We start from the raw sequence: 115,343 nt of genomic DNA on the forward strand, positions 1-115,343 counted from the left end.
ACGTCGAGGTCTCCGAGGCGATCATCGCTGCGGGCAAGCACGTCTGGACAGAGAAGCCGATCGGCGTCAGCCGCGAGGAGTCGCGTCGGCTGCTGGAGACGGCGGATGCTGCCGGCCTCCGCGTCGGCGTGGCCCCGGATACCGTGCTCGGGCCGGGCGTGCAGACCGCCAAGCGGGCGATCGCGCGCGGCGACATCGGGCGCCCGCTGTTCGGTCAGACCACCTTCCAGTGGCAGGGTCCGGAGATCTTCCACCCGAACCCTGCGTTCCTCTACGCCAAGGGCGCGGGGCCGCTGCTCGACATGGGCCCGTACTACGTGTCGACCCTCGTGCACGTGTTCGGACCGGTCGCCGCGGTCGCCGCCCTCGGGCTGCAGGGGTCGCCGACGCGCCGTGTGCAGGTCGGCGAGCTGGCGGGCCAGGAGTTCCCGGTCGAGATCCCGTCCACGCTCAGCGTGCTGATGGACTTCGAGGAGGGCGGCCAGGCGCAGAGCCTGTACAGCACCGACTCACCGCTGCTGCGGCAAGGGATCGTCGAGATCACCGGCACCGAGGGCACGATCGTGATCCCCGACCCGAACACCTTCGGCGGTCCGATCACCATCACGCGTCCGCTCACACGTCAGTTCGTTCCGCCGGAGCCGATGACGCAGGAGATCGTCGACATCGCGCAGGAGGGTGTGCTCTCCGGTCGTGGTGTCGGGCTGCTCGACATGGCCCGCTCGATCGCGGCCGGCCGGCCGCACGTCGCCACGGGGGAGTTCGGCTACCACGTGCTCGACACGCTCCTGTCGATCGAGGAGGCGGCCGAATCGCGGAGCTTCGTCCCGGTCGAGAGCACGCTGGATCAGGTGGGCGCGATCGCCGCGGACTTCGATCCGTTCGAGGCCACGCTCTGACGGTCGCCGCTCGGGGCGGCGGGGTGCGGATCAGCGCGCCTTCGCCGCCACGTAGCGGTCGACGCTCGCAGGGGAGAGCACCTCGCGCGCGACCATGATCGCGGCCCCCAGCACGGCCGCGCGGTCGCCCGCCTGGGACTGCACGATCGCCAGATGCTGCGTCGCGAGCGGGATCGAGCGGCGGTAAACGACCTCGCGCACACCCGCGAGCAGGTGCTCACCGGCGCGGGCGATGCTGCCGCCCAGCACGATGATCGACGGGTTCAGGAGATTGACGACGGTCGCGAGGACCTCGCCGACATCACGCCCCGCCTGACGGGTGGCCTCGATCGCGGCGGCGTTTCCGGCGCGGACCAGGTCGACCACGTCCGAGGGGCCGTGCACGTCGAGCCCTTCCTCGCGGAGCGCGATCGCGAGGGCGGAACCGCTGGCGAGGGCCTCGAGGTCGCGCTCATCGCCCGGCTCGCGGGTCGACCCCGCGCCCGCGGGCACCTGCACGTGGCCCATGTCTCCCGCGGATCCCTGCGCGCCGCGCTGCAGCTGGCCGCCCGCGATGATGCCGGCGCCGATGCCGGTCGACACCTTGACGAAGACGAGGTCTTCGACCTGTGGCCAGCTCATCGCCTGCTCGCCGAGGGCGAGGATGTTGACGTCGTTGTCGACGAGAACGGGCACGTCGAAGGTCTTCTGCACGTAGGCGGGCACGTCGAACCGGTCCCAGCCCGGCATGATCGGCGGATTGGTGGGTCGGCCGGTGGAGTGCTCGACGGGGCCGGGGACGCCGATGCCGACGCCGACGAGCGGGAGGCCGCCGGCGGTTGAGTCGAGCAGGGCGGCGGCATCCGCGAGGATCGTGTCGAGCAGGCTCTCCGGTCCGTCGCCGATGTCGATCGTGCGCGTGCGGGCATCGAGGATGACGGCGGCCAGGTCGGCGACCGCGACCGTCGCGTGCGTGGCGCCGAGGTCGACCGCCAGCACGAGCCCGGCGCGCGGGTTGAAGGCCACGCGTGCGGGCGGTCGGCCGCCCGTGGAGACGGCTTCTCCGGCGGGGCGGACGAGGTCGGCGGCGAGGAGCGCGTCGACCCGCAGGGCGACCGTCGACCGGGCGAGGCCGGTGAGGACGGCGAGTTCCGCCTTCGTCCTGGCGTGGCCGTCGCGGAGGATCTGGAAGATCTCTCCGATCCCCGATGCGATCGCCGGAGCGGGCCTGAGAACGTCAACCATTGCGTCAGTAAACCACAGCACTTCGGCGTCTCGCCGATCGACTTCCGATTTCCGTCAGATAACTTTTGACGAAGGTCTAGCAAAAGTCTGTAGGTCTGTGTCAGAATCGCCGCATGACAACGGATGTCACTGACACCGGTCTCGGAACGATCCGAGCCGGCATCCTCGGCGGAGGATTCATGGCCCGCGTGCATCGCACTGCGGCCCGCGACGCCGGCGGCGAACTGCGCGCCGTCGCCACCCGGTCTCGCGAAGGAAGCCGCGATGCCGCACTGGCGCTCGGCGCCGGTCGAGCCGAGAGCAATGCGGCCGGTCTGCTGGAAGCGGGCGACATCGACGTCGTGCACATCTGCACGCCCAACGCCACGCACGCCGAACTGGCGCTCCAGGCTCTGAACGCCGGCAAGCACGTCGTGTGCGAGAAGCCGCTCGCGACGACGGCCCCGGACGCGAGGGTTCTCGCCGAGACGGCCGAGGCCCGCGGGCTGGTGGCGGCCGTGCCGTTCATCTACCGCTACCACCCGATGGTGCGCGAGGCCAGAGCACGGATCGCCCGCGGCGAGGCCGGCGACCTGCTCACCCTCGACTGCTCCTATCTGCAGGACTGGATGCTGCTGTCGAGCGACGACGACTGGCGGGTGCGCTCCGAGTCCGGCGGCGCATCCCGCGCCTTCGCCGACATCGGCTCCCACCTGTGCGACCTGATCGAGTTCGTGATCGGCGAGCGTATCCACGCGCTGAGCGCCCGCACCCGTCGGGTCTTCTCGGAGCGCTCGGGGCAGTCGGTCGACACGGAGGACATCGTCGCGGTGCTCGTCGAGACCGAGTCGGGCGGCCTCGGCACGCTGCTCATCTCGCAGATGGCCGCCGGCCGCAAGAACGCCCTCACCCTCGAGTTGCACGGCTCGCGGCAGAGCCTGCGCTTCGAGCAGGAGCGCCCCGAGGAGCTGTGGATCGGCATGCGCGAGGAATCCCGGCTGCTGCTGCGCGACCCCGCCACCGCCGACCCGGATTCCGCGCGGCTGCAGCGGGTTCCGGCAGGACACCCGATGGGGTACCAGGATGCCTTCAACAGCTTCATCGCCGACGTCTATGCGGCGATCGCCGGTGCGGAACCCGATGGGCTCCCGACTTTCGCCGACGGATACCGCTCGGCCGTGCTCACGGAGGCCGTGCTCGCCTCGGCGGCCGATGGCGGACGATGGGTGGAGGTGACGGCATGATCACGACCACGACCGAGCCCGTGCTGCAGGTGGCCGGCATCCGCAAGTCGTTCTTCGGCGTCGAGGTTCTGGGCGGCATCGACTTCGACGTGCGACCCGGCGAGGTGCACGGTCTCGTCGGCGAGAACGGCGCGGGCAAGTCCACGCTGATGAAGATCATCGCCGGCGTGCAGCCGGCCGATGAGGGCACGATCTCGTATCGCGGCGAAGAGGTGCATCACGCGCACCCGCGCCAGGCGATGGATGCCGGCATCGTCACGGTCTTCCAGGAGTTCACCCTGCTGCCGGAGCGCACGGTGGCGCAGAACGTCTACCTCGGACGCGAGCCGCGTCGGCGGGGATTCGTCGACCAGCGCGCCATGAACTCGCGGACCGCCGACCTACTGACCGACCTCGGGGTCTCCTTCATGGAGCCGACCGCGCGCGTCGGTTCGCTCACGGTCGCCGAGCAGCAGATCGTCGAGATCGTCAAGGCGCTCTCCTTCGATGCTCGGGTCATCTCGATGGACGAGCCGACCGCCGCCCTCAGCGACCGCGAGGTCGAGCTGCTCTACGCGATCATCCGCCGGCTCACCTCCCGCGGCGTCGCCGTGATCTACGTCTCGCACCGGTTGAAGGAGATCTTCGACCTGTGCGATCGCATCACGATCCTCAAGGACGGCGCGCTCGTCTCGACCGACGAGACCGCGGCACTGACCACGGATGAGCTCGTGCGGCGCATGGTCGGCCGCTCCATCCAGTCGTACTTCCCGGATGCGGTCGAGGGCACGACGGTCGGGAAGGCGCGGCTCGAACTCGACGGCTGCGGCAACGCCTACGTCGACGGGGTCTCCCTCGCACTCCGCGCCGGGGAGATCGTCGGCATCGCCGGTCTGCAGGGTTCCGGACGCACCGAGTTGGTGGAAGGGGTGTTCGGCATCCAGGCCTTCACCCGCGGATCGATGCGCATCGACGGGGCGCCCGTGCGGATCGGCACCGCCCGCGCCGCCGTCCGTGCCGGCCTCGCCCTCGTCTCGGAGGACCGCAAGGCGCAGGGCCTCGCCCTCGGGCAGTCCGTCCTCGACAACGCGCTCCTGGTCGTCCGCAGCGTCTTCGCCGGGCGGACCACCGCATCCCGTCGCGAGGTGCCCGGCATCCTGAGCTCGCTCGAGGTCAGCTCGCGGGGCCTGGATCAGGAGGTGCGCTTCCTCTCCGGCGGCAACCAGCAGAAGGTGGTGCTGGCCAAGTGGCTGCTCACCCAGCCGCAGATCGTGCTCTTCGACGAGCCCACCCGCGGCATCGACGTCGGTGCGAAGTACGCCGTCTACCAGCTGATGCGCGAGCTCGCAGCGCAAGGGAAGGCCGTGCTGATGGTGTCGAGCGAACTGCCGGAGGTGATCGGCATGAGCGACCGGATCCTGGTCATGCACGACGGCGAACTCGTCGCCGAACTGCCGGCGGGCTCCGCCGAGCACGAGATCCTCGGGGCCGCGACCGGCGCCGCCCATCCCGGCACCCTCGATCCCGGCACCGCGACGGACGGAGGTGCGCGATGAAGCGTCTGAAGATCGATTCCACGGTCATCGTGCTCGGCATCCTGCTCCTGGTGCTCGTCATCGGCGCGATCCTGGTCGGCACCGTGGGGCGCAACTTCCTCAGTGCCGGCAACATCCGCGACATCCTGACCGGCATGAGCGTGCTCGGCCTCGTCGCGATCGGGCAGACGCTCGTGGTGCTCGGCGCCTCTCTCGACCTCTCTGTCACCTACGTGATCAGCCTGTCGAGTCTGCTGGCGGCCACGATGATGAACGACAACGCGGCGAACATCCCGGTGGCCGTGATCGTCACGCTGCTCGTGTGCGCCGGCGTGGGTCTCGTGAACGGGCTCATCGTCACGGTGCTCAAGGTCAACGGCTTCATCGCCACACTCGGCGTCGGACTCATCCTGCAGGGCATCCTCAACACGAACTTCGAGGGATCCGCGGGGAAGGTGCCCTGGGCGTTCCAGCTCATCGGCGCCACCGGCGTCGGCCCCATCCCGGTCTCCACGCTCATCATGATCGTGCTGGCCGTCGTGATCTGGGTGCTCCTCAACCGCACCCGCACCGGCGCCCACCTCTACGCCGTCGGCGGCGATCCCGAGATCGCCCGGCTCTCCGGCGTGCGCACCCGGATGCCGCTCATCTGGGCGCACGTGCTCTGTTCGGTGTTCGCGGGTCTCGCGGGTCTGCTGCTCGCCAGCCGCCTCGGCGTCGGCAGCCCGACAGTCGGGCAGCAGGGCGGCTACGCGCTGCTCTCGATCGCGGCGGTCGTGCTCGGCGGAACGCTGCTGCTCGGTGGACGCGGCTCCGTCTGGGGCACGATCGGCGGCGTGGCGATCCTCGCGGTCGTCGACAACGTCATGAGCGTCATGCAGGTCAACCCGTTCCTCAAGGACGTCGTCCGCGGCGTCGTCATCGTCGCCGCAGTGGCCGTCTACAGCCGCCGCTCGATCATCCGCCGCCGTCCGCGCTTCGGCGCCGGAGGCACCCGCACCGGTGGGGACGATGCCGCGAAGGCGGCGGCGCCCGAGATGGCCGCCGCCGCGTCGCAGCTCGCCGACGTCACCACTGTCACCGCATCCGATATCGGCACCGCCACGGAAGGAGGACGCTCATGAACGCGCTGCGCACTCTCGTGAGCCCCCGTGGGGCCGTGTTCCTGCTGCTCGTGCTGCTGTTGGTGGCCGTCACGATCCTCAACCCGAGCTTCGCCGAGCCCGGTCAGTTCATGCGCTTCATCCAGCGGGTGGCGCCCATCGCGATCGTCGCGATCGGGCAGTACTTCGTGATCATCGCGGGGGAGTTCGACCTCTCGCAGGGCTCGCTCATCACGGCGCAGGTGATCATCGCCGGCAACCTGGTCGGTCAGGACGACGCACGCACGGTGCCGGTCCTGCTGCTCATGATCGTCTTCGCTGTGGCCGTCGGGCTCGTGAACGGGGTGATCACGACACTGTTGAAGGTGCCGTCGTTCATCGTCACGCTCGGCATGATGCTCGCCCTCCTGGGTGGAGTGATGTGGTGGACCGGGGGAGCGGCCACCGGGAACCCGGCCGACAGCTTCCGCGAGATCGGCCGCGGCGGCATCCGCGACGTGCCGTTCCTCGAGTTCATCCCCTGGGCGGTGCTGCTGCTGATCGTGTGGCTGGGACTCGGCATCTGGATCACCAAGCGCCCGCTGGGCAAGACGCTGATCGCGGTCGGCGACAACGCCGGTGCGGTCGACTACGCCGGGGCCCGCCGCGCCTGGGTGACGACGCGCGCGTTCGTCATCTCGTCGCTCTCCGCGTCCCTGTCGGCCGTGCTCCTCGTCGGATACGCCGGCGTGCATCCCTCGGTCGGCCGCGGATACGAGTTCACGGCGATCACCGCCGTGGTGCTCGGAGGCGTGGTGCTGGGCGGTGGTCGCGGCTGGATCGTCGGCGCGGTCGCCGGTGCCTTCGCCCTCGAGGCCCTGTTCATGCTGCTCAACATCGCCGGGATCCCCTCGACGCTGCGCGATGCCGTGCAGGGCGTGATCATCATCGCCGCGGTCGCCTACTCCGCCGTCGCCTTCCGGGCGCGGCGCAAGCGCGGGCCGCTGCCCTCGGACATCCCTCCCGAAGACCCCAGAATCCCTGAAGCAACCAGAATCCCTGAAACCACCAGTTCCACCAGCACCATCAACACAGAAACCAGAGGAGATTAGCAATGCGACGATCGATGAAGATCGCCACCGCAGGGGTGGCTCTCTTCGGCCTCATCGCGCTCGCCGGGTGTACGACCGACCCGTCCGTGGCGCCGGCGGAGTCGGAGAACCCCAAGGAGACGGCAGAGACGACAGAGTGGTTCGACCAGGAGCTCTTCGACAAGCAGGACGAGGAGCGCGGCGTCACCCCTCAGGGGCCGGAAGACGAGCCCTACCTGCAGCACATCAACGCCGAGATGGTCGACACGGCGGAGTTCGCGAGCGAAGGGGCCAAGAAGGCCTGCTTCGCCAACGCGTCGATCTCCAACCCGTGGCGCCAGACCGGCTGGATCACGATGAACGAGCAGCTGAAGTCGCTGCAGGACGCGGGCGCTATCAGCGAGATGGAGACCCGCGACGCGCAGGACTCCGATGACACGCAGATCGCGGACATCGACTACTTCATCGCCGAGGGCGAATGCGACGTCTTCCTCATCTCGCCGAACAGCACGGCGGCCATGACCCCGGCCGTCGAGCGGGCCTGCGAGACGGGCAAGCCGGTCGTCGTGTTCGACCGCGGTGTGAACACCGACTGCCCGGTCACGTTCATCCACCCGATCGGCGGCTTCGCCTGGGGCATCGACACCGCCGAGTTCCTCATCGACAACCTCGAAGAGGGCGACAAGGTCGTGGCGCTGCGCATCCTCCCGGGTGTCGACGTGCTCGAGCACCGCTGGGCCGCCGCCGAGAAGCTCTTCGACGAGGCCGGCATCGAGGCCGTGGATCACTTCACGGGTGCCGACCCCGCCGAGATCAAGAGCATCATCAGCGACGAGCTCGCCAAGGGCGACGTGCACGGCATCTGGATGGACGCCGGTGACGGCGCCGTCGCGGCCATCGAGGCGTTCGAGGACGCCGGAGCGGACTACCCGGTCATGACCGGTGAGGACGAGATGAGCTTCCTGCGCAAGTGGAAGGACACGGGGCTCACGGGCCTCGCGCCGGTGTACTCCAACTTCCAGTGGCGCACTCCGCTGCTCGCGGCGCAGATGATCTTCGCCGGAGAAGAGGTCCCGAAGGAATGGGTCCTCCCGCAGAAGCCGATCACGGAGCCCGAGCTCGACGACTACCTGAAGGCCAATGAGGGCATGCCCGACGGCCACTACGCCAAGTTCGGCGGGGAGAACCTCCCCGGCTACCCGACGGTGTGGCAGCAGCGTCAGATCCCGTAACCGAAATCCGCTCCCGCCCTTCCGCTCCGCACCCGCGGGGTGGGAGGGTGGGAGCGCTTCACGATCACAAGGACAACGATGCCCCGCACGATCGCCGTCAACACCTGGGTGTGGACGTCTCCGCTGACCGACGCGTCGCTCGAGCCGCTCGCCCGCAAGGCCAAGGACCTCGGGTACGACGCCCTGGAGCTGCCGCTCGAGAGCGTTGGCGACTGGGACCCTGTGCGCACCCGCGACCTGCTCGACGCGCTCGGGCTCGACGCGATCGTTGTCGGAGCAATGGGGCCCGGACGCTCGCTGGTCGCCCGTGCCGGCGACGTCGTCTCGACGCAGACCTACCTGCGCGCCTGCATCGCGGCGGCGCAGACGCTCGGGGCCGAGGTCGTGGCCGGCCCCTTCTACGCGCCGACCGGCGTGACCTGGCGGATGGATGCCGACGAGCGGGCGGCGGTCGTGGGGGAGCTGAGGGAGAACCTCGCGCCCCTCGTGGCCGAGGCCGCCGAGGCGGGGATCACGCTGGCGATCGAGCCGCTGAACCGCTACGAGACGAGCCTGCTCAACACGGTCGAGCAGAGCCTCGATGCGCTCGGCCCGCTGCTCGGCGCCGGTCTCGGGCTCGCGCTCGACACGTATCACCTCAACATCGAAGAGAAGAAGCCCGACGAGGCGATCCGGGCCGCCGGTGCTGCGATCGCCCACGTGCAGGTGTGCGGGAGTGACCGAGGGGCCGTCGGCGACGATCACACCGACTGGCCCGGGATCCTCGCGGCCCTCGACGATGCCGGCTATCGCGGCCCGCTGGGGTTGGAGAGCTTCACGGGGGAGAACGCCACCATCGCGGTCGCGGCCTCGGTGTGGCGGCCGCTCGCCCCGAGTCAGGACGAACTCGCCGCACGCAGCATCGCTGCCCTCCGAGCATTGGAGCATCCATGAGCACGCATCCGGTCACCCTCTTCACCGGGCAATGGGCGGACCTCCCGTTCGAGGAAGTCGCCCGACTTGCAGCCGAGTGGGGGTACGACGGGCTCGAGGTCGCCGCGTCCGGGGATCACCTCGACCTGCGGCGTGCCGACGAAGACGACGCCTACGTGGCGTCGCGCCGGGAGATCCTCGACCGGCACGGGCTGAAGATCTTCGCGATCTCGAACCATCTCGCCGGTCAAGCCGTGTGCGATGCGCCGATCGACTTCCGACACCAGGCGATCCTGCGCGAGTACGTGTGGGGTGACGGTGAGGCGGAGGGCGTGCGGCAGCGGGCGGCCGAAGACATGAAGCGGGCGGCCCGCGTCGCGCGCAAGCTCGACATCGACACAGTCGTCGGGTTCACCGGCTCGTCGATCTGGCCGTATCTGGCGATGTTCCCGCCGGTGCCGGCATCCGTCATCGAGGGTGGGTTCGAGGACTTCGCGGCCCGATGGAACCCGATCCTCGACGTGTTCGATGCGGAGGGCGTGCGGTTCGCGCACGAGGTGCATCCGGGGGAGATCGCGTACGACTACTGGTCGTCGGTGCGCGCGCTGGAGGCGATCGATCACCGGGAGGCGTTCGGGTTCAACTGGGACCCGTCGCACATGATGTGGCAGAACATCGATCCGGTCGGGTTCATCGTGGACTTCGCGGACCGGATCTACCATGTGGACTGCAAGGACACCCGGATGCGTCCGCACAACGGCCGGGCCGGCGTGCTCGGCTCGCACCTGCCGTGGGGCGACCCTCGGCGCGGCTGGGACTTCGTCTCGACGGGGCACGGGGATGTGCCGTGGGAGGACTCGTTCCGCGCGCTGGATGCGATCGGCTACTCCGGCCCCATTTCGATCGAGTGGGAGGATGCCGGGATGGACCGCCTGCATGGCGCCCCCGAGGCGCTGGCGTACGTGCGCTCGCTGCTGTGGCCGAAGCCCGAAGCCTCGTTCGACGCCGCGTTCAGCAACCAGTGACCACCCCGACAGGAGCCCCATGCCGATCCAGCACACCGTCGTCTTCCGCCTGATCCATCCGGCCGGTTCCGTGGAGGAGCGGGAGTTCCTGGCGACCGGCCACGCCGTGCTCACGTCGATCCCCGGCGTCGAGGACTTCACGATCCGTCGCCAGGTCAGCGCGAAGAGCGATCTCACGCATCAGTTCTCGATGGTGTTCGCCGATCAGAGCGTCTACGACACCTATGACGTCCATCCCGCGCACCGGGCGTTCGTCGCGGAGCGGTGGGTGCCCGAGGTCGCCGAGTTCCAGGAGTACGACTTCGTGGAGTGAGGGCTTCGATCAGCCCGTCAGCTCGCGCAGGCGCACGAGGCGCTCGTGCCCGGTCTCTTCGAGTTCCGCGATGTCGTCGCGTGACTTGAGGAAGTCGGAGAACGAGCGGTAGCCGAGGGCTTTCTCGCTGAACGAGGGGTCCATGCGGCGCATGTGCGTCTTCACGGCGGAGCTGTGCAGCCACTCGTCGGCATCGGCCTTGTCGTGGCCGAGACGCAGGGCGCGCTCGAGCAACTGTGTCGCTTCGCCCTGCTCGTCGAGCTTGGGCTCCTCGACCTTGGGCGCGGCTGCCTTCGACCTCGCGCGGCGCGGGGCCTTGGCCTTCGGCGCATCCGCCGCGTCGGCCGCGTCGGGAACCGTCTCCGGCGCGGGCTCCGCGACGGCCTCGCCCTTCGCGGCCGCGACGGCGGGAGCCGCCTTCACCGGACGCACGACACCGGGCAGCGAGTCGTACGACTCGAACTCGTCGCAGGCAGCGGCGAGCGACTTGGCCGTCGAGCCGGAGACACCCACGCCGATCACGTAGCGTCCGAGTCGCTTGCAGCGCTGCGCGAGCGGCACGTAGTCGCTGTCGCCGGCCACGATCACGACGTGCGTGAGGTCGGGTAGGCGGAACATGTCTTCGACCGCGTCGACGGCGAGCCGGATGTCGGCGCCGTTCTTGGCGTACGCGGCGGCCGGGAAGAGCTGCACGAGGTCGACGGCGCGGGCCACGAGCTGCGAGCGGTACACGGCGTTCACGGGGGAGGACCAGTCGGCGTATGCGCGCGTCAGCACCAGGGTGCCGAAGGACGCGGCGTAGTCGATGATGGCGCCGACCTCGATCATGGCCCGGCTGAGGCGCTCGACGACGTCGGGGTCGTTCGGGTTCTCGGTGATCCGCTGCCGGTCCTTGCCGTAGGCGTTGCGCCCGTGCACCCGGTCGTACCAGGAGATGACGATGTTGTCGAAGTCGAGGTAGACGGCGACGCGGGCATCGGTGGTCTCGGCCATGATCAGGCCTCCTCACGGGGGTAGCGGACGCCGATCTGCGCCCTGATCTCATCGAGAGTGCCCATGATGGCGACGCTCTCGGCGATCGGAAGGATGTCGCCCTCGAGGATGCCGTCGCGCACCAGGCGCTCGGCGGCGAGGGCCTGGAACTGCATGCCGCGGCCGTCGACCTCGGAGACGTACTCCTCCTGCACGGTGCCGTCCGGGAGGGTGACGCGGAACGTGGTGGGGGTGTACCAGACCCGGTCGATGTCGATCCGCGCCTTGGTGCCGATGATGCTGGCCGCGTTCGGCCCGGATGCCCGCGAGGAGGACAGCGTGGTCGAGATCGCACCGCCCTCGTGCGTCATGACCGTGGCGACCTCGGAGTCGGCGCCGGTCTCGATCAGGCGGCCCACGGCACGGATGTCGGTCGGAGCGCCCAGCATGTCCCAGACGAAGGAGATCGGGTAGATGCCGAGGTCGAGCAGTGCGCCGCCGCCGAGCTCCAGGGCGTTGAGCCGGTGGGTGGGGTCGGTGGGCAGCAGTTGCGTGTGATCGGCGCTGACCGCACGGATCTCGCCGAGCGTGCCATCGGCGATGAGCTCGCGGATGCGGATCATGTGCGGCAGATACCGCGTCCACATCGCCTCCATCACGAGGAGCCCCTTCTCGGCGGCGAGCGCCTGCAGGTCTTCGGCCTCGGCGCGGTTCAGCGTGAACGCCTTCTCGGCGAGCACGTGCTTGCCGTGCTCGAGCGCGAGCCGGGCGTTCTCGTGATGCATCGGATGCGGCGTGGAGACGTAGATGATGTCGACGTCGGGGTCGGACACCAGCGCCTCGTACGAGGGGTGCGCGTGCGCGATGTCGAAGCGGGCGGCGAACGCGTCGGCCGACTCCTGGGAACGTGAACCCACCGCCACGAGGTCGAGCCCCGCCGTGCGCAGATCGGATGCGAACGCGCCGGCGATACCGCCGGTAGCGAGGATTCCCCAACGAAGACCAGTCATGGTCTCAGCGTACGGGGTGGGGTGCACATGTCGGACTGTTACACCCCGAGACGTCCGGCGACGGCCGCCTGGTCGCGGGTGCGCGCCCGCTCCTACCGTGACGAGCATGACCGAACCCCTCATCATCGGCGCCATGGTGCGCACCCTGGGGGCCTACCCCTCGGGTTGGCGGCAGCCCGGCGCGCACCGCGATCCGGCCGCGGACGCCGCCATCCTCCGGCACATCGCACGCGAGGGGGAGGAGGCCGGCCTCGACTACCTCTTCTTCGGCGACTGGCTCGCGACGGGCCCCGACCTGGAGTTCCGCGACCCGTATCTGCTGGCGCGCATCGACCCGGTGAGCGCGGTGCTGTTCCTCGCCGGGGTCACCTCGCGCATCGGCCTGATCGCCACGGTCAACACCACCTACGCCGATCCGTACACGACGGCGCGCTCGCTGGCCTCACTCGACGTGCTCACCGGCGGACGTGCGGGCGTGAACCTCGTCACGGGCGCCGAGCCGCGCGCCGCGGGCAACCACGGCCGCGACGCGCACGCCGACAACGAGACGCGCTACGACCGCGCCGAGGAGTTCGTCGAGGCGCTCCGACGCCTGTGGGGCTCGTGGGACGAGGATGCCTGGATCGCGGATGCCGCGCGCGGCGTGCTCATCGACCCCGAGGGGCTCCGCGCCGCCGACCTCCAGGGCTCGCAGGTGCGGGTCACCGGTCCGCTCAACGTCGCCCGCCCGCCGCAGGGGCAGATCCCGATCGTGCACGCCGGCACGTCGCCGCGGTCGCGTGCGCTCGCCGCGACCGAGGCCGACCTCGCGCTGACCGCCGCGCCGACGCTCGCCGACGCGATCGCCACGCGCCGCCTGCTGCGCGACATCGCGGCCGAAGCCGGACGGTCTCCGGATGCGGTGAAGGTGATCGCCCCGGTGCTGCCGGTCGTCGCCGACACGGATGGCGACGCCCGCCGCATCGTCGAGCGCCTGCTCGCGCTGGTGCCGCTCGCCGAGGGACATCAGGCCGGACGCACCGCGTTCCCGCCGAACCGCACGGTGGCCGCGCTCGCCGATGCGTTCGACATCGCCGCTGACGATCCGCTGCGCGTGGCGGAGTTCGACCGCCCGGTCACGGCTGCTGAGGCGCAGCGGTTGGGGGAGCGCGGCTCCGCACTCATCGAGCGCCTCGCCGGCATCGCCGGACTGCGCGTCTCGGGAGCCGGGGTGACGACCGGAGATCCGCTGACCTGGCGGCACCTCGTGGCCGCCAACGCGGTGCCGGCGGCCTTCGTGGTCGGCGACGCCCGGACGATCGCTGACCACTTCGAGACCTGGCGCGACGAGGGGGCGGCCGACGGTTTCAACGTGCTGTCGGCCTTCCAGCCCGCCCAATTCGAGGCGTTCACGCGGCAGGCCGCCCCCGAGCTGCGCCGCCGCGGGCTGCTGCGAGACGCGGCGGAGAGCGAGGGCGCGACCCTCCGCGACCGTCTGCGCATTTCCTCGTATGTCGACGCGTGACCACTCGTGTCGTCGCGCGACACCCGGTGTCCGTCGCCTCGCGGCACGGCCACTCCGATTCCTACCGTGAACACATCCCGACACCCGAAGCCCAGGAGACCCTCCGCATGAACCGCCGTCTCATCCGTGCCGCCGCCATCGCGGTCCCGCTCGTCCTCGCGGGCAGCCTCGCCGCCTGCGCCTCCTCGCCTGCTCCTGCCAACGCCCCCGCCGAGGGCGGCGACCCCGTCACCGGCGGCACGCTCACCTACCTCGAGCACCAGGCGTACACGAACCTGTACCCGCCGCAGGCCGGCTTCTACCCGAACGGCGGCATCGTCAACAACATCGCCGCTCGCCTGACCTGGCAGAACCCGGAGACGCTCGAGATCGAGCCGTGGATCGCCTCGGACTGGACCGTGAACGCGGATGCCACCGAGTACACGTTCGACCTGAACCCCGACGTCACGTTCTCGGACGGCACCGTGCTCGATGCCGCGGCCGTCGCGAAGAACTTCGACACGTACGGGCTGGGCGATGCGGACCGCGGCCTCACGGTCTCGGAGGCGATCAACAACTACGCCAGCAGCGAGGTCGTCGACGAGGACACCGTGACGTTCCGCTTCAGTGCGCCGTCGCCCGGGTTCCTGCAGGCCACCTCGACCATCAACTCGGGCCTGCTGTCGCCTGCGACGCTCGACGGCACGATCGAGGACTTCGGCGCGGGCAACGCGGCCGAGATCATCGGGTCGGGCCCCTTCACCGTCACCGACGAGAAGCTGGGCACCGAATACACGCTCACCGCCCGTGACGACTACGAGTGGGGCCCCGACAGCGTCGACAACGCCGGCCGCCCCTACCTCGACGCCGTCCACGTGCTGATCACCCCCGAGGACTCGGTGCGCATCGGCTCGCTGCTCGCGGGTCAGGCAGACTACGTCCGCTACGTGCAGGCGTTCGACGAGGACCGCGTCGAAGGCGCCGGCTTCACGCTCTACGCCCCGCAGACCCGCGGCGTGAACAACTCGATCGCTCTGCGCCCCGAGAACCCGCTGCTGGGCGACATCCGCGTGCGCCAGGCACTCGTCGCCGCCGTGGACGCGAAGGAGGTCGTCGACACGCTCTTCACCGAGAACTACCCGGTGGCGACGTCGGTGCTCTCCTCGCAGGCCGTCGGCTACAAGGACGAGTCCGCGCACTACGCCTACGACCCCGACAAGGCCGAGGAGCTGCTCGACGAGGCGGGCTGGGAGCCCGGCTCCGACGGCATCCGCGAGAAGGACGGCGAGCGCCTGTCGATCACCGTCTACGAGGCCAAGCCGCAGCCGCTGTCGAAGCAGACCCTCGAACTCGTCGCGCAGCAGCTGGCCAAGGTGGGCGTGGAGCTCTCTGTCAAGCCCGGCGACGCCGGCAGCGCGGCCGAAGACACCCGCGATCCGCTGAAGACCGGCTTCTACCACTCGATGGTCGGACGGGCGGACCTCGACGTCATCAAGAGCCAGTACTTCACGAAGAACCGCGACGTGCTGATCTCGAAGGACGCGAAGCTCGACGAGCTCCTGCTCGCCGTGGCCTCCGAGCCCGACGCCGACAAGCGCATCGCCGCCTCGCAGGCCGTGCAGGACTACATCGCCGAGCAGGCCTATGTCATCCCGCTGTTCGAGGAGCCGCAGGTGTACGGCACCGCCACCTACGTGCAGGGCGTCGCCTTCGAGTCGGTGGGGCGTCCGACGTTCTCCGGCGTCTGGCTCGCCGAGCACTGAGAGCGCCGGTGACACGATGAGCTTCGTCCTCCGACGAGCCGGGCAGGCCGCGATCGTTCTGATCGCGGCCTTCACGGCCACCTTCTTCCTGCTGCAGCTGCTGCCGGGCGACGCGATCCTGATCAAGTTCTCCGACCCCAGCCTCGGGCTGTCGCCGGACCAGCTCGACAGCATCCGCGCCACCTACGGCGCAGACCTGCCGTGGTGGGAGCAGTACGTGCACGCGGGTCTCGGCTTCCTCGCCGGGGACTTCGGGTTCTCGACCCAGTTCGGCACCCCGGTGCTGACGATGCTGGGCGAGGCCCTGCCCGCGACGCTGCTGCTCGCGTCGCTCGGACTCGTCGTGGCGCTGATCCTCGCCATCCTCATCGCCGGGCTCTCCTCCCTCGCACCGTTCGCCTGGCTGCGTGACGGCCTGCGTCAGGTGCCCGGGCTGTTCGTGGCGGTGCCGGTCTTCTGGCTGGGCATCCTGCTCATCCAGGTGTTCTCGTTCGGGCTCGGATGGGTGCCGATCGTCGGCGCCGACCCGGTGGCCGGACTCGTCCTGCCGGTGCTCACCCTCGCCGTGCCGATCTCGGCCCCGCTGGCCCAGGTACTGGTGCGCGCGATCGACCAGGTGCAGGCGCAGCCGTTCGTCACGGTGGTGCGGGCGAAGGGCGCTCCGCCGCTGTGGGTGCTCACCCGTTCGGTGGCCCGGAACGCCGCCGTGCCGACCCTGACGATCGCCGGCGTCCTGTTCGGCGAGCTCGTCGGCGGAGCTGTGGTGACCGAGACCGTGTTCGGACGCACGGGCATCGGCCGGCTCACCGAGCAGGCCGTCGCGAACCAGGACATCCCGGTGCTGCAGGGCGTCGTGCTGCTGTCGGCCCTCGGCTTCGTGATCATCAGCTTCGCGGTCGACCTCGTGACTCCGCTCATCGACCCCCGCCAACGCACCGTCGCCCGCGCCTCGGCGCCCCGCGCACTCCAGGAGGCGACCGCATGACCGCTCCCGTGATCATCGATCCCGTGGTCGGGCCCGACCCGGCCGCGCCGGCACATCCGGCCGCGACCGAGACCGAGAAGGCCCCTCGCCGCCGATTGCGCGGCCGCGCCTGGGGTCTGTACCTGGCCTACGCGGTCGTCGCTCTCGCCGTGCTGTGGGCCGTCATCCCCGGGGTTTTCGCCCCCGGCGACCCGCTCACGGGCGTCCCGGCCGACAAGCTGCTCGCGCCGAGTGCCGCGCACTGGTTCGGCACCGACACCCTCGGCCGCGATCTGTTCGGCCGGGTCGTGCACGGTGCGGTGCACTCGCTCTCGGGAGCGCTCATCGCCGTCACGGTCGGCCTCGCCCTCGGCACGCTGATCGGGGCGATCGCCGGTGCCGTCGGGGGTGTGGTCGACGACGTACTGATGCGTGTGGTCGATGTGCTGCTCGCGATCCCGGGACTGCTCCTCGCCCTCACCGTCATCATCCTGCTCGGCTTCGGCACGGTGAACGCCGCGATCGCGGTCGGTCTCGGCAGCGTCGCGGCCTTCGCCCGGCTCATGCGCGCCGAGGTCGCCCGCGTGCGCCGCACCGAGTACGTCGAAGCGGCCTTCGGCAGCGGCGGCACGTTCTTCACCGTCCTGCGCCGGCACGTGCTGCCCAACTCGCTGACGCCGATCGTCGCGCTCGCCGCACTGCAGTTCGGCACGGCGATCCTCGCGATCTCGACACTCGGGTTCCTCGGCTACGGTGCGCCGCCGCCCACGCCGGAGTGGGGCCTGCTGATCGCCGACGGCCGCAACTACGTGGGCACCGCCTGGTGGCTCACCGCCCTGCCCGGTCTCGTCGTGGTCGTCGTCGTCCTCAGCGCCAACCGGATCAGCCACCGCATCGGAAGGAGCGCGAAGTGAGCGCCGTCATCTCCGCCACCGATCTGCGGATCTCCTACGGCGACAAGGACCGGCGCCGCGAGGTCGTGCACGGCGTCTCGTTCGAGATCGCCGAGGGCGAGACCCTGGCGCTCGTGGGGGAGTCGGGTTCGGGCAAGTCCACCACCGCGCACGCCCTGCTCGGGCTGCTGCCGGAGGGCGGCCGCGTCGACGGCGGGCGGGTGCTGCTCGGCGACCTCGACATCTCGGGGTGGTCCGACCGTGCGCTGCGCGGCATCCGCGGTCCCGAGATCGGTCTCGTGCCGCAGGACCCGACCACCTCGCTCGACCCCGTGCGCACGATCGGCGCGCAGGTCGAGGAGATCCTCCGTCTGCACGGGCACCGGGACCGCCGGTCGCGGCGGGCGCGGGCCATCGAGCTGCTCGACCGGGTCGGCATCGACGACCCCGACCTGCGGGCGCGCCAGTATCCGCACGAGCTCTCGGGCGGCATGCGCCAGCGCGTGCTCATCGCCACCGCGATCGCCCTGCGGCCGCGGCTGCTGATCGCCGACGAGCCCACCAGCGCCCTCGACGCCACGGTGCAGCGCAAGGTGCTCGACCTGCTCGACGAGCTGCAGCGCGAGGAAGGCACCAGCATCCTGCTCGTGACCCACGACCTCGGTGTCGCGGCCGACCGGGCCGAGCGGCTCGTCGTGCTCAAAGACGGTCGCATCGTCGAGCAGGGCTCCAGCGAGGCGGTGCTCGCCGCACCGGCCGACCCGTACACGAAGCAGCTGCTCGCCGACGCTCCGGCGTTCGCGACAGGTTTCCGTCGGCCGGATGCCCCGCCGTTCCTGCGTGATGCCGCGGCGGTCGCCGCCGAGAACCCCTGGGCGATCGTGGCCGACGGGCTCGTGAAGGAGTTCCGCGTCGCGGGGCGCGAGCGCTTCCGGGCCGTCGACGACGTGTCGTTCCGGGTGCGCAAGGGCACCACACATGCGCTTGTGGGGGAGTCGGGCTCCGGCAAGACCACGACGGCGCGACTCGTCACCCGCTTCCATCAGCCGGATGCCGGGACGATCGAGGTCGACGGCGACGACGTGACCCACGCGAAGCGCGAGCAACTGCGGGTGCTCCGCCGACGCATCCAGCTCGTCTACCAGAACCCGTTCGCCTCGCTCGACCCGCGCCAGCAGATCGCGGAGATCGTCGCCGAGCCGCTGGTGAACTTCGGCGTCGGCAGTCGCACCGAGCGCCGCGAGCGCGCTCTCGCCCTCCTCGACCGGGTGTCACTCCCCGCCGAGGCGGCACGGCGCACCCCGCGTGAGCTGTCGGGCGGACAGCGGCAGCGCGTCGCGATCGCCCGCGCGCTGGCGATCGACCCCGACATCGTGGTGCTCGACGAGGCGGTGTCGGCGCTGGATGTCACGGTGCAGGCCCGCATCCTCGAGCTGCTCACCTCGCTGCAGGCCGAGCTCGGGCTCACCTACCTGTTCATCTCGCACGACCTCGCGGTGGTGCGGCGGATCAGCCACACGGTCTCGGTGATGCGCCGCGGCCGGATCGTCGAGGAGGGGCAGACGGAAGACCTCTTCCGCGACCCGCAGCACGACTACACCCGGGAGCTGCTGGCCGCAGTACCGGGACGAACGGAGACCGTCGTATGACCACCCCCACCGTCGCCTTCTTCACCCGACTGCTCGACGACGCCGCCCCCGCCGAGCGGTATGCGTTCGCGACCGCGCAGATCCAACAGGCCGAGCGGCACGGCATCGGTCGGGCCTGGGTCGCGCAGCACCACTTCCATGCGGCCGAGGGCGGGCTGCCGTCGCCCCTGGTGTTCCTCGCGAACGTCGCCGCCGTGACTTCCACCATCCGTCTCGGTACCGGCGTGATCACGCTGCCGCTCGAGGACCCGGTGCGGGTGGCGGAGGATGCCGTGGTCGCCGATCTGCTCTCCGGGGGGCGCGTGGATCTGGGACTCGGCAGCGGCGGCACGCCCTCGTCGTTCGCGCCGTTCGGCGAGGACGTGCGCGACAAGGGGCCGACCTACGACCGGAAGCTGCGGACACTGCTCGACGGTCTCTCCGGCCGCGATGTCGGTGCCGGCAACACCCTCTATCCGGATGCCGGCGCCCTCGCCGACCGCGTCTGGCAGGCCACCTTCTCGGTGCCGGGCGGGCATCGGGCCGGCATCCACGGGCACGGGCTGCTGCTGTCTCGCACGCAACCGCGCAGTGCCGATCGGCTGCACGCGCCGCTGTCTGCCCTGCAGGATCCGATCATCGACGCGTACCTCGAAGCGCTGCCGGAGGGGGTGGCGCCGCGGATCACCGCCTCGCGCACCGTGTTCGTCGCCGACGACCGCGCCGAGGCGCTGCGCTTCGCCGAGGTCGGGCTGCGCCGGGCGGCTGAGGGCTTCCGCCGTCAGGGCCAGACGATCCCCGGAGACAGCATCGACGAGCTGATCGCCGCGCTCGACACACACCTGGGTACGCCGGAGCAGGTGGCGGAATCGCTCGCCGCCGACACCACCCTCGCCCGCGCGACCGAGGTGGCGTTCCAGGTGCACTCGGTCGACGCCCCGCACGAGCACGTGCTGCGCTCGATCGCGCTCTTCGCCGACGAGGTCGCCCCGGCCCTCGGCTACGCCCTCACCCCGACACCGCACGGAACCACTACCGAACAGAACCTCACCCTCAAGGAGAATGCATGACCGACGACATCGTGGACCGGATCGCGGAGGTGACGCCGGAGCTGGATGCGCTGCGCCGTCGCCGTCCGGTGACCAGGGAGCAGCTGCAGGCGAGCTTCGACGCCCTCTTCCAGCCGGTGAGCACGGAGCACGTCTCGCAGGCCGAACGCGAACTCGTGGCCGCCTTCGCCACCGGTCTCGCCGGGGCCGAAGACCCGACCGCGGTGTTCTATGCCGGTCGTGCGCAGGAGGCCGACGCCCAGCGGGCCGCCGTCGTGCTCGCGGAGGCCGCCCGGGCGGCGACCACCGGACCCTTCGGCGCCTACACCGAGCTCGGCTTGCAGGCCGAGAACACCGACGGGGCGCGCTATGTCCCGTCCGAGACCGTCATCGCCGCGGTGGATGAGCGCCTCGCCGCCGCCCTCGCGCACACGCACCTGCTGGTGTTCCGCCCCCGCGAGGCTTCGGGCGCCGACCTCGGTCGCCTGCTCGACGCGGGCTGGTCGGCGGACGGCATCGTGACGCTGTCGCAGCTGGTGTCGTTCCTCGCCTTCCAGCAGCGCGTCGTCACCGGGCTCCGTGTGCTCGCCGCTGCGGGCTTGACCGCCGAAAACTCCGAGGAGGAGGCCGCATGACCGCCGAACAGAGCGTGCTCCGGCACGACGACGCCCCGCACCCGCACGCGTTCACCCGCGGCGAGGTCGGGTGGGTCCCGCACCTCGAGCCCCTCGCCGAGGACGAGCTGACCGAGCGTCACTACGACGGCCTCGTCGACGCGGCTCGGGCGAAGAACGACTACTTCCGCCTGCTGGCCCGCGACCCCGAGGTGCTGAAGGCCCGCACCCTGGTCGACAAGGACATCTTCTACAACGCCGCGGAGGGTCTGCCGCGAGCCGACCGAGAGCTCGCCGCGACCGCGGCCTCCCGCCGCAACGGCTGCGTGTTCTGCGCCTCGGTGCACTCGCGCTTCGCCGCGCACCACAGCAAGCGCACGGACGACGTCGACCTGCTGCTCGATGAGGGCGTGGATGCGGACCTCGGCGAGCGCTGGAACGCCGTCGTCGCGGCATCCGTCGCCCTCACCGACACCCCGAACGCGTTCGGCGCGGACGAGATCGTGCGGCTGCGTGCCGCCGGGCTCGACGACCTGGAGATCTCGGACCTCATCCACGGCGCCGCGTTCTTCAACTGGGCGAACCGGCTGATGCTGTCGATCGGACGGCCGGTCGCTCCGGCCTGATCGCTCTGACGGCCCCTCGCCGTCAGGGCACCAGGATGATCTTGCCCGAGGCGGCACCGGATTCCATGAGCTCATGGGCCTGTGCCGCCTCGGCCAGCGGCAGCTGGGGGCCGAGCTCGATCACGAAGTCGCCCGCGTCGAGGAGGGCGATCGTCTCGGCGAGCGCCTCGGCGCGCCAGGCGAGCTCCTCCGCGGTCAGGGGTACGGGGGAGCCGCCGGAGAAGGCGCGGATGCCGAAGGACGCGGCATCCGGTCCGCGCACGATCGTCGCGATCCGGTCGCGGTCGGCGACCAGCGCGAGGGAGGTCTCGATCGCCTCGTCGGTGCCGGCGCAGTCCAGCGCCACGGTGACGGCTGAGGGGGCGGCGTCGCGCACGCGGTCGAGCAGGCCCTCGCCGTACGCCACGGGGATCGCGCCGAGTTCGCGCAGCTGGTCGTGGCGGGCGGGGCTCGCCGTCGCGATCACGGTCGCGCCCCAGGCCATCGCGAACTGCACGGCGGCCTGTCCGACCGAGCCGGAGCCGCCGTGCACGAGCAGCACGTCGCCCTCGGTGACCCCGAGCGAACGCAGCGACTGGTACGCGGTGCCCGCGGGGATCCCGATCGCCGCCCCTTCGGCGGTCGTGACGGAGTCGGGGAGCTTCGCGAGCTTCTCGGTGGAGATCGCGATCGCCGAGGCGTAGGTGCCGTGCGCGTCACGGATCGCCACCCGGTCGCCGACCGCGAAGTCGTCGACACCCTCGCCCAGCAGCTCGACCACGCCCGCCCCGTCGAACCCGACCGGGCGCGGTTCGGTGATCGGGGGAGACGGCCGCTTGGCGCTCCGCAGCTTGGCATCGATGGGATTCGCCCCCGCCGCCTCGATGCGCACCACGACCTCGCCGCGAGCCGCGACAGGATCGGGGATCTCCATCAGGTGCAGGACATCGGGGGAGCCGAACTCGGTGTAGACGATCGCGCGTGCCATGGATTCAGGCTACCCGCGCCACACGCCCGTCGTCGCGGATCAGCGCCCGGACAGCGCCTTCATGATGCGCTGCGGCGACACCGGCTGCGCGGTGCCGAGGCGCTGCGCGAACACGCTGACGCGGTACTCCTCGAGCAGCCAGCGCACCTCGACGAGCGCGGGGGGAGCGTCGGACGGAAGCGGGATGGTGCCTCCGGCATCCTCGAACGCCTTCGCCATCCGCTCGTACTCGGTCATGCGCGCACGATCCTTGCCCGGTTCGCTGCCGAGCGTCTTCAGTCGGTCGAGCATGCCTTCGAGGTAGCGCGGGAAGTGTGCGAGACGGTCGACTCCGGCCGCGGAGACGAAGCCCGGATGCAGCAGGCCGCTCAGCTGTGTGCGGATGTCGTTCAGCGGGCCGAGCAGGGCGAGCGAGTTCTGCGACTTGATGCCGCGTTCGACATCGCGGGACTTCGTCAGGATGCGGGCCACCAGTGAGACGCACGCGAAGAGCTGATCGACCAGCACGCCCGAGACGGCGTCGCGCACCCGGACGAAGTCGGCTTCGCTGCGCACGATACCGCCCGGTGCCGTCTGCTCGATGACCTGCCGGGCCACGGCCGCGCGGCAGTCCTCGATGAGGGCGGCGGCGGACTGGTACGGCGAGGCGGCGAGGGCGAGCTTCTCCTGGCTCGTCAGGTGCTCCTGCACGTACGACGAGGGGGAGGGGACGCCCAGCAGCACCAGCCGCAGCACGCCGTCGCGGGTGGCGGCGGCCGCGGCATCCGGGGTCGATTCGACGCGCACCGACACGGTCTTGCCCTGGTCGACGATCGCCGGGTAGCCGCGCACGACGCCGCCGGCGACACGGGTGTCGAGCACCTCGGGCAGGTCGCCGAAGGTCCACGCCGTGAGACCGGTCTGTTCGATCGGTGCGGCAGCGACGCGCTCGGCACCACCGCGCTCAGCGCCGTTGCGGGCACCCTTGGCGCCGGACTTCGGCGGCGCAGCGATCGATCGCGCCACGCTGCTGCGCGCCCGGTCGGAGAGTTGCGCCTGCAGCGCCCGCAGATCACGTCCGGAGCCGACGAGCCGGCCGCGCTCGTCGACCGCACGGAAGTTCATGCGCAGGTGTGGCGGCACGCGCTCGTCGTCGAAGTCGGCGGCGGACACGAGCTGGTTGGCGAGCGGCTGGATGAGCCGGGCCAGTGCCTCCTTGAGCGTGCGCGGCGGCAGGCCGCCGTGCGACTCCGGCCCCTGCTCGGCCAGCTCGGCGCCGAACTTCTCGGCCCAGTCGGCGGCGGGCACGACATGACGGCGGATGGCCTTGGGCAGCGCGCGCAGCAGCCCGGTGACGAGCTCGGCACGCAGGCCCGGAACCTGCCAGTCGAAGCCGCGGTCCTCGAGCTGCGCGAGCAGCGGCAGCGGCACGACCACGCTCACACCGTCGTCGTCGGCACCCGGCTCGAACCGGTACGCGAGGCCCAGCACCTGGTCGCCCTGCGTCCAGCGCGTCGGGAACTCGCGCTGGTCGGCACGCTCCTCGTCGTCGATCAGGTCGCTCTCGCGCATCACGAGCAGCTTCGGCGTCGTGGCCATCGCCTCGCGCCACCAGCTCTCGAAGGAGCGCACGTCGAAAACGTCGGTGGGGATGCGCTCGTCGTAGAACCGGAACACGGCCTCGTCGCCGGCGAGGATGTCGCGGCGGCGCTCGCGCTCCTCCAGCTTCTCGAGGCGCTTGCGCAGCTCGGCGTTGCTGCGCCAGAACGCGCTCACCCGTTTGTCGATCCGTGTCGGGTCCCACTCGCCCTCGACGAGTGCATGGCGCACGAAGAGCTCGCGCGAGGCGGCCCGGTCGATGCGGGCGAACTGCACCCGGCGACGCGGGATGATCTCGAGGCCGAACAGCGTGACCTTCTCGAACGCGACGGCGGCGCCGGCATCCTTCGACCAGTGCGGCTCGGTCACCTGGCGCTTGGCGAGGTCTCCGGCGAGCGGTTCGGCCCACGCGGGGTCGATCGCGGCGACCGTGCGGGCGAACGTGCGGGAGGTCTCCACGATCTCGGCCGCGATCACCGCGCGCGGACTCTTCTTACGCAGTCCCGAGCCGGGGAAGATCGAGAAGCGGATGCCGCGGGCTCCCCGGTACTCCGCGATGCGACGGCCCTTCGGCTCCTTCGCGGGGGAGTGCGCCTTGCCCGCCGGGGCCGTGCGCTCGTCGAGGAGGCCGATCTGCGACAGGAGTCCCGACAGCAGGGCGCGGTGGATGGCGTCCGGGTCGCTCGTGCCGGTGTCGTCGCCGGTGCGGTCGGGCGTCTTCACGAGCGTGCGCAGCTGGCGGTGCACGTCGAACCACTCCCGCACTCGCACGTAGTTGAGGTGCTCCGAGCGGCACAGGCGACGGAACGCACTCGAGCCGAGTTCGCGCTGCTGCTCGCGCAGGTGGTTCCAGAGGTTCAGCAGGGTCAGGAAATCGCTGGTCGGGTCGACGAAGCGGGCGTGCAGGCGGTCGGCCTCCTCGCGGCGCTCCTCCGGGCGCTCGCGCACGTCCTGGATCGTCATGCCCGACACGATCGCGAGCACGTCACGGGTCACGGTGCCGACCGAGCCCCCGCGCCCCGCCTCGATCAGCATCCGCGCGAACCGCGGGTCGATCGGCATCCGCGAGATGTCGCGTCCGATGCGGGTGAGGTGCGGGGCGCCGTCGCGACGGGACGGTTCGACCGCGCCGAGCTCGGTGAGCAGGTCGAACGCGGCCTTCACGCCCCGCGAGTCGGGCGGAGTGAGGAAGGGGAATGCGGTGATGTCGCCGAACCCGAGCGACAGCATCTGCAGGATCACGGAGGCGAGCGAGGTGCGCAGGATCTCGGGCTCGGTGTACTCCGGGCGCCGGTCGTAGTCCTCTTCCGAGTAGAGGCGGATCGCGATGCCGTCGCTGGTGCGGCCCGCGCGGCCGGATCGCTGGTTCGCCGAGGCCTGCGAGACGGCCTCGATCGGCAGCCGCTGCACCTTGGACCGGTTGCTGTAGCGCGAGATGCGCGCGGTGCCGGTGTCGATGACGTACTTGATGCCGGGCACCGTGAGGCTCGTCTCGGCGACGTTGGTGGCGAGGATGACGCGGCGGCGGACGCCTGCCACCCTGCTGCGCTCGAACACGCGGTGCTGGTCGGCGGCGGACAGTCGGCCGAACAAGGGGAGCACCTCGGTGGGGGCGCGGTCGTTCGCGTAGGCGCCGCGCACGGCGTCGGCCGCATCCCGGATCTCGGCCTCGCCGGGGAGGAACACGAGCACATCGCCCGGCGCCTCGCGGTCGAGCTCGCGCAGGGCGGCGACGATGGCCGAGACCTCGTCCTCCGGCTCGGCCGGTGCGTCCTCGTCGTCCCCGTCTTCGACCTGCCCGCGGTAGCGGATCTCGACCGGATACGTGCGGCCCGAGACCTCGATGATCGGCGCCGGTGTGCCATCCGCCGCGGCGAAGTGCTTCGCGAAGCTCTCCGGGTCGATCGTCGCCGAGGTGATGATCACCTTGAGGTCGGGGCGCTCCGGGAGGATGCGGGCCAGGTAGCCGAGCAGGAAGTCGACGTTGAGGGAGCGTTCGTGCGCCTCATCGATGATGATCGTGTCGTAGCGGGTGAGCAGTCGATCGCGATGGATCTCGTTGAGCAGGATGCCGTCGGTCATCAGCGCGATGCGCGTGGCGTCCGACACCTTGTCGGTGAAGCGCACCTTGTAGCCGACGAGCGTGCCGAGCTCGACCTGGAGCTCTTCCGCGACCCGTTCCGCGATCGTCCGCGCGGCGAGCCGACGCGGCTGGGTGTGTGCGATGCGCTCCCGTCCGAGCTCGAGCGCGATCTTCGGCAGCTGGGTGGTCTTGCCCGACCCGGTGGCGCCCGCGACGATCACGACCTGGTGGTCGCGGATGGCGTCGCCGATCTCGCCTCGGGCAGCGCTGACGGGCAGCTCCGGAGGGTAGGAGATCACGGGGGAGGACATAGCCCTCCATCGTATGACGGGATTCGCCCCCTACGATCATCTGGTGATCACCGCTGCCGCCCCCGCCCGCTGGTTCCGCGAGTTCGGGCGCCCGCCGCGCATCCTCGGACTGGATGTCGCTCGCGGGCTGGCGATCCTCGGCATGGCGGGCGCGCACATCGGCGAGACCGAGGCGTTCGAGTGGATGGACCCGGCGACGTGGACCGACCTCGTGCACGGGCGCTCGTCGATCCTGTTCGCGCTCCTCGCCGGAGTGTCCATCGCGCTGATGACCGGACGCAGCGTGCTGCCGGAACGCGAGCGCCTGCCGAGCATCCGCCTGAACCTCGTCGGGCGCGGGGCCGTGATCTTCCTGATCGGACTGGCGCTGGAGATGCTGAACACTCCGATCGCCGTGATCCTCACGCTCTACGGCATTCTCTATGTCGCGGTGATCCCGTTCCTCCGGTGGCGGCCGTGGCAGCTGCTGCTCGCCGCCGCCGCGCTCGCCCTGCTCGGCCCGGCCCTGCTGGCGTTCCTCGGCGCCGTGATGCTGCATCCCTTCGGCACCGGGATCGGCTTCGTGCTCTACGGCACCTACCCGATCACGGTGTGGCTGGCTCTCGTGCTCGGCGGCATGGCGCTGGGGCGGATGCACGTCGAGCGAGTCCGCACCGCCGTGATCGCGCTCGCGGTCGGCATCGTGCTCGCGGTGGTCGGCTACGGCCTCGGCGGCATCGGTCAGGCTGCGGGCCTCAGCACACCGGCGGAATACAGCAGCTCCTCGTTCGTCGACGGCTCCTCGTTCAGCGAGAGCTCCTTCGACGTCTCGATGCCGAGCGGGTGGGAGGGGTATCCGCAGGCGCTGGAATCGTCCGATCCGCTGGGCTCCGTACTCGCGGCGGTGTTCGCCGTCGAGCCGCACAGCGGCGGTACGGCCGAGGTGCTCGGCTCCGGCGGCTTCGCGCTGACCGTCATCGCGCTGTGTCTGCTGCTCAGCCGACCGCTGCGCTGGGCGCTGTTGCCGCTGGGCGCGCTGGGCTCCATGCCGCTGACGGCATACAGTGCGCACGTGCTGTCGATCTTCCTGTTCGGTGGGCCCGGCGGATTCTTCTCCAGCAACGAGTTCTGGGCCGCGACCGCCATCGGGCTGCTGGTGGTGACGACGCTCTGGTCGATGTTCTTCGGTCGAGGACCGCTGGAACGACTCGTCGGCCGTGGGGCGGCCGCGATGGCACTTGTTTCCCCATCCACGGCCTCGACGTCGGATGCCGGTCATAGGCTGGAGGGATGAGCATTCCTGTACTCGAACTGAACGACGGCAACTCCATCCCGCAGCTCGGCTACGGCGTCTTCAAGGTGCCGCCGGCAGAGACCGAGCGCGCGGTGAGCGAGGCGCTCGAGATCGGCTACCGCCACATCGACACCGCCGCCATCTACGGCAACGAAGAGGGCGTCGGCGCCGCGATCGCCGCGTCCGGCATCGCCCGCGACGAGCTGTTCATCACGACCAAGCTCTGGAACGACCGTCACCACGGCGACGAGCCGCGTGCGGCCATCGGCGAGAGCCTCGACAAGCTCGGCCTCGAGAAGGTCGACCTGTACCTGGTGCACTGGCCGGCCCCCGCGATCGGCGACTACCTGCACGCGTTCACCAAGCTCATCGAGCTGCGCGAGGCCGGACTCACCCGCAGCATCGGCGTCTCGAACTTCCTGGTGCCGCACCTCGAGCGCGTGGTGAAAGAGACCGGCGTGGTGCCGGCGGTGAACCAGATCGAACTGCACCCGGCCTACCAGCAGCGCGACGTGGTCGCCTGGGCCGGCGAGCACGGCATCAAGATCGAGGCCTGGGGTCCGCTCGGGCAGGGCAAGTACGACCTGTTCGGCACCCCGGCGGTGGCGGATGCCGCGGCCGCGCACGGGGTCACCCCCGCGCAGGCCGTGCTGCGCTGGCACCTGCAGAAGGGGATCATCGTGTTCCCGAAGTCGGTGCGCGCCGAGCGCCTGCGCGAGAACCTCGACGTCTTCGGCTTCGAGCTGACGGATGCCGAGATCGCGGCGATCGACGCCCTCGACCCGCTCGACGGCTCGGGCCGCGTCGGCTCGCACCCGGACGAGGTCAACTGACCCCGGTCATCGGATCGGGCCCCCGGGCCTACATGACGCCCCGTGTCGCTCCGCGCGACACGGGGCGTCGTCGTGAGTAACTTCGAGGCATGACAGCTCCGTTCCGCGTCGTGGCCGTGTCGGGATCCCTGCACGAGCCGAGCAAGACGACCGCCCTCGTCCGCGCGATCACGGCCGCCGTCGCCGAGCGTGCCGAGGTCGAGTCGCAGCTCATCGAGCTCACGCAGATCGGCCCGGGCCTCGCGGGCGCGCTCCAGCGCGACCAGCTGCCGCCGGAGGTCGAGGCGCAGCTGCAGGCCATCGAGTCGGCCGACCTGCTGATCGTGGGCAGCCCCGTCTACCGTGCCTCGTTCACCGGTCTCTTCAAGCACCTCTTCGACTTCGTCGGCCAGTACGACCTGGTGGGAAAGCCCGTGCTGCTCGCGGCGACCGGCGGCGGCGAGAAGCACGCGCTGATCATCGAGCACCAGCTGCGGCCGCTGTTCGCGTTCTTCCAGGCGCTCACCCTCCCGGTCGGCGTCTACGCGAGCAACACCGACTTCGACGGCTACGAGATCGCCTCGGATGTGCTGCAGGCGCGCATCTCTCTCGCCGCCGAGCGTGCCCTGCCGCTCGTGGGTTACGCGGCCTCGCGTCCCGTCGAGCTTCTCGTCGGCTGACCGACGGCGCTCTGCGCGGCGTAGCGTGAGGGTATGACGAACCGGCTCGCCGACACGCTCAGCCCGTATCTCCGTCAGCATCAGGACAACCCCGTCGACTGGTACCCGTGGGGCGAAGAGGCGTTCGCGGAGGCCGAGCGCCGCGACGTGCCGCTGCTGATCTCGATCGGCTACTCGACCTGCCACTGGTGCCACGTGATGGCGCGGGAGTCGTTCGCCGATCCGGATACCGCCGCCCTCATCAACGACGGCTTCGTCGCGGTGAAGGTCGATCGCGAGGAGCATCCGCAGGTCGACGGAGCCTATATGGCCGCAGCCTCTGCCTTCACGCAGAACCTCGGCTGGCCGCTCACGGTCTTCACCACGCCCCGGGGGCGCACGTTCTACGCCGGCACCTACTGGCCGCCGGAAGCCCGTGGCCAGATGCCCGGCTTCCGCGACGTGCTCGCCGCGGTGCGCGAGGCATGGACCGTGCGGCGCGAGCAGGCCGAGGAGTCGGCGGATGCCGTGACCGACGCCCTCGCCCGCGCGGCGGAGTCCACCCCCTCGGACCTGCCCGACGTGGTGGCGATCGCGACGGCGGCGGAGACGATCGCGCAACGGGAGGACCGCGTGTACGGAGGTTTCGGCGGGGCCCCGAAGTTCCCCGTCGCCACGACGCTGCGGTTCCTGCAGCATCCGCTGGTGCGGGAGGGCGCTCCGCAGGCCGCGGCGTCGGCGGCACGGGCGCTCGCCGCGATGGCCGGGTCCGACCTCCGCGACGCCGACGGCGGCTTCTTCCGATACGCCACCCAGCGCGACTGGACGGTGCCGCACTACGAGCGGATGCTCACCGACAACGCGCAGCTGCTCGACATCGCGCTCGACGCGGGGGACGAGTCGACGGTGCGCGGAATCGCCGCCTTCCTGATCGACGTGCTCCGTCGCGACGGCGGAGGATTCGGTGCCGCGCAGGATTCCGAGTCGACGATCGACGGCACCCGCAGCGAGGGCGGCTATTACCTTCGCCCGATCGCCGACCGCGCGGACCTGGAGCCACCGGCCGTCGACGGCAAGGTGATCACCGGGTGGAACGGCCTGGCGATCGGCGCGCTGTCCCGGGCGGGTGCGGCATTCGGCGAGCGGACCTGGATCGATGCGGCCGCTGCCGCCGCCGACCACGTGCTGCGGGTCAACCGGAACGCCGCCGGCCCGCTCGTCCGCACATCGCTCGACGGCCGCGCATCCGCCGCAGTGGCGACCCCCGCCGATCTCGGACTCCTCGCCGACGGCCTGTTCGCCCTCGCCCTCGCGACGGGGGAGGCGGAGTGGGCTGTCACGGCACGCGGCGTCCTCGACGACACTCTCGCCGGCACCGGCGGCGACGATCCGCTGCTCTCGGCGCAGGGCATCGCGACCTCGCCCGACCAGACCGATGGCGACCTGCCCTCGGATGCCGCCGCGGTCGCGGGAGCCGCGCTCACCGCCTGGTGGCTCGGAGCGGGGGACCGGTACCGCGAGGCCGCCGCCGCGACCGTGAGCGCCCTCGCGTCGCGTTCGCTGGAGCAGCCGTTCGCCCACGGCACCCTGCTGCGGGTGGCCGCGGGCCTCGCCCTCCCGCCCCGCCAGCTGGTGGTGCTCACCGCCGACCGCGACGGTGCGCTCGCGGCAGCCGCCCGGGGTGCGGACGCCGAGGTCATCGCCGTCGTCAGCCCCGCGCAGTCGCAGGCGTTCACCCATGCGGGGTTCGAGCTGTTCGAGGGCAAGGACGCCGCCGCAGAACGCGCCTACGACTGCCGCGCGTTCGTGTGCCGCCTGCCCGTGAGCGACCCGGCCGAGGTCTCGATCTCCCGCTGAGGTCAGCCATGGTTGCGGGTGCACAATCTGCACAGCAATCCGCGCGCAGGCACCGTCCGGTTGCGCGGGTTGCGCAGCATCCGGTGCACCGTTTGCCCAGTGCCCGGCATCCGTTCTACTGTTGCGCGACCCCACCCGCGATCACAGCAAGGATGCTCTGACGATGCCTCTCCCCACCCGCGCCGGACTCGACGCCGTTCCCGCGTACCGTCAGGGGCGCTCCGCCCCGGCCGGTGCGTCGAAGCTCTCCTCGAACGAGTCGCCGCATCCGCCGCTTCCTTCGGTCGCCCAGGCCGTGCGCGATCGGGTCGACGGCATCAATCGCTATCCCGACATGAGCGCGGCCGCTCTCCGCGAGCGCCTCGCCGCCCGCTACGACGTCGACCCCGCCGAGGTCACCGTCGGTGCGGGTTCGGTCGAGATCGCCTCCCAGCTCATCCACGCGGTGGCCGGCGACGGGGATGAGGTGATCTTCGCCTGGCGGTCGTTCGAGGCGTATCCCTCGCTGGTCCGCATCGCCGGGGCCACACCGGTGGCCGTGCCCCTCGATGCCGAGCACGCGCACGACCTCGACGCGATGCTCGCGGCGATCACCCCGCACACCCGCCTGATCTTCGTGTGCAACCCGAACAACCCGACCGGGACCGTGGTCGGCGCCGACGAGCTGGAGCGCTTCGTCGCCGCCGTGCCGCACGATGTGCTCGTGGTGATCGACGAGGCGTACGTGCACTTCGACACGACCGAGAGCCGCGGTGCCGGCATCGAGCTGTTCCGCCGGCATCCGCACGTGGCCGTCCTGCACACGTTCTCCAAGGCCTACGGGCTCGCCGGGCTGCGCATCGGCTACGCGATCGCCCCCGTCGCCGTCGCCGAGAACCAGCGCAAGGTCGCCGTGCCGTTCGGGGTCACCGACCTCGCCCAGACGGCGGCCCTCGCCTCGCTGGATGCCGAAGACGAGCTCGCGGTACGCATCGGTGAGGTGATCGAGCAACGCGACCGCCTGCACGACGTGCTCAGCGCAGCAGGCTGGCCCGCCGTGCCATCGCAGGCGAACTTCGTCTGGGTGCCGTCGGGTGACCGCACGGCGGAGCTCGAGGACCTGCTGCAGGCCGGCGGCGTGGTCGCCCGGGCCTTCGCCGGCGAGGGGATCCGCATCTCTTCCGGCTCCGCGACCGATATCGATCGCGTCGAGCAGGCGCTCACCGCCGCGCGTGTGGAGGTCGGCGCATGACCGGCGACCGCGCGACACAACTTCCCCCCACCACGACGACCACCAAGGGTCTGCATCCGGGGTTGACCCGCCGCCAGATCTCGATGATGGGGCTCGGCGGTGCGATCGGCGCCGGCCTGTTCGTCGGTTCGGGCCAGGCGATCAGCATCGCCGGTCCCGCCGTCCTGGTCTCGTACCTCGTCGCGGGCGGCATCGTCGTGCTCGTGATGGCGATGCTGGCCGAGATGGTGGCGGCGCGACCGAGCTCCGGCGCTTTCAGCTCGTACGCGCAGAAGGCGATGGGCCGCAGCGCCGGCAGCGCGGTCGGATGGCTCTACTGGATCCAGCTGGTCGTCGTGATTGCGGCCGAGGCGACCGGTGCCGGTGCGATCGTGGCGAACTGGACCCCGGGCATCCCCGCCTGGGTGTGGGTGCTGATCTTCGTCGTGGCGCTCACCGCCGTGAACCTGTTCGGGGTGCGGAACTACGGCCGCTTCGAGTTCTGGTTCGCGGCGATCAAGGTCGCGGCGATCATCGCCTTCCTGATCGTGGGCGTGTGCGCGATCATCGGGCTCATCCCCGGCGTGCCGGCGACCGGGATCGCGAACCTCGTCGACAACGGCGGCTTCGCCCCGAACGGCATCGCCGGCATCGCGGGTGCCCTGCTCATCGTGGTGTTCGCGTTCGGAGGCACCGAGGTCGTCGCGATCGCCGCCGCCGAGTCGAACGACCCCGCCCACAACATCCGCCGCATCGTGCGCGAGGTGCTCGTGCGCATCCTCGTCTTCTACGTCGGATCGATCTTCGTGATCGTCGCGGTGCTGCCGTGGAACGATCCCGCGGTCAAGGACGGCCCGTTCTCTGCGGTGCTCGAGACCCTGAACGTGCCCGGCGTCGGTCTCGTGATGGACCTGATCGTGATCATCGCGCTGCTGTCGGCCATGAACGCCAACATCTACGGTGCCTCCCGCATGGCGTACTCGCTGGGGGAGCGCGGACTCGCCCCGCTGGCAGCGACCCGCACCAGCCTCAAGGGCGTGCCGTTCGTCGCCGTGCTGGCCTCGGTCGCCTTCGGCTTCGTGACGGTCGGGCTCAACTGGGCGTTCCCCGATGTGGTCCTGCCCGCGCTCCTGAACGTGGTCGGCTCGACGCTGCTCGTGATCTGGACGGCCACGGCGGTCGCGCAGATCATCCTCCGCACCCGCGCGGATCGCACGGGCGAGGAGATGCCGATGCGGATGTGGGGCTTCCCGTGGCTGTCGTGGCTGTGCCTGGTGCTACTCGCCGCGGTGATCGCGCTCGCGATGGTCGATGAGGCAGCGCGCATCCAGCTCCTGTTGACCCTCGCCCTCACCGGTGTGCTCCTCCTCGTCGCCCGCGCGACCAGGGGATACGCGCGGGCCGGCGTGCCGCGGGAGTAGCCGATGCGCATCGATCGCCTCGACGCCCAGCTCATCCGGCTGCTCACCGAGTCCCCGCAGCTGCCGATCCTGGAGGTCGCGCGGCGGCTCGGGATCGCCCGCGGCACTGCGACGAGCCGTCTCGCGCGCCTGCACGAGGGCGGGGTGATCGAGGCGATCGTGCCGCGCGTCGACCCGGCCGGCTTCGGCTACGGCGTGGTCGCCTTCTGCCTGGTCGAGATCGATCAGAAGGTCGGGCACGACGAGGTGGCGACGGCCCTGGCGGACGCGGTGCCCGAGATCGTCGACATGCACACCGTCACGGGCGCCAGCGACATGCAGCTGCGGCTGGTGGCGCGGGATGCCACGCGGCTGCAGGAGGTGCTCGACCGGGTCGCGCTGGTGCCCGGCGTCGCCCGCACGGCCTCCTCGATCGCGATGCGCACCCACCTCTCGGGGCGGGTGCTCCCGCTGGTGGACCACGTCGCGACGGACGATCCCGCCTAGTGCCTCACACCCTCACACCCAGCCGGGCAGCCAGTTGTGCAACAACCAGAACTCGTACGGCACGCTCATCCCGGTCCACAGCGGCAGGAAGAACGCCGAGACCAGCACCACGAACGTCAGGAAGATGATCACCGTGCGCTCGCCGGACTGCCGCCGGTACAGCGGATCCTCCCGCTGTCCGGCGATGATCCGCAGCGTCATCGCCAGGGCGAGCACGAGGAACGGCATCATCACGACCGTGTAGAACTGGAAGATCGTGCGCTCGGGGAACATCAGCCACGGCAGGTAGGTGACCGCGAGGCCGACGAGCGGAACGGTCAGCTCCGGACCGACCGGCTGCCGGGTGATCCAGCTCCGCACGAGTCGATAGATCAGGTAGACGGCGGCCGCGCCCCCGCCGTACCAGATGAGCGGATTGGGGACGGCGGAGATCACGCCGATGCAGTGATCCGTGCCGCAACCCGAGGGGGAGGGGTCGACCCAGACCGCGGTCGGACGCAGCAGCAGCGGCCACTCCCACGCGGGGCTCGCATAGGGGTGCCCGCGGCTCAGGCCCACGTGGAATCCGAGCATGGACTCGTGGTACTTCCACAGTGCGAGCAGGGGGTTGGTGTCGCTCTTGCGGTCATAGCCGCCGGCGGTCACGAGCCAGCCGGTCCAGCTGATGAGGTACACCGCGAGGGCGGGGAAGACGAGCAGTACGAATGAGACGGGCCCCTGGCGGAATGCGGCGGCGGTCGGCCACAGCACCACGCCGGCGCGGCGCCGGGCCAGCGCATCGGTGATCACGACGTACAGCCCGAAGCCGGCGAGGACATAGAGTCCCGACCACTTCACGGCGCACGCCGCGCCCAGGGCGAGCCCCGCGGCGACCAGCCACGGACGGCGCCACAGCACGGGCCCCCAGAACGGATCCGGCGCGTCGGGGTCGCGCCTCTCGAGCACGGGGATCGTCCCCTGCCGGTCGATCAGCACGAACAGCACGCCCAGCAGGATGAAGAACGTCAGGATGCCGTCGAGCAGGGCGATCCGGCTCATCACGATGCTGAGCCCGTCGATCGCGAGCAGGGTTCCGGCCACGGTCGCGACGACCACCGAGCCGCTGAGGCGCCGGGCGATCAGGTACACCAGCAAGACGGACGCCGTGCCGAAGAGCGCGGTGGCCAGCCGCCAGCCGCCGCTGTTCTCCGGGCCGCCGATCGCCATGCCCAGCGCGATCAGCCACTTGCCCAGCGGCGGATGCACGATGAACGCGCCCTGGTCGGAGAGTGGAAGATCCTCGCCGGTCGGGAACGCCTGGTTCGCGCCGTCGCCCCAGGTGCCTTCGTAGCCCAGGGTCCACAGCGACCAGGCGTCCTTGACGTAGTAGGTCTCGTCGAATGCCAGCTCGTGCGGATGGGCGACGCCGATCAGCCGGAGGACCGCGGCCAGCGCGGTGATGACCAGTGGGGCGAGCCACCGGATGGCGCGGCCCCAGTCGGGATCGAGGAGCACGCGGTCGCGAAGTCGCCCGTATCGCGTCAGCCGTGCCTCGGGGGCAGGGAGCAGGGGCACGGGCGCGGTCACCGGTCCAGCCTAGACAACCCGCCTAAGCTGGGCGGGTGATCATCCTCGCCGCCACTCCGATCGGAAATCTCGGCGACGCGTCCCGCCGCCTGGTGGAGGTGCTGGAGAACGCCGAGGTCGTCGTCGCGGAAGACACCCGCACCACCGTGCGACTCCTGAAGGCGCTGCAGATCGACAACCGTCCGCGCCTGATCGCGCTGCACGACCACAACGAGAAGCAGAAGGCGGCGGAGCTCGCCGCCCTCGCCGCGGAGACCGACATCGTCGTGATGAGCGACGCCGGGATGCCGACCGTCAGCGATCCCGGTTACGGGCTGGTCGCCGAGGCCGTGGCCCAGGGTGTGACGGTGACCGCGATCCCCGGTCCGAGTGCGGTGCTGATGGCGCTCGCGATCTCGGGCCTCCCCACCGACCGCTTCACGTTCGAGGGCTTCCTGCCGCGCAAGCCGGGGGAGCGCCGCTCGACTCTTCGCGCGCTCGCCTCGGAACCCCGCACCATGGTGTTCTTCGAGTCCCCGGCCCGCCTCGCGAGTGCGCTCGCCGACATGGGGGCCGCGTTCGGCGACGAGCGGCGGATCGCGGTGTGCCGCGAGCTCACGAAGCTGTACGAGGAGGTGCGCCGCGGCACGGCATCCGAGCTGGTCGCCTGGGCCGAGGACGGCGTCAAGGGCGAGATCGTCGTCGTCGTCGAGGGGGCTTCCCGCCGCGACGCCTCCCCGGAGGACGCGCTCGCCCAGGTGCAGAAGCTCGTCGCCGACGGCATCCGCCTGAAGGATGCTGCGTCCGAGGTGGCGGCGCTCACCGGCCTCTCCTCCCGCGACCTCTACCAGGCCGCGCTGGCCGCCCGCTCCGGAGGGGCATGACCGTGAGCAAGGCGGCGACCGTGTACGACGTGGCCGATCGGGCGGGGGTGTCGATCGCCACCGTGTCGCGCGTGCTGCGCTCGCCGGATGCGGTGCGTCCGGTTACGCGGGAGCGCGTGCTCGATGCCGTGTCGGCGCTGGGGTATGTGCCCAGCGGCAGTGCCCGGGGTCTCGCGGAGCGCCGTACCGGGGTGCTCGGGCTGTACTTTCCGGGGTTCGACGCCGCGGAAGACGCCCCGGCGCTGGACGTGCTCTCCGCCGCCGATGCGCCGCCGTTCGCGATCGTCCGCGACGATGCGGAAGCCGATGACGGCCACACCTCGATGCTCTTCCTCGACGAGGTGCTCCGCGGGGCGGAGCTCGAGGCCTGGAAGCAGGGCTTCGTGCTCATGGTCGGCGTCGGGCGCGACGACCCCGATCGTTCGACCGTGCGCGACATGGCCGGCCGCGTCGACGGCCTCATGGTGCTCGCGAGCAGTGTGCCCGACGACGTGCTGGCGCGACTCGGCCGCCGGATCCCGGTGGTGGTCCTCTCCGGGCCGCCGCGCGGCGATCACTACGACCACGTCACCGTGAGCAACGCCGAGGCGATGGCCGAGTTGACCCGCCACGTCCTGGCCCAGGTGGGGGACGGGCCGCTCGCGTTCCTCGCCGGTCCCCAGGACTCGCCGGACGGCGTGCAGAGGTGGGAGGGGTTCGCGGCGGCGGTGACGGCTGCGGGCCGGTCGGTCCACGACGTGACCGTCGTCCGCGGTGACTTCACCCGCGGCTCAGGCCGTCGTGCCGCCGAAGAGCTGGTCGCATCCGGCGCACCGGCCGCGCTGGTCTCTGCGAACGATCAGATGGCGCTCGGTGCGCTCGACGTGTTCCGCGGTGCCGGCATCCGCGTGCCCGAAGACCTCCTCGTGACCGGGTTCGACGGCATCGAGGCGGCCGCGCTGTCGCGCCCTCCGCTCACCACGATCCGCCAGCCGATGATCGACCTGGGGCGCGCAGCCGTCCAGGTGCTCGCGCGGCGACTGGAGAGCATCGATGCCGAGCCGGTGCTGGCTCGCCTGCCGCTGCAGATCCTTCTGCGCGAGAGCTCGCAGCGCCCCTCCTGACGCCCCGCGACACGGCGCCACGCCGGTGTCAAGGGGTTGCTTTCGAAAAATGTATGCGCTTACAATTGCCGAGGCGGCGCGGGCCGTCGGTCATGACAGAGACGACATGAGGTGGCAGATGTCCGGTGGCAGAACACCGAGAGCGCGGATGATGGGACGCTGGCGCAGAGCCGCGATCGTCGGCCTGGCAGCAGCCGCGGTCGCACTGAGCGGCTGCAGCATCCAGATCACATCCCAACCCGATCCCTCGATCGGCGACGACACGATGCTGATCAACGCCGACAAGGGCAACCCGTTCTTCACGAGGAACTTCAACCCGTATCTCACCAACACGCGCACGGCGTCGCGGTGGATCTACGAGCCGCTGATCCTGGTCAACCCGCTCGACGGCACGCAGAACCCCTGGCTGGCGACCGAGTGGTCCCAGCCCGACGCCCGCACCATCGTCATGACGATCCGCGACGACGTCGAGTGGAGCGACGGCGAAGACCTGACGCCGGACGATGTGGCCTTCACGTTCCAGTTGCTCAAGGACAACCCCGCGCTCGACATCAAGGGTGCCTGGCAGCATCTGGAGAGCGTCGAGACCGAGGGCGACGACGTGATCATGCACCTCCAGACCGAGGATGCTCCGTCGCTGCCGATCCTCGGCCAGACCATGATCGTGCCGGAGCACCTCTGGGCCGACGTGAAGGACCCCGCCACGTACCGCAACGAGACACCGGTCGGGACCGGGCCGTTCGTGCTCGGTAACTACAACGACCAGCAGTACTCGATGGACCGCAACCCCGACTACTGGCAGGCCGACAAGATCGAGATCGAGCACATCATCCTGCCCTCGACCAACTCGCAGCTCGACACCGTGAGCCGCGGGTACGACTGGGCGTACTCGTTCATCTCCGACGTGGAGGGCACCTGGGGTGCGGCGAGTCCGGACAACAAGTGGTGGTTCCCGCCGGGCGGCGTGATCGCCCTGATGCCGAACCTCGAGGTCGCCCCCTTCGACGACGTGAACGTCCGCCGAGGCATCGCGCTCTCCCTCGATCGCGAGGAGATCGCCGAGACCGCTTCCGAGGGGTACATGGAGCCCGCCGGCCAGACCGGACTGATCCTCCCGAACCAGGAGGAGTATCTCGACCCGAGCATCCCCGACGAGGGCATGATCACGCAGGACACGGACGCTGCGCTCGAAGCCTTCGAGAAGGCGGGCTACACCCTCGACGGCGACCGGCTCGTGGACGCCGACGGTGAGCAGCTCGAGTTCGCGCTCACCACGGCCAACGGCTTCACCGACTGGACCAGGGCGGCGCAGACCGTGCGCAGTCAGCTCGCCGAGGTCGGCGTGAAGGTCACGCTCAAGCTCCCGCAGCCCGCGGGATACCAGAGCGCGATCAGCAACGGCGACTTCGAGATGGCGATCGGCGGCATGGGCAACGGCGACGTCTACCAGGCCTACAACAACCTGCTCTCCAGCGAGTTCTACGTGCCATCGGGTGAGACGACCGCCAACAACTTCGAGCGCTACCGCTCGGACGAGGCCGACGCGCTGCTGGCCGAGTACCGCGAGACCGTCGACACCGATCGCCAGGCCGAGATCGTGAAGGAGCTGCAGGGCATCGTCTACGACGAGATGCCCGTGATCGGCCTCTACTACGGCGGCATCTGGGGTCTGTTCAACGACGCCAAGTTCACCGGCTGGCCGAGTGAGGAAGACCCGTACATGATCCCGCAGAACTACGATTCCGCGCCGCTGGGCATCTTCACGCGGCTCGAGCGAGTCAAGGAGGACGACAAGTGAAGTACGTGCTCCAGAAGTTCGGCCTGTTCGTGCTCACCCTGTGGGCCGCGGTCACCCTGAACTTCTTCCTCCCGCGCATGATGCCGGGTTCCCCGGCGGATGCCGCCATCGCCAAGCTGTCCCAGAACGGGCCGGTGTCCGACGCCACGCGCGCCGCCATCGAAGCCCAGCTGGGCGTGCCGACCGGGTCGCTGTGGGATCAGTACATCGCCTACCTCGGCCAGGTCGTGCGGCTCGACTTCGGCGTCTCGTACACGTTCTATCCCCAGTCGGTGGCGAGCATGGTGTCGACGGCATTGCCGTACACGATCGCCCTCGTCGGCATCGTCACGATCCTCGCGTTCGTGATCGGCACCCTCATCGGCGTCGCGGCCGCCTGGCGTCGAGGTACCTGGCTCGACACGCTGCCGACGCTGACGGGCTCCTTCCTCAGCACGTTCCCCTACTTCTGGACCGCGCTGCTGCTGCTGTTCTTCTTCGGCTACGTGCTGCACTGGTTCCCGACGACCGGCGCCTACTCCGCCACGACGACCCCCGGGTTCACCTGGGAGTTCATCGGAGACCTGCTCAGCCACGCGTTCCTGCCGGCCCTGACGATCCTGCTCACCTCACTCGGCGGCTGGATCATCGGGATGCGCAACGCCATGATCAACACGCTCGGTGAGGACTACATCACCTTCGGCGAGGCGAACGGGCTGCACGGCCGCACGATCGCCCTCCGCTACGCCGCGCGCAACGCGATCCTGCCGAACCTCACCGGCTTCGGGCTCACGCTCGGCGGTGTCGTGGGCGGATCGATCCTCGTAGAGCAGGTGTTCGGCTATCCCGGCATCGGGTACCTGCTCTTCAACGCCGTGATCGGGCAGGACTACCCGCTCATGCAGGCGCTCTTCCTGATGATCACCGTGAGCGTGCTCATCGCCAACTTCCTCGTGGACATCCTCTACGGGGTTCTCGACCCGAGGACACGCCGATGACTTCCACCATGAACGTCAAGATCCCCGCCGAGCGCATCGCCGCGCCCAGCCCGTGGCGCGCCTTCGGGCGCATGGTCGCCACCCTCTGGAGCAACGGCAAGGCCCGACTCGGCCTCTGCATCCTCGCCTTCTTCGTGCTGGTCGCGGTGTTCGCCCCGGTCCTCGCCCCCTACGGGCCGAAGGAGAACGGGTTCGACCGCAACGCCGACGCGTCCTGGGCGCACTGGCTCGGCACGACCGCCGCGGGGGAGGACGTGCTCAGCCAGCTCATCTACGGTGCGCAGATCAGCCTTCTGGTCGGCTTCGCCGCCGGCATCCTGTCCACCATCGTCGCCGTGCTGATCGGCCTCAGCTGGGGTTACATGCGCGGCTTCGCGGGCGAGGTGGTCGGCTTCATCGTCAACCTCTTCCTCGTGATCCCGGGCCTGCCTCTCATGATCGTGATCGCCGCCTACCTGCAGAACGGCGGCATCCTGATGATCATCGCCGTGATCGTGGTGACCGGCTGGGCGTGGGGCGCGCGCGTGCTCCGCAGCCAGACGCAGTCGCTGCGCGGCAACGACTTCGTCACCTCGGCGCAGTTCTCGGGGGACAGCCGGACGCGCATCGTGTTCCGCGAGATCCTGCCGAACATGACGTCGATCATCGCCGGCACGCTCTTCGGGGCGGCGACGGCCGCGATCCTCGCCGAGGCGGGGCTGGAGTTCCTCGGCCTCGGCGACTCCAGCATCGTCAGCTGGGGCACCATGCTCTACTGGGCGCAGAACTCCAACTCCCTGCTCACCGGGCAGTGGCTGCTGCTGTTCGCCCCCGGTCTGTGCATCGCACTGCTGGCTCTGAGCCTGACACTGATCAACTTCGGCGTGGACGGCATCTCCAATCCGCGCCTGCGAGAGGGGAAGGGCCGATGACCGCCATGGACACCAACGATGTGCTGCTGGAGGTCGACTCCCTCTCCGTCGAATACGCCTCACCCGGGGCGACGCCGGTCGCCGCCGTCCACGACGTCTCGTTCTCGCTGCGTCGCGGCGAGTTCGTCGGACTCGTTGGCGAGTCGGGGTCGGGCAAGTCGACCCTCGGCTTCGCGCTGACGCGGCTGCAGAAGCCGCCGGCGCGCATCAGCGGCGGCCGCATCCTCTTCGGCGGGCGCGACATCCGCGAGCTGGATGCCGAGGAGCTGCGTCGTCAGCGCCAGGGCGGGTTCGCAATGGTGCTGCAGTCGGGCATGAACGCACTGAACCCGGTGCGCACGGTGGGCAACCACTTCCGCGACATCTTCGCCGCCCACGGCCACGTGCCCAAGGGCAACCGGGAGGCCCGGGCCCGCGAGCTCATCGGCAAGGTCGGCCTCGACGCCTCGGTGCTCGCCCGCTACCCCGGGGAGCTCTCCGGCGGTATGCGCCAGCGTGCCTCGATCGCGCTCGCGCTGTCGCTGGAGCCGCAGCTCATGGTCTTCGACGAACCGACCACCGCGCTCGACGTGCTCGTGCAGCACGCCGTCATGGACACGATCAAGGAGCTGCAGCGGGCCGAGCAGTTCACGGCCATCCTCATCAGCCACGATCTCGGCATCGTGCTCGAGGCCACCGACCGGGTGATGGTGATGCACGAGGGGCGCATCGTCGAAGACGCGCCGAGCATCGACATCCTGCAGCGTCCGAAGGACGAGTACACGCGGATGCTGCTCAGCCACTACGCGGACCCGCGGGCGAAGACCCTGTCGATCCCCGGCTTCGTCGACCTCGGGACGCGGCGCGCCGAAGGCCGTTCGCGCACCGACGTGACGGAGACGCTGCCGACCGTGTCGTCTCGGGATGCGCGTCGGGCGGATGCGGCGATCGTGGTCGACGGAGTGTCCAAGCACTATCCGGCGCCGCGCCGCGGACAGGATGCCGTGACGGCCGTCGACGACGTGTCGTTCCGGCTGGAGCCGGGGGAGGCGCTCGCGCTCGTCGGCGCCTCGGGTTCGGGCAAGTCGACCATCGCGAAGATGCTCACCGGCGTCGAGAAGCCGACGTCCGGCACGGTGCGGTTCGGGGATGTCGACGTCGCCACGCTCAAGCGGCGCGGACTGCGCGACCTGCGCAAGGACGTGCAGATGGTGTTCCAGGACCCGTACGCGGCACTCAACCCGCTGCACACGGTCGAGTACGCGCTGACGCGCCCGGTCATGAACTACACGAAGCTGCGCGGGCAGGAAGCCAGGGCGCGGGTGCTCGAGCTGCTCGAGACCGTCGGCCTCACGCCCGTCGAGCAGTTCGCGGCGAAGCTGCCGCATCAGCTCTCGGGCGGGCAGCGGCAGCGCGTCGTGATCGCCCGGGCGCTCGCGAGCGACCCGCAGGTGCTCATCGCCGACGAGCCGGTCTCGATGCTCGACGTCTCGCTGCGTGCGGGCGTGCTGGCGCTGCTGGAGGATCTGCGCGAGAGATGGGGCATCAGCATGCTCTACATCACGCACGACCTGCTGAGCGCGAGGCTCGTGACGCAGAACATCCTGGTGCTCAACGGCGGCCGCGTGGTCGAACGCGGAGAGACCGCCGAGGTGCTGCAGCATCCGGAGGATCCGTACACGATCCAGCTGCTGGACGCCGTGCCCAATCCGACTCGTATCCGATAGAACCACTCATGAGAGGAGCACTCGTGCTCGCATTCCCCGACGGCTTCCTGTGGGGTGCCGCGACCGCGGCCCACCAGGTGGAGGGCAACAACACCACGAGCAACTGGTGGGCGATGGAACACGCCCCCGGCTCGCCCATGGTCGAGCCCTCCGGTGACGCCGCCGACCACTTCCACCGCTACCCGGAGGACATGCGGCTGCTCGCCGACGCCGGGCTGAACTCCTACCGGTTCTCGGTCGAGTGGGCGCGGATCGAGCCCGAGCGCGGCTTCGTCTCGCGGGCGATGCTCGACCACTACCGCCGCATGATCGACACGGCGCGCGAGAACGGGCTCGACCCGACGGTCACGCTCATGCACTTCACGGTGCCGCAGTGGTTCCAGAAGGACGGCTTCTGGCGTGCCGACGACGCGGTCGACCTGTTCGCCCGCTACGTCGAGACCGTGCTCCCGATCCTCGACGGCGTCGAGTACGTGTGCACCATCAACGAGCCGAACATCGCCGCGATGCTCGCCGGGGGAGAGGATGCCGCGAACCTCGTCGCCTTCGGCCTCCCGAACCCCGACCTCGCCGTGGCCGACACCCTGCTCGACGCGCACCACCGCGCCTCCGAGATCCTGCACTCGGTGCCCGGGGTCAAGGCCGGCTGGACGATCGCCACACAGGCGTTCCACTCCACCGGCGAGCCCGGCGCCGACGAGATGCTCGCCGAATACGGCGACCCGCGCGACCACTGGTACCTGGACCAGTCGGCCGGCGACGACTTCGTCGGCGTGCAGGCGTACACGCGCACCTTCATCGGACCGGAGGGTCCGCGGCCCGTGTCGCCGGATGTGGAGACGACCCTGACCGGCTGGGAGTTCTTCCCCGAGGCGCTCGAGATGGGTGTGCGCAGCGCATGGGAACGCAGCGGAGGGGTGCCCGTGCTCGTGACCGAGAACGGCATCGCGACCGCCGACGACACCCGCCGCATCGCCTACACGCAGGGTGCGCTCGAGGGACTGCACCGCGCGATCTCCGACGGCATCGATGTGCGGGCGTACCAGCACTGGAGCGCGCTGGACAACTACGAGTGGGCCAGCGGCTTCGCCCCCACCTTCGGCCTGATCGGTTTCGACCATCAGACGTTCGAGCGCACTCCGAAGCCCTCGCTCGCCTGGCTCGGGGAGGTCGCCCGCCGCAACGGGCTCTGACTTCGGGGTTACGCTCAGGGAATGACGACGCACGCGAGGCACTCGACGCGGCAGGACCGGATCCGATCCGCAGCCGCGGGCCTGAGCGCGGCCGTCGTCGCGGTCGGCCTGGCGGAACTCGTCGCTGCGGTCGTGGAGCCGAGTGCGAGCCCGTTCGCCGTGATCGGCAGCGGGCTCATCGACCTCGCGCCGAGCTGGGCGAAAGACACGGCGATCGCGCTGTTCGGCACCGGAGACAAGGTGGCCCTGATCGTCGGGGTCGCCATCGTCCTCGCGGTCGTCGCCGCGTTCGCCGGTGTCCTGGAGCTGCGACGCCCTCCGATCGGGGCCGTGATCCTCGCTGCTCTCGGCGCACTCGCCGTCGTGGCCGCGATGATCCGCCCCGGTGCGGGGCCGTTCGCCTGGCTCCCCGGCCTCGTCGCCGGTCTCGTCGCGGTGATCGTCCTGCGGATGCTGGTGCGCAGGCTCCGGCCCGTCGCCGGAATCGCCCCCGACGAGATCGACCGGCGCCGGTTCCTGGTCTGGACGACCGGCGCCGCGGCGGCCGGCCTCGTGCTGCTGATCGTCGGGAACGTCGCGCGCGGGGCCACCCGCTCGATCGAGGTGGTCCGTGACGCGCTGCGGCTGCCGAAGCCGGCGCGAGCGGCGGCGCCGGTCCCTGCCGGCGCCGACCTGGAGATCCCCGGCCTCGCTCCGGTCGTCACCCCCAACGCCGAGTTCTACCGCATCGACACCGCGCTGATCGTGCCGCGGATCGACCCGGCCGACTGGTCGCTGCGCATCCACGGGATGGTGGACCGCGAGGTGCGCCTCACCTGGGACGAGCTGGTCGCCCTGCCGATGCAGGAGTCCGACGTCACTCTCGCGTGCGTGTCGAACGAGGTCGGCGGATCGCTGATCGGCAACGCCCGCTGGCTGGGCGTTCCGGTGCGGGAGCTGCTCGCCCGCGCGGGTGTGGATCCTGACGCCGACATGGTGCTGTCGACCTCGTCCGACGGCTTCACGGCATCCACTCCGATCGAGGCGCTCACCGACGACCGCGACGCGCTACTGGCCGTCGGCATGAACGGCGAGCCGCTGCCGATCGAACACGGGTTCCCGGCGCGACTCGTGGTGCCCGGGCTCTACGGCTACGTGTCCGCGACGAAGTGGGTCACCCAGCTCGAGGTCACCCGTTTCGACCGCGCCACCGCGTACTGGACCACACGGGGATGGTCCGAGCGCGGGCCGATCAAGCTGCAGTCCCGCATCGATGTGCCGCGTGGAGGCCAGTCCGTTCCGGCCGGCGACACCGTGATCGCGGGGATGGCGTGGCAGCAGCAGGTCGGCATCGCCGGGGTCGAGGTGCGCATCGACGACGGGCCGTGGCAGCGGGCCGAGCTCGCAACCGCGATCTCAGCCGACACCTGGGTGCAGTGGAGTCTGGCGTGGACGGCGGAGAGCGGATCGCACACCGTCGAGTGCCGGGCGCTCAGCGTCGAGGGCGATACCCAGACATCGGATCCGGCGCCGCCCGCACCCGACGGCGCGCAGGGATGGCACCGCATCGACGTCTCGGTGGCCTGAGCGCGTAACCTCCGGTGCCCGGACACCTAGAATTGCTCCATGCCCGCAGGCGAATCCTTCTACATCACCACGCCCATCTACTACCCCTCCGACGTGCCGCACATCGGTCACGGGTACACGACGGTGGCCGTCGACACGCTCGCACGGTGGCACCGCCAGGCGGGGGATGACACCTGGATGCTCACCGGCACCGATGAGCACGGCCAGAAGATGCTGCGCGCCGCGGCGGCCAACAACGTGACGCCGCAGGAGTGGGTCGACAAGCTCGTCACCGAGAGCTGGTTCCCGCTGCTGACGACGCTCGACGTCGCCAACGACGACTTCATCCGCACCACGCAGGAGCGCCACGAGACGAACGTGCAGACGTTCTTCCAGCGCCTGTACGACCGCGGTTACATCTACGCCGGCGAGTACGAGGCGCTCTACTGCGTGGGCTGCGAGGAGTTCAAGCCCGAGTCGGAGATCGTCGACGGCACCGGTCCCTTCGAGGGGCTGAAGGTCTGCGCCATCCACTCGAAGCCGCTGGAGCTGCTGCAGGAGAAGAACTACTTCTTCAAGCTGAGCGAGTTCCAGGATCGTCTGCTCGAGCTCTACAAGACGCAGCCCGATTTCGTGCGCCCGGATTCCGCGCGCAACGAGGTCGTGTCGTTCGTGAGCCAGGGCCTGAAGGATCTGTCGATCTCGCGTTCGACCTTCGACTGGGGCATCCCGCTGCCGTGGGACGAGTCGCACGTCATCTACGTGTGGGTCGACGCCCTGCTGAACTACGCCACGGCCGTCGGCTACGGCTCCGACGAGGAGACGTTCGAGCGCCGTTGGCCCGCGTACCACGTGGTGGGCAAGGACATCCTGCGCTTCCACGCGGTGATCTGGCCCGCCCTCCTGATGGCCGCCGGCCTCGAGGTACCCCAGGGCGTCTTCGCGCACGGCTGGCTGCTGGTCGGCGGCGAGAAGATGTCCAAGTCGAAGCTCACCGGCATCGCGCCGACCGAGATCACCGACGTGTTCGGCTCCGACGCGTACCGCTTCTACTTCCTCTCCGCGATCGCGTTCGGCCAGGACGGCTCGTTCTCGTGGGAAGACCTGTCGGCCCGCTACCAGGCCGAGCTCGCGAACGGCTTCGGCAACCTCGCCTCGCGCACCACGGCGATGATCGAGAAGTACTTCGAGGGGGTCGTGCCGCCCGCGGCCGAGTACACCGAGAATGACCTCGCGATCCAGAAGATCGTGGCGGATGCGGCGAAGAACGCGGATGCCGCGGTCGCGCAGTTCCGCATCGACGAGGCCATCTCGTCGATCTGGACGATCGTCGACGCGCTCAACGGCTACATCACCGAGAACGAGCCCTGGGCGCTCGCTCGCGACGAGGCTCAGCGCACGCGCCTGGGCACCGTGCTGTACACCTGTGCCGAGGGTCTGCGTGCTCTCGCGGTGCTGCTCTCGCCCGTGATGCCGCAGTCGACCGAGAAGCTCTGGGTCGCACTCGGTGCCGCCGAGACCCTGGGTCGTCTGCAGGACCAGCCGATCCGCGAGGCCGGAGCCTGGGGCGTGCTGCGCCCGGGCACCAGCGTCAACGGGCTCGCACCGCTGTTCCCCCGGGTGGAGTCCACGGCCTGAGCAAGGTCGGTCACGGAGATGTCGGGGACCTATGTGCAGCGCCGTGACGGCGACGGACGCAAGGATCTGAAGTATCCGGCCGCTCCCGAGCCGCTCACGGTCCCGGTGTACGACAACCATGCGCACCTGGAGATCGTCGACGGCGATGACCCGCTGTCGCTGACCGAGCAGCTCGACCGCGCGGCGGCGGTGGGCATCGCCGGGGTCGTGCAGGCTTCCGGTGACATCGAGTCGTCGCGGTGGGCCGTCGAGGCTGCGGCATCCGATCCGCGCGTGCTCGCCGCCGTCGCCATCCACCCGAACGATGCGCCGACGTACGCCGAAGAGGGCCGGCTCGACGAGGCGATCGCGGTGATCGACGAGCTCGCGGCGCACCCGCGCACGCGGGCGATCGGCGAGACGGGCCTGGACTTCTTCCGTACCGAGCCTGAGCGGCAGGCGCCGCAGTTCGAATCGTTCGAGGCGCACATCGCGCTGGCGAAGAAGCACGGCATCGCGATGCAGATCCACGACCGCGATGCGCACGATGCGGTGCTGGAGACCCTGAGCCGCGTCGGCGCCCCCGAGCGCACGGTGTTCCACTGTTTCTCGGGCGACGACGCGATGGCGCGCGTCTGCGCCGATGCCGGGTACCACCTGTCATTCGCGGGGAACGTGACGTTCAAGAACGCCCAGAACCTGCGGGACGCGCTGAAGGTCACCCCGCTCGATCGCCTCCTGGTCGAGACGGACGCGCCGTTCCTCACCCCGGTGCCGCTGCGGGGTCGTCCGAATGCCCCGTACCTCGTGCCGATCACGGTGCGCTTCATGGCGGCTGAGCTGGGTATCGAGGTCGATGAGCTGTGCGCCCAGCTGGCCGAGAACACCCTGCGGGTCTACGGCTCGTTCGCCGACTGACTCTCGGGTTCTTCCACGGGCTTCGCCGACACGATCTGCGAGATGGGCTTCCACACCAGCAGCAGCGTGAGCGCCGCGCCGACGAACGCGAACCACCACGGTGCCGTGAGGCCCCAGACCTGGGCGATCACGCCGCCGAGCGCCTGGCCGACGACCATGCCGCCGAACACCCCGACCATGTTGACGGAGGCCACGCGCCCCTGCAGCTCGGCGGGCACGAGGCGCTGCCGCACGGTCGTGGAGATCGTGCCCCACACGAACGCGTAGGCGCCGAAGAAGAACATGATGACCAGGGCCACCCAGCCCGTGGTGGTGAGGGCGAACGACAGGTGCATGAGCACCTCGAGCGAGAGCACCACCCGCATCAGCGTCGCGAACGACACGTGCCGCTCCAGCCAGCCGAAGCTGAGTGTGGCGAGGATGCCGCCCGCCGCGGATGCCGTCGTGAGCGCGCCGTAGCCGACCGCGCCCATGTGCAGGTGTTCGGTCGCGTACAGCACGAGCACGCCCCAGGGCGCGGCCCACGTGATGTTGAAGACCAGGATGATGAGCACCAGCATGCGCACCGGCGGATTGCGCCACAGCCAGCGGATGCCCTCGGCGATGTCGGTGTGCACCGGCGGGTGCGTGTCGGTCTCGCGCGGCGGGACGGGCGTCTTCGCCATACGCGAGATGAGCACGACCGCGAAGCTCACGCACACGACCTCGAGCAGGAACGGCCAGGCGGTGCCCGCGGCGAACAGGAAGGCGCCCAGCGGCGGGCCGGCGAACTGATTCGCGACGAGGTATCCGGCCTGCAGGCGGGCGTTGCCGATGCCGAGGTCGGCGGGCTTCACCAGCATCGGCAGCAGCGTGCTGCCCGCCGTGTCGACGAAGACCTCGGCGGTGCCGTAGAGGAAGGCGACGGCGAGCACGATCCAGATGTTCGCGACGCCCGTCACGAGGAACACGCACAGGGCGAGGAGGACCACGGCCCGCGCGGCATTGGCGAACATGACCAGGCGGCGGCGGTCGAAGCGGTCGGCGATCGCCCCCGCGTGCAGTCCGAACAGCAGCCATGGGAGGAACTGCAGGATCGCGCCGGATGCCACCAGGATCGGCGACGAGGTCATCGACGCGATCAGCAGGGGAGCGGCCGCGAGGGCCACGCCGTCGCCGATGTTGCTGGTCCACGACGAGGCGAGGAGCCAGCGGAAATCGCGGCCCATGCGGCGGGGCGCGACGAGTTCACCGAGGGAAGGCACCAGAGAAGACTACTGACGGCGGGGGACATCGGCGGGGGTCACCGGGAGAGTGGGGGAGAATGGCAGGATGACCGTCACCCTGCTCGGCGCCACCGAGATCCGCCGACTCGCCGCCGAGCTCGACGTCACCCCGACCAAGAAGCTCGGCCAGAACTTCGTCACCGACGCGAACACCGTGCGCAAGATCGTGCAGGCCGCCCGCGTGCAGCCGCACGAGCGCGTGGTCGAGGTCGGTCCGGGGCTGGGTTCCCTGACCCTCGCGATCCTCGAGACCGGGGCATCCGTCACGGCCGTCGAGATCGACCACCGCCTCGCGGCCCGACTCGCGCAGACCGCCGCCGAGCACGGCGTCGAGCCCGACCGGCTCACGGTCGTCGATGCGGATGCGCTGCGCATCACCGAACTACCGGGCGAGCCGACGGTGCTCGTCGCCAACCTGCCCTACAACGTCTCGGTGCCCGTGCTGCTGCACTTCCTCGAGAACTTCGCGTACCTGCAGCGCGGTGTGGTGATGGTGCAGGCCGAGGTCGCCGAGCGTCTCGCCGCGAAACCGGGGTCGAAGATCTACGGCTCGCCCAGCGTCAAGGCGGCCTGGTACGGCGAGTGGAAGCTCTCCGGGAACGTCTCGCGCCAGGTGTTCTGGCCGGTGCCCAACGTCGACAGCCTGCTCGTCGGCTTCGACCGGTCCGAGGGGGAGCGCGGCACCGAGGAGGAGCGCCGCCGCACGTTCAAGATCGTGGATGCCGCCTTCAACCAGCGCCGCAAGATGCTCCGCCAGGCGCTGTCGGGGATCTTCGGCAGCTCGGCGGCGGCATCCGAGGTGCTGATCGCCGCCGGCGTCGCCCCCACGGCCCGCGGCGAAGACCTCACGGTCGAGGACTACCAGCGCATCGCGCAGCAGGCACCAGGGACTAATCTGGCACCGTGACCGACTCCCCCCGCTTCCGTCCCGATGTCCCCGAGCTGCACCGTCCGTACGCGGCGGACGAGAGCCGCTACCAGCAGTTCGCCTACCGCCAGGTCGGCACGTCCGGTCTGTACCTGCCCCCGATCTCGCTCGGGCTGTGGTGGAACTTCGGCGACAACATCCCGCTCGACAACCAGCGCGCGCTGCTGCGCCACGCGTTCGACCGCGGCATCACGCACTTCGACCTGGCGAACAACTACGGCCCGCCCTACGGCTCGGCCGAGAAGAACTTCGGGCGCATCTTCGCCGAAGACCTCCGCCCGTACCGCGACGAGCTGATCATCTCGTCGAAGGCCGGCTGGGACATGTGGCCCGGGCCCTACGGCGACTTCGCGAGCCGCAAGTACATCCTCGCGAGCGCCGAGCAGTCGCTGACCCGCATGGGCCTCGACTACGTCGACATCTTCTACTCCCACCGCGTCGATCCCGTCACCCCGATCGCCGAGACCGTCGGCGCGCTCGACACGCTCGTGCGCCAGGGCAAGGCCCTCTACGTCGGCATCTCCTCCTACAGCGCCGAGCGCACGGCCGAGGCCGTCGCCGTGGCGAAGGAGCTCGGCACGCCCTTGGTCATCCACCAGCCGGCGTACTCGATCCTGAACCGCTGGGTCGAAGACGGCCTGACCGACACCCTCGAGCAGTCGGGCCTGGGCGCGATCGCCTTCACCCCGCTCGCACAGGGGCTGCTCACCGACAAGTACCTCGGCGACGGCACGGCCGAGCGCGCCCAGAAGCGCGGCTCGCTGCCGGATGGGCGACTCACGGATGAGGCCGTACAGACCCTGCGATCGCTGAACGAGGTCGCGCAGAGCCGGGGACAGTCGCTCGCGCAGCTCGCTCTGCAGTGGACGCTGCGCAACCCGGTCGTCGCGTCCGCGCTGATCGGCGCCTCGCGCCCGGAGCAGCTCGACGAGAACATCGCCGCCGTCAACGGTCCGACTTTCACCGCGGAGGAGCTGACCCGCATCGACGAGCTCGCCGGGGCGATCGACGTGAACCTGTGGGCGAAGTCCTCGGAGCTGTGATCCGATCATGAGTCACGCCGCGTCCACCGACTCCGTGCACGTGCGCGCGCCGGGGAAGATCAACGTCTACCTCGGGGTCGGCGGGCGGCACGACGACGGCTATCACGCGCTGGCGACGGTCTTCCAAGCGGTCTCGCTGTATGAAGACGTGATCGCGCGCCCGGCCGACGACTTCTCGGTCACGGTCGCCGGCGTCGAGGACATCGGCTCGGTCCCGCTCGACGACCGCAACTTGGCGATGCGCGCCGCCAAGCTGCTCGCGCTCGCCGTCGACCACCCGGGCGGCGTCGCCCTCGAGATCCGCAAGAGCGTTCCCGTCGCCGGCGGCATGGGCGGAGGGTCGGCGGATGCCGCTGCCGCTCTGGTCGCGTGCGACACGCTGTGGGGGACCGGGCTCTCGCAGGCCCGGCTGCACGACCTCGCTGCCCGTCTCGGCGCCGACGTGCCGTTCGCCCTGCACGGCGGCACGGCGGTCGGCACCGGTCGCGGCGATCAGCTCAATCCGGCGCTCGCGCGCGGACGCTTCGACTGGATCCTGGTGCCGAGCGACAAGGGGCTCTCGACGCCGGTGGTCTACGAGCGACTCGACATCCTGCGCGAGGAGGAGGGCGCCCTCGCCGACGACCCGCCGCTTTCGCTCGACGTGCCGATCCCGGTGTTGCAGGCGCTGCGCTCGGGAGACCCCGCCCAGCTCGCCGAGACCCTGTTCAACGACCTGCAGGCCGCCGCGCTGTTCGAGCGTCCCGACCTCGCCGACACCATCCGGCAGGGTGTCGCGGCCGGTGCGCTGCAGGGGATCGTGTCGGGTTCAGGGCCCACCGTCGCCCTCCTCTGCCCCGACCCCGAGACGGCGCAGGACGTGCAGTCCGCCCTGCGCGAGACCGGCCTCGACCCGCTCCACGTGCACGGCCCCGTCCCGGGCGCGCGCATCATCGGCTGACACCCGATTCCCGCGCCTCACTCCGCCTGCAGCAGCGCACTCACCCGGTAGGGGATGACCTCGCGGAGGAACAGGCTCGTCGAGGTGCGGAGGATGCCGGGGCAGAGGCGCACGACCTCGGCCACGCGGTAGAGGTCGTCGGGGTCCTTGGCCACGACGCGCAGCAGCAGGTCGGTGTCGCCCGCGGGGGCGAAGCACTCCAGGACCTCGGGAACCCGGCTGAGCGCGTCGATCGCGGCGGTGATCTGATGCTGATCGAGCTCGACGAGGATGGAGGCCGCGACGCCGCGTCCCAGAGCCTGCGGAAGGATGCGCGCGCTGTGGGCGCGCAGATACCCGCCGGATTCGAGCCGGTCGAGCCGGGCGTGCACGGTGCCGCGGGCGAGGCCCAGGTCCTGGGCGATCAGAGCCACCGGTCGGCGCGGGTCGCGGTCGAGCACCGTGAGGATCCTCCGGTCGGTCTCGTCGAGATTGGCCATTTCGATCACCGTCGCCTTCGTTGACTCCCACAGATTGATCGGATCGATCAATCAGAATCCACTCTATGGTCTGAATGATCGTCATGTGGTGTGATGGCTGTCAGATACGCAGGATGCCGGCCACGAGCGGGCATCACGCGCACTCGACGGAAGGCCACGAGCCGCACACGCCGGGTGTCGACGGCGACCGGCCACGAGCCTCAGCCGTCGATCAGACCTCCATCGCGGGGGATGAGGAGCCGCAGCTGCACCATGGCCGAGAACCGTGCGTCCGGATCGGTCAGATCGAGTCCGCTGATCTCCGACAGCCGGCGCAGCCGATACCGGAACGTGTTGGGGTGCGTGTACACGCGGGCCGCAGCCACCGCCACATCTCCGAACGCGTCGAGCCAGGCCCGCAGCGTCTCCACCAGATGCGTGCCCTTCTCCCGGTCCTGCGCCAGGAGCCGCGCGACGGGGCCGGTGGGCTGGTCGCCCCGGGAGCGGACGAGATCTCCGAGCTCGACCAGCAGGGCTTCCATCTGCACGGTCGTGAACCGGGCGACGGGCTCGCGCGTAGGCGTCTGACGCACCACTCGGAGGGCGCGGTCGGCGTTCGCGCGCGATGCGGGGATGCCCGCCGCGCCCTCCGCGACGGTGCCGACGCCGATGCGGATCTCACTGGTGGCCCCGAGCCGCCCGAGGAAGTCGGTCGCGACGCGGGCCGCGCGGCTGTCCGCATCGCGGTGCTCCGCCCCGGTCTCCGCATCACCCTGTTCCGGGCGGATGCCGACGACCGCGTACACGACGTTGCCGATCACGGCGACAGCCGAGCGGAGGTAGACGGCGCCCAGGTGCACGGCGAAGGCATCGGCGATGCGCTGCCGCTCGGCCACCCCGCGGGCGCCGGCGGAGGGTTCGTCGTCGCTCTCCTCCGCTGCCGACAGCGCCAGCACGACGCATCGATGATCGTTGAGACGCAGCCGGGCGGTGGCATCCGCGGCCCCCGGACCGCCTTCGAGGATCGTGGCGAGCAGGTCGGCCCGCAGCCGACGCTCGACATCGGCACCGGCCCGCAGCCGCAGCATGTGCAGGGCCACCAGGCCGGCGGAGTCCTTCAGCGCGCGCACACGATCGGGGGACAGAGGTTCCTGGACCGCGGCCCAGATCGAGCCGAGGATCTCGTCGCCCGCGCGCACCGCGAGTGCCACGCGCGGGAACGAGGGGAGTCCTTCGGTGTTGTTCACGGGGCCGACGTCGATCGGGTCCACGCTGCGGTAGAGCTCCTGGAAGACGCCGCGCTCCTCCAGCTGCCGTGCGAACCGTTCGGGCACCTGCCGTCCGAGCACCGTCTCGATGCGGGCGGGGTCGGCTTCGTGCTGGCGGCCCGAGAAGGCGACGACGCGGGAATTGCGATCCTCGATCGTCACGGGGGCGTTCAGCAGGGTCGCGATGGCGTTGGCGAGGGCGAACAGGTCACCGGAGGGCATCCCGCCGAGTGTCGTGGCTCCCTGATCGCCCACGTCGCCCTCGGCGATCAAGGACCGCAGCATCGCCGCCAGCTGCGCCCACGACGCGCCGCGGGTCAGTGCGAGGACGGGGATGCCGGTCGCCTCGGATGCTTCGCGCACCGGCTGCTCCGAACGCACGGGCGCACGCAGGACCAGGGCGGAGGCCTGCTGTGTGGCGAGGACCCGGAGGAGCTCCGCGATCTCGTCCGGATCGCTCAGGCCGACGCCGAGGACGAGCGCGCGGCGCATCGGCATCGCGTCGTCGAGGACGTCGTGGATGACGACCGTCTCGATCTCGGTGTCATCGTCGACCGCACCGCTCACCACCTCGAGCAGGGTGTTGCCGAGGTCTTCGATGACCCGGCCGAGGCTGGCGCGGGGCTTTGTCGTCACGGACATGAGCACAGGGCCCAGGCTAGGGGGCGACCACCGGTCGCGGAGCTGTGGGGCACGACGAAATCGTATCGACAGTTGGTCGATCTCGACAGGCTCGTCGTGCCCCGTCGCATCAGCTCAGAAGGTGATCCACTCCGTGCGCACCGTCACGGCATCCAGCGCATCGGCATCCGGCGTCACGCCGATGCCCGGTCCGGTCGGGACCGTCAGCGTGCCGTCCTCCACGACGAACGGCTCGGTGATGTCGCGGGAGTAGTAGCGACCGGAGCCCGAGGTGTCGCCGGGGAGGGTGAAGCCCGGGAGAGCCGCGAGAGCGACGTTCGCCGCCCGGCCGATCCCCGTCTCCAGCATCCCGCCGCACCACACCGGGATGTCGTTCGCCACGCACACGTCGTGGATGCGACGGGCCTCGAGGAAGCCGCCCACGCGGCCGGGCTTGATGTTCACGATCGAGCAGGCACCCAGGGCGATGGCATCCGCCGCGGCACGCGCCGACACGATCGACTCGTCGAGGCACACCGGGGTCGTGATGGCCTTCGCGAGCTGGGCATGGCCGAGCAGATCCTCCTCGTCGAGGGGCTGCTCGATCAGGAGCAGGTCGAACGGGTCGAGCTTGGCGAGGTGCCGGGCGTCGCCCCGGTGGTAGGCGGTGTTCGCGTCGACCTGCAGCAGCACGTCGTCGCCGAACCGCTCGCGCACGGCACGGACGGGATCGATGTCCCACCCCGGCTCGATCTTGAGCTTGATGCGCACGTAGCCCTCGTCGAGGTAGCCGTCGACGGCGTCGAGGAGCTCGGGGATCGAGTCCATGATGCCGACGGAGACGCCGCAGTCGACCCGGTCGCGCACGGCGCCCAGCTCGCGCGACAGCGGCACGCCCGTGGCCCGCAGCTCGGCGTCGAGGATCGCCAGTTCGACGGCGGCCTTCGACATCCGGTGCCCCTTGAACTTCGCGAGAGCCGGAGCGACGCCGCCCGCATGCAGGTCCTTCACCTGCGCGAGCGCCGGCAGCAGGAAGCGGGTGATCACGTCGACGCTCGCCTCGACGTACTCGGAGGAGTACAGCGGGTCGTTCATCGCGACGCCCTCGCCCCAGCCCTCGGCCTCGTCGGTGACGGCCCGCACGATCAGCGCCTCGCGCACGGTCTGCACCCCGAACGACGTCCGGAACGGCGACACCAGCGGCATCTCGATCACACGCAGCTCGAATCCGGTGAGCTTCATCCCTGTTCTCCTCTGTCGATGGTGTACGCGCCGGAGCGATCGAACGAGAGCACGCGCCCTCCGCCCTCCAGCGCAGATCCGAGCGTCTCCCGCAGCGCCAGACGCCACGCGGTCGCGCGGGCGGGCTCGGAAAGGCGCAGCGTCTCGATGTCGCGCGGCAGCGCCACGCGGACGAGCCTGGCGTCGGTGCGATGCCGGAGCGGCCCGAGGTCTTCGCCCACGCTGAGCAGTGGCTCGGCGTCGGCGACGTCTCCCGAGCCGGACGGCTCCCCGTGACAGGCGGCGACGACGCGCGGGTCGCGCACGTACCAGGTCACCAGCATCCGGTCGGTGTCATCGGCGCCGTTGAGCGCATCGGCCATGTGCCCGTAGAAGTTGCGGTGGTACGACGTCGGCGTCGCGGCGAGCTTCACGAGATTGAAGTGGGCGTTGCGGCTGATCAGCGGATCGAACGTCCAGGAGATCTCGTCGAGGCCCTCCTCGAGCGCCCAGGCGCGCTGATGCACCTTGAGCGCGAAGCCGACGCTGCGACCGCGCATCCGTGCCGAGACCCCGGCGATGTGGCTGTGCAGGGCGCGCTGATCCGGGGCCGCGAAGAAGCCGAAGCAGGCGCCGACGAGCTCGTCGTGCTCGAACGCGCCGCCCACGTAGCTGCCGGCCTTCGACAGGGCGCGCAGCGTCTCGACGTTGACCGGCGAGGTCTCGCCCTGCTTGGTCCAGATGCTCTGGAACAGCTCCGCCACCCGGGCGAAGTCCCCCACATCCTCGAGCAGCCGGATCTCCACCCCCGCCCTCGACGCGGCGGCGCTCGCCGCGTCGGCGGCCTCCTCCGGCGAGGCGCGGAAAGCTGCGGCATCCGTCATGCTCATGCCCGCGCTCCGGAGATCAGACCCTGCAGCAGCTGGATGCGTTCCGGGATCATCGCCACGATCACGTGCTCATCGTCGGCGTGGGCTCCGCCGCCCACCGCGCCGAGGCCGTCGAGGGTCGGAACCCCCAGCGCCGCGGTGAAGTTGCCGTCGGACGCACCGCCCACCGCGACGCCCTCGAACGGCGTCAGACCGGCTTCCTGGGCGATCGCCACCGCGGCGCGGAACAGGTCCGCAGAGACCTCGGGTTCCATCGGTCGACGGTTGGGGCCGCCCTCCACGCGCACCGTGGCGTCGGGAAGCGTGGCAGGGAGGGCGCGGAGCGCCGCATCCACCCGGTCCTGCTCCGCGACCGTGCGCACCCGCACGTCGACCGCGAACTCCGCATCGGCGGGCACCGTGTTCGTGGTGCTGCCGGCACGCAGGAGCGTGGGTGTGACGCTGGTCCCCGCCGCCGCGGCACCGAGCTCGGCGACCGCGAGGAGGAGGTGCGCGGCCTCCACCGCCGCGTTCACGCCGCGCTCCGGTTCCAATCCGGCATGAGCCGCCCGACCGGTGACGTGGATCCGATACAGCGAGACCCCCTTGCGGGCGACCTTCACGGCGCCGCCGTCGGCCGAAGCTTCGAGCACGAGCGCCGCCGCGCAGCCGAGCACCTCCTGCTCGATCAGGGCGCGCGAGCTCGGCGAACCGAGCTCCTCGTCGCCCGTGATCAGGATGCTGACGCCGGTGCGGTCCGGCAGCGCGGCGACGGCGTGGAGGGCCATCACGACACCGGTCTTCATGTCGAAGCATCCCGGGCCGCGGAGCACGCCGTCGTCGATGCGGAACGGATGCCGCCGCAGGGAGCCGAGGGGCCACACCGTGTCGTGGTGACCGAGGAGCAGCACCACCGGATCGCCGAACCGCCAGCGCAGGTGGGAGCGTCCGTCGATCACGATGCGCTCCGGCGCGACGCCCAGCAGGCGCTCGCCGAGGGCGGCGACGACATCGGCGCTGCGGGCGACGGCGTCGAGGTCATCGGACGGCGACTCGCAGGAGACCAGTGTCTCGATGTCGGCGAGGACCAGGTCGAGGTCCACGCCGGCCTGCACCGGCATCACGACACCTTCGGCGCCGCGCGGACGCCGTGATGCAGATAGCGTTCGCCGCTGGGCAGGGAGTAGAACACCACGGCGTGCCAGGCCTGCTCGCCCTCGGGACGCATCACGAACTCGCCGCGACGCACGGGCACCAGCGGATGCTCCTGCACAGGGTCGGGGAGCATGGCGGCGAGTGGCCCGTTCAGGGTGGTGCGCATGCGCAGGCCATCGTCGTCGCGGAAGATCTCGGTGCGCACGCCCGAGCGGTCGTAGACGCCCTCGAACTCGGAGAAGTCATCCGTGAACGGCTCCTCGGGCGGCGTGAGGCCGGCCGGCACCTCCAGCGCCGCCAGCTCGTGGAAGATCTCGCCGAACAGCTCGACGTAAAGATCGTGGGTGTTGCCCCCGTTCGTCAGCAGCGTCACCGCGAGCCCCTCCTCGGGGAGGATGCGCAGGAACGACGCCTGCCCGATCGTGTTGCCGTCGTGCCCGATGAGGCGGTGGCCGTCCCAGTCGAACAGGATCCAGCCCACGCCCCACGCGTCGCCGAGCGAGTACGGGTCGGGCATGTCCACCTCACGCTCCTGCATCCGCGCCACGGCGGCCTCGGACAGCACGCGCGTCCCATCGGCGGCCAGTCCGCCTGCCAGGTGCATGCGGGCGAAGGCGAGCACGTCGGCCGTGGTGGAGTTGATGAGTCCGGCCGGTCCCATCGATCGGGGGAGCATCCAGGCGGGCGCGAGGTGCGGGCCGTCGTCGTCGACCACGGTGTGCCCGCTGGCAGCCCGGAACATGATCGCCTCCTCCGGGAGGGTCGAGGAGTGGGTGAGTCCGAGGGGCGTGAACACGAGGTCGCGCATCGCCTGGTCCCAGGTCGTTCCGGTGACCTTCTCGATCACGCGCCCGGCCAGCGAGAATCCGGAGTTGCAGTACGACATGGTCGCGCCGAGCGGGTGGTTCTGTGCCACGCCGTCCAGGAGCGCGACGTATTTCTCGAGCGTGTCGTCGCCGCGGCCGGTGTCGGTGAAGACATCGCCGTCGATCCCACTGGTGTGATTCAGCAGGTGACGCAGCGTCACTGTCCGCGTGATCTCCGGGTCGGAGGACGAGAACTCCGGCACGTACGAGACGACCGGGGCATCGAGGTCGAGCACACCCTGATCGACGAGGCGCATGATCGCGGTCGTCGTCCACACCTTGCCCATCGAGCCGATCTGGAACACGGAGTCGTCGGTGGTCTCGATGCCCGTGCGCGCGTTGAGTATGCCGTGGTGCGCATATACCGGCTCCTCGCCGAGACGCAGGATGCCGAGGGTCGCGCCGGGCACCTTGTGCGCTGCGGCCAACGCGCTCAGTCGCTGCTGCCAATGACGGGCGTCGAGGCGGGCACGCACGGGCGTGCCGGCCGGCGGCGCGTACTGCTCGACCCAGTCGATCACGCGCTGCGAGTAGTCGGCGCGGTGCGACGGAGGACCGGAGAGCACGAACAGGTGCGAGCCACCGGGATACAGCACCAGGCGCGTGGGGACGTCGCGCTCGCGCAGCGCCGTGAACCACTGCTCGGCCTGACCGACCGGGCAGCGGTCATCGGCCGCACCCTGCAGGATCAGCGTGGGGGTCGTGACCCGGTCGACCTGCGTGAACGGGGACTGCGCGGAGAGGCGCTCCTCATCGCGCCAGGGGAGCCCGCCGTTCTCCTTCGCCGAGAGGTAGTGCCCGAAGTCGGAGGTGCCGCCCATCGAGAAGAGATCGGTGACCACGCCTCCGCCCACGGCCGCCGCGAAGCGGTCGTCGCGCGACGTGAGGAAGCAGGTCATGAAGCCGCCGTAGCTGTATCCGGTCACGGCCAATCGGGCCGGGTCTGCGATGCCCTCGGCGACGAGCTGGTCGATCGGCTCGAGGAAGTCGTTCGCGTCGTTGACGCCCCACCCACCGGAGACCGCGGAGAAGAACGCGTCGCCGTAGCCGTCGCTGCCGCGGGGGTTGAGGGTGAGGATCGCCCAGCCGCGGCGCGCGAGCACCTGGTGGTACGGGTGGACGAGGTCGGCGGCACCGTTCCAGGCGTTGTGCGGACCTCCGTGCACATCGAGCAGGAGGGGGAGCGGGCCGGCAGCATCGGGATCGCGGCGCAACCAGCCCGTGACGACGGTGCCGTCGGCGATCGTGAAACGGCGCTCCTCCGCCGGGAGGAGATCGAATGCGGGTGTGCCGTAGTCGGTGAGGACACGCGTGGATCCATCCGTGAGGTCCAGCACCGCGATGTCGCCGAAGGATTCCGGCGTCGCGAGCGTGATCGCCGCGGAGGATGCCGCCACCGAGAGTCCTGACACGTTCGCGGTGCCGTCCACGAGGGCAGTGGCCCCCGAACCGTCCGGGGCGACGCGGTACACGTGCGAGTAGCCGTTGTCTCGGAGGCAGAACACGAGGTCCCCGCCGTCCGTGAACTGCGGCATGCCGCCCGGGTAGCCGGGACCACCCGGCATCACGTTGCGGTCGAGACTGCGCGTGATGTTCTGCGGTTCGCCGCCGTCGACCGGGAACAGCAGGAGGTCTGCGTTGCCGACCTCGGTGTCGGTGCGTCCGGCGGCGACGACATGGCGGCCGTCCGGGGTCCATCCCACGGCCGTCGCCTGCACATCGGCGGCGCTGACCTGCACGGCCGCGCTGTTCGGGTCGGTGGCGGAGCGCACGAACACGGGGACCCGCATCGTCAGATCGGCATCGTCCTCGACGCTCGCCGAGTACGCGAGGAGTGTGCCGTCGGGCGACCAGAACGGGTCGGAGGCGTGGGAGCGGCCGCGGGTGAGGACCGTCACCTTGCCCGAGTCGACGTCGAGCACATGCAGCTGCTGCACGAGCGTGCCCAGGGTGCCCGCACCATCGGCCTTGTAGCCCAGCCGGTCGGTCGAGGCCGGCGCCGAGCGTCGGGCGAGGATGGTCTCCGTGGTCTCGTCGGGAAGCGCCGCGCCGTCGACCGGGGCGGTGAACGCGATGCGCGTGCCGTCGGGGCTCCAGGCCGGAGCGCCGGCGCCGAGCGGGAGCGTCGTGAGTCCGCGTGCTTCGCCGCCGGCGGCCGGGAGCAGCCAGAGCTGCGCCGGGCCGTCCTGCGCGCGCAGGAACGCGAGCTGTGACCCGTCGGGGTTCCAGACCGGGGTCGAGTCGGCCGTCGCGTGCGTGAGCGGGGCCGGGTCGCCGCCGGTGGTCGGCACCTGCCACAGGGCGCGCGTGTCCCGGTCGCCGTCGCGGTCGGTCGTCCGCAGCACGAAGGCGATGCGGGTGCCGTCCGGTGACAGTGCCGGTTGCTCGGGGGTGCGGACGGCGAGCACGTCGTCGACGGTGACACGGTTCATGGGAGCTCCAATCGGATGGTCAGTTCACTGTGTCCGCTGAGAGCGGGGTCGGTGTTGTGGTCGCGGCCGAAACCAGGGGGATGCTTTGGGAGAGGGGCACAGTTCCCCGCGGCGCATCCGCCGGCAGCCCGGCGAAATGGCAGGCGGCGCCCGCCGTACCCGTGGGGAGCTGAGGCTCCGAGATCACGCAGAGCTGGCGGTCAGGACGGGCCGCGGGGCCGATGGGGCAACGCGGGTGGAAGCGGCATCCGCTGGGCGGCGCGTGCGGGTCTGCCGGTTCCACATCGACGGGAGCGAGCGGGTCGACCGCCAGCAGGTTCCCGTGGCGGGTCGGTGCGGCCTGGAGCAGGTCCCGTGTGTAGGGGTGCTGCGGGTCGGCGAGCACCTGTTCCGTCGGGCCGAACTCGACGATGCGGCCGAGGTACATCACCGCGATGTGGTCGCTCAGGTAGCGCACCACCGACAGGTTGTGCGAGATGAACAGCATCGTCAGGTCGAGCTCGGCTCGCAGCTCCCGCACGAGGTTCAGGACGGAGCCCTGCACCGACACGTCGAGCGCCGAGGTGATCTCGTCGGCGATCACGACCTCGGGGCGGGCGGCGAGGGCTCGGGCCAGGGCGATGCGCTGACGCTGTCCGCCGGAGAGCGCCGACGGGAGCGACTGCGCGCGGTCGGCGTCGAGGCTCACCAGGTCGAGCAGACGGGCGACCTCGGCACGGCGGGCTCCCGCTCCGCGGATGCCGCGGGGGAGCGCCTCGGCGATGGACTCGCCGATCGTCATGCGCGGATCGAGCGAGGAGAACGGGTCCTGGAACACCATCTGGATCGGGCGACGGCGACGGAAGCTCCGCACATCCACACCGTCGAGGGTGATCGCGCCCTCGGTGATGGGCGCGAGGCCGATCGCGGCGCGGGCGAGCGTGGACTTGCCCGAACCCGACTCACCCACGAGCCCGACGACCGACCCGGACGGGACGGTCAGGGACACATCGTCGACGGCGGTGAGGCCGGAGCGGTGCGAGCCGTAGCGCACGCTGACCCGGTCGAAACGCAGCTCGCTCATCGCAGGACCCTCTCGTCATCGGCGGCGGCCTCGTCCGCCGTCGTGGCCACCGCCACAGCGACCTCCGCCTCTCCGGTGACCGGATGCCAGCAGGCGACCCGGTGCCCGGCCTCATCGGCCAGGAGCTCGGGGTCGCTCTCCCGGCAGAGGTCGGTGGCGAGGGGACAGCGGGCGGCGAACGCGCATCCGGTGGGGAGGGCGCCCGGTGCCGGCGGACGGCCGGGGATCACTTTGAGGGGCTCGTCGCGGTCGGCGTCGAGCTCGGGCACGACCTCGAGCAGGGCGCGGGTGTACGGGTGCCGGGCGTCGGTGTGCAGGTTCGCTGCGGGCAGGTCCTCGACGATCCGTCCCGCGTACATCACCAGCACGCGGTCGCAGGTCTGCGCGACGACCGCGATGTCGTGGCTGATCAGCAGGATCGCGGCGTCGGTGTCGCGGCGCACGCCGGCCAGCAGCTGCAGCACCTGTCGCTGCACCGTGACGTCGAGAGCCGTGGTCGGCTCGTCCGCGATGATGAGGCGCGGGTGGTTCATGAGCCCCATGGCGATCATCGCCCGCTGCCGCATGCCGCCGGAGAACTCGTGAGGGTACTGGTGGGCGCGTCGTGCCGCGGCGGGCACCCGCACCGACTGCAGACGCTCGATCGCCCGATCCATCGCCTGCGTCCGAGTGATGTCCTGGTGCTCGGACGCGGCCTCGGCGAGCTGCGAGCCGATCCGCCTCGTCGGGTTGAACGAGGTCATCGGGTCCTGGAAGACCATCGCGAGGGAGGTGCCGAGGAGGCTCCGCACCGCGCGGTCGGACGTCGTCAGCAGCGGGGTGCCGCAGAAGTCCAGTCGCGCGGCGGTGACATCTCCCGGGCGTTCGATGAGCCGGGCGGCGGCCAGGGCGGTGAGGCTCTTGCCGGAGCCCGATTCGCCGACCACGCCGATCGCTTCGCCGCGCGAGACCGTGAACGAGACGCCGCGCACGGGGGTGACCCATCCGCTCGGCGTCGGGAAGGAGACGCGCAGATCGTCGACGAGGAGTACCGGTTCCTCGCCGTCGACCGGCGCGGGCTGAGCGGCGCGCGGACGCACGATCGCGGGGAGGCGGTGGCGGCGTCGCGCGGAGCGTCCGCCGAGGGCCGCGGCTGCGGTCTCGCCGAGGAGGTTGAACGCGAGTCCGGCGATCACCACGGCCACGGCGGGTCCGAGCGCGGCCGCCGGGTTGAGGTAGATCCGGTTCAGGCCCTCGCCCAGCAGCCGGCCCCAGTCGTACTCGGGGACCTGCACGCCCAGGCCCAGGAAGGAGAGTCCAGCGAAGGCGAGCAGTGCCGATCCCGCGGAGACGGTGGCGTTCACGATGAGCGGTTCGCCGATGTTCGGCAGGATGTGACGGATCAGGATGCGGAACCGCGAGACGCCGGCCACCCGAGCGGCGTCGATGAAGTCGCGTCCGGCGATCGCCGCGGACAGCGTCTGGGTGAGCCGCGCGAACTGCGGCGCCATCGCGAACCCGATCGCGAGGACGGCGCCGGTGGATCCGACCCCGAAGATGACCGCGAAGAACAGCGCGAGCAGGAGTCCGGGGAAGGCGACCGCGATGTTCACGAAGCCGACGATCGGGCGTCCGAGCCAGCGGGGGAGCACCGAGGGCGCGGTGCCGAGCAAGGTGCCGGCGACCACGCCGATCATCACGGCGATCACGGCGAGCACCACCGAGAGCCGGGTCGCCACCAGCACGCGGGCGAGCACGTCGCGGCCGAGCGTGTCGGTGCCCAGCAGGTGTGCGGCGCTCGGTCCCTGGGTGATCTCGGTCGGGTTCACCTGCTCGGCCTGCGCGCCCCAGACGATCGGCGCGAAGATCGCGGTGAGCGTGACGAGGAGGACGAGCGCGAGAGCGGTGATCCCCAGTGGTGAGCGGACGATGCCCGACCATGCCGTACGTGCCGACATCATGCCTCCCGGATGGTGGATCGAGGGTCGAGGAGGGCGAGGATCACGTCGACCACCAGGTTCACGATGAGCACCCCGATCCCGTAGACGAGGACGATGCCCTGCACGACCGAGTAGTCCTTGGTGAGGATCGACTGCACGATCATCGTGCCCAGGCCCGGCCAGGCGAACACGTTCTCGACCAGCACGGTGCCGGCGACCATGCCCGTCAGGAGCAGGCCGGTGAGGGTGAGGGTCGCGGTCATGGCGTTCGGCAGTGCGTGGCGCGAGTAGATCCGGTGCGGCGCGAGCCGCTTGGCCCGGGCGGTGCGGATGAAGTCCTGGTTGAGGACGGACAGCACCTCGACCCGGATGATGCGCGAGAACACCGCGGTCGGGGCGACGGCGAGGGCGATCACGGGGAGCACCAGCGAGAACGGGGCGGTGTTGCCGGCGACGGGGAACCAGCCGAGCGATACCGCGAAGAAGTAGACGAGTCCGACGGCGAGGAGGAACTCGGGGATCGCGGCGAGGATGACGGATCCGGTCGCGAAGGCCAGCTCGAGGCCGCGACGGCGGCCACCGCGGGTCGCGACGGCCATCGTCACCCCGAGCGGGACGGACACCAGCAGCACCAGCACGACGGCGAGGAGGGCGAGCTGCAGGGTCGCGGGCAGCCGGGTGGAGATGATCTCGGCGACCGGCTGCCCGGTGATCATGGACGAGCCCATGTCGCCGGTGAACAGCCCTCCGATGTACTGGAAGTACTGCACGAGCAGGGGCTGGTCGAGCCCGAGCGCCGCGCGACGGGACTCGACGAGCTCGGCCGGGGCGTTCAGTCCGAGCGCCGCGCGCACCGGATCACCCGGCACCAGGTGGATCATGAAGAAGGCGGCCGTGACCAGCACCCACACCGACAGGACGAACTGCCCTCCGCGACGGACCAGGAAGGACACCCAGGGGTTGTCCGACCGTGCGGATCTGATCAGTATCGCGTGCGTGGCGGTGGTGCTGGCCATCGGCTGCCTCCGGCTCGGTTGTTCTCTGCGTGCTTACTCGTACATGCGGATCGAGGCGGGGTCGATGCCGTCGCCCTCGGTGAAGGTCACCTTGTTGCCGAACGTCGTCAGCACGTTGTTCGCGTACGGGACGACCGACACCGACGTGTACAGGGCCTTCTCGGCGTCGCCCCAGTCCGCGCATCCTTCGGCGCCCGGCTTCGACGAGGCGGCCGTGACGGCGGCCGTGTAGGCGTCGTCCGCCACCGACGCGAAGTTCGTGCCGTCGGGCGGGGTCGGTCCGGAGTAGAACGGCACCAGCATGCTCGGCAACGAGACGCCCAGCGGAGCAGCGGAGACGTCCCAGTCGCCGGAGGCGAAGAGGGTCTCGCTCAGGGTGGGTGCATCGACGGTCTTGATCGTCACGTCGACACCGAGCTTCTTCCACGATGCCTGCATGAGCTCCGCCGCGGCGCTGCCGCCGTCGCCGAGTGTCGTGGGAGTGAGGAGAGTGATCGTCATCGCCGTCCCGTCCTTCTCACGGATGCCGTCGGAGCCGGCCTTCCATCCGGCGGCATCGAGGCCCGCGGCGGCCTTCTCCTCGTCGAAGGTGGGGAGCAGATCGCCGACGACATCGGCCTGGCAGGGGTTCGGAGCGATCGTGACGAGGCTCTTCGCCGCAGTGCCCTGCCCGCTCGTGAGGACCTGGCGGAGCTGGGCGAGGTCGAGTGCTTCCGTGAGGGCCTCACGCACGGCCTGATCGGAGCCGGGGTGGCCGTCCGCCTGGTTGAAGAACAGCTGTCCCGCCGCCAGCGGCAGCTCGGAGACGAACAGCCCGGCGTCCTGGAGGCGCTGGCGATCCGGGCCGATCACGAGTGCCGTGTTGACCTCGCCGGAGAGCACGAGGTTCGCCGCGGTCGTCTCGTTCGGGATGACGCGGTAGACGACCGTGTCGGGAATGCCCGGCTGCGTCGGATCCCAGTCGCCGGGCCCCCAGGTGAAGTCGTCGCGACGGGTCAGGGTGTACTGGCTGTTCGGCACGACCTCGGTGAGCGTGAACATCCCGGTCGCGCCTTCGCCGGCGGCGCGGGCGTCGGCGTCGTCGACGACGTTGCCGCACACGATCGAGATGCTTCCGACGTTCTCCACGAGGAAGGCATCGGGCCGTCCGCTCGTGACGGTGACGATGCCGCTGGCGTCGTCACCGGTCGCGGTGGTTCCCGGCTGCACCTGCACGCCGGCGAGGGGGGAGCCGTTCGCCGGATCGCCGATGAAGGAGATGTTCGCGGCGACGGCGGACGCCGTGAGCGGTGAGCCGTCCTGGCAGGTGATGTCGTCACGCAGCGTGAAGGTCGCCTGCTCCGTCCCGGCTTCCCATTCGGAGGCGAGTCCGGACAGGATCGTCCCGTCGTTCTGCACCTCGACGAGGCGACCGTACAGGTAGCGATCGATCTGTCGGGCCGTGCCGATGACGGTCGTGAACGGGTCGAGCGTGCCCGGGTCGGTGGCGACGGCCGCGGTGAAGGTCTTGCCGTCGGCGAGGACGCCGTCGGGGGTGTCTCCTCCTTCGGGAGGGGCGCTCGCGGCACAGGATGTCAGGGCGAGCGCCGCAACGCCCAGCAGCGCGATCAGCGGGGTACGAGAACGCATCAGAAGCCTCCAGCAGTGTTCGGGATGGTGCAGGTGGATGGTGCAGGAATCAGGTCAGAGGGCGCGCAGGTGCTCGACGGCGGCGAAGCCCGCGCGGCCGATCGAGGCGTCCACCAGAGGCTGCCTGTCGGCGAGGGATGCGGCGCGGGTGAAGACGGCCACTGCGTGCTGCCGGCCGTCGGGATAGGTCACCACGCCGGCCTCGTTGCGCCAGGTGGGCAGCGTGCCGGTCTTCGCCGCGATACGGACACCCGGGGGGAAGCCGGAGCTCAGCCGGTGCGGCCAGATCTGCTGCGCCATGATGTCCCTGGCCTGACGGCACGCCTCGGCCGTCGCCGCGGTGTCGGTCCACAGCGCGTTGAGCAGTGTCGTGACATCCCGCGGGGTGGAGTGCGAGGTCTTTGCCGGATGCACCGCGTCGAGTGCGAGGATCTGTTCGGCGCTCGCCCCCTCGAACAGCTCGTCGAGGTCGCTGTCGGGTGTGCCGCCGAGATCGGAGACGACCGAGGCGAACAGGTCTTCGCAGCACCCCACGAGCCGCGTGTGCCGCAGCCCCAGGTCGCTGATGACCCGGTTCACGGCATCACTCCCGAGCCGGTGGTACACGACGTCGGTGGCGGCGTTGTCGCTCATGGTCATCATGTTCTGCGCGAGGTCGCGCCAACTGGCCTCGACGTCGTCCGAGAACCCGGCGGTGCCCACGCCGCCGATGCGGTAGCGCGCCGTCACGGTGGTCCGCTCGGTCGGGTCGAGTTCCCCGGCGGCAGCTGCGCGCACGTAGGCCGTGAGCACGAGGATCTTGAACACCGAGGCGAGCACCACGGGCTCGTCGGCGTCGACGCTCACCTCGGGGCCGCCCTCTTCGCCGATCTCCCGCGCGTGCAGGAACCCGGTCGCGCCGGCCTCCGTGAAGAGCGCCGCCGTCGTGCTCATGCGTCGACCCGGCGGTCGGCTCGTCCGGTGTGCAGGTACAGCGCACGTCCGGTGCCGTCGTCGCCGACGAAGGCGTGCGGCATGCGCATTCCGCGCTCCTGCTTGCGGGGGAGCAGCGTGTCGGTCGTCCAGCCGACGAGTTCGACCGGCTCCGGTGCCGGGCCCAGCTCGGCGAAGATCCCCTTCATGGTGCGCTCGAGCCAGATGCGGCCGTCGTCGTCGAGTCGCACGGTCGAGTCCGAGACCGACGACGAATACGTGCCGAGGATGCGGTCCACGTCGACCTCGACCGGCGTCTCCGGGATCGTGGGCAGCGCGGGCATTGTGACCCCGGCCAGCGCCGTGAGCACTCGGGAGGTGATGGCGTGGTAGGCGTCGACCGTCTGCCCGCCGTTCGTGAGGACCGCCACGGCGACCCCCGCGGAGGGAACCATCCGCAGGAACGCGTTCTGCCCGATCGTGCCGCCGTCGTGGCCGATCACGGGTCCGCCCTCCCAGTCGAAGATCTCCCAGCCCAGGCCCCACGCGTCGCCCATCAGGCCGAGCTCGGGGAGATCGACCTGACGCTCCTGCATCGCGCGGACGCTCTCCTCGGACAGGATGCGCGTCCCATCGGGAGCGACGCCGCCGTCCAGGTGCATGCGCGCGTAGCTCACCAGATCATGCGCGGTCATGGCGAGCATCGACCCGGCGGGTGCGTTCGAGCGCACCAGATTCCACACGGGGGCGGCCACCGGCTCGTCGCTGCCCTCGGCCGGGATGTGCCCGAGCGCGGCGCGGAACATGATCGCCTCGGAGGCCGTGGTGGCCACGTGCGTCAGGCCCAGCGGACCGGCGAGGTGGGTGCGCAGCGCCTGGTCGTACGACGTGCCGCGCAGGACCTCGACCATGCGGCCGAGCACCACGAAGGCGGCGTTGTTGTACGAGAAGCGCTCGCCGGGGGTGAAGAGCTGCGGGGCGTCGGCGATCGTCGCGAGGTACTTCTCCACGGCGTCGTCGCCGACCCCGGTGTCGTTGAAGAGGTCGCCCTCGAAGCCGCTCACGTGGCTCAGCAGCTGCCGGGCCGTGATCGTGCTCGCCGCCGCATCGTCGCCGATCGCGAAGGCGGGCACGGTGTCGCGCACCGGGGCGTCGATGTCGAGCAGTCCCTCGTCGACGAGCTGCATGATGAGCGTCGCCGTCCAGGTCTTGGTGATCGAGCCGATCTGGAAGACCGAGTCCACGTCGGCTTCCACACCGGTGTTGCGGTTCAGGATTCCGGCGGCGGTGGTGAAGATCTCACCGTCGGCCAGGATCGCGACGGATGCCGCGGGGATGTGCGCGTCGGCCAGCATCGCGGGAAGGTTCTCCCGCACCCAGCTGCCGATTTCGTTCAGGTCGGACACGTGCGCTCCTCTACATCGAGTGGGTCGTCGCATTCGAGGCGACGGCGATGGGCCGAGACTATTCGCGTGCTCCGCCGGCCCGTTGGTGTCGGGCGACGAGACTTGCGCAGACGTTGGTTCGCCCGGACGAAGGATCGATGCTTCAGGCGTTCCCTCGTACGGGGCGCCCCGGCAGGGCCTCGGTCACGATCTCCCCGGCGTGCACGACGGGGGTGCCGTGCACAAACAGGTGGCGGATGCCCCGCGAGGGCCGGGTCGGGTCGGAGTAGGTCGCCCGGTCGGTGAGGGTCGCCGGATCGAGGACCACGATGTCGGCATCGGCTCCGACAGCGAGATGCCCCTTGCCCCGCATGCCCGAGGAGACCTCGTCGAGCACCCGCGCCGGAAGGAATGAGCAGCGACGGAAGGCCTCCGGCCAGGTCCACGTGTCGCTCTCGAGCACCATGAGACGCAGCGACTTCGTGAACGTCCCGGCCGTGCGCGGATGCGTGTGCCCGCCGGACGGCAGGGGCCAGTCGCGCTGCTCGTACACGGTCCGACCGTCGGCTGCCGCCCAGGAGATCGGCATCGCATCGCTCGCGACGATCGAATCGGGGTAGGCGAGGGCGCGGTCCAGGTGCGCGCGGTCGAGGGGATCGGCTTCGTCGAGGAACGTCACGATGCACGCGGCGCCGGGGTCGGTCGCGCGCACCTCGCGCAGCCGGGCCTCGTCGGCGATGCGCTCGCCGGTGTCGACGAGCACCAGAGAGCTCGGGGTGATGCCGAGTCCCTTGAGCTTCTCCGGAGCGAGGAAGAACGCGCCGATCGCGGTACTGCCCGCGCCGTAGGGATAGGCCTCGACCGTCACGCGGGAGCCCGCCGCGCGGCTGCGGTCGATCAGGGCCAGCACGCGGTCGATGTGGCGCAGCGACGTGCTGTTCACATGGCAGTGGTGCATGGCGGCGCCGGTCTCGGCGGCCGCGCGGACGAGCTCCTCGGACCCGTCGATCGGTGTGCGGGGATCGGCTTCGATCAGCTCGCGCACGTGCGTGAACGTCGGGGCATGCGCGGCCGCGGCCAGCCGGGCGAGCTCCAGGTACTCGTCCGGATCGGAGCGGGGCGCGTAGCCCATGAGCACACCGATTCCGAGGGCGCCGGCACCGAGCTCGCCCTCGAGCAGGCTCAACCAGCGGCGGCGTTCGGCGGGGGAGGAGGCGCGCTGCCACTCGGGCGTGCCGAGCAGGTCCATCGACGCGGCGAAGTCGGCGACGGGCACCCGGTCGAGGTGCGCGTACGCCCGTGCCTGCGACCAGGAGGCGGAGAATCCGTAGTTCAGCGGGCGGCCGTCTGCCGCGGCGCGCGCCAGCGCCTCGGCGATCGGCATGAGGCCCGCTTCGAGGTCGAGTGCGGTGGTGACGCCGTCCATCGCCTGCAGGCGCTGTCCGGCGATCGAGTGCACGTGGCTGTGCAGGTCGACGAAGCCGGGGCCGACGATGAGACCCGTGGCGTCGACGACGTCGGCATCCACCGGTGCCGTGAGTGCATCGCCGACGGCGGCTACCCGTCCCTCTGTGATCAGGAGGTCGGCGATCCGGTCGGATCCGGTCTTCGGGTCGATGACGCGCCCGCCGCGCAGCAGAGTGTCCACGTGGTCACGATGCCATGCTGAGGGAGGCCGTTCCGGTGCAGTCCGACGAAACCGGGTGCACGTTCCCGTGCTCCCGCACAACCGGCGACGCGCGGCGACGGTCGGCGAGAGGTGCGTGCGCGCGTCCCAGCAGACATAATGAAGTGACGATGTGACCGTGCACACGCGAGGAGGCAAGTGATGTCCACCGCCTCCGAGCGTGCGCGGCTGCCCAGCATCCGCGACGTCGCACGGCTCGCGGGAGTCTCCCATCAGACCGTGTCCCGGGTGCTGAACGATCATCCGAGCATCCGTCCCGAGACGAAGGCCAAGGTCCTCGACGCGATCGCCGTGCTCGACTACCGGCCGAATCTCGCGGCCAGGGCGCTGGTCACCAGCAAGTCGAACATGCTGGGGATCCTCTCGGCGACCATCGGGGAGTTCGGTCCGACGTCATCCATCGCCGGGATCGAGGATGCAGCGCGCGAGGAGGGGTACTCGGTCTCGACCCTGAACCTCCCCGCGACGAGTCCGGAGGCGATCGGCAACGCGGTGCGGCAGCTCTCGCGCGAGCAGGTCGACGGGATCGTGGTGCTCGCGCCGCAGGTGCGGGTGTTCCATGTCCTTCGCGGCATGTCCGTCGACATGCCGTTCGTCACGCTGCAGACGGCATCCGGCTCGGACGGGGTGAGCCTGTCCGCCGACCAGGTCGCCGGTGCCAGAGCGGCGACGGAGCACCTGATCTCGCTCGGTCACAGCGACATCCTGCACCTGGCTGGACCTCAGGACTGGATCGAGGCCGAGTCGCGCATGCGCGGCTACCTCGACGGACTGCGCGAGGCCGATCTGCCCACGTTCCCGCCGATCCGCGGCGACTGGACCGCGGACTTCGGGTACTTCGCGGGCAAGGAGCTCGCCCTCCGCCGCGACTTCACCGCCGTGTTCGCCGCCAACGACCTCATGGCGATCGGGCTGATGCACGGGTTCCGCGACTCGGGGATACGCGTCCCGCACGACGTGAGTGTGATCGGTTTCGACGACATCCCCGTCGCGGCGCATGTGGCTCCGTCGCTCAGCACCGTGCACCAGGACTTCCCCGAGCTCGGGCGCCGCGCCGTGCGCATCCTGCTCGCGCAGATCCGTGGTGAGCAGGTGCCGGAGTTCGGCCCGCTGCAGACGATCCTGCGCGCGCGCGAATCCGCTGCATCACGGTAGCGAAACGAAATCCCGGCGCGGACTTGACAGCGGTCCATCAGAAGACGACGATATATCGATGTGAACGGTCACATTGAAGGTGACCGCACGTCGCGAGGAATGATCCGTGAGCACCACTGCAACGTTGCCGACTGTGTCAGGCCCGATCCTGGAGATGCGCAGCATCACCAAGGAGTTCCCGGGGGTCAAGGCGCTGGCCGATGTCTCCATCACCGTCCGCGCCGGCGAGATCCACGCGATCTGCGGGGAGAACGGCGCCGGGAAGTCGACCCTGATGAAGGTCCTCTCCGGGGTGTATCCGTACGGGACCTACGAGGGCGAGATCCTGCTGTACGGCGAGGAGCAGCGCTTCAAGGACATCGTCGCCAGCGAGCAGGCCGGCATCGCGATCATCCACCAGGAGCTCGCGCTCATCCCCGAGCTCTCGGTCACCGAGAACATCTTCCTCGGCAACGAGATCTCCCGCGGCGGCCGCATCGACTGGCAGGCGCAGAAGGAGCGCACGATCGAGCTCCTCGCCCGCGTCGGGCTGAGTGAGGACCCGGACGCGCAGATCAAGACCCTCGGCGTCGGCAAGCAGCAGCTGATCGAGATCGCGAAGGCGCTCAACAAGGAGGTCAAGCTCCTGATCCTCGACGAGCCGACCGCCGCGCTCAACGAGAACGACTCCCAGCACCTGCTCGACCTGATCCTCGGCCTCAAGGCCAAGGGCATCGCGTCGATCATGATCAGCCACAAGCTCAACGAGATCGAGCAGATCGCCGATGAGATCACGATCATCCGCGACGGCCGCACGGTCGAGACGCTCGACATCTCCCGCGGCGAGATCAACGAGGACCGGATCATCCGCGGCATGGTCGGCCGCTCGCTCGAGAGCCGGTACCCCGACCGCACGCCCGAGATCGGCGAGGTGTTCTTCGAGGTCAAGGACTGGTGGGTGCAGCATCCGACCGTCCCGGAACGCATGGTCGTCAAGGGCTCGAACATCAACGTCCGCCGCGGCGAGGTCGTCGGCATCGCCGGGCTCATGGGCGCCGGGCGCACCGAGTTCGCCATGAGCATCTTCGGTCGCTCCTACGGCACCTTCCTCTCCGGCACCCTGATCAAGGACGGCCAGGAGGTCGCGCTCCACGACGTGTCGTCCGCGATCAAGCACGGCCTGGCGTACGTCAGCGAGGACCGCAAGGTGCTCGGGCTCAACCTGCTCGACACCATCAAGCGCTCGGTCGTCGCCGCCAAGCTCTCCAAGATCGCCAAGCGCGGCGTCGTCGATGCGCGCGCCGAGTTCGCCGTGGCGGAGGACTACCGCAAGGCCCTGCGCATCAAGACGCCCTCGGTCGAGGAGGGGGTCGGCAAGCTGTCCGGCGGAAACCAGCAGAAGGTCGTGCTGGCGAAGTGGATGTTCACCGACCCCGACCTGCTGATCCTCGACGAGCCGACCCGCGGTATCGACGTCGGAGCGAAGTACGAGATCTACGCGATCATCAACCAGCTCGCGGCACAGGGCAAGGGCGTCATCGTCATCTCCAGCGAGCTGCCCGAGCTGCTCGGCATCTCCGACCGCATCTACACCGTCTTCGAAGGTCGGGTCACCGACTGCATCCCGGCCGACCAGGCGACACCCGAGGACCTCATGCGCAGCATGACCTCGACGAACCAGAAAGCATCCGCATGACCACCGACACCACCGCAACGAAGCGCGGCTTCCACTTCAAGGACATCACGAAGATGTTCGGGGGCGGCCAGTCGACCCTCCGCCAGTTCGGCATCCTCGGCAGCCTCGTCGTGATCCTGGTCGTCTTCCAGGTGCTGACCTGGATCTTCAAGGGCACCGGCCTCACGCTCTCGTCCGGCAACCTGATCAACGTCGTCAACCAGTACTCGTACATCCTGATCCTCGCGATCGGCATGGTGATGGTCATCATCATGGGTCACATCGACCTGTCGGTCGGCTCGGTCGCCGCGTTCACCGGCATCGTGGTCGCGAAGGCCATGGCCGACTGGAATCTCCCCTGGCCGCTCGGTGTGCTCCTCGGCCTCGGCGTCGGCGTGCTCGTCGGTGCCTGGCAAGGGTTCTGGGTGGCGTATGTCGGGGTACCGGCGTTCATCGTGACGCTGGCGGGCATGCTGTTCTTCCGCGGAGCGAACCAGTGGGTCGGCGACTCGCAGTCGATCCCGGTGCCGCAGGGCTTCAAGGTCATCGGCGCCGGCTACCTGCCCGAGCTGTCGTTCATCCCCGTGCCGTTCAACGTCTTCACCATGCTGCTCGCCCTGCTCGGCGTCGCGTGGATCGTCTTCTGGGAGATCCGCACCCGTCGCATCCAGCACAAGATGGGTGCCGAGATGGCGCCGCTGTGGGTGAGCGTCACCAAGGTCGTGCTGATCTCGGTCGTGATCCTCATCGCGGGCTGGTTGTTCGCCACCGGCCGTGAGGGCACCAGCTTCCCGATCTCGGGCATCATCCTGCTCGCGCTCGTCATCCTCTACTCGTTCATCACGAACAACACCGTGTTCGGTCGCCACATCTACGCGGTCGGCGGCAACCGCCAGGCCGCGCGCCTGTCGGGTGTGAAGGACCGCTGGGTCGACTTCTTCGTGATGATGAACATGTCGGTGCTCGCCTCGCTGGCCGGCATGATCTATGTCGCCAGGGCCACGGCCTCCGGGCCGCAGGACGGCAACGGCTGGGAGCTGGATGCGATCGCCTCGGTCTTCATCGGTGGCGCGGCCGTCTCGGGCGGTATCGGAACCGTGATCGGCTCGATCATCGGTGGTCTCGTGATGGCGTTCCTGAACAACGGTCTCGCGCTGCTGGGCGCCGGTGCCGACGTCGTCTCGATGATCAAGGGCCTCGTGCTCCTGTTCGCCGTCGGTGTCGACGTCTGGAACAAGCAGCAGGGTCGCCCGTCGATCACCGGCTTCCTCACGCGTCGCTTCGGCCGCAAGGAGGACCCGATGACCGACACCTTCGACCCGAAGGCGAACTACCCCACCAACCAGAAGTACGAAGCCCCCGCCGTCGACGAGACGCGCGGATAGTAGGGGTCTCACTGCGCACGCACACGCGTCGAGACCTACACACACCAGAGAAAGAGATCACATGAAGAAGATGCTTCTTACGGCGACAGCGATCGTCGCCGTGGGCGCTTTCGCCCTCACCGGCTGCTCCTCGGAGCGTGGCGGAGACACCGGCGCCGATGGTGGCGACGAGGCGGCAGCAGGCTTCGCCGCCGACGCCACGATCGGTGTCGCCCTCCCGGACAAGACCTCGGAGAACTGGGTCCTCGCCGGTCAGCTGTTCACCGACGGACTCGAGAAGGCCGGGTTCAAGGCCGACGTGCAGTACGCGCCGGCCAGCAACACGGTCGCCGAGCAGCAGAACCAGATCCAGGCGATGGTCACCGGTGGCGCCAAGGTCATCATCATCGGTGCCAAGGACGGCAAGCAGCTCGCGACGCAGGTCGAGGCCGCTCGCGACGCCGGTGTCGCCGTCATCGCGTACGACCGTCTGATCGAGAACACGGAGGCCGTCGACTACTACGTCGCGTTCGACAACTTCGAGGTCGGCAAGCTCCAAGGTCAGGCTCTGCTCGACGGTCTCGCCGAGCGTGCGGGCCACGAGGCTCCGTACAACATCGAGCTGTTCTCGGGCTCGCCGGATGACGCGAACTCCGCGGTGTTCTTCAACGGCGCCATGGAGGTCCTCCAGCCGAAGATCGACGACGGCACCCTGAAGGTCGTCTCGGGTCAGACCGAGATCGCCCAGACGGCGACCGAGGGCTGGAAGGCCGAGAACGCGCAGCGCCGTATGGACTCGATCCTCACGTCGACCTACAGCTCTGAGGCGCTCGACGGCGTCCTGTCCCCGAACGACACGCTCGCTCGCGCCATCATCACCTCGGTGCAGGGTGCGGGCAAGGATGTCCCGGTCGTCACCGGCCAGGACTCCGAGGTCGAGTCGGTGAAGTCGATCATGGAGGGCATCCAGTACTCCACGATCAACAAGGACACCACGCTCCTCGTCGAGCAGTCGATCAAGATGGTCGGCCAGCTCCAGAAGGGCGAAGAGGTCGACGTGAACGACGAAGAGCAGTACGACAACGGCGTGAAGGTCGTTCCCGCGTTCCTGCTGCCGCCGGTCATCGTCACGAAGGAGAACGCGGCCGAGGCGTACGCCAACGTCCCGAGCCTCCTCGAGATCGTGAAGTCGTACCAGTAATACCGCAGCATCCTCGGGCCGTCCGGACCTTCGGGTTCGGGCGGCCCGTTCGCTGTGTCCCGCTTCCGGTCGCCGTTTCCTGCTACCGAGTGTCACCGTTCAGAACGGAGCGGGCACTGTTGAATCGGTGAACGTCACCGTGTTCTGGGGAGGCGGTCGGTCGATGTACGAGCGCCCGGTCGGACTCGTCCACTCCAGCACGCCGCCCGCACGTTGCTCGACGTGCCAGGGGGAGTGGTGTTTGAGCATGTGATGTCGTCGGCAGAACGCCGCGAGGTTCACATCTGTGGTCGCGCCCCCGGTCGAAGCCGCGTGATTGTGGTCGAGATCGCACTTCCGCGCCACGATCCCGCACCCGGGGAACCGGCACCGCTGATCCCGCGCGCGCAGATGTCGCCGCAGTTGCTCGCTCGGCCGGTATCTGTCGACAGCGAGCAGCGCGCCGGAGATCGGATGCGTCAGCACACGATCCCAGCCCATGGCCGAGCCGGCCAGCCTGCGGGCGGTGGTGATGTCGATCGGCGTCGTGCCGTCGAGCAGGGCAGGCGGGAGGACGGACGGCAGGGAGCCGCCGGAGCGCCCGCATCCGACATCGCCGGGCGTGCGCACGAAAGCGGCGGCATCCGGAACATCGCGGTCATCGTCCATCAACGACATCAACGACATCACCGGCACCGAGACCTCGACGCGGGCGCGGATCTCGCCGAGCAGTCCATCGGTCGTGTCGTGTCCTGCCGGCGTGCCCGTGAGCAGGAGGTCGGCGAGCAGGTCGGCACGCAACTGGTCGATCGTGCGCTCGTCTGCCGGAGGTCCATCGGAGCCGGCACTTCTCGCCGCGTGGGCATTGTCCTTTTTCACCGCATGCGCCATCTGCGAGAGCCGGTCGAACATGCCGTGGATGAGCGCGGCCGGGCCGCGGGTGCCGAGCTCGGCCATCCCGTCGTCGAGATCTCTCGTCCACACGCGGCGGCCCTTGCGCGCCTCGCGGTGCCGTTCGCTGACCGGGCGCTCCTGGAATCGTTCGGCCAGGCGCCGTGCGAGCCGTCGCAGCCGGTTCGGGGACTCGGTCTCGGCGATCGCCACCGCCTCGGTGGCATAGGCCTGTCGGTCGGCCGCATCGTCGAGGTGGGCGCCCGCGTCGACGATCACCCGCGCATGCGCGCCACTGATGCGCCCCGCGCCCTGTGCCTCCCACACCGAAGGGAAGCGCTCGACGAGCCAGGAGGCCTCGGCCATCCGTCGCTCGATCGTGCGGTCGCTCAGGTGCTGCGCGGCGCCGATCTCGGCCGCCACCGTGCGGATCGCCATGTCGCCATGATCGGGATGCGCAGCCTCCCTGGCGATGTCGATAGCCAGACGCCCGGCCATCGCGAGCATGCCGTCTCTGGCCGCGTGCATGCTGCTCAGCGTCGCTTCTGCCGCCTCGAGCGACGCCACCAGATCGGCGAGCATCGCCATCTGGGAGTCGGTCGCGTGGAGCAGTGCTGTCATGACTTCAGTCCATCACGGACCACCGACATTCGAAACTATGTTCACCGGGATTCCGGCATCCGATTCGGCCGTTGTCTCCGCCCGTTGTCGCAGCCCGACGGACCGGGCCCCGTCGGGCTGAGCGCTAATCCCAGATGGGGTCGTCGGGGTCGGGGGAGTCCGTGCCGTCGGCGTCGGTCATGATGCGTGCGTCGGCGATCCACGACGTCAGCGAAGCGTCGTGCAGCATGTGCGGTCGCGGTGCGCCGAGCAGATCGGGGTTCGTCACGACGTCGAGTGGCGCATCGCTGGCGAAGACGACGACGTTGCCGAGTGGTCCTTCGTCATCGTCCGGTTCGGCGTCGAGGACGACGGCGACGTGATCGAACACGGTGCGCAGGGTGGCTGCCTGTCGCCGTGAATACTCGAACGGATGCCCGTCGAGCAGGTTCACGGCCACGACGCCGTCTGCGGCGGAGCGCGCGGCGACCCGGCGGTAGAACTCCTGGCTGGCCACATGATGACGGATGACGGCGGCATCCCAGAGGTCGACCACGGTGAAGCGGGCATCCGCCCACTCGTCCGGGAGCTCCGCGTCGGCGACCGCTCGCGCATCGCCGAAGATGACCCGCACATCAGCGCCCGGGGGCAGGGGCAGCGCGGCGATCACCGCGTCGTAGAGAGCGGGCTCGAACTCGACCACGAGCTGGGGTGAGCCGGCACGCGTGGCCTCGACATAGCGGGCCAGCGTGAGTGCTCCGGCTCCCAGATGCACGGTGAACAGCGGTGCACCGGGCTCGGCCGCGGCATCCATCGCCCTGGCGATGTGCTGGGTGTAGGCGTATTCGAGTTCGGTGGGATCCGTCATCGACACGACGGACTGCGGGATCCCGTCGACGCTGAGCTCGTAGCGACCTGGTCGCCTTCGCGATTGCACCAGCTTCGCCTTGCGATCGTCGAGCATGAGCGAGAACACCCGGCGTTTACTTGGCACCCGTCGATTTTAGGCTGGCCGCCGTACCCATCGCGCGCGGCTACCCTGGAAGGAACATGGCACATCTTCTCGGGGCTGAAGCCCTGCACCTCGAATATCCGACCAGGGTCGTCTTCGACTCCGTGACCCTCGGCATCGAAGAGGGTGACCGCATCGGCATCGTCGGCCGCAACGGCGACGGGAAGTCCAGCCTCCTCGGCATGCTCGCCGGCATCAAGGAGCCGAACTCCGGCCGCGTCACGGTGCGCGGCGGCACGCGGATCGGCGTGCTCGACCAGGCCGACAACCTGCCGGACGACCTCACGATCAGCGCCGCCGTCGTCGGCGACACCCCGGAGTACGAGTGGGCGGGCGACGCGCGCATCCGCGACGTGATCGACGGCCTCCTCACCGATCTGCCGTGGGATGCCGAGATCGGCTCGCTCAGCGGTGGCCAGCGGCGCCGGGTGTCGCTCGCGAAGCTGCTCACCGGCGACTGGGACGTCATCGCCCTCGACGAGCCCACCAACCACCTCGACGTCGAGGCGATCACGTGGCTCGCCGCGCATCTCAAGAAGCGCTGGTCGCCGAACTCGGGCGCGCTCCTGGTCGTGACCCACGACCGGTGGTTCCTCGACGAGATCTGCACCGAGACCTGGGAGGTGCACGACCGCATCGTCGAGCCCTTCGAGGGCGGCTACGCGGCGTACATCCTGCAGCGCGTGGAGCGCGACCGGATGGCAGCGGCGACCGAGGCGAAGCGCCAGAACCTGGCCAAGAAAGAGCTCGCCTGGCTCCGGCGCGGTGCTCCGGCCCGCACGGCGAAGCCGAAGTTCCGCATCGACGCGGCCAACGAGCTCATCGCCGACGTGCCCGAGATCCGAGACAAGGTGTCGCTGCAGTCGCTGGCCGTCTCGCGCCTCGGCAAGGACGTGGTCGACCTGCTCGACGTCGGCGTGACCTACCCGACGGCGGACGGCGGCGAGAAGGTCGTGCTCCGCGACATCGAGTGGCGCATCGCGCCGGGGGAGCGCACCGGCATCCTCGGGGTGAACGGCGCCGGCAAGTCCACACTCCTCGGGCTCATCTCCGGCACCGTGGAACCCACGGTCGGCCGGGTCAAGCGCGGCACGACCGTGAAGGTGCAGACCCTCACCCAGCGGCTCGACGAGCTCACCCAGCACTGGAAGGACCCGGTGCGCGTGATCATCTCGGGGCTGCGCACCTCGTACACGATGGGTGCCGGCTCGAAGGCGCAGGACCTCACGCCCGGTCAGCTGCTCGAGCGCCTCGGGTTCGACTCCGCCCAGCTCTCCACCCCGGTCAAGGACCTCTCGGGTGGCCAGCAGCGCCGTCTGCAGCTGCTGTTGGTGCTGCTCGACCAGCCGAACGTGCTGATCCTCGACGAGCCGACCAACGACCTCGACACCGACATGCTCGCCGCCATCGAAGACCTGCTCGACTCCTGGTCGGGCACGCTCCTGGTCGTCAGTCACGACCGGTACTTCCTGGAGCGCGTCACGGACCAGCAGTACGCGATCCTCGACGGCCACCTGCGGCACCTTCCCGGAGGCGTCGACGAGTACCTGCGACTGCGCCACCTGCAGGCGTCGGCGGGCTCGAAGCAGACCGCGACGTCGGCAGCTACGGCGACGGCGACGGCAACCGCCTCAGGTCTCGACGGTGCGGCTCTCCGCACAGCGCAGAAGGAGATCTCCTCCCTCGAGCGGCGCATCCAGAAGCTGACTCAGCAGGTCAATGCCGCCAAGACCGCGCTCGCCGATCACGACCAGGCCGACTACGCGGGACTCGGCGATCGCATGAAGAAGATCAGCGATCAGCAAGCCGAGATCGAGGAGTTGGAGCTGCGCTGGTTCGAACTCACCGAGGAGATCGGCTGACCGAGGAATATCCTTCTCCTGACGCTGTTGGGAGGTAGGGATGGAAGGCCTCGAAGTAACGGTCCTGCTCGGACTCACGATTCTCGTCGGAACCCTGATCGCCCCGCGCGTGCGTCTCGCGCTGCCCCTCGTCCTGGTCATCTTCGGACTGCTGCTCGGCTTCATCCCGCCGCTGCGTGAAGTGCAGCTGCCGCCGGAGACGGTGCTGCTGCTGTTCCTCCCGGTGATCCTGTTCTGGGAGAGTCTCACGACGTCGCTGCGCTCGATCCGCCGCGACTTCCGCTACATCCTCCCGATGAGCACGGTCCTCGTGGTCGCGTCGGCGTTCGCGGTCGCCGGCATCGGCGTGCTGTTCGGGATGCCGTGGGAGATCGCGCTCATCCTGGGAGCGGCGGTCGCACCGCCGGATGCCACGGCCGTCGCGGCGCTCGGTCGCCTGCTGCCGCGCCGCACATTCATGAAGCTGAAGGCCGAGAGCCTCACCAACGACGGCACGGCGCTCGTGCTGTACGCGATCGCGGTGTCGCTCGCGCTCGGCGGCCAGATCACACCGCTCTCCGTGACACTCGACGTGCTGATCTCCTACGTCGGCGGGATCGCGGCGGGCGTCGTGATCGCCGGCCTCGGATACCTGCTGCTGCGGCGCACATCCTCGACGATCGTGATCAACGTGGCGCTGCTGCTGATCCCGTTCACGGCGTTCCTCGCTGCCGAGATGGTGCACGCCTCCGGCGTTCTCGCGGTCGTCGTCGCCGGGCTCATCGTCGCCTACGTGTCGCCGCGCGTGACGACGGCGTCCTCCCGCCGACAGGCCGATGCGGCCTGGCCGTTCGGAGTCTTCCTGCTCAACGGCGCGCTGTTCGTGCTGATCGGCCTCGAGGTGCAGTACGTCGTGCACGAGATCTCGGCGGCGGCGATCGGCCGGCTCGTGCTGATCACGCTCGCGGTGTGGGCGACCCTCCTGGTGGTGCGCTACGTGTTCCAGGTGCTGAACGTGCTCTTCCAGCGCCAGACCGGTGGGCGTCCGGCGCGGGGAGCCCGGTCGCGGGCGCGCGTCGTGTCGACCATGGCCGGCATGCGCGGTGCGGTCTCGCTCGCGATCGCGCTGTCGGTCCCCGCCACGATCACCGAGGGCGGGGTGGTGTCCGGACGCGACGAGATCGTGTTCGTCACGGCCGGAGTGATCATGCTGAGCCTGCTCGTGCAGGCCCCGCTGCTCCCCGCGCTCGTGCGCTGGGCGCGGTTCCCCGTCGATCATGTCGAGGACGAGGAGTACGAGCTCGCCGAGCGGGCGATCTCGGGTGCGGCGCTCGCAGCCCTCGACGACCTCGCCGCCGAGCACGGCATCGGGCAGGAGGTCCGCGACCGTGTGCGCACCGAGGGCTACGCGATGCTCGAGTTCGCGAACGCGCGCACACTGGCGCGTGAGCAGGCGATCGTCGACGCCGAGGCCGACGCACTGGACGAGATGCTCGACGAGCCCGATCCGCTGAGCGCCGGAACCGCTGATCCGCCCGAAGAAGATCCGGCACCGAGCGGGGGAGTGGATCAGGCCACGGGGCCCGATGGCACCGACGGGACGGTTCTGCAGATGATCGCGACCTCAGCCGACGTCGACCTCGCGCAGCGCTCGCCGCTGATCCGGCACGAGGAGCACACGCGCCTCAAGCTCGCCCTCATCGACCGCAAGCGCGAGGTGCTCCTGGGGTTGCGCGGTGCGGGGACGGTCGACGACCTCGTCGTGCGCCGCATCTCGGCCCGCCTCGACCTCGAGCAGGTGCGTCTGCAGGGGATCGAGGAGTTCGACTGACCCGCACCCGAGCGGGCTGTGACGCCGTGTGACGACTCGATTCCGCACGTTCGATGGCGCCTGCCTAACGTATTCGAGTCCCCAAGAGAGGAACTCCTTCCATGTCACGCCGCACCACTTCCGTCATCGCCGCGCTCGCCGCGGTCCCGCTCTTCGTCGCACTCGCAGGCTGCGCGACGGCATCCTCCGAAGCCGGTTCCGGCAGCGCGGGCTCGACCGAGGACGAGGTCGTCAAGATCGGCGTCGTCGGCAAGGGCGACGAGCAGTGGCCCGCATTCGTCGATGCCGCGGCCGAGGAGGGCATCACCGTCGAGCTGGTCGACTTCGGCTCCTACGAGCAGCCCAACCCGGCGCTCACCGAGGGCGAGATCGACCTCAACCAGTTCCAGCACATCGTGTACCTCGCGGAGTACAACAACGCCTCGGGTGCGGACCTGACCCCGATCGGGTCGACCGCGATCTACCCGCTCGGCCTGTACTCGACCAAGTACGACGATGTGAAGGACATCCCGAAGGGCGAGACCGTCGCCGTCCCGGACGACGCCTCGAACCAGGCCCGCGCGCTGAACGTGCTGCAGCAGGCCGGCCTCATCGAGCTGAAGAGCGGTGGCACCCCGTACTCCGACCTCGCCGACGTGGACACTGAGAAGTCCGAGGTCAAGGTCAAGGCGCTGGAGGCCGCGATCGTCCCGACGTCGCTGCCCGACGTCGCCGCCGCGATCATCAACAACGACTTCGTGGAGCCGGCCGGCCTCTCGTTCGAGGACGCTATCGCCCAGGACGACCCCGAGGATGCCGGCGCGCTGCCGTACGTGAACATCTTCGCCGCGCGCGCCGATGATGCCGACAACGAGACGTACCTCAAGCTCGTCGAGATCTTCCAGACGAATGAAGATGTCCAGAAGGGTCTGCTGAAATCGTCGGGCGACACCGCCGTGGCGCTGCAGACCCCGGTCGAGGACCTCGTCGCGTCGCTCGAGAAGGTCCAGAAGGACGCGGACTCGAAGAAGTAGGACGACGGGGAAACCACCCTTCGTCCGATGAGGGAGAATCGGGTGCCGCGAGAAGCGTCACCCGATTCTTCGTTCCCGTAGCAGACCGGAGCAGCCCATGCCGATCGTCACCCTGACGAACGTCTCCAAGACCTACCCGCCCCGCACCCGTGAGGGGTCAGAGGTCGTCGCCGTGGACGACGTCAGCCTCGAGATCGAGAAGGGCGACGTCTTCGGCATCATCGGATACTCGGGCGCCGGCAAGTCCACGCTCGTGCGGCTGATCAACGCCCTCGAGCCGGCCACGAGCGGCACCATCACGGTGGACGGCGTCGACATCACCGCGCTCAAGGAGAGCGAGCTGCGCAGGGTCCGCGGCGGCATCGGGATGATCTTCCAGCAGTTCAATCTGTTCTCCTCGCGGAGCGTCAGGGCCAACATCGCCTACCCGCTCAAGCTCGCCGGCTGGTCCAAGGACGACATCGAGAAGCGGGTCGCCGAGCTGCTGTCGTTCGTCGGCCTCGCCGACAAGGCCAAGGCCTACCCCGAACAGCTCTCGGGCGGTCAGAAGCAGCGCGTCGGCATCGCACGGGCCCTCGCGACGGGCCCCGCGATCCTCCTCGCCGACGAGGCCACCAGCGCCCTCGACCCGCAGACCACGCACGAGGTGCTCGACCTGCTCAAGCGGGTCAACCAGGAGCAGGGCGTCACGATCGTGATCATCACGCACGAGATGGACGTCATCCAGACCATCGCTACCAGGGTCGCGGTCATGGAGAACGGCCGCGTGATCGAGCACGGCGACGTGTTCGACGTCTTCTCCGCTCCGCAGAACCCGGCATCCCAGCGCTTCGTCGGCACGGTCGTGAAGGGCGTGCCGTCGCCGGCCGAGCTCGCGGTGCTTCGCGAGCGTCACCGCGGCCGCCTGGTGACGTTCTCGTTCCGCGACGGCGACTCGTCGCAGGCGCAGGTGTTCCTCGATCTCGCCGGCGCGGGCCTCGACTTCGAGCTCGTGTTCGGCGGCATCAACGACATCCGCGGGCGCGCCTTCGGGCACCTGACCCTCGCGATCCGGGGTGACGCCGCGGCGATCGACGGCGCGCTCGCCCGCATCGCCGAACGCGTCGAAGTGACCGAGATCGCCGGAGAGGAGGCCCGCTGATGGAGCGTCTGAACGAACTGTGGCCCGAATTCTGGGCGGCCGCACTCGAGACCCTGTACATGACGTCGTTCGCGCTGGTGCTCGGCGGCATCCTCGGGCTGGCGATCGGCATCATCCTGTACGTCACGCGCCCCGGTGGCCTCGCAGCGAACCGGGTCGTCTCGGTGCTCGCGAACCTCGTCGTGAACTTCTTCCGCCCGATCCCGTTCATCATCTTCCTCGTGGTCGCGCAGCCGCTGGCGCGCGCGGTCGTCGGCGTGGGTATCGGTACGACCGCCGGGGCCTTCATCATCGGTCTGGCTGCCGCGTTCGCGATCGGGCGCATCGTGGAGCAGCACCTCGTCTCGGTCTCTCCCGGAGTGATCGAGGCGGCGCGGGCGATGGGTGCCGGTCCGTGGCGCATCCTCTTCACCGTGGCCATCCCGGAGTCGCTCGGTCCGCTCATCCTCGGCTACACGTTCATCCTCGTGGCGTTGATCGACATGACGGCCATGGCGGGCCTCGTCGGCGGCGGCGGGCTCGGTGCGTTCGCGCAGATCTACGGCTTCCGGCAGTTCGAGCCGCTCGTCATGTGGGCGGCGATCGTCCTGATCGTGGTGTTCGTTCACCTGGTGCAGATGCTCGGCACACGCCTCGCCCGCAAGGTCATGCGTCGCTGACGGGTGCTTCCTGCAGGGTGCGGCGCGTGGTGAACACCCGGTCCTGCCCGCTGATCGGGTCCACGAAGCGCAGCTCGCGCGCCAGCAGCTGCAGCGGTCGGTCGTAGTCGTCCGGCCGATCTTCCTGCAGCTCGGGGTAGAAGCGGTCGTTCAGGATGCCGATGCCGAGGGCGGCGAGATGCACCCGAAGCTGGTGCATCTTGCCGCTGTGCGGACGCAGCAGCGTGTGCACCACGCGGTCGTCGGCACGGATCAGCTCGACCAGGGTCTCGGAGTTCGGCTCCTTGGACTCATCGACCTGCACGCGCACCTGACCGCGGAGCTTCTCGATGTTGTTGCGGTACACGACGGGAAACGACGGGAGCGTCCCGTTCTCTGGGAGCTCGGAGACCGCCTCGTAGACCTTCTGCACCTGCCGCTTCTCGAAGAGCAGCTGGTAGGCACCACGGGTGGCGGGGCGCGTCGAGAACATCAGCAGCCCGGCGGTGGCGCGATCCAGCCGGTGGATCGGCGCGAGGTCGGCATTGTCGAGCAGATTGCGCAGCCGCACCAGCGCGGAATTCTGCAGGAACTTGCCGCCCGGCGTGGTGGGCAGGAAGTGCGGCTTGTCGACTACGACGAGATGGTCGTCCTGGTGCAGGATCTCGATCTCGAACGGCATCCGGGTCTCGACGGCGGGTTCGCGGTAGTACCAGACGAACTCGACGCTGCCGAGTGCGGCGTCGCGGGGAACGGGAGAGCCGTCGGCCCGCACGATGTCGCCGCGGTCGAACCGCTCGAGCAGACGCTCGGGATCGAGGTGGAAGAAGCGCTCGACCATGTACGCGGCGACCGTGGGCCAGGCACCGGTGAGCGGCACGTGTAGCCGGGTGGCTCCCACGCCGTCGCGCACCGGGAGGGGAGAGGGCATGCCCATCAGGCGCGGCCCCTCACGTGTCGAAGCTCAGACTCAGCTTGCGCAGCAGTCCGGCGAGGCGATCCCGGTCCGAGCGGGAGAGCGCCTGCAGCAGGTCGGCCTCCACGTCGACGAGGCGGGTGATGGCCGCGTCCACGCGGATGCGTCCGTCGTCGGTCAGCGTCACGAGCACACTGCGCCCGTCGCCGGGGTCGGCCTCGCGGCGCACGAAGCGGCGGCCGACCAGTCGGTCGATCCGGTTGGTCATCGTGCCGCTCGAGACCAGGGTCTGCTGCAGCAACTGCTTAGGGGAGAGCTGGAACGGCGCGCCTGCGCGGCGCAGGGCCGAGAGCACGTCCCACTCCCAGTGCTCCAGGTCGCTGCGACGGAACACGTCGCGGCGGGCGCGGTCCAGATGGCGCGAGAGGCGGTCCATCCGCGAAAGCACCTCGAGGGGTGAGAAGTCGAGGTCGGGACGCTGCGCGTTCCACGCGCCGACGATCCGGTCGACCTCATCCACCTCGCTCATCCGCCCATTATCGCGTGTGCGCGTCGGGGGTGACGGACACCACGGGCAGCTCGAGGGTCATGAAGGCGCTGTACGGGTCGGGGAGGTAGCGGCCGAACGGGCCTGACTCGCGGAAGCCCGCCGCCGCGTACATCGCGCGTGCCGGGATGAAGAAGTCGTCGCTGCCGGTCTCGAGCGAGAGTCGACGGATGCCGCGCTCCTGCGCGTCGGCGAGGAGGAACGCCAGCATCGATTTCCCGAGTCCGCGGCCGCGCAGGGCCGGATCCGTGCGCATCGACTTGAGCTCCTCGTGGCCGTCTTCGACCGTGGCCAGCGCGCCGGTGGCGGCCGGGCGGCCGTCGATCGAGCCGGCGAACAGCCGGACGCCGGGCGCGAGCAGGCGCTCGAAGACCAGCGCATGACGGCTCTCCGCGGGCGCGGTGTGCTCCAGCTCGGCGTGGTGGGCGACCAGGAATTCTGCGAGGGCCGGGGTCGCCGTCTCGACCCTCTCGATCACGATGCTCATGGTGTCAGCATTCCAGAGCAGTGTTTCCGAACCATGACGGCGCAGGGCGGCCGTCATCCGCGCACATCGGAACACAGGCCGGAGCATGGCAGACTTGACCCCGCGGTGCCCTCCTGGGCGGCGCGGTCCGCCGTGGTGTAATGGCAGCACGACAGCCTTTGGAGCTGTTAGGTCTAGGTTCGAGTCCTGGCGGCGGAGCATGACTGGGAACAATCTCGCCATCATCGTCCTCGCTGCAGGCCAGGGCACGCGCATGAAGTCGCGTCTGCCCAAGGTGCTGCACCCGATCGGCGGGCGCCCTCTGGTGGGGCACGTGCTCACCACGGCCGGGCGGCTGCAGGCCGCGCACGTCGAGGTGGTCGTGCGGCACGAGCGCGATCAGGTGGTCGCCGCCCTCACCAAGGACTACCCCGACGCGGTGTTCGTCGACCAGGACGACGTACCCGGAACCGGGCGGGCCGTGCAGGTGGCGGTCGACGCGCTCCCCGAGGACTTCGATGGCGACGTGCTCGTCCTCTCCGGAGACTGCCCGCTCGCCGACGCCGACACCCTCTCGGCATTCGTGGCGGAGCACCGCGCGTCGGGCGCTCCGGCGACGCTGATGACGGCACTGCTCGACGACCCGACCGGTTACGGCCGCGTGGTCCGCGACGCCGACGGCGGTGTCGACCGCATCGTGGAGCAGAAGGACGCGAGCGCCGAAGAGGCCGCGGTCCGCGAGATCAACGCCGGGATGTACGTGTTCCGCGCCGAGACCCTGCGCACCTACCTGCCGCGGGTCGGCGTCGACAATGCACAGGGCGAGATGTACCTGACCGACGTGCCGGGGATGCTCCGTCGCGACGGCGACCGGGTGGCGGCATCCGTCGTCTCCGACATCGCGGTGACGTTCGGGGTGAACGACCGCGCACAGCTGGCCGAGGTCGGTCGCCTGCTCAACCAGCGCATCGTGCGCCGCTGGCAGCTCGAGGGCGTCACCGTCATCGACCCGGCCACCACCTGGATCGACGACGACGCGAAGCTCTCGCCCGACGTCACCCTCCTGCCGAACACCCACATCCTGGGTGCCACGGTCATCGCCTCCGGCGCCGTGATCGGACCGGATACGACCCTCGTCGACTGCGAGGTCGGCGAGGACGCGACCGTCCGTCGCACCGACGCCACCCTCGCCGTGATCGGCGCGGAGGCCACCGTCGGCCCGTTCTCGTTCCTCCGGGCCGGCACGGTCCTGGGCGCCAAGGGCAAGATCGGCGCCTACGTCGAGACGAAGAACGCCGAGATCGGCGAGGGCAGCAAGGTCCCGCATCTCTCCTACGTCGGCGACGCCACGATCGGCCGCGGTGTCAACCTCGGTGCGAGCACCATCACGGCGAACTACGACGACGTGAACAAGCACCGCACCGAGATCGGCGACGAGGTGCACACCGGCTCGCACACGGTGCTCGTCGCGCCCGTTAGGCTGGGAGCTGGCGCGAAGACCGGCGCCGGCGCGGTCGTCCGCAAGGATGTCCCGGCCGGAGCGCTGGCCATGACCGTCGCACCCCAGCGCAACATCGAAGGCTGGGTCGCGAAGAACAGAGCAGGGACGGGCGCGGCGGATGCTGCGTCCCGCGAGAATTCGGCGGAATAGGCGGAGCATGGCGCGCAAGAAGAAGACGGTCGATCTGGATCGCGACAACGGCGTGGCTCCCGGCATCATCGCGAAGACGAAGAAGCGACTCGTCGTCGCGGGCGGGCGCTCGCACCCTGAGCTCACGGCGGCCGTCGCCGAGGCGCTCGGCACGGAGATCGCCCCCGTCGAGCACCGCACGTTCGCCTCCGGTGAGATCTACGCCCGCTTCGAGGTCTCGATCCGCGGCGTCGATCTCTTCCTGATCCAGACGTTCGGCGAGCCGGTCAACGAGTGGCTCATGGAGACGCTCATCATGATCGACGCCGCCAAGCGCGCGTCGGCGAAGCGCATCACCGTCGTGGCGCCGTACTACCCGTATTCGCGTCAGGACAAGAAGGGCCGCGGACGCGAGCCGATCAGCGCCCGCCTCGTCGCCGACCTGCTGAAGACCGCCGGTGCCGATCGCGTCATGAGCGTCGACCTGCATGCGGCGCAGATCCAGGGCTTCTTCGACGGACCCGTCGACCACCTGTTCGCCAAGCCCGTGCTGCTGGATTACTTCCAGCGCACGCTCTCGCCGGCGGACCGCGAGATCCTCACCGTCGTCTCGCCCGACATGGGTCGTGTGCGCGTCGCCGACACCTGGTCGGACAGCCTCGGTGCCCCGCTCGCCATCATCCACAAGCGTCGTGACCCGAAGGTGGCCAACCAGGTCTCGGTGCACGAGATCGTCGGAACCGTCGAGGGGCGCACCTGCCTCCTCGTCGACGACATGATCGACACCGGTGGCACGATCGTCAAGGCGGCCCAGGCGCTCAAGGCGGCCGGGGCGCACCGTGTGATCGTCGCGGCGACCCATGCGATCTTCAGCGACCCGGCATCCGATCGCCTGCAGGACTCGTCGATCGACGAGGTCGTCATCACCGACACGATCCCGCTCACCGAGTCGCGTCGCTGGGACAACCTCACGATCCTCCCGATCGCGCCGCTGCTCGCCCGCGCCATCCACGAGGTCTTCGAAGACGGCTCCGTGACGAGCATGTTCGGTGGCGACGCGTAACGCATCGTCACGGCACAGCCCGCGCATAGACGCGGTGCTTACGGTCGAAGGGTCGACGAACCCGTCGAACGACACCGCGCCGGGAGGACCAGCATGATCCGCACGACCGTACCGACCTCTGTCCGCAAGGGTTCCGCCATCCTCGGGATCGCGGGCCTGTTCGTCCTCGCCGGGTGCTCCGGCACCGCCGACGCGGGTGACACCCCGAACGACACCGGCAGCACGCCCGACGCCGGCTCCTCGGAGTCCTCGGGCGGCGACGCGACCGCCACCTACGCAGACGGCACCTACACGGCCGACGGTTCGTACCAGACACCCGAGACGGTCGAGCAGATCTCCGTCACGCTGACCCTCGCCGACGGCGTCGTGACCGACGTCGAGGTCACGGGCGACCCGCAGGCACCCGAGACCGAGCAGTACCAGGGCCAGTTCATCGACGGCATCGCGGACGAGGTCGAGGGCAAGTCGATCGACGAGCTGAACGTCAGCCGGGTCGCCGGCTCGTCGCTCACCAGCGGCGGCTTCAACGACGCGGTCGAGTCGATCAAGGAGCAGGCGGCCTCCTAGGCGCCTGAGGCCGCATGGCGAGCTGGCGCTTCGAGGCGATCGGAACGCGCTGGGAGATCGAGACCACGGATCCGCTCGCGGACCCGGCGCGTGCGGCGGTCGACGCCGAGATCGAGCGCTTCGACCGCGAGTGGTCCCGATTCCGTGACGACTCCGCGGTGACGCGGCTCGGACGGGAGGGCGGCTCGTTCGCCTCACCGGACGCCGCTCCGATGCTCGACGCCTACCGCGAGCTCTCGGCGGCGACGGGCGGCGCGGTCAACCCGCTCGTGGCGGCGAGTCTCGAAGCCCTGGGCTACGACGCGGGCTATTCGCTCGTCGGCGGTGACCCGGTGCGTGCTCCGGACGCCTGGCAGGCGCAGGTGTCCTGGACGACGGCCGGGGTCGCGGCATCCGCACCCGCGCTCCTCGACGTCGGCGCCCTGGGCAAGGGGCGACTGGTCGACCTGGTGATGGACGTGCTCGGAGACGTGCCCGGCGATGTGGTGGTCGATGCCGGCGGCGACATCCGGGTGCGGGGCGGCGGTGTGCGCATCGGGCTGGAGCATCCGTACGACGCGACGAAGGCGATCGGTGTCGTCGAGGTGCGCGACCGGGCGCTGTGCGCCTCCGCCGTCAACCGTCGCGCATGGGGGAACGGACTGCACCACGTGCTCGACGCCCGCACCGGGCTGCCGGTGCGCACCTGGGCGGCGACCTGGGCGCTGGCCCCCGACGCGATGACGGCGGATGCCGTCTCGACCGCACTGTTCTTCGACGGCGGACCGGAGCTCGCCGGCGCCTGGGGTGTGGAATGGGTGAGGATGAGCACCGACGGCCGGGTGCAGCACTCGCCGGGATGCCCCGCGGAACTGTTCATCGCGGGGGCGGACACGCGCCCCGCGGCGCCGAACTAGGGAAGAGTGGAGAACGTGATCACCTCATTCGCCGCCGCACGCCAGCGGGTCCTCGCGGTCCTGGGCTCGCTGTCGATGTATCGCCTCGTGCTGTTCGCGCTGATCGCCCTGGCGGTGATCGCGTTCGTGCTCTCGCTGCTCGGCGTGATCGTCTCGCCCACGCCGCTCGAGATGCTGGCGTCGTTCCTGGTGCTCGCGATCGTGATCTCGGCCGTCGACGCCGTCGCCCAGCGCATCCTCCGACTCCCGTGGCGTATCGAATCCTCCCTCGTCACGGCCCTCATCCTGCTGTTCGTGCTCCGCCCCGGCGTCGAGCTCGGCGCCCTTCTCGGGCTCGCCCTCGCCGGAGCCGTGGCGAGTGTGTCGAAGTACCTGATCGCATGGCGCGGTCGACACATCTTCAACCCGGCGGCGTTCGGTGCGGCCGTCGTCTCGATCCTCGGCGCCTTCGGGGCGTTCGAGTGGCTGGGCACCTCGTCGTCCTGGTGGGTCGGGACTCCGGTGCTGACGATCCCCGTGCTCCTCCTCGGCCTCGCGGTGCTGTGGCGCACCGAGAAGGTGCGGGTGGTGCTGGTGTTCGTGCTGGTCGCCGTCGCCACCTCGGTCGTGCGTCAGGCCGTGCAGGCCGTGCAGTTCGACATCGGCTTCGACGTGCTCACCGCGCTGCAGTTCGCGGTGCTGCAGTCGCCGTTCCTGTTCCTCGGGGCGTTCATGCTCTCCGAGCCGCTCACGCTTCCGCCGCGTCGCCGCCAGCAGCTTGTGGTGGCCGTCGTGGTGGGTCTTCTCGCGGGGTGGCCGATCTCGGTCGCCGGCCTGTTCACGCTCGGCCAGGAGCGGGCTCTCCTGATCGGAAACCTGGTGGCCTTCGCCTTCGCTCTACGCGGGTCCGTGCGGCTCGTGCTCGAACGACGCGAGTTCATCACCCCGACCGCGCAGGAGCTGACCTTCCGAGCCAAGGGTCGGGTCCGGTTCCTCCCGGGGCAGTACCTCGAGCTCGACGTCCCGCATCACCGCCCCGACGCGCGCGGCACCCGGCGGGAGTTCAGCATCGTGTCGGCGCCGGCAGACCTGCCGACGTTGCGCATCGCCTACAAGAACGGCGACCAGAAGCATCCGTCGAGCTACAAGCGGGCTCTCGCCGCTGCGGAGCCGGGCGCGACGTTCGCGGTCACGGGCACCTGGGGTGACTTCATCCTGCCGCGCAGCGATCACCCGGTGCTGATGGTCGCCGCGGGCATCGGCGTCACGCCGTTCGTGTCCCAGCTGCGTCAGCTCCAGGCCGTGGGCCAGCAGCGCGACGTGGTGCTCGTGTACGTGGCGTCCGAGGCTTCCGAGCTCGCCTTCCGTGATGAGCTCGCCGCGACGGGCGTGCGCACGGTCGTGTTCACCCGAGACGAGCCGCTCGACCTGCCCGCGCACTGGACCTGGGCGCAGGGCGCACGACTGGACGCCGAGACACTGGAGCGCACGGTCCCCGACCTCGGCAGCCGCCACGCGTTCATCTCCGGACCCCCGCGCCTGATCGCCGATCTCGCCCCCGCACTGCAGAAGGCCCGCGCCCTCACGACCGACGCCTTCGCCGGCTACTGATCCGGCTCACGGCCGGCCGGCCGGTACACCCGTCGGGAGAACGGACGGATGTCGGACGACTCGCCGCGAGGCGTCCCGACATCTGTGCATCCTGCCGACGAGTGCACGGCGCATCCACTTCTGCACATCCCGCATCCGCTTCGGATCGGCCCACAACGGGCGGAATCGATCTCTATCAGCCGTCTCGGGGCATCAGGATCGGTGGATGCTCAGCGCTCTATCCGTGACAGACCTGCATGGCGGCGTCGTGCGGGGCACACTGCTCCAGAAGTACGGAATCGACCGTCGGATGCGCGCGGATGCGGTTCATGCCGGCGCCCTGATCCGTGTGAGGACAGGAGTGTTCGCCGGGCCGAACGCAGACACGACCGTCGTTGAGGCTGCCGCGCACGGCGGGGCCCTCACCTGCGCGCACGCGTTGCGCCTGTATTGCGTCTGGGCACTCGACCCCGGCGGCCCCGTTCACGTCTGGCTGGGGGCGAAGGGCCGCACCCATCACGAGACGTGCGAGTGCGTCGCGCACTTTGACGCGGGGCACGCCGGGGTGGGGCTTGCCCCATTGGAGGAAGTACTCATCCACGTCTACCGTTGCGGCGGAGACGAGGCGTTCTTCGCTGCTGTCGAGTCCGCACTGGTGCAACAGAAGATCACCGGTGCGGCACTGCGCCGCATCCGCCGCCGCCTACCGGCCCGCGCGCACTGGTTGATCGACCTGGCGCGACCGGATGCCGACAGCGGCCTCGAGTCACTGCTCCGGCTGCGCTTGCACCTGCACGGCATCAGCCTGGACTGCCAGGTGACCATCCCGTCCGTCGGGAGAGTGGATTTCGTGCTCGACGGAAGTCTGATCCTCGAGGCCGATGGGAAGGGCAACCATGACGGCCCCGCGCATCGCCACCGTGATCTCGTGAGGGATGCCGCGGCGTCGGCTCTCGGATACGAGACGCTGAGGTTCGATTGCGCCCAGATCGTCCACGCCTGGCCCTCAGTCGAGACGGCCGTACTCGCCGCCGTCGCACGCCTGCGCGCCCGTCACTGAGGTCTTCGACGTCAGGCGTGTGCGTCTGTCGGGAGAATGTACGCATGTCGGACGAATCGCCGTGAGATGCCCCGACGGCCGTGCATCCTCCCGACATGTGTACGCCGACCAGGAGCGCGGCGGGCAGGATCTCCGCAGAGAGGCCGGCCGTCAGGCCTCGGACGCGTCGTCTTCGGCGGCAGCGGCCGCAGGGTTGACCGGGATGCGCACGGTGAAGGTCGTGTCGCCGGGCTCGCTGGCCACGGAGATCGTTCCGTGGTGGCCCTCGACGATGGCCTTGACGATCGCGAGGCCCAGTCCGGTTCCCCCGGTCTGGCGAGCCCGGGAGCTGTCGCCGCGGGCGAAGCGCGCGAAGAGCTCGTCGCGGATGGCGGGGTCGATGCCGGGGCCGTCGTCGTGCACGCGCAGCACGGCGTCCGCGCCCTCTCGCGCGACGCTCAGGGTGATCCTGGTGCCCGCCGACGTGTGCGTCCGGGCGTTCGCGAGGAGGTTCGTGACGACCTGGTGCATCCGACCCGCATCGCCGACGACCGTGACGGGCTCGTCCGGCACCTCGATGCTCCAGTGGTGGTCGGCCGCCGTCGGTCGAGCATCCGAGAGTCCCTCGAGCGCCAGCTGGGTGAGGTCGACGGTGCCGTAGACCAGCTCCTGCCCTTCGTCGAGCCGTGCGAGCAGCAGCAGGTCCTCGACGAGACGGGTCATCCGCAGCGACTGCGCCTGGATGCGCTCGAGCGACGAGGTCGTGCCCTCGATGACTTCCGGACCCTGCTCCGAAGCCGGACGCTGATGCAGGGCGCGCAGCGACAGCTCGGAGTACCCGCGGATGGAGGCGAGTGGCGTGCGCAGCTCATGGCTGGCATCGGCAACGAACCGGCGCATCCGCTCCTCGTTCTTCTGTCGCGAGGCCAGCGAGGCGTTGACGTGGTCGAGGAGTTTGTTCAGTGAGGCGCCGACCAGGCCGGTCTCGGTGCGCGGATCGGCTTCGGATGCCGGCACCCGCTCGGTGATCGTGACCTCGCCCCGATCGAGCTGCTGATTCGCGACCCTGGTCGCGGTGACCGCGACGGCGCGGAGCGGGCGCAGGCTCACCCGGATGGTGATCGCGGTGGTCAGCGCCAGCAGGATCAGACCGCCGATGGTGGCGAGGGCGATCACGGTGAGCAGCTGCGTGAGCTGGCTCTGGATCTCGTCGCGGGGGAGCCCGGTCACCGCGAGGACGCCGTTGTTCGAGGGCAGGGCCATGACCCGATACGAGCCGAGGTCGGTGAGGGAGACCGTGGCGACGGACGTACCCTTCAACGCCGCCGCGATCTCGCTCAGCTGCTCGCCGGTCAACGGCTGCAGGGTTCCGGTGAGCTCGTCGGCGGCGGTGCTCTTCACGAGGGACCCGCTGAAGCCGGTCACCGGGCTCGAGACGACGAACAGCAGCCCGGCCGGCGGAGAGTAGCGACCGGCCAGGAGGACGTTCTGTGCGGTCGCCGCCGACGGGGCGAAGGCCTCGGTGACGCCCACCAGCGCGTGCGCGCTGTTGTTCAGCTTCTGGTCGAGCTGGTCCTCCATGGTCTTGCCCAGCGTGGCGCTGGTGATGACGGCGACGATGATGAGGATCAGCGACACGAACCCGATCACGGCGGTCATCAGCCGTGTCTGCAGGCTCATCGGCCGTCTCATCATCGTCGCTGAGCTCACTGCGGAGCCTTGATCATGTAGCCGACGCCGCGGACGGTGTGCAGCAGCGGCGTGCGACCGGCATCGATCTTCTTGCGCAGGTACGAGATGTACAGCTCGACGACGGAGGACTTGCCGCCGAAGTCGTAGCTCCAGACCCGGTCGAGGATCTGGGCCTTCGACAGCACCCGTCGCTCGTTGCGCATGAGGTAGCGGAGCAGCTCGAACTCGGTCGCGGTGAGCTCGATCTCGGTGCCGTCGCGCACGACCTCGTGGCTGTCCTCGTTGAGCGTGAGGTCGGCGACGCGGAGGATCGACTGTCCGTCGTCGGTGGTCGCGTGCCCGGTGCGGCGGATGATCGCGCGCAGCCGGGCGATGACCTCCTCCAGGCTGAACGGCTTGGTGACGTAGTCGTCACCGCCGGCGGTGAGGCCGGCGACGCGATCGCCCACGGCATCCTTGGCGGTGAGGAACAGCACCGGGACGAGGTTCCCCGACTCGCGCAGCCGCTTCAACACGGACATGCCGTCGAGGTCGGGCATCATGATGTCGAGCACGAGCGCGTCGGGTTCGAACTCCCGCGCGACCTGGAGCGCCTCCATGCCGGACGAGGCCGTGCGCACCTCCCAGCCCTCCATGCGCAGGGCCATCGCGAGCAGGTCGGTCAGCATCTGCTCGTCGTCGACGGCGAGGATGCGCAGGGGGGTGCCGTCGGGGCGGCGCAGTTCGGGCAGGTCGCTGGTCATACCCCTATTCTGCGGAATCTCCTATGTGATTTCTATGGAGATCGCTATGTGTTGTCTGGGAGGCGTGGCGCGTGGTCATGCCAGCCGCTCGTCGGGGAGGGCGAGGAAGTCGACGCCGGCCTGCAGCGCGAGCCGGTCCGACAACTCGCCGATCGGTCCGTCCAGGTGCCCTGCGGCGCGGACGCTCAGGCGACGCGGCCCGGTCAGTGCGTGGTACACGGCGAACTGGCCCCGGGGGTCGACGGCCGGATCCTGCACCGCCGCGGTCACGTGCACGGGAATCCGCAGCCTCCGTGCCGCGATCGCCGCGTCGAAGTAGCCGAGCACCGGGCGGTCCTCGGGGCGTCGGAGCAGATGCTGACGCACGGCCTCCCCGCTCCCCGTGCATTTCCGCGTGAGCCGCACATCGTGGTCACCGAAGCTCGGCACGTCCAGCACGGCGCGCCGGAAGCGGGCGTCCCAGGGCAGGGCCATCGCGCCGATGCCGCCGCCGAAGCTGCCGCCGCTGAAGTCGAGGGTCCCGGCCGCCGCGGGCACCATCTCGAGCAGCACGGTGGCCGCGCGCCAGATGTCCGCCGCACTGAAGCGGTGCGAGTACGTGTCGCGGTGGGCGATCCCGGCCAGGACGTGCTCGTCGGGGAGGGCAGGGAAGCGGCTCGCGGTGCCAGCGTGGGTGCCGGGGGCGACCGGGAACATCGCGGCCGTGTCGGCGGGTACCCGGTCGAGGTCGGGCGCCGTGCGGCCGCCGTAGCCGTGTCCGACGACGAGCCCGCGGGGTGCGCTCCCGATCGTGTGCGGCAGCACCACGTAGGCCGCAGCGGCCTCACCGGCCGAGGAGTGGAAGCGGATTTCCGAGACGCGGTGCGTCGCGGTCGGCGCGAGTTCGCGGGTGGTTTCCCACGGCACGGGACCTGTGCCGAACTCCTCGAAGGTCGCGCGCCAGAAGTCGTCGAAGTCGTCCGGCTCGACGGGCGACGCGGGCGGGGTCAGCAGCGCGCTGAGTGAGTACTCGGTCAACTCGACGGGAGGATCCTGGGGCACCGCACGTGTCCTTTCGGGTGGTTCTGCCTGCTCGACGTTACCGGCGTGGCACGACGAGGCGGCGTCATGGCCCGCGAGGCCGACGCATTGACATGATCGCATACGGATTGCAGTATGTGCATCATGGATTCAATGCCTGGCGATGGAGCCGAAGACAATCCTCTGCTGTGGAGCCGACGCTCCGTCCTGCGAGCGCTCGTGATCGCGGGAGTGCTTCCCCCGGTGCTCGGGTCGTCGTACGGAGCCGCTCCCGCAGCGGCGACGGAGCTCACGACGACGGGCGGCGTGTACGCCGACGCCCTCCGGCGCCTCGACAAACCGAATCTCGCGTTCACGCAGGTCGCGCAGCTGGTCGGACAGAACCACCGGATGACGTTCTCCCAGGCCACGTGGGACGGCGGGGCCACGATCGTGCGCGACCTCGAGGTCGCGCACAACGGCGGGTGGCTGCAGGTCACCGACCCGGCGCACCGCTTCGACGAGCAGTGGCTCGTGCTGGAGGGGACACTGCCGTCGGGGAGTGCTCCCGAGCTGTACGGACCCCTGGCGCCGAGCTGGCTCGGCTTCACCTCCTACCAGGTGCTCGGCTCGCAGGCCATCGAGCTGACCACGAGCACGGACGACGTCGACCTGGTCGTCCGCTGGCGGCTCGAGGGCGCCCACCCCGAGGCGCACTACGTGCTGACGGCCAAGACCGCCGGTGACTACATCGTCGGATACCAGAGCCAGGATGCGAAGTCCCTCGACGACCTCGACGAGGTGCTGTGCGGGTCGTATCAGCACGCGCTCTCGGTGCTCGACGGATCCGCGCCCCTGGGCGCATGGGAGCTCTTCGCGCCGATGGCGCTGACCCAGTACGCCGTGGGCGATGTGGCCGTCACCTCGGGCGTGTACCTGCCCGCCGAGGTGGCCGAGTTCGTGCACGAGCGGCAGCTGATGGCCGACCGACAGCCTTACGGGATGAGTCTGCGCAACGACAGCCTCGACATCGTGCCCAGCATGTACGCGCCGCAGCCCGGGCTGCGCACGGCCATGGCCGTCGGCGAGCAGCGCGGCTTCGCGTTCGGCCTCGCGGCCCGTCCGGACACCCTGTACGGCACGTATGCGCAGCTGTGCCGGAACGAGTACGGGCTGACCGCCTACCGCAGCAACGTGTACGACCGGTCGCTCACCGACGCCGTGCACGCGATGGCGGCGCTGATCGCGGTGGAACCCGACGGAGACGACTCGACCGACTACATCCCCTCGTACTCCGGCTGGTGGAACCGCGCCAAGGGGTTCGTCGACGTGGAGAACGAGGATGCCGTGCGCGCGGCGGCCAGCGGCGTCGTCCTCTCGGCGCACTATCTCACCGGCACTGCAGACGGCACTCTGTACGACCGCCGTGCGCGGCCGCTCGTCGAGTACCAGCTCTCCCGGAAGGGCATCGGGCACACACCGATGATCGGGAGCCCGGTCTACAACGACACGAGCCAGTACCGCATCGGCAGGATCCCCACGGATGCCGTGAATCTGGCGTCGCTCTACCAGCTCACGCACGGCCGCAACGCCGGCATCCAGCGGCTCGCGGTGAAGGCGACCAAGGCCGGCGTCGTCGGGCAGAGCAGGGCGCCGTTCTCGAACGCCCTCGCGACGTACCGGGTCACCGGGGATCCGGCTTACCTGGCGGAGGCGACGCTCATCGCCCGCCGCTACTCGCAGGAGCAGATCCTGAAGCCGTACCGCAGCAACGGTCAGCCGCCCGGTGGGTTCGCGTACAGCTTCTCGAAGTACTGGGTCGACCTGCTCGAGATGTTCGAGGCGACGGGTGAGGCCGAGTTCCTCGACGGTGCGTATCGGGAGGTCCAGCGCTTCATCACGCAGACGGCGGTCCGCCCGGTTCCGGGTGGCACGGTCACGGTGCCGGCCGGCCACGTGATCAAGCAGCAGTACGACTGGGAGTCGCGTTCGTCGCTGCCGTCGTATCCGACCACGAACGTGCCGACCGAGACCGTCCCGGCCTGGTACGTGTCTCCCTCGGGTCTCACGTTCGAGGCGCTGTCGTCGTTCAAGCTCGGCGTCAGCACGCTGACCAACCCGGGCGGGGGCTATGTGTTCAACCCGTGCTGGGCGGGTGCCCTGCTGCGACTGGCGCATCACACCGGCGACGAGCTGCTGGCCGACATCGCCCACAACATGGTGATCGGCCGGTTCACGACCTATCCCGGCTACTACGGCCGACAGTTCCAGGTCGCGCACATGAAGCCCGACTTCGCGACGAGCGGTCCGGTGGGCATCACCGGGTACTACTTCCATCACGCCCCCGCGCAGCTCGGCCTCGCGATGGACTACCTGCTCAGTGAGAGCTTCTACCGCAGCGGCGGGGCGATCGAGTTCCCGCACGTGTTCGAGGCCGACTTCGCCTACTTCAAGTTCTTCGCCTACGGCCACGCCCCGGGGACCTTCTTCGGCGAGGACGGCGTCTGGCCCTATCTCCCTGCGGGGCTGATCTCGGTCTCCAATCCGCTCGTCAACTGGATCGGCGGCGTCGGCAACGATGCTCTCTACGTCAGTCTCACCAACTCCGCCGGTGCGGCGCAGCAGGTGATCGTCGACCTCGCCACCGAGCTCACGGGTATTCCCCGAGGTTTCTCGGGTGCCGTCGAGCTGGTGACCGCGAACGGCAGCCGGTCCACCGGCGCGGCCGTCAACGGTCGGGTCACCGTCAGCGTGCCGGCGCGTGGGCTCGTCGCCCTCGTCATCCGGAACGTGGACGTGCAGCGCCCCGGGCTGCCGTTCGACGACGTGGCCGATCATGGCCGCGACAGCTTCCACGAGGTCGACACCGACCCCGCCACCGACTACGGCATCGCCCGCGGGATGCTCCTGGTGCGGCCCGACGGACAGGGCTATGACGCCTACGTGCAGATCGACACCGAGCAGCAGGCGACGCTGTCGTATCGCATCGGCGGGAAGCCGGCGAAGCAGGCTCCCGCGAAGGCGTATCCCTACGAGTGGACGATCCCGGTAGACGACCTCACCGACAAATTCCGGTACACGATCACCACGGGCGGGACGACGACCGAAGAGGTGACCCTGCGGCTGCCCGCCCGGATCACCGGAGCCAACTCCGGAATCGTGGGCGACGTGATCGCGCAGGCGACGGGTACGGCCGGGGACCGCGTGCCGTTGATCTTCGAGGTGCGGAACGCGACCGGTGATCCGATCACCGGCGACATCACGGTGGCCCTGCCGGCGGGGTGGCAGCTCGACGGCACCGTACCGGCGATCACGGTCCCCGCGGAGGGCTCCGCGCGGGTGGAATCGGCGGCGATCATCGCGACGAATGCGGAGCTCGGCGAGGTCGATGTCACCGCGAACGTGACGGTCGCGGGGGAGGATCCGGTGCAGCTGCGCGCGGCCGCGATCGAGGTGATCGACCGTCGACGGCTGGTGTCACTCACCTCCGACGTCGAGATCGTCAGCGGACCGGGCGCCGTCGCGAAGCTCACCGCGCTGGTCATCAACACGGGCGTCACCCCGCTGCAGGGCACGCTCGCGCTGTACGGCGTCAGCGGGTGGAGTGTGGGGCAGCAGAGCACGAGCATCACAGTGCCCCCGCGATCCGATCTCACCCACACCTGGACGGTGACCGCCGGGTCGGGCGTCGCGCCCGGCTCGTCGACGCGGTTCGAAGCGCGACTCGATCAGACCCTGCGCCGGGGCGTGCTCGTGCGCGTCGCCGACGAGGGTGTCATCGCGCACACCCAGTCCCCGTGGCCCGGCTACCTGGAGTCCGGCAACTGGTACCCCAGTGGACTCTCGGGATGGAACGGCACGAGGACGCGGTACAGCGACTCCGACTCGGTGGGCAGCACGGTGACGTGGAACGTGGAGCTGCCGGAGGCCGGTCTCTACCGCGTCTCGGTCTGGTATCCCACGAACTCGACGACCACGACCTCGGCGGCCTACGTCGTCGAGCATCAGGACGGCAGCTCCGAGGTCGTCGTGGACCAGACACAGGGCGCGGCGGCCTGGCGTTCGCTCGGCTCGTTCCGCTACGCCGCCGGAGCGACCGGCACGGTGCGCCTCGAGGTCCGCAACACCAGCATCCACCGGGTCAGCGCCGCACAGTTCGTGCGCATCGGGAACTGACGCGGAAGGACGGGTGGGCGGGCCGGAGAGATCCGGCCCGCCCACCCGTCCTTCGTCGGATGTCGCTGCGGGTCAGTGCCGCACGTACTCCTGGATCGCGTCCTCGTCGACGGTCACGCCGAGCCCGGGGCCGGTCGGCACGACGAACCCGCCGTCAGCGCGGACCTCGAGCGGGGTCGTCAGCAGGCGGTTGGCGACGGGAAGGGTGAACGGCTGGTACTCGAAGGCGAGGAGCGACGTCGCGCTCGCTGCGACATGCACACCGGCGGCCATCGCGATGCCGAACGCGGCGGAGTGGTGCGGCGCCACCGGCACGTGGAAGGCATCGGAGACCGCGGCGATCGCGAGGCCTTCGGTGATGCCGGTGCGGCCGATGTCGGGCTGGGTCAGACCGACCGCGCGGCGGGTGAGCCAGTCCGTGAACTCGAAGCGGCTGCGCATGGCCTCGCCGATCGCGATCGGGGTGGCGAGAGCGGTCGCGAGGTCGCGGTGCCCCTCGACGTCCTCCGGGGCGAGCGGCGCCTCGAAGAACCAGGCGCGCCGGTCGTCCAGCTCGCGGCCGAGTGCGCGTGCCTCGCCGAGCCGGTACGTCCAGTGCGCATCGAGCGCGACGTCGAGGTCGGGGTGCACACCGCGGACGGCGTCGTAGGTCGCCAGGTCGGTGCGGATGTCGACACCGAGGTGCAGCTTGATCCGGCGGACGCCGCCCTCCACGAGCTCTGCGGTCTTCTCGGCGCGCTCGACGTCGTCGACACCGCGGATGCCGGAGACGTAGGTCGGCAGCACCTCGTGGAAGCGTCCGCCGGCGAGCTCGGACACCGAGAGGCCGGTGGCGTGGCCCCAGAGGTCCCAGAGCGCGATGTCGACGGCGGCCATGGCGTCGGCCTGGTGCCCGGTGAGGTGTCCGCGCTCGCGCATCGACTCGGTCATGCGGTGCCACAGCGTGCGCACCGAGCGCGGGTCCTCGCCGAGGATGAGCGGGGTGAGCAGGTTGTCGACGATCGCCGCCGCGACAACCGGGGCGACGGGTGCGAGCGCCTCGCCCCAGCCGACCAGACCCTCGTCGGTCTCGATCTTGACGAGGAGCGTCTCGTAACCGGGGGAGTACAGGCTCCGCCACGGCGGACGGATGACGTACCCGCGGTGATCCACGGCGGTGTCGCCGGCGTAGGAGTTGTTCGCATCCTCCTTCGACAGGTAGAGGGGGAAGGTCTGGACGCGCGTGATTCTCACTGGGGTCTCCAATAGACGGGGTGGTCGAACGGCCGGCGGCAGGTGCCGTCGTCAGAGGGGGGAAGCCGCAGTGCGGCCGAGGGTCAGAGCGCCGCGAACGCCGATGCGGTGCGCGACGGGCTGTACCCGAGGGCCACCGAGATCTCGTCGGCGGCTTCGATGAGCTGCAGGGCGAGGTCCTGATGCGGTTCGTGCAGGTCGAGCACGGAGAGGGGCCCGCTGGCCGAGATGCCGGCGACGATCTCACCCGCCCGGTTGCGGATCGGCGCGGCGATGCAGGCGCGACCGAAGGCGAGCTCCTCGATCTCGGTCGCGTAGCCGCGGCTGCGCGTCTCGTCGAGGGCGGTCTGCATGGCCGCGCGGTCGATGATCGTGTGCGGCGTGAAGCGCTGCGGCGTCTGCGCGAAGTACTCGTCGACCTGTGCATCGGACATGCCCGACAGCAGGGCCTTGCCGATGCCCGTGGCGTGCAGCGGTCCGGTGCGACCCGCCATGGCGAACGACTTCGGCGCCAGGGCGCCTTCGAAGTTGCAGAGGTAGGTGAAGGTGAAGCCGCTGAGCTCGGCCACGTTGACGCCGATCTCGATGCGGCGCGCCAGGTTCTGCGCGATCTGGCGCGAGGCGCGGAAGATGGGCGAGCCGTTGATCGCGACCGTGCCCAGCGAGACCGCCGCGGGGCCGAGGCGGTAGAGGCCCGTGCGGGCGTCCTGCACCACGAACTTCATGCGGTCGAGTGCCGACATCATGCGAGAGACCGTCGACTGGCCGAGGCCGGTCAGCGTGCAGAGCTCGGAGACCCTCAGCTCGCCGGATTCCTCCGTGAAGCATGCGAGCAACGACATCGCCCGTTCGACGGTCTGCGTGCCGCCTACCGATTCCGACGCCATGGTGACTCCTCCTTGGTGATGTGGCCGCATCTGCGCGACCGCGGCTCGTCGCCGTTGCCAGTCATCCTATTCAGCGAAATGGCTTCGAGCAACACAAATGTGGGTGTCTTATGCATTTTGTGGATTTCGCATCCGCATTGTGGTTAACTGGCCGCACGTCGACGTCGACGACTGTGACGACGATGCGCAGGGCCCTCCGGGGTCGTCTCTACTGGAAAGTGACTGCAATGCAACAAGCCATACTCGAGCGGCCCGCAGAGAGCGAGCAGAAGGCCGTCGAGCCTCGCTCAGGGCGGCGCTCCACGTTGGGGGCGAAGGACCGCACCTTCGGTTTCATGATCGCACTTCCCGCGGTCCTCCTGTTCCTCGTGATCGCGATCTTCCCTCTCGTGTCGAGCATCTGGACCAGCCTGTACGACCAGTCGCTGCTCCGCCCCGAGCGCACGTTCGTCGGCCTCGACAACTACGTGGCCGTCTGGGACGAGTTCTTCGCCCGTCTCGGCACCACCCTGGTGTTCGCCTCGCTCGCGACGGTCTTCCCGCTCATCCTCGGCGTCGCCCTCGCGTTGCTGCTGAACGCCCGCATGCGCGGACGCAACATCCTGCGCGGCGCGCTCATGCTGCCGTGGCTGCTGCCCGGTGTGGTCGTCTCCTTCCTCTGGGCGTGGATCTTCAACGACAGCTACGGCGTCGTCAACCACGTGCTCTCGATCTTCGGGCTCCCCGAGGTCAGCATGCTCGGCACCCCCACCGGCGCGATGGCCGCGGTGGTCATCGCCAAGACCTGGCACTCGTTCCCCTGGATCATGGTCGTCGCCCTCGCGGTGCTGCAGACCCTGCCGAGCGAGCAGATCGAGGCCGCCACCATCGACGGCGCCACGCGCGCCCAGCGGTTCCGCCACATTTCGCTGCCGCACATCGCCGGCCCCGTCACCCTCGTCGCGGTGCTCGAGTTCATCTACAACTTCGGCAACTTCGACACCATCTTCGTGATGACCGGCGGTGGGCCGGGCAACTCGACCACGACGCTCGCGGTCAGCCTCTACGACCTCGCCTTCGGCAGCTACGAACTCGGCAAGGCCTCCGCCATGGGCGCCCTCTGGCTCGTCCTGCTCGCGATCATCACGAGCGGATACCTGTTCCTCAACCGACGGCTGGAGAAGTGATGCGCCGTAGTCGCGATGTGGGGGAGTCGATCATCCGCCCCCACCTGTCCATCCCGGGGCGCGTGCTGCTCCTGCTGCTGGCCCTGTTCGGCCTGCTGCCGGTCTACTGGCTCACGGCGACGGCGTTCACGAAGAAGGAGGACGTCTTCTCCCTGGATCGGCCGTTCTTCCCGGTCGACCCGACGTTCGAGAACTTCATCGGCTTCTTCCAGAACGACCTCCTGCTGAAGAACCTGCTGAACAGCATCATCGTCTCCACCGGCACGGCACTGCTCGCGGTGCTCGTCGGTGGTCTGATGGCGTACTCGCTGTCGAAGTTCCGCTACCGCGGCCGCAACGCGATCATGTTCATGTTCCTCATCGGCCAGCTGATCCCGGGCGCACTGCTGCTCATCTCGCTGTACCTGATGCTGAGCTCGGCCGGGCTGCTGTACACCTACACGGCGCTGATCATCTCGTTCACGACGTTCACCCTGCCGCTCGCGGTGTTCCTGCTGAAGGGCATCATCGACGCCCTTCCGGACGACATCCTCGAGGCGGCCAAGGTCGACGGCCTCTCACGCACCGGCACCATGTTCCGCATCGTGTTCCCGCTCGTGGTCCCCGGTCTCATCACCGCGGGCATGTTCGCCTTCATGCGCGGCTGGAGCGATCTCCTCTTCGCCCTCACGCTCGCCGGCCCCGACAAGCAGACGCTGCCGGCAGGTCTCACCCAGGCGTTCATCCGCGAGGGCACGGCCGACTGGCCGGCGCTCATGGCGGCGTCCCTCATCACGTCGCTCCCGCTCGTCATCATCTTCGTCCTCCTGCAGCGCTACTTCGTCTCCGGCCTCGCCGCCGGAGCCGTCAAGGGGTAGCCATGCGTCTCCCGAACAGCTCTACCCCCATCACCTCGAAGGAGCAGTCTCCATGACCATCTCGAACTCACAGCTGAGCCGCCGAGCCTTCCTCGGAGGCGGCACCGTGCTCGCCGCATTCGGTGCCCTCGCGCTCGCCGGGTGTGCAACGCCCGCCGCCCCCGGCGCCGGTGCCGGAGGGGCCTCGGCCGGTGCCGCGACGGAAGCTGCGACCATCAACTTCTACGGCAACTCGCTCGGCGAGGAGGCGCTGAAGTCCGCGTGGCAGGGGATCCTCGACGGGTTCTCCAAGAAGGAGGGCGTCAAGGTCGCCCCGGTCATCTACCCGTACGACCAGGCGGCCACGCAGCTCGCCCTGACCGGGCGCTCCGGCAACCTCATGGGCGTCGGTCAGTCGGGCGGATGGCAGGTCCTCACGCCGATGAACGTGCTCGCCGACCTCACCGACCTCGCGAAGGGGCTCGGCATCCCGCAGGGCGTGCTCGACTCGTACACGATGGACGGCAAGCTGCTCGTGCTGCCGCTCACGGCCGCCGGCATCGGCATCATCACCAACGGCGAGATCGCGAAGAGCGTCGGCATCAAGTCGGGCATGACGGTGGAGCAGTTCGCCACCGCGCTCGAGAAGATCAAGAAGCAGGACAAGTCGCTGATCCCGTACGCCGCGGTCACCAAGAACCCGGACCTCAAGGACTCCGTGCCGTGGATGTGGGGCTTCGGCAGCGATGTCGTCACCGACGACCTCAAGTGCACGCTGGGAGACGCCGAGAGCGTCGAGGCCGTCACCTGGTACAAGTCGCTGCAGGACCAGGGTCTGACGCAGACCAACGTCGCCCGTAGCGACGCCCGCATCCTGTTCGCCAGCGGCCGGGCCGCGCTCTACGACGACGCCCCGCTCGCCTCGACCTTCGTCAAGACGAACGGTGCCGCGCAGAACATCATCGACAACATCGGGGCGATCTCGCGTCCGACGGCCGGGGGCAAGGACTCCTTCAACCGGGCGTGGGGCAGCGGCGTGTTCGCGACGGCGGGCGAGGGCGAGCTCACCAGCCGCGACTTCATCCTCTATGCGGCGACCAACGTCGAAGCGGCGACGGCGCTGTACGAGAACTCCGCCGTGGCTCCGGCCGCCAAGAGCGTCGCCGACAAGATCCCGGCGCTCGCGGCCGACAAGTTCCAGGGCACGTTCCGCACGGAGGTCTCCGAGCACGCTCGTGGCGCCGCGTGGGACCGTGTCGCCGTGACGGCGCAGATCGATGCCGCGATCGGTGCCGGGGTCGCGACGATCCTCGCCGGTCAGGTCGAGGCCCAGGCCGGGCTCAACGCGCTGAAGAAGGAAGTCCAGGGGCTGCTCGACTCCAACGCCTGAGCCCCCGCACGAAGAAGGCCGCGTCCCGAAAGGGGACGCGGCCTTCTTCGTCGTGTGGACTGCGGGATCAGAGCCAGCGATCCCGCAGGACCGGCTTCAGCCAGGCTGCGGGGGACGAGATCGAGAGGCCGCCGTCGACCGCGATGGACGTTCCCGTGACGAAGGAGGCGGCGTCGGAAGCGAGGAATGCCACGACCGAGGCGACCTCCTCCGGTCGGCCGATGCGTCCGAGGGGGTAGCCCTCGCTCTCACCGGTGTCTGCGGCTGAGATGCTGCCCGGCTGCACGGCGTTGACCCGGATGCCCCGAGGGCCGTTGTCGAGCGCGAGCTGCCGCACGAGGCCGTCCACGCCCGCCTTGGCGGCTGCGTAGGCGGCCAGGGCAGGGGCGGCGAGCGAGGAGTTCACCGAGGTGACCGCGACGATCGACGACCCGCGGGTGAGGCGGGGGAGTGCCGCCCGCGCCACGAAGAACGCCGAGTCCAGCGTCGCGCCGAGCGCTCCGCGCCAGTCTTCGTCGCTCGTGGCCTCGGCACGCCCGATCGGCATGCGGCCCGCGGCGAGCACCACCACGTCGAGCCGGCCCAGCGCCAGCTCGGCGTCGGCGACGGCGCGGTCGGCGGCCTCCGGCGCGCTGCAGTCCGCGACCAGGTAGCGCTCGAAGACCGGGTCCGCCGAGTCCTCGAGCCCCACGCCGACGACGGCGTCTCCGCCGTCGACGAAGGCGCGGGCGATCGCGAGTCCGATGTCGGAACTGCCGCCGATCAGCAGCACGCCGCGGCGTGTCACACGCGCACCGTGGCGGGGATCGGGGGCAGGGCGAGCTCGTCGATCACGAGCTTGACCGAGGCGCGGCTGCCCGCGTCCAGGCGCGATGCGGGGTAGCGCACCGTGGCATGGTCGATCACGCCGCGTGCGACGAGCACCTCCTTGTGCACCGCCCAGGCGATGCCTCCCTGCAGACCGATGAGCACGAGAGGGAGCATACGACGGAACTCGGCACGCGCCTCCTCGACGCGCCCCTCGGTGAACAGCGCGAGCACGGGGCCGAGCAGGTCGGGGAACTCGCAGGCCGGCATCGTGCCCACCGCGCCCCTGGCGTACTCCTCCAGGCAGAACTGGGCGTTCTGACCGCCGAGCACCGCGAAGTCGGGGTCCTCGATCGCGGCGACCACCGCTCCGACCTTGGGGGCGGTCGGCGGCGCCTCGACCTTGACGGAATCGACGCCGTCGAGGCGGGCGATCTCGGCGATCAGGTTCGGCGCCATGGCCACGCCGGTGACACCGGGCGCATCTTGCACCATGACGGAGAGCGAGGTCGCGGCGGCCACGTCGCCGTAGAAGTCCACGAGCGTGCCGGCGGGCGGCTTCACCATGAACGGCGGGAGCACCATGAGGGCATCCGCGCCGCCCTCCTCGGCGAGGAGGGACTGCTCGATGGACGTCGCGGTGGAGGTGCCGTTGACGCCGGCGATCACGGGGATCCGCCCGTCGACGACCCGGACGACATCGTCGAGGATCGTGCGGCGCTCCTCCGTCGTGAGGGCGAAGCCCTCGCTCGCCATCCCGAAGACGGCGACGCCGTCGACGCCGGAAGCGAGCTGGAACTCGACCAGTCGGCGCAGGCACGCGCGGTCGAGGGCGCCCGTCTCGTCGAACGGAGTCGCCAGAATGGGCATCAAGCCGTGGAGTGTCGGAGCCATCAGCTGTTTCCCCGCTTCATCATCGTGTGTCCACATTTCTCGCAAGTGTTATGCATATTGTGAGATAGTCTGCCACATAACGGTTACGAGCTACCAGCGAAGGATGATCCGGATGTCGCACACCCCGCCCTCCCGAACCGTCGAGATCCTCTCCGACGCCCGTTACGTGCAGGCCGAATCGCCGCGCTGGGACGGTCGCGACGGCGGCCTCGCCTGGATCGACATGGCCACCGGGTCGCTGCATCGCGGTCGACTCGAGTACGGCAGGGTGATCCCCGAGACCGCGGTCGTCATCGGTGCGCAGATCGGAGCCCCGATCCCGCTCGCGGAGCCGGGTGCCGGATGGCTGGTGGGTGTCGATCGCCGCGTGGTGCACATCGGCGACGACGCGGTCGTCACGGCGCTCACTGGCGACGTCGCCGCACCGGGCGACTACATGAACGACGGCGGCGGCGACCCCTCCGGCCGCTTCTGGGTGGGCAGTCAGTCGATGCCGCGGGATCCCCACTGCACGCTGTGGAGCATCGGCGCCGACGGCATCCCCGTCGCGCGCCTCGACGGTGTGACCGTGTCGAACGGCCTCGCCTTCGATCCGACGGGAGCCACCCTCTACTACATCGACACCCTGCCGCACCGCAGCATCGAGGCCTTCGACGTGGCCCCCGACGGCACGCTGTCGAACCGCCGCACGGTGTGCCGCGTCGATGGCGGCAACCCCGACGGCATGACCATCGACCTCGACGGCAACCTCTGGGTCGCGGTGTGGGACGCCGCCGAAGTGCGTCGATACTCGCCCGAGGGCGAACTCCTGGAGACGATCGCCCTCCCGGCGAAGCGACCGACCGCGGTCGCCCTCGTCGGAACGGTGCTCGTGATCACGACGGCGAGCATCGGACTCGCAGCACCCGGAGAGGCCGACGGCGCGCTGCTCGGCGTGCAGGTCGACGTCGGCGGGATTCCGGCGTGGCCATGGGCGGGTGAGGCGCCCGTCCAGCACGGTGCCGGGTCGATCGCGGAGGCGGCGCTGTGAGCACCGTGGACAACGCGCAGCTTCGGGAGCGGCTGCGGACCGCGCGGCTCGTCGCGATCCTCCGGGGTACCGACGTCGATGCGACGGTGGCCGCGGCGCGCACGCTCATTGATGCGGGCGTCGTGACGCTGGAGATCGCCCTCACCCTGCCGGACGCCGAGGAAGTGATCGCCCAGGTCGTGCGGGATGCTCCGGACGAGGCGCTGATCGGCGCCGGCACCGTGCTCAGCGAGGCCGATGTCGAGCGCGCAGTAGCGGCCGGAGCGCAGTTCATGGTGACGCCCACCCTCAGCGCCTCGGTCGAGTACGCGGTCGCGCAGGGGATCGGCGTGCTCCCCGGGGTGTACACGCCCACGGAGATCCAGCGCGGTCACGACCTCGGCAGTGCCGCGGTCAAGCTGTTCCCCGCGTCGGCGCTCGGAGCCGGCTTCATCCGCGCGGTGCGCGATCCGTTCCCCGATGCGCGGATCATCCCCGTGGGCGGAGTGAGTGTCGACACCGTGGGCGAGTACCTGGCCGCGGGGGCGTTCGGCATCGGGGTCGGCGGACCCCTCGTCGGCGATGCCGCGACGCCCGGCGGCGATCTCGCGGCTCTCGCCGTTCGCGCCCGATCGTTCGTGGAGGCGCTGCACGGCGCCTGACCCCCGGTCACCCGTTCCATAGGTTCCTCATCACCCGTCCCTCGATCTCGCAAATGCGCGCTTCCTAACGTCGATCTCACCCCGCGATGGCCGCGGCGGAAGGAGAGAGATGTACGGAACGTATCTGCGGCGGGAACTCGCCGGCCGAAAGAAGCAGACGCTGATCGTGGCGGTCGGATTGGCGATCGCGATCGCCCTCGTGATCGTCGTCAACGCCCTGACGACCGGCGTGAGCGATGCGCAGACGCAGGCGCTGGAATCCGTCTACGGTGTCGGCACCGATCTCACCGTGACGGGGGCGGCCACCGAGCCCGGCGAGGGCGGAGGGCCCCGCTTCGACTTCGACGCGAACGCGGGGGAGACCGATGGTGAGACCACCACTCTCGCGCAGTCGACGCTGCGGACGGACTTCCTGCGCGGCACGCTCGACTCCTCGGTGCTCGACACGGTTGCATCCACGGAGGGTGTCGCAGCAGCCTCCGGTGCGTTGAGCCTCACGAACTCCACCTTCTCCGGTGAGATGCCCAGCGGCGGGTTCGCTCCGCAGGACGACGGGCAGGGAACCGCCCCCGAAGAGGGGCAGGCGCCCTCGGAGGGCGGACAGGGTGGCGGAGGATCGTTCGGCGTCGACTCGTTCTCCGTGCTCGGGATCGATCCCGCCGCGACGGCGATCGGCCCGCTCGCCTCGGCCGAGGTGACCGAGGGACGCGGATTCGACGCGGACGACGGCGATGCCCTCGTCGCCCTCGTCGACGGCACATACGCCGCGACGAACGAGATCTCCGTCGGCGACGCCATCGATGTGGCCGGCTCCGACGTCGAGGTCGTCGGACTCCTCGACTCGACCTCGGACAGTGCGGACACCGCGGCGAACGTCTACCTGTCGTTGAGCACCGCGCAGACCCTCGCGGGAGTCGAGGACGTCATCTCCACCGTCTACGTGCAGGCCGACTCGGCTGCGTCGATCGACGCCGTGCAATCCGCGCTCGCCGACGAGCTTCCGGAGGCGACCGTCACCTCGCAGTCCGAGCTCGCATCGACCGTCTCCGGATCACTCTCGAACGCGAGCGCCCTGATCACGAACCTCGGCACGTGGCTGTCGATCATCGTGCTCGCCGTCGCCGTGCTGCTCTCGGTGCTCCTCACCCTGTCGGGCGTCGGACGTCGCACCCGGGAGTTCGGCACGCTCAAGGCGATCGGCTGGTCGAACCGCAGGGTCGTGCGCCAGGTGGCGGGCGAGTCCATGGTGCAGGGGCTGATCGGTGGGGCCGTCGGGCTCGCCCTCGGTGTCGCCGGCATCGTGGTGATCAACATCCTGAAGCCCACTGTCGCGGCGAGCGGTGCCGGTCAGGGCCCCGGCGCCGGCGGCATGGGCGCCGGCCCGACCGGGGGCGTGGGTGGGATGGTGCCGACGCCGCAGGCGGCCGACATCGTGCTGCAGGCGCCGTTCACACCCTGGGTGCTGGTGGCAGCGGTGGGTCTCGCGGTGCTCGGCGGTCTCGTGGCGGGTGCATTCGGCGGTTGGCGCGCCGCGCGTCTCAGCCCGGCGGAAGCACTGCGGTCGGTCGCATGATCCCGTCCGGCATCGGCGACAGCGGCCCGTCCACAGCGGCATACGAGAAGGAGAAGCACATGACCATGGCAGACATCGTGGAGACCACAGGGGGTCCGGAGCAGGATCGACCGCTCTACCGCGCGGCAGGAGTGACGCGCACCTATACGCAGAAAGGACGCATCGTGAAGGCGCTGACCGGAGTGGATCTGCAGATCCTGCCCGGCGAGTTCGTCACGATCCAGGGCCCGACCGGGGGAGGGAAGTCGACGCTGCTGCAGCTGCTGGGCGCGCTCGACACTCCCGCCACCGGTTCGCTCCTGCTCGACGGTCGAGAGCTGTCCTCGGCGTCGGCGAAGGAGCTCGCTCGCATCCGTGCCGAGGAGATCGGCTTCGTCTTCCAGGGGTTCAACCTGATCCCCACGCTCACCGCCGCGGAGAACGTCGACATGGCGCTCGAGCCGTTGCACCTCGACAGGGAGGAACGGCGGAAGCGGGTCGCGGCGGCGCTGTCGCACGTCGGTCTCGACGACCGCGTCGACCACCTGCCCACCGAACTGTCGGGCGGGCAGCAGCAGCGTGTGGCGATCGCGCGGGCGATCGTGAAGCGCCCCCGGGTGCTCCTCGCGGATGAGCCGACCGGCAACCTCGACGAGAGCATGCGGGACGAGATCCTGACGCTGCTCCAGTCCCTGTGCGCGGAAGGCATCACCATCATCGTGGTCACCCACGATTCGGCGGTAGCCCGGCGGGCGACTCGACGTCTGCGCCTGACGAAGGGCGTCGTGCAGGACATCACGAAGTAGGACGGTGCGGAGGACGGGGGCACGATGTCGGCGGCTCTGGCTACCATGTCGCCATGGCTGACAGCGCTGGTGCTCCCGTTCCTTCCGTCCACCGCCCCTCCACCGTCGACGAAGTCGCCGAGGTCGTGCGACTCGCCTCTCGCGAGGCCGTCCCCTTGACCGTCGTGGCCGGCGGGCACGGGCCGTGGTCGCACGCCCCGGCCGAGGGGATCCATCTCGAACTCGGCGGTCTGTCGGGCATCGAGGTCGACGGCACCACCGTGCGCATCGGTGGCGGCGCGGTCTGGGGCGATGTCGCCACGGCCCTCGCCGCACACGGTCTCGCGCTGAGCTCCGGCGACACCGCTTCGGTCGGCGTCGGAGGGCTCACGCTCGGCGGCGGAATCGGATGGATGGTGCGGGCCTGGGGTCTCGCCGCAGACCAGTTGATCGGCGCGCAGGTCGTCACCGCCTCGGGCGAGGTGGTCGACGCATCTTCCGAGACGAACCCCGAGCTCTTCTGGGCGCTGCGCGGCGGTGGCGGCAACTTCGGCGTGGTCACGCGCTTCGAATTCGCCGCGCATCCGCTGGCCGGGATCGCCTTCGCCGAGAGTGTGATCGACGGTGATGCGACCGCGGTGCTGCGTGCCGCGCGCGATCTGCTCCGCGACGCTCCGCGTGAGCTCACGGTCACGTACATGGACGTGCCGCCGATGGACCCGAGCGCACCGGCGGGAGCGCGCCTGAGCGCGGTGTGGGCGGCACCGGAGCCCGACCGCTTGCGCGCCGTGTGGGAGCCGATCTCCGCGCTCCCCGGCGTGCAGACGCAGGTGACGACTCCGCCGTATCGCGAGGTCCTGATGGAGATGCCCCAGCCCGAGGGGGATGACGCGCCCGCCCCTCCCGGCTTCCTCGGCGGCAACGGGCTCTACGCCGAGCTCGATGACGCGCTGATCGAGCGGCTCGTCGCGTTCCGGCGCACGTACCCGGCCTCGGTGGTCTTCCTCCGGTCGCTGGGCGGCGCGTTCCACGACGTCGCGCAGGAGGAGACGGCGTTCCCGGCGCGTGCGGCGAACTGGTTCGTGATGGCCGGGGCGTTCGACATCCCCGGCATGCTCGACGAGCAGACCCGTTCGGCGATCGACGCGGACGGCGAGGGCATCCGGGCCGGTCGCCTGGCCGAGTACGGCAACTTCGCCGACACCGAGCGGCCGGATGCGGTTCCGGGGATGTTCTCGGCGGAGGCGCTCACGCGGCTGCGCGCGACCAAAGCCGCGTGGGATCCGCAGAACATCTTCCGGCGCAACCACAACATCCTCGTGTGATGCACGAAGGGCCGGACACCTCGCGGTGCCCGGCCCTTCGTGAGGAGACGTCAGTGCGTGTCTTCCGCCTCGATCTCGGTGCGGTCGCCCGACCACAGCGTGTGGAAGGTGCCTTCCTTGTCGATGCGCTTGTAGGTGTGCGCGCCGAAGAAGTCGCGCTGCCCCTGCACGAGCGCGGCGGGGAGGCGGTCGGCACGGATGCCGTCGTAGTACGACAGCGACGACGAGAACGCCGGCGCCGGGATACCGGCCTCGGCGGCCGCGATGACGACTCGGCGCCAGGCGGCCTGGGCGCGGGTGATCGCCTCGGTGAAGTACGGGGCGGTGAGCAGAACCGGCAGCTCCGGCGTCTCGGCGTAGGCGTCGGCGATCCGGTTGAGGAACTGGGCGCGGATGATGCAGCCGCCGCGCCAGATCTTGCTGATCGCGCCGAGGTCGATGTTCCAGCCGTACTCGGCGGCGCCGGCGCGGATCTCGTCGAAGCCCTGCGAGTACGCGACGATCTTCGAGGCGTAGAGGGCGAGGCGGACGTCTTCGATGAACGCGTCGGTGTCCTCGACCGAGAACTCCTCCTCCGGGCCCGGCAGGTCGCGGGAGACGGCGCGCTGCTCGGGGTGCGAGGAGAGCGAGCGGGCGAAGGTCGCCTCGGCGATGCCCGAGACGGGGACGCCGAGCGAGAGCGCGGTCTGCACCGTCCACGCGCCGGTGCCCTTGGCGCCGGCCTGATCCAGGATCACGTCGACGAGCGGCTTGCCGGTCTCGGCATCCACCTGGCGGAGCACCTCGGCGGTGATCTCGATCAAGTACGACTCCAGCTCGCCACGGTTCCACTCGGCGAAGATCTCCGCGATCTCCGCGGGGGTCTTGCCCGTGCCGCGGCGGATCAGGTCGTACGCTTCGGCGATCAGCTGCATGTCGGCGTACTCGATGCCGTTGTGCACCATCTTCACGAAGTGTCCGGCGCCGTCGTGGCCGACGTGCGTCACGCAGGGCTCGCCCTCGGCGACCGCCGCGATCGAGCGCAGGATCGGTCCGAGCGTGACCCAGGACTCGTCCGAGCCGCCGGGCATGATCGACGGGCCGAGCAGGGCGCCCTCCTCGCCACCCGAGATGCCGGCGCCGACGA

At 69.9% G+C, this 115,343-nt stretch carries 94 protein-coding genes and 1 tRNA gene (2 of these 95 running past the window's edge); 62 read left to right on the forward strand and 33 right to left on the reverse strand.

Annotated features, from left to right (window positions below):
• Window positions 1-899: the 3' portion of a Gfo/Idh/MocA family protein gene (locus OC372_RS14720; protein ID WP_262002510.1), read on the forward strand. 232 nt of this gene lie to the left of the window's left edge; only the last 899 of its 1,131 coding nucleotides appear in the window; its start codon lies off the left edge, out of view; its stop codon occupies window positions 897-899.
• Between the two features lie 30 nt (window positions 900-929).
• Here OC372_RS14720 and OC372_RS14725 read toward each other — a convergent pair whose 3' ends face one another.
• Window positions 930-2,123, reverse strand: coding sequence for an ROK family protein (locus OC372_RS14725; protein ID WP_262002511.1), 1,194 nt, complete (start codon window positions 2,121-2,123; stop codon window positions 930-932).
• Window positions 2,124-2,236: 113 nt separating this feature from the next.
• On the opposite strand from OC372_RS14725, the gene OC372_RS14730 reads away from it, so the two are divergent.
• From OC372_RS14730 to OC372_RS14765, 8 genes are all read left to right on the forward strand, one after another.
• Window positions 2,237-3,346 carry a Gfo/Idh/MocA family protein gene (locus tag OC372_RS14730; protein WP_262002512.1) on the forward strand — a complete coding sequence of 370 codons (1,110 nt, stop codon included), beginning with the start codon at window positions 2,237-2,239 and terminating at the stop codon, window positions 3,344-3,346.
• A complete protein-coding gene (locus tag OC372_RS14735) occupies window positions 3,343-4,881 on the forward strand; it encodes a sugar ABC transporter ATP-binding protein (protein ID WP_262002513.1) in 1,539 nt (512 codons plus the stop codon). The genes OC372_RS14730 and OC372_RS14735 overlap by 4 nt, the downstream gene beginning before the upstream one ends.
• On the forward strand, window positions 4,878-5,984 hold the full coding sequence (locus OC372_RS14740; RefSeq protein WP_081859863.1) for an ABC transporter permease: 1,107 nt from the start codon (window positions 4,878-4,880) through the stop codon (window positions 5,982-5,984). Before OC372_RS14735 ends, OC372_RS14740 begins: the two co-directional genes overlap by 4 nt.
• Entirely contained in the window at window positions 5,981-7,054 is a 1,074-nt protein-coding gene (locus OC372_RS14745; RefSeq protein WP_262002514.1) for an ABC transporter permease, read from the forward strand. The genes OC372_RS14740 and OC372_RS14745 overlap by 4 nt, the downstream gene beginning before the upstream one ends.
• Before the next feature lie 2 nt (window positions 7,055-7,056).
• Window positions 7,057-8,265, forward strand: a complete 1,209-nt coding sequence (locus OC372_RS14750; RefSeq protein WP_262002515.1) for a substrate-binding domain-containing protein — start codon at window positions 7,057-7,059, stop codon at window positions 8,263-8,265.
• Window positions 8,266-8,343: 78 nt separating this feature from the next.
• Window positions 8,344-9,198 carry a sugar phosphate isomerase/epimerase family protein gene (locus OC372_RS14755; protein WP_262002516.1) on the forward strand — a complete coding sequence of 285 codons (855 nt, stop codon included), beginning with the start codon at window positions 8,344-8,346 and terminating at the stop codon, window positions 9,196-9,198.
• Window positions 9,195-10,202: a sugar phosphate isomerase/epimerase family protein gene (locus OC372_RS14760; RefSeq protein WP_029262661.1), complete on the forward strand. Its 1,008-nt coding sequence runs from the start codon at window positions 9,195-9,197 to the stop codon at window positions 10,200-10,202. The genes OC372_RS14755 and OC372_RS14760 overlap by 4 nt, the downstream gene beginning before the upstream one ends.
• 19 nt (window positions 10,203-10,221) lie before the next feature.
• A complete protein-coding gene (locus OC372_RS14765) occupies window positions 10,222-10,515 on the forward strand; it encodes a Dabb family protein (protein WP_262002517.1) in 294 nt (97 codons plus the stop codon).
• A 9-nt stretch (window positions 10,516-10,524) separates the two neighbouring features.
• On the opposite strand, the gene OC372_RS14770 is transcribed toward OC372_RS14765, so the two are convergent.
• Window positions 10,525-11,508, reverse strand: a complete 984-nt coding sequence (locus OC372_RS14770) for an NYN domain-containing protein (protein ID WP_262002518.1) — start codon at window positions 11,506-11,508, stop codon at window positions 10,525-10,527.
• 2 nt (window positions 11,509-11,510) lie between these two features.
• On the reverse strand, window positions 11,511-12,497 hold the full coding sequence (locus tag OC372_RS14775; RefSeq protein WP_262002519.1) for a Gfo/Idh/MocA family protein: 987 nt from the start codon (window positions 12,495-12,497) through the stop codon (window positions 11,511-11,513).
• A 106-nt stretch (window positions 12,498-12,603) separates the two neighbouring features.
• On the opposite strand from OC372_RS14775, the gene OC372_RS14780 reads away from it, so the two are divergent.
• From OC372_RS14780 to OC372_RS14815, 8 genes are all read left to right on the forward strand, one after another.
• A complete protein-coding gene (locus tag OC372_RS14780; protein ID WP_262002520.1) occupies window positions 12,604-14,001 on the forward strand; it encodes an NtaA/DmoA family FMN-dependent monooxygenase in 1,398 nt (465 codons plus the stop codon).
• A gap of 107 nt (window positions 14,002-14,108) precedes the next feature.
• Entirely contained in the window at window positions 14,109-15,743 is a 1,635-nt protein-coding gene (locus OC372_RS14785; RefSeq protein WP_262002668.1) for a TIGR04028 family ABC transporter substrate-binding protein, read from the forward strand.
• 16 nt (window positions 15,744-15,759) lie between these two features.
• On the forward strand, window positions 15,760-16,728 hold the full coding sequence (locus OC372_RS14790; RefSeq protein WP_215071006.1) for an ABC transporter permease: 969 nt from the start codon (window positions 15,760-15,762) through the stop codon (window positions 16,726-16,728).
• The gene (locus tag OC372_RS14795; protein WP_167634536.1) at window positions 16,725-17,621 is read left to right on the forward strand and encodes an ABC transporter permease; all 897 of its coding nucleotides are present in this window, start codon (window positions 16,725-16,727) and stop codon (window positions 17,619-17,621) included. The genes OC372_RS14790 and OC372_RS14795 overlap by 4 nt, the downstream gene beginning before the upstream one ends.
• Window positions 17,618-19,249, forward strand: coding sequence for a dipeptide ABC transporter ATP-binding protein (locus OC372_RS14800; protein ID WP_262002521.1), 1,632 nt, complete (start codon window positions 17,618-17,620; stop codon window positions 19,247-19,249). Before OC372_RS14795 ends, OC372_RS14800 begins: the two co-directional genes overlap by 4 nt.
• On the forward strand, window positions 19,246-20,298 hold the full coding sequence (locus tag OC372_RS14805; protein ID WP_262002522.1) for a putative FMN-dependent luciferase-like monooxygenase: 1,053 nt from the start codon (window positions 19,246-19,248) through the stop codon (window positions 20,296-20,298). The genes OC372_RS14800 and OC372_RS14805 overlap by 4 nt, the downstream gene beginning before the upstream one ends.
• Window positions 20,295-20,912, forward strand: a complete 618-nt coding sequence (locus tag OC372_RS14810) for a CMD domain protein (RefSeq protein ID WP_262002523.1) — start codon at window positions 20,295-20,297, stop codon at window positions 20,910-20,912. The genes OC372_RS14805 and OC372_RS14810 overlap by 4 nt, the downstream gene beginning before the upstream one ends.
• The gene (locus OC372_RS14815; RefSeq protein WP_262002524.1) at window positions 20,909-21,517 is read left to right on the forward strand and encodes an alkylhydroperoxidase domain protein; all 609 of its coding nucleotides are present in this window, start codon (window positions 20,909-20,911) and stop codon (window positions 21,515-21,517) included. The genes OC372_RS14810 and OC372_RS14815 overlap by 4 nt, the downstream gene beginning before the upstream one ends.
• Before the next feature lie 22 nt (window positions 21,518-21,539).
• Here the strand turns inward: OC372_RS14815 and OC372_RS14820 are convergent, their stop codons facing one another.
• Both OC372_RS14820 and hrpA read right to left on the reverse strand, forming a co-directional pair.
• Window positions 21,540-22,484, reverse strand: coding sequence for a zinc-binding alcohol dehydrogenase family protein (locus OC372_RS14820; RefSeq protein ID WP_262002525.1), 945 nt, complete (start codon window positions 22,482-22,484; stop codon window positions 21,540-21,542).
• Window positions 22,485-22,523: 39 nt separating this feature from the next.
• Window positions 22,524-26,456: an ATP-dependent RNA helicase HrpA gene (gene hrpA / locus OC372_RS14825; RefSeq protein ID WP_262002526.1), complete on the reverse strand. Its 3,933-nt coding sequence runs from the start codon at window positions 26,454-26,456 to the stop codon at window positions 22,524-22,526.
• A 43-nt stretch (window positions 26,457-26,499) separates the two neighbouring features.
• Between hrpA and OC372_RS14830 the strand changes: the two genes are divergently transcribed.
• From OC372_RS14830 to OC372_RS14860, 7 genes are all read left to right on the forward strand, one after another.
• Window positions 26,500-27,729: a DUF1624 domain-containing protein gene (locus OC372_RS14830; protein ID WP_262002527.1), complete on the forward strand. Its 1,230-nt coding sequence runs from the start codon at window positions 26,500-26,502 to the stop codon at window positions 27,727-27,729.
• Complete coding sequence (locus tag OC372_RS14835; protein WP_262002528.1) at window positions 27,726-28,562, forward strand: aldo/keto reductase; 837 nt, start codon at window positions 27,726-27,728, stop codon at window positions 28,560-28,562. The genes OC372_RS14830 and OC372_RS14835 overlap by 4 nt, the downstream gene beginning before the upstream one ends.
• Before the next feature lie 89 nt (window positions 28,563-28,651).
• Window positions 28,652-29,221, forward strand: a complete 570-nt coding sequence (gene msuE, locus OC372_RS14840) for an FMN reductase (protein WP_029262645.1) — start codon at window positions 28,652-28,654, stop codon at window positions 29,219-29,221.
• 33 nt (window positions 29,222-29,254) lie between these two features.
• A complete protein-coding gene (locus tag OC372_RS14845) occupies window positions 29,255-31,057 on the forward strand; it encodes a thioredoxin domain-containing protein (protein ID WP_262002529.1) in 1,803 nt (600 codons plus the stop codon).
• A 163-nt stretch (window positions 31,058-31,220) separates the two neighbouring features.
• Complete coding sequence (gene hisC, locus OC372_RS14850) at window positions 31,221-32,288, forward strand: histidinol-phosphate transaminase (RefSeq protein WP_262002530.1); 1,068 nt, start codon at window positions 31,221-31,223, stop codon at window positions 32,286-32,288.
• On the forward strand, window positions 32,285-33,688 hold the full coding sequence (locus tag OC372_RS14855; RefSeq protein ID WP_262002531.1) for an amino acid permease: 1,404 nt from the start codon (window positions 32,285-32,287) through the stop codon (window positions 33,686-33,688). Before hisC ends, OC372_RS14855 begins: the two co-directional genes overlap by 4 nt.
• A 3-nt stretch (window positions 33,689-33,691) precedes the next feature.
• On the forward strand, window positions 33,692-34,174 hold the full coding sequence (locus OC372_RS14860; protein WP_029262641.1) for an Lrp/AsnC family transcriptional regulator: 483 nt from the start codon (window positions 33,692-33,694) through the stop codon (window positions 34,172-34,174).
• A 12-nt stretch (window positions 34,175-34,186) separates the two neighbouring features.
• On the opposite strand, the gene OC372_RS14865 is transcribed toward OC372_RS14860, so the two are convergent.
• The gene (locus OC372_RS14865) at window positions 34,187-35,740 is read right to left on the reverse strand and encodes a dolichyl-phosphate-mannose--protein mannosyltransferase (RefSeq protein WP_262002532.1); all 1,554 of its coding nucleotides are present in this window, start codon (window positions 35,738-35,740) and stop codon (window positions 34,187-34,189) included.
• Window positions 35,741-35,775: 35 nt separating this feature from the next.
• Between OC372_RS14865 and rsmI the strand changes: the two genes are divergently transcribed.
• From rsmI to OC372_RS14915, 10 genes are all read left to right on the forward strand, one after another.
• Window positions 35,776-36,603, forward strand: coding sequence for a 16S rRNA (cytidine(1402)-2'-O)-methyltransferase (gene rsmI / locus OC372_RS14870; RefSeq protein ID WP_262002533.1), 828 nt, complete (start codon window positions 35,776-35,778; stop codon window positions 36,601-36,603).
• Window positions 36,600-37,706: a LacI family DNA-binding transcriptional regulator gene (locus OC372_RS14875; RefSeq protein WP_262002534.1), complete on the forward strand. Its 1,107-nt coding sequence runs from the start codon at window positions 36,600-36,602 to the stop codon at window positions 37,704-37,706. Before rsmI ends, OC372_RS14875 begins: the two co-directional genes overlap by 4 nt.
• A gap of 106 nt (window positions 37,707-37,812) precedes the next feature.
• Entirely contained in the window at window positions 37,813-39,504 is a 1,692-nt protein-coding gene (locus tag OC372_RS14880; protein ID WP_262002535.1) for an ABC transporter substrate-binding protein, read from the forward strand.
• Complete coding sequence (locus OC372_RS14885) at window positions 39,501-40,481, forward strand: ABC transporter permease (RefSeq protein WP_262002536.1); 981 nt, start codon at window positions 39,501-39,503, stop codon at window positions 40,479-40,481. The genes OC372_RS14880 and OC372_RS14885 overlap by 4 nt, the downstream gene beginning before the upstream one ends.
• A complete protein-coding gene (locus OC372_RS14890; RefSeq protein WP_105710940.1) occupies window positions 40,478-41,392 on the forward strand; it encodes an ABC transporter permease in 915 nt (304 codons plus the stop codon). Before OC372_RS14885 ends, OC372_RS14890 begins: the two co-directional genes overlap by 4 nt.
• 5 nt (window positions 41,393-41,397) lie before the next feature.
• Window positions 41,398-43,098 (forward strand): ABC transporter ATP-binding protein, encoded by a 1,701-nt coding sequence (locus tag OC372_RS14895; RefSeq protein ID WP_410054872.1) that lies wholly within the window; start codon window positions 41,398-41,400, stop codon window positions 43,096-43,098.
• A 23-nt stretch (window positions 43,099-43,121) separates the two neighbouring features.
• Window positions 43,122-44,291 (forward strand): glycoside hydrolase family 1 protein, encoded by a 1,170-nt coding sequence (locus OC372_RS14900; protein WP_262002670.1) that lies wholly within the window; start codon window positions 43,122-43,124, stop codon window positions 44,289-44,291.
• 21 nt (window positions 44,292-44,312) lie between these two features.
• Window positions 44,313-45,857 (forward strand): molybdopterin-dependent oxidoreductase, encoded by a 1,545-nt coding sequence (locus tag OC372_RS14905; protein ID WP_262002538.1) that lies wholly within the window; start codon window positions 44,313-44,315, stop codon window positions 45,855-45,857.
• Window positions 45,858-45,896: 39 nt separating this feature from the next.
• A complete protein-coding gene (gene metG, locus OC372_RS14910) occupies window positions 45,897-47,474 on the forward strand; it encodes a methionine--tRNA ligase (protein ID WP_262002539.1) in 1,578 nt (525 codons plus the stop codon).
• An 18-nt stretch (window positions 47,475-47,492) separates the two neighbouring features.
• Window positions 47,493-48,371, forward strand: a complete 879-nt coding sequence (locus OC372_RS14915; protein WP_262002540.1) for a TatD family hydrolase — start codon at window positions 47,493-47,495, stop codon at window positions 48,369-48,371.
• On the opposite strand, the gene OC372_RS14920 is transcribed toward OC372_RS14915, so the two are convergent.
• Entirely contained in the window at window positions 48,350-49,615 is a 1,266-nt protein-coding gene (locus OC372_RS14920) for an MFS transporter (RefSeq protein WP_181156278.1), read from the reverse strand. The two genes, OC372_RS14915 and OC372_RS14920, sit on opposite strands and share 22 nt — an antisense overlap.
• A 67-nt stretch (window positions 49,616-49,682) precedes the next feature.
• Between OC372_RS14920 and rsmA the strand changes: the two genes are divergently transcribed.
• Genes rsmA through OC372_RS14935 form a run of 3 tightly spaced genes read left to right on the forward strand, consistent with a single transcriptional unit; the run spans window position 49,683 to window position 52,547 of the window.
• Complete coding sequence (gene rsmA, locus OC372_RS14925) at window positions 49,683-50,543, forward strand: 16S rRNA (adenine(1518)-N(6)/adenine(1519)-N(6))-dimethyltransferase RsmA (RefSeq protein WP_262002541.1); 861 nt, start codon at window positions 49,683-49,685, stop codon at window positions 50,541-50,543.
• Complete coding sequence (gene mgrA, locus OC372_RS14930; protein ID WP_262002542.1) at window positions 50,540-51,607, forward strand: L-glyceraldehyde 3-phosphate reductase; 1,068 nt, start codon at window positions 50,540-50,542, stop codon at window positions 51,605-51,607. The genes rsmA and mgrA overlap by 4 nt, the downstream gene beginning before the upstream one ends.
• 7 nt (window positions 51,608-51,614) lie before the next feature.
• Window positions 51,615-52,547, forward strand: coding sequence for a 4-(cytidine 5'-diphospho)-2-C-methyl-D-erythritol kinase (locus tag OC372_RS14935; RefSeq protein WP_262002543.1), 933 nt, complete (start codon window positions 51,615-51,617; stop codon window positions 52,545-52,547).
• A 17-nt stretch (window positions 52,548-52,564) separates the two neighbouring features.
• Here the strand turns inward: OC372_RS14935 and OC372_RS14940 are convergent, their stop codons facing one another.
• The 13 genes from OC372_RS14940 to OC372_RS15000 form a co-directional block, all read right to left on the reverse strand.
• Window positions 52,565-53,026, reverse strand: a complete 462-nt coding sequence (locus OC372_RS14940; protein ID WP_029262625.1) for an Lrp/AsnC family transcriptional regulator — start codon at window positions 53,024-53,026, stop codon at window positions 52,565-52,567.
• A gap of 200 nt (window positions 53,027-53,226) precedes the next feature.
• Window positions 53,227-54,915, reverse strand: coding sequence for a PucR family transcriptional regulator (locus OC372_RS14945; RefSeq protein WP_262002544.1), 1,689 nt, complete (start codon window positions 54,913-54,915; stop codon window positions 53,227-53,229).
• Window positions 54,916-55,029: 114 nt separating this feature from the next.
• On the reverse strand, window positions 55,030-56,136 hold the full coding sequence (gene menC, locus OC372_RS14950; RefSeq protein WP_262002545.1) for an o-succinylbenzoate synthase: 1,107 nt from the start codon (window positions 56,134-56,136) through the stop codon (window positions 55,030-55,032).
• A complete protein-coding gene (locus OC372_RS14955) occupies window positions 56,133-57,005 on the reverse strand; it encodes a GNAT family N-acetyltransferase (protein ID WP_197021056.1) in 873 nt (290 codons plus the stop codon). Before OC372_RS14955 ends, menC begins: the two co-directional genes overlap by 4 nt.
• Window positions 57,002-58,105 carry a M20 family metallopeptidase gene (locus OC372_RS14960; RefSeq protein WP_262002546.1) on the reverse strand — a complete coding sequence of 368 codons (1,104 nt, stop codon included), beginning with the start codon at window positions 58,103-58,105 and terminating at the stop codon, window positions 57,002-57,004. Before OC372_RS14960 ends, OC372_RS14955 begins: the two co-directional genes overlap by 4 nt.
• Entirely contained in the window at window positions 58,105-61,437 is a 3,333-nt protein-coding gene (locus OC372_RS14965) for a serine hydrolase (protein ID WP_262002547.1), read from the reverse strand. The genes OC372_RS14960 and OC372_RS14965 overlap by 1 nt, the downstream gene beginning before the upstream one ends.
• A 19-nt stretch (window positions 61,438-61,456) precedes the next feature.
• Window positions 61,457-62,500 (reverse strand): ABC transporter ATP-binding protein, encoded by a 1,044-nt coding sequence (locus OC372_RS14970; RefSeq protein WP_262002548.1) that lies wholly within the window; start codon window positions 62,498-62,500, stop codon window positions 61,457-61,459.
• Window positions 62,497-64,440 carry a dipeptide/oligopeptide/nickel ABC transporter permease/ATP-binding protein gene (locus OC372_RS14975; protein WP_262002549.1) on the reverse strand — a complete coding sequence of 648 codons (1,944 nt, stop codon included), beginning with the start codon at window positions 64,438-64,440 and terminating at the stop codon, window positions 62,497-62,499. The genes OC372_RS14970 and OC372_RS14975 overlap by 4 nt, the downstream gene beginning before the upstream one ends.
• Entirely contained in the window at window positions 64,437-65,435 is a 999-nt protein-coding gene (locus tag OC372_RS14980) for an ABC transporter permease (protein ID WP_262002550.1), read from the reverse strand. The genes OC372_RS14975 and OC372_RS14980 overlap by 4 nt, the downstream gene beginning before the upstream one ends.
• 33 nt (window positions 65,436-65,468) lie before the next feature.
• Window positions 65,469-67,064 carry an ABC transporter substrate-binding protein gene (locus tag OC372_RS14985; RefSeq protein WP_262002551.1) on the reverse strand — a complete coding sequence of 532 codons (1,596 nt, stop codon included), beginning with the start codon at window positions 67,062-67,064 and terminating at the stop codon, window positions 65,469-65,471.
• Window positions 67,065-67,118: 54 nt separating this feature from the next.
• Window positions 67,119-67,997: a serine hydrolase gene (locus tag OC372_RS14990; protein ID WP_262002552.1), complete on the reverse strand. Its 879-nt coding sequence runs from the start codon at window positions 67,995-67,997 to the stop codon at window positions 67,119-67,121.
• A complete protein-coding gene (locus tag OC372_RS14995) occupies window positions 67,994-69,382 on the reverse strand; it encodes a serine hydrolase domain-containing protein (RefSeq protein ID WP_029262614.1) in 1,389 nt (462 codons plus the stop codon). The genes OC372_RS14990 and OC372_RS14995 overlap by 4 nt, the downstream gene beginning before the upstream one ends.
• Before the next feature lie 142 nt (window positions 69,383-69,524).
• A complete protein-coding gene (locus tag OC372_RS15000; protein WP_262002553.1) occupies window positions 69,525-71,009 on the reverse strand; it encodes an amidohydrolase family protein in 1,485 nt (494 codons plus the stop codon).
• 180 nt (window positions 71,010-71,189) lie between these two features.
• On the opposite strand from OC372_RS15000, the gene OC372_RS15005 reads away from it, so the two are divergent.
• From OC372_RS15005 to OC372_RS15020, 4 genes are all read left to right on the forward strand, one after another.
• Entirely contained in the window at window positions 71,190-72,203 is a 1,014-nt protein-coding gene (locus tag OC372_RS15005) for a LacI family DNA-binding transcriptional regulator (RefSeq protein WP_029262612.1), read from the forward strand.
• 154 nt (window positions 72,204-72,357) lie between these two features.
• The gene (gene mmsA / locus OC372_RS15010) at window positions 72,358-73,878 is read left to right on the forward strand and encodes a multiple monosaccharide ABC transporter ATP-binding protein (protein ID WP_308737266.1); all 1,521 of its coding nucleotides are present in this window, start codon (window positions 72,358-72,360) and stop codon (window positions 73,876-73,878) included.
• Window positions 73,875-75,242: a multiple monosaccharide ABC transporter permease gene (gene mmsB / locus OC372_RS15015; protein ID WP_262002554.1), complete on the forward strand. Its 1,368-nt coding sequence runs from the start codon at window positions 73,875-73,877 to the stop codon at window positions 75,240-75,242. Before mmsA ends, mmsB begins: the two co-directional genes overlap by 4 nt.
• 61 nt (window positions 75,243-75,303) lie before the next feature.
• Window positions 75,304-76,422 carry a sugar-binding protein gene (locus tag OC372_RS15020; RefSeq protein WP_029262609.1) on the forward strand — a complete coding sequence of 373 codons (1,119 nt, stop codon included), beginning with the start codon at window positions 75,304-75,306 and terminating at the stop codon, window positions 76,420-76,422.
• 99 nt (window positions 76,423-76,521) lie between these two features.
• Here the strand turns inward: OC372_RS15020 and OC372_RS15025 are convergent, their stop codons facing one another.
• Window positions 76,522-77,913, reverse strand: a complete 1,392-nt coding sequence (locus OC372_RS15025) for an HNH endonuclease signature motif containing protein (protein WP_262002555.1) — start codon at window positions 77,911-77,913, stop codon at window positions 76,522-76,524.
• A gap of 124 nt (window positions 77,914-78,037) precedes the next feature.
• Window positions 78,038-78,886 (reverse strand): spermidine synthase, encoded by an 849-nt coding sequence (locus OC372_RS15030; protein ID WP_262002556.1) that lies wholly within the window; start codon window positions 78,884-78,886, stop codon window positions 78,038-78,040.
• Between the two features lie 56 nt (window positions 78,887-78,942).
• Between OC372_RS15030 and OC372_RS15035 the strand changes: the two genes are divergently transcribed.
• From OC372_RS15035 to OC372_RS15055, 5 genes are all read left to right on the forward strand, one after another.
• Window positions 78,943-80,766, forward strand: coding sequence for an ABC-F family ATP-binding cassette domain-containing protein (locus tag OC372_RS15035; RefSeq protein WP_262002557.1), 1,824 nt, complete (start codon window positions 78,943-78,945; stop codon window positions 80,764-80,766).
• A gap of 40 nt (window positions 80,767-80,806) precedes the next feature.
• Entirely contained in the window at window positions 80,807-82,576 is a 1,770-nt protein-coding gene (locus OC372_RS15040; RefSeq protein WP_262002558.1) for a Na+/H+ antiporter, read from the forward strand.
• A gap of 101 nt (window positions 82,577-82,677) precedes the next feature.
• Window positions 82,678-83,589 (forward strand): MetQ/NlpA family ABC transporter substrate-binding protein, encoded by a 912-nt coding sequence (locus OC372_RS15045; RefSeq protein ID WP_105710915.1) that lies wholly within the window; start codon window positions 82,678-82,680, stop codon window positions 83,587-83,589.
• A gap of 97 nt (window positions 83,590-83,686) precedes the next feature.
• Entirely contained in the window at window positions 83,687-84,730 is a 1,044-nt protein-coding gene (locus tag OC372_RS15050) for a methionine ABC transporter ATP-binding protein (RefSeq protein ID WP_262002559.1), read from the forward strand.
• Complete coding sequence (locus OC372_RS15055) at window positions 84,730-85,389, forward strand: methionine ABC transporter permease (RefSeq protein WP_091030955.1); 660 nt, start codon at window positions 84,730-84,732, stop codon at window positions 85,387-85,389. The genes OC372_RS15050 and OC372_RS15055 overlap by 1 nt, the downstream gene beginning before the upstream one ends.
• On the opposite strand, the gene OC372_RS15060 is transcribed toward OC372_RS15055, so the two are convergent.
• From OC372_RS15060 to OC372_RS15070, 3 genes are read right to left on the reverse strand one after another with little or no spacing between them, the layout of a single operon-like run.
• Window positions 85,376-86,299 (reverse strand): pseudouridine synthase, encoded by a 924-nt coding sequence (locus OC372_RS15060; protein WP_262002560.1) that lies wholly within the window; start codon window positions 86,297-86,299, stop codon window positions 85,376-85,378. The two genes, OC372_RS15055 and OC372_RS15060, sit on opposite strands and share 14 nt — an antisense overlap.
• A 19-nt stretch (window positions 86,300-86,318) precedes the next feature.
• Complete coding sequence (locus OC372_RS15065) at window positions 86,319-86,813, reverse strand: MarR family winged helix-turn-helix transcriptional regulator (protein WP_262002561.1); 495 nt, start codon at window positions 86,811-86,813, stop codon at window positions 86,319-86,321.
• Between the two features lie 7 nt (window positions 86,814-86,820).
• Window positions 86,821-87,318 (reverse strand): GNAT family N-acetyltransferase, encoded by a 498-nt coding sequence (locus OC372_RS15070; protein WP_262002562.1) that lies wholly within the window; start codon window positions 87,316-87,318, stop codon window positions 86,821-86,823.
• A gap of 126 nt (window positions 87,319-87,444) precedes the next feature.
• On the opposite strand from OC372_RS15070, the gene OC372_RS15075 reads away from it, so the two are divergent.
• The 7 genes from OC372_RS15075 to OC372_RS15105 all read left to right on the forward strand — a co-directional run bounded on the left by OC372_RS15075 (window position 87,445) and on the right by OC372_RS15105 (window position 94,082).
• Window positions 87,445-87,516 (forward strand) — tRNA-Gln (locus OC372_RS15075).
• A gap of 1 nt (window position 87,517) precedes the next feature.
• Window positions 87,518-88,948 carry a bifunctional UDP-N-acetylglucosamine diphosphorylase/glucosamine-1-phosphate N-acetyltransferase GlmU gene (glmU, locus tag OC372_RS15080; RefSeq protein ID WP_262002563.1) on the forward strand — a complete coding sequence of 477 codons (1,431 nt, stop codon included), beginning with the start codon at window positions 87,518-87,520 and terminating at the stop codon, window positions 88,946-88,948.
• A 7-nt stretch (window positions 88,949-88,955) separates the two neighbouring features.
• Entirely contained in the window at window positions 88,956-89,990 is a 1,035-nt protein-coding gene (locus tag OC372_RS15085; protein ID WP_262002564.1) for a ribose-phosphate diphosphokinase, read from the forward strand.
• Between the two features lie 93 nt (window positions 89,991-90,083).
• Window positions 90,084-90,557 (forward strand): FMN-binding protein, encoded by a 474-nt coding sequence (locus tag OC372_RS15090; RefSeq protein WP_029262596.1) that lies wholly within the window; start codon window positions 90,084-90,086, stop codon window positions 90,555-90,557.
• A 14-nt stretch (window positions 90,558-90,571) separates the two neighbouring features.
• Complete coding sequence (locus tag OC372_RS15095; protein WP_262002565.1) at window positions 90,572-91,453, forward strand: FAD:protein FMN transferase; 882 nt, start codon at window positions 90,572-90,574, stop codon at window positions 91,451-91,453.
• A 15-nt stretch (window positions 91,454-91,468) separates the two neighbouring features.
• Window positions 91,469-93,043, forward strand: coding sequence for an FAD-dependent oxidoreductase (locus OC372_RS15100; protein ID WP_262002566.1), 1,575 nt, complete (start codon window positions 91,469-91,471; stop codon window positions 93,041-93,043).
• Between the two features lie 205 nt (window positions 93,044-93,248).
• Window positions 93,249-94,082, forward strand: coding sequence for a DUF559 domain-containing protein (locus OC372_RS15105; protein WP_262002567.1), 834 nt, complete (start codon window positions 93,249-93,251; stop codon window positions 94,080-94,082).
• Window positions 94,083-94,232: 150 nt separating this feature from the next.
• Here the strand turns inward: OC372_RS15105 and OC372_RS15110 are convergent, their stop codons facing one another.
• From OC372_RS15110 to OC372_RS15120, 3 genes are all read right to left on the reverse strand, one after another.
• Window positions 94,233-95,741 carry a sensor histidine kinase gene (locus tag OC372_RS15110; protein ID WP_262002568.1) on the reverse strand — a complete coding sequence of 503 codons (1,509 nt, stop codon included), beginning with the start codon at window positions 95,739-95,741 and terminating at the stop codon, window positions 94,233-94,235.
• A 26-nt stretch (window positions 95,742-95,767) separates the two neighbouring features.
• Window positions 95,768-96,496: a response regulator transcription factor gene (locus OC372_RS15115; protein WP_029262591.1), complete on the reverse strand. Its 729-nt coding sequence runs from the start codon at window positions 96,494-96,496 to the stop codon at window positions 95,768-95,770.
• Window positions 96,497-96,571: 75 nt separating this feature from the next.
• Window positions 96,572-97,537 carry an acetylxylan esterase gene (locus tag OC372_RS15120; RefSeq protein ID WP_262002569.1) on the reverse strand — a complete coding sequence of 322 codons (966 nt, stop codon included), beginning with the start codon at window positions 97,535-97,537 and terminating at the stop codon, window positions 96,572-96,574.
• A gap of 123 nt (window positions 97,538-97,660) precedes the next feature.
• Between OC372_RS15120 and OC372_RS15125 the strand changes: the two genes are divergently transcribed.
• A complete protein-coding gene (locus OC372_RS15125) occupies window positions 97,661-101,671 on the forward strand; it encodes a hypothetical protein (protein ID WP_262002570.1) in 4,011 nt (1,336 codons plus the stop codon).
• Window positions 101,672-101,743: 72 nt separating this feature from the next.
• On the opposite strand, the gene OC372_RS15130 is transcribed toward OC372_RS15125, so the two are convergent.
• Both OC372_RS15130 and OC372_RS15135 read right to left on the reverse strand, forming a co-directional pair.
• On the reverse strand, window positions 101,744-102,904 hold the full coding sequence (locus tag OC372_RS15130; protein WP_262002571.1) for a mandelate racemase/muconate lactonizing enzyme family protein: 1,161 nt from the start codon (window positions 102,902-102,904) through the stop codon (window positions 101,744-101,746).
• Between the two features lie 83 nt (window positions 102,905-102,987).
• Window positions 102,988-103,791, reverse strand: a complete 804-nt coding sequence (locus tag OC372_RS15135) for an IclR family transcriptional regulator (RefSeq protein WP_262002572.1) — start codon at window positions 103,789-103,791, stop codon at window positions 102,988-102,990.
• Window positions 103,792-104,018: 227 nt separating this feature from the next.
• Between OC372_RS15135 and OC372_RS15140 the strand changes: the two genes are divergently transcribed.
• From OC372_RS15140 to OC372_RS15150, 3 genes are read left to right on the forward strand one after another with little or no spacing between them, the layout of a single operon-like run.
• A complete protein-coding gene (locus tag OC372_RS15140; RefSeq protein ID WP_051662340.1) occupies window positions 104,019-104,957 on the forward strand; it encodes a carbohydrate ABC transporter permease in 939 nt (312 codons plus the stop codon).
• Window positions 104,957-105,814: a carbohydrate ABC transporter permease gene (locus OC372_RS15145; protein WP_105710904.1), complete on the forward strand. Its 858-nt coding sequence runs from the start codon at window positions 104,957-104,959 to the stop codon at window positions 105,812-105,814. The genes OC372_RS15140 and OC372_RS15145 overlap by 1 nt, the downstream gene beginning before the upstream one ends.
• A 52-nt stretch (window positions 105,815-105,866) precedes the next feature.
• Window positions 105,867-107,183 carry a hypothetical protein gene (locus tag OC372_RS15150; RefSeq protein ID WP_262002573.1) on the forward strand — a complete coding sequence of 439 codons (1,317 nt, stop codon included), beginning with the start codon at window positions 105,867-105,869 and terminating at the stop codon, window positions 107,181-107,183.
• A 67-nt stretch (window positions 107,184-107,250) separates the two neighbouring features.
• Here the strand turns inward: OC372_RS15150 and OC372_RS15155 are convergent, their stop codons facing one another.
• The gene (locus OC372_RS15155; protein WP_262002574.1) at window positions 107,251-107,970 is read right to left on the reverse strand and encodes an SDR family NAD(P)-dependent oxidoreductase; all 720 of its coding nucleotides are present in this window, start codon (window positions 107,968-107,970) and stop codon (window positions 107,251-107,253) included.
• The gene (locus OC372_RS15160; RefSeq protein ID WP_262002575.1) at window positions 107,967-108,860 is read right to left on the reverse strand and encodes a dihydrodipicolinate synthase family protein; all 894 of its coding nucleotides are present in this window, start codon (window positions 108,858-108,860) and stop codon (window positions 107,967-107,969) included. Before OC372_RS15160 ends, OC372_RS15155 begins: the two co-directional genes overlap by 4 nt.
• A 136-nt stretch (window positions 108,861-108,996) precedes the next feature.
• Here OC372_RS15160 and OC372_RS15165 point away from each other — a divergent pair, with 136 nt between their 5' ends.
• The 5 genes from OC372_RS15165 (at window position 108,997) to OC372_RS15185 (ending at window position 114,217) form a co-directional block, all read left to right on the forward strand.
• Window positions 108,997-109,914 carry an SMP-30/gluconolactonase/LRE family protein gene (locus tag OC372_RS15165; protein ID WP_262002576.1) on the forward strand — a complete coding sequence of 306 codons (918 nt, stop codon included), beginning with the start codon at window positions 108,997-108,999 and terminating at the stop codon, window positions 109,912-109,914.
• The gene (locus OC372_RS15170) at window positions 109,911-110,555 is read left to right on the forward strand and encodes a bifunctional 4-hydroxy-2-oxoglutarate aldolase/2-dehydro-3-deoxy-phosphogluconate aldolase (protein ID WP_262002577.1); all 645 of its coding nucleotides are present in this window, start codon (window positions 109,911-109,913) and stop codon (window positions 110,553-110,555) included. The genes OC372_RS15165 and OC372_RS15170 overlap by 4 nt, the downstream gene beginning before the upstream one ends.
• Before the next feature lie 109 nt (window positions 110,556-110,664).
• Window positions 110,665-112,128 (forward strand): ABC transporter permease, encoded by a 1,464-nt coding sequence (locus tag OC372_RS15175; RefSeq protein ID WP_262002578.1) that lies wholly within the window; start codon window positions 110,665-110,667, stop codon window positions 112,126-112,128.
• Window positions 112,129-112,187: 59 nt separating this feature from the next.
• Window positions 112,188-112,913 carry an ABC transporter ATP-binding protein gene (locus tag OC372_RS15180; RefSeq protein ID WP_262002579.1) on the forward strand — a complete coding sequence of 242 codons (726 nt, stop codon included), beginning with the start codon at window positions 112,188-112,190 and terminating at the stop codon, window positions 112,911-112,913.
• 53 nt (window positions 112,914-112,966) lie between these two features.
• On the forward strand, window positions 112,967-114,217 hold the full coding sequence (locus OC372_RS15185; protein ID WP_262002580.1) for an FAD-binding oxidoreductase: 1,251 nt from the start codon (window positions 112,967-112,969) through the stop codon (window positions 114,215-114,217).
• 50 nt (window positions 114,218-114,267) lie between these two features.
• Here OC372_RS15185 and gndA read toward each other — a convergent pair whose 3' ends face one another.
• Window positions 114,268-115,343 carry the 3' portion of an NADP-dependent phosphogluconate dehydrogenase gene (gndA, locus tag OC372_RS15190; RefSeq protein WP_105710899.1) on the reverse strand. 373 nt of this gene lie beyond the right edge of the window, so only the last 1,076 of its 1,449 coding nucleotides appear in the window; the start codon falls outside the window, past its right edge; it ends in the stop codon at window positions 114,268-114,270.

Origin of the sequence: Microbacterium sp. Mcb102 (assembly GCF_024519805.1) — a bacterium.
Classification (GTDB): domain Bacteria; phylum Actinomycetota; class Actinomycetes; order Actinomycetales; family Microbacteriaceae; genus Microbacterium.

Coding starts and splice junctions, on each gene's coding strand:
- OC372_RS14760 (WP_029262661.1), top strand. CDS start 9,195: ATGAGCACGCATCCGGTCACCCTCTTCACCGGGCAATGGGCGGACCTC.
- OC372_RS15125 (WP_262002570.1), top strand. CDS start 97,661: ATGGATTCAATGCCTGGCGATGGAGCCGAAGACAATCCTCTGCTGTGG.
- OC372_RS14985 (WP_262002551.1), bottom strand. CDS start 67,064: ATGCGTTCTCGTACCCCGCTGATCGCGCTGCTGGGCGTTGCGGCGCTC.
- OC372_RS14935 (WP_262002543.1), top strand. CDS start 51,615: ATGAGTCACGCCGCGTCCACCGACTCCGTGCACGTGCGCGCGCCGGGG.
- OC372_RS14970 (WP_262002548.1), bottom strand. CDS start 62,500: ATGAGCGAGCTGCGTTTCGACCGGGTCAGCGTGCGCTACGGCTCGCAC.
- OC372_RS14805 (WP_262002522.1), top strand. CDS start 19,246: ATGACCACCCCCACCGTCGCCTTCTTCACCCGACTGCTCGACGACGCC.
- OC372_RS14755 (WP_262002516.1), top strand. CDS start 8,344: ATGCCCCGCACGATCGCCGTCAACACCTGGGTGTGGACGTCTCCGCTG.
- OC372_RS14815 (WP_262002524.1), top strand. CDS start 20,909: ATGACCGCCGAACAGAGCGTGCTCCGGCACGACGACGCCCCGCACCCG.
- OC372_RS15020 (WP_029262609.1), top strand. CDS start 75,304: ATGAAGAAGATGCTTCTTACGGCGACAGCGATCGTCGCCGTGGGCGCT.
- OC372_RS15115 (WP_029262591.1), bottom strand. CDS start 96,496: ATGACCAGCGACCTGCCCGAACTGCGCCGCCCCGACGGCACCCCCCTG.
- OC372_RS15085 (WP_262002564.1), top strand. CDS start 88,956: ATGGCGCGCAAGAAGAAGACGGTCGATCTGGATCGCGACAACGGCGTG.
- OC372_RS14845 (WP_262002529.1), top strand. CDS start 29,255: ATGACGAACCGGCTCGCCGACACGCTCAGCCCGTATCTCCGTCAGCAT.
- OC372_RS14955 (WP_197021056.1), bottom strand. CDS start 57,005: ATGAGCATGACGGATGCCGCAGCTTTCCGCGCCTCGCCGGAGGAGGCC.
- OC372_RS14940 (WP_029262625.1), bottom strand. CDS start 53,026: ATGGCCAATCTCGACGAGACCGACCGGAGGATCCTCACGGTGCTCGAC.
- OC372_RS14860 (WP_029262641.1), top strand. CDS start 33,692: ATGCGCATCGATCGCCTCGACGCCCAGCTCATCCGGCTGCTCACCGAG.
- glmU (WP_262002563.1), top strand. CDS start 87,518: ATGACTGGGAACAATCTCGCCATCATCGTCCTCGCTGCAGGCCAGGGC.
- OC372_RS14965 (WP_262002547.1), bottom strand. CDS start 61,437: ATGAACCGTGTCACCGTCGACGACGTGCTCGCCGTCCGCACCCCCGAG.
- OC372_RS15140 (WP_051662340.1), top strand. CDS start 104,019: ATGCAACAAGCCATACTCGAGCGGCCCGCAGAGAGCGAGCAGAAGGCC.
- msuE (WP_029262645.1), top strand. CDS start 28,652: ATGACAGCTCCGTTCCGCGTCGTGGCCGTGTCGGGATCCCTGCACGAG.
- OC372_RS15035 (WP_262002557.1), top strand. CDS start 78,943: ATGGCACATCTTCTCGGGGCTGAAGCCCTGCACCTCGAATATCCGACC.
- OC372_RS14975 (WP_262002549.1), bottom strand. CDS start 64,440: ATGATGTCGGCACGTACGGCATGGTCGGGCATCGTCCGCTCACCACTG.
- OC372_RS14835 (WP_262002528.1), top strand. CDS start 27,726: ATGAGCATTCCTGTACTCGAACTGAACGACGGCAACTCCATCCCGCAG.
- OC372_RS15145 (WP_105710904.1), top strand. CDS start 104,957: ATGCGCCGTAGTCGCGATGTGGGGGAGTCGATCATCCGCCCCCACCTG.
- OC372_RS14905 (WP_262002538.1), top strand. CDS start 44,313: ATGACGACGCACGCGAGGCACTCGACGCGGCAGGACCGGATCCGATCC.
- OC372_RS14780 (WP_262002520.1), top strand. CDS start 12,604: ATGACCGAACCCCTCATCATCGGCGCCATGGTGCGCACCCTGGGGGCC.
- rsmA (WP_262002541.1), top strand. CDS start 49,683: ATGACCGTCACCCTGCTCGGCGCCACCGAGATCCGCCGACTCGCCGCC.
- hisC (WP_262002530.1), top strand. CDS start 31,221: ATGCCTCTCCCCACCCGCGCCGGACTCGACGCCGTTCCCGCGTACCGT.
- OC372_RS15160 (WP_262002575.1), bottom strand. CDS start 108,860: ATGCCCATTCTGGCGACTCCGTTCGACGAGACGGGCGCCCTCGACCGC.
- OC372_RS15055 (WP_091030955.1), top strand. CDS start 84,730: ATGGAGCGTCTGAACGAACTGTGGCCCGAATTCTGGGCGGCCGCACTC.
- mmsA (WP_308737266.1), top strand. CDS start 72,358: ATGCGCAGCATCACCAAGGAGTTCCCGGGGGTCAAGGCGCTGGCCGAT.
- OC372_RS14745 (WP_262002514.1), top strand. CDS start 5,981: ATGAACGCGCTGCGCACTCTCGTGAGCCCCCGTGGGGCCGTGTTCCTG.
- OC372_RS15050 (WP_262002559.1), top strand. CDS start 83,687: ATGCCGATCGTCACCCTGACGAACGTCTCCAAGACCTACCCGCCCCGC.
- OC372_RS15090 (WP_029262596.1), top strand. CDS start 90,084: ATGATCCGCACGACCGTACCGACCTCTGTCCGCAAGGGTTCCGCCATC.
- OC372_RS14880 (WP_262002535.1), top strand. CDS start 37,813: ATGAGGTGGCAGATGTCCGGTGGCAGAACACCGAGAGCGCGGATGATG.
- OC372_RS14725 (WP_262002511.1), bottom strand. CDS start 2,123: ATGGTTGACGTTCTCAGGCCCGCTCCGGCGATCGCATCGGGGATCGGA.
- OC372_RS14730 (WP_262002512.1), top strand. CDS start 2,237: ATGACAACGGATGTCACTGACACCGGTCTCGGAACGATCCGAGCCGGC.
- OC372_RS14980 (WP_262002550.1), bottom strand. CDS start 65,435: ATGGCCAGCACCACCGCCACGCACGCGATACTGATCAGATCCGCACGG.
- OC372_RS15025 (WP_262002555.1), bottom strand. CDS start 77,913: ATGACAGCACTGCTCCACGCGACCGACTCCCAGATGGCGATGCTCGCC.
- OC372_RS14775 (WP_262002519.1), bottom strand. CDS start 12,497: ATGACTGGTCTTCGTTGGGGAATCCTCGCTACCGGCGGTATCGCCGGC.
- OC372_RS15185 (WP_262002580.1), top strand. CDS start 112,967: ATGGCTGACAGCGCTGGTGCTCCCGTTCCTTCCGTCCACCGCCCCTCC.
- OC372_RS14915 (WP_262002540.1), top strand. CDS start 47,493: ATGTCGGGGACCTATGTGCAGCGCCGTGACGGCGACGGACGCAAGGAT.
- OC372_RS14895 (WP_410054872.1), top strand. CDS start 41,398: ATGGACACCAACGATGTGCTGCTGGAGGTCGACTCCCTCTCCGTCGAA.
- OC372_RS15040 (WP_262002558.1), top strand. CDS start 80,807: ATGGAAGGCCTCGAAGTAACGGTCCTGCTCGGACTCACGATTCTCGTC.
- OC372_RS14945 (WP_262002544.1), bottom strand. CDS start 54,915: ATGTCCGTGACGACAAAGCCCCGCGCCAGCCTCGGCCGGGTCATCGAA.
- OC372_RS15165 (WP_262002576.1), top strand. CDS start 108,997: ATGTCGCACACCCCGCCCTCCCGAACCGTCGAGATCCTCTCCGACGCC.
- OC372_RS15045 (WP_105710915.1), top strand. CDS start 82,678: ATGTCACGCCGCACCACTTCCGTCATCGCCGCGCTCGCCGCGGTCCCG.
- OC372_RS14740 (WP_081859863.1), top strand. CDS start 4,878: ATGAAGCGTCTGAAGATCGATTCCACGGTCATCGTGCTCGGCATCCTG.
- OC372_RS14765 (WP_262002517.1), top strand. CDS start 10,222: ATGCCGATCCAGCACACCGTCGTCTTCCGCCTGATCCATCCGGCCGGT.
- OC372_RS15070 (WP_262002562.1), bottom strand. CDS start 87,318: ATGAGCATCGTGATCGAGAGGGTCGAGACGGCGACCCCGGCCCTCGCA.
- OC372_RS15180 (WP_262002579.1), top strand. CDS start 112,188: ATGACCATGGCAGACATCGTGGAGACCACAGGGGGTCCGGAGCAGGAT.
- mmsB (WP_262002554.1), top strand. CDS start 73,875: ATGACCACCGACACCACCGCAACGAAGCGCGGCTTCCACTTCAAGGAC.
- OC372_RS15095 (WP_262002565.1), top strand. CDS start 90,572: ATGGCGAGCTGGCGCTTCGAGGCGATCGGAACGCGCTGGGAGATCGAG.
- OC372_RS15005 (WP_029262612.1), top strand. CDS start 71,190: ATGTCCACCGCCTCCGAGCGTGCGCGGCTGCCCAGCATCCGCGACGTC.
- OC372_RS14785 (WP_262002668.1), top strand. CDS start 14,109: ATGAACCGCCGTCTCATCCGTGCCGCCGCCATCGCGGTCCCGCTCGTC.
- hrpA (WP_262002526.1), bottom strand. CDS start 26,456: ATGTCCTCCCCCGTGATCTCCTACCCTCCGGAGCTGCCCGTCAGCGCT.
- OC372_RS14750 (WP_262002515.1), top strand. CDS start 7,057: ATGCGACGATCGATGAAGATCGCCACCGCAGGGGTGGCTCTCTTCGGC.
- OC372_RS14990 (WP_262002552.1), bottom strand. CDS start 67,997: ATGAGCACGACGGCGGCGCTCTTCACGGAGGCCGGCGCGACCGGGTTC.
- OC372_RS14960 (WP_262002546.1), bottom strand. CDS start 58,105: ATGCCGGTGCAGGCCGGCGTGGACCTCGACCTGGTCCTCGCCGACATC.
- OC372_RS15110 (WP_262002568.1), bottom strand. CDS start 95,741: ATGAGCCTGCAGACACGGCTGATGACCGCCGTGATCGGGTTCGTGTCG.
- OC372_RS14890 (WP_105710940.1), top strand. CDS start 40,478: ATGACTTCCACCATGAACGTCAAGATCCCCGCCGAGCGCATCGCCGCG.
- OC372_RS14855 (WP_262002531.1), top strand. CDS start 32,285: ATGACCGGCGACCGCGCGACACAACTTCCCCCCACCACGACGACCACC.
- OC372_RS15060 (WP_262002560.1), bottom strand. CDS start 86,299: ATGCCCTCTCCCCTCCCGGTGCGCGACGGCGTGGGAGCCACCCGGCTA.
- OC372_RS15175 (WP_262002578.1), top strand. CDS start 110,665: ATGTACGGAACGTATCTGCGGCGGGAACTCGCCGGCCGAAAGAAGCAG.
- menC (WP_262002545.1), bottom strand. CDS start 56,136: ATGAAGCTCACCGGATTCGAGCTGCGTGTGATCGAGATGCCGCTGGTG.
- metG (WP_262002539.1), top strand. CDS start 45,897: ATGCCCGCAGGCGAATCCTTCTACATCACCACGCCCATCTACTACCCC.
- OC372_RS14795 (WP_167634536.1), top strand. CDS start 16,725: ATGACCGCTCCCGTGATCATCGATCCCGTGGTCGGGCCCGACCCGGCC.
- OC372_RS15105 (WP_262002567.1), top strand. CDS start 93,249: ATGCTCAGCGCTCTATCCGTGACAGACCTGCATGGCGGCGTCGTGCGG.
- OC372_RS14770 (WP_262002518.1), bottom strand. CDS start 11,508: ATGGCCGAGACCACCGATGCCCGCGTCGCCGTCTACCTCGACTTCGAC.
- OC372_RS15150 (WP_262002573.1), top strand. CDS start 105,867: ATGACCATCTCGAACTCACAGCTGAGCCGCCGAGCCTTCCTCGGAGGC.
- OC372_RS14810 (WP_262002523.1), top strand. CDS start 20,295: ATGACCGACGACATCGTGGACCGGATCGCGGAGGTGACGCCGGAGCTG.
- OC372_RS15065 (WP_262002561.1), bottom strand. CDS start 86,813: ATGAGCGAGGTGGATGAGGTCGACCGGATCGTCGGCGCGTGGAACGCG.
- OC372_RS14790 (WP_215071006.1), top strand. CDS start 15,760: ATGAGCTTCGTCCTCCGACGAGCCGGGCAGGCCGCGATCGTTCTGATC.
- OC372_RS14820 (WP_262002525.1), bottom strand. CDS start 22,484: ATGGCACGCGCGATCGTCTACACCGAGTTCGGCTCCCCCGATGTCCTG.
- OC372_RS14875 (WP_262002534.1), top strand. CDS start 36,600: ATGACCGTGAGCAAGGCGGCGACCGTGTACGACGTGGCCGATCGGGCG.
- OC372_RS14735 (WP_262002513.1), top strand. CDS start 3,343: ATGATCACGACCACGACCGAGCCCGTGCTGCAGGTGGCCGGCATCCGC.
- OC372_RS15135 (WP_262002572.1), bottom strand. CDS start 103,791: ATGGCGTCGGAATCGGTAGGCGGCACGCAGACCGTCGAACGGGCGATG.